The sequence below is a fragment of the Eubacterium sp. AF17-7 genome (assembly GCF_003461285.1).
Lineage (GTDB): Bacteria > Bacillota > Clostridia > Lachnospirales > Lachnospiraceae > Eubacterium_U > Eubacterium_U album.
Window position 1 is genome coordinate 1 of record NZ_QTWU01000007.1, and the last position, 115343, is coordinate 115343.

A 115343-nucleotide genomic window follows, 5' to 3' on the forward strand; every position below is an offset into this window, starting at 1 on the left:
ACAACTACAAAGAAGCCTGAGCAGACTACAAATAAACAGGAACAGACAACAAAAACGCCTGAGACAACAACTAAGATTGCAGAAACAACTACAAAGAAGCCTGAGCAGACTACAAATAAACAGGAACAGACAACAAAAACGCCTGAGACAACAACTAAGATTGCAGAAACAACTACAAAGAAGCCTGAGCAGACTACTAATAAACAGGAACAGACAATAAAAGTTACAGAAGCAACAAATAATGACGGAGCAAATCAGTCAACTATACAACCGACAGCTGATAAAAATATTTTAACTGTTGGAAAGGCAAAGATTACTAAAAAGAAATCATTAAAAAAGAAAATTAAGATAACCTTAAAAAGAGTAACAAATGCCAAAGGATATATTGTTCAGTATTCAACAAGTAAGAAGTTTACAAAAAAGACAACAAAGACAATTAATGTAGCAAAGACAACAGTTGTTTTGAAAAAATTAAAGAGTAACAAAAAATATTATATAAGAGTAAGAGGGTATGCTGTTTCAAATGATGAAAAGGTATATGGAAAATGGTCAGGAAAAACATCAGTTAAGACTAAATAATTAAAATCAGAATATTAGAAAAATAACTATGATATAAAAAAAGCATGTTGCGTTAGTGTAAAGAAGCCGCTAATGTAATGTGCTTTTTGTGTGCAATGATTCACAGAGATAAAATAACTCTATAAAAATTATTTCCCATATGAGCTTATTATTGTGAAAAACATTTTTATTAGATAAAATATTTAGTAAGAGATTTGATGAAAAAGGGAATTATTTAAGGAGATAACAGATTTTATGAATCAAAAAAAATTAAGAAAGGTATTCGCAATAGTTCTTGCAATGGTTATGATGATATCGGGAGTTAATTTCAATTACATTGCCAGGGCAGATGAAACTGAGGAGTCAACATCAACCAAGGCTCCAACAAACTTTAAGGTTATTAATTATGGAAAGTATACGGGAATTTATGTGCTGAAATTCGATTCAGTAGAAAATGCAACATCATATAACGTGTATATTGATAATGAGGCAACTGTTGTGAAATCTGTAAAGAGCAGTGGTGAATATTTAACAAATAAGCAATTGAGCAAATATTCAAATGGTGAGCATACATTTTACCTTACAGCTGTTTACGCAGATGGTACGGAATCTGACAAATCAGAAGGAGTTATAGTTGATAAAGAAAACTCATCAGGAGATGATGATATTGCCCAGATTTATATTGAAACGGATAAAAATGTAGACGCCTTAAAAATTAATAAAGACATGGGAAAATTGACAGCATCAATTACAGCAATAGATAATCAGGGAAAGTATAAAGATATTGTTGATGCTACAAATAAAACAACAATTAAGGTGCGTGGAAATTCAACTGCGTTAGCAGACAAAAAAGCATATAATATTACATTTAACAAAAAGAAAGATTTGTTCGGCTTAAGCTCTGCATTTGACGGTACCGGAGCAGGAGCAAAGAAATGGAGCCTTCTTGCAAATGCATTTGATAAATCTTTAATAAGAAACAAACTTGCACTGGATTTAAATACAGCATTTGGAATTCCATTTACATCACAGTCAAGATTTGTTGACTTATATTTAAACGGCCGATATATGGGAAATTATCTTTTAGTTGAATCCGTTGAAGCCGGTACGGACAGAGTTAATATTGATTCGGAAAATCCGGAAAGTGATGATATTTTAATTGAGTTAGAGAACAATGAAAAAGATGAAGAAGGTGTAGATTATCTTATTACAACAAGATATGAACAGAGATTTAACATAGGTTCCCCTGAAAGAGGAGATATGTTTGATTCCGATACACCGGAAGACACTGCGGCAATACAAAAAAAGAAAGAAAGCACTTTAAAAATACTCAATGGTTTTGAAGATGCCCTTGCAACAGGTGATTTTTCAAAAGTAGAAAAATATATTGATGTAGAGTCATTTGTTAATTTTTATCTTGTAAGTGAAATATTTAAAAATCAGGATATTGCATATAGCTCAACAAGATTTTACATTACAAAAAAGACAGGTGATGAAAATTATAAAATATACGCAGGACCGGCATGGGATTTTGACCTTTCAAGTGGAAATGTAGCCCCTCATTGCTATGGAGATGCAGCTACAGACTATAAATATTGGAAAGCAACTGATATGAAATGGTTTGATAAATTAACATCCATAAAAGAATTTAAATTAAAAGTAGTAAATAGATTTTATGAAAAAATGGATGATATCACTGCATTATATAGTGGGGATAATAGTGAGATAAATACACTTCTTAAAGAATATGGAAATTCTTACAGAAGAAATTACACTGCCGTTGAAAATGGCGGAGCCGGATGGAGTGAAACAGTAAAAGATTCAGCAGACGGATATAGTTATGCAAATATCGGATGGGCATCATTTGATGCAGCTGTTAATTATTTAAGAGATTGGCTTGAAAATCGTGTTGAATGGTTAAAAGTAAAATGGTCTAAAGAGTATTATCTTGGTGAAAAGGATTATGAATATTCAAGCACTCAGGTTAATGGAAATTATAAGTACGACACTGATATTAAAATAGATTCGGTTGCATATAAGAATATCATAACAGGAAATGAAAATGTCGTTGCGTCATCAGGACAGAATTCAGCTAAAAATATTGTTGATGGAAATATGGGGACAAGATGGGGAAGTGAATATAAAGATCCTCAGAACATAGTTGTTGATTTAGGCCAGGTATATTCCGGCTTGAAAAAAGTAGCAATTAATTGGGAAGCAGCTAATGCAAGGGATTACATTATTGAACTTTCTACAGATGGCAACAATTATACTACAGCTGCTGACATAAGAGATGCTGCTTCAGAAAATAATCGTTTGGATGAGATTGTATTTAATAATGGAAAGACAGCAAGATACATACGAATTACGGGAACAGCCAGAAACTTAACATATGGATATTCTATATATGAAGTTGCCGTATATAATATTAAGGCTCCAATATTAACAGATTCCTTGAAGATTGAAGGAAATCAGATGAGTACATGTTTTGGTGGCGTTGATGGTGCAATAGGTATTAGAAGTATTTATTCTGTAGAGAATGCAATTGAGAATATTAAAGTAAGTGAAGTCGGAGTTATTTATGGAGTAGTTACAGAAAAAAATCCTATTTCTGTAAATGATATGATTATAAACAGCGATAATAAATATGTATATAATTGTGCAGCAACTGCAAAGGGCAAATTAGACAAGGTTTATGGAGATTCACAGACAGCATCATATTATGCAAGAACAATGAATATATCTGATTTTTCAGCACAGGGATATAGTATGACATATTATGTAAGACCTTATGCAATTTTAGAAGATGGAACAATAGCTTATGGTGACATAAAATCTTTCTCTATGTATAATATAGCAGATGATTTATATCAGGGTTCTAAGATGAATACAGTTATAGCACACAACTATTTGTTCAACAAAATTTTAAAGATTGTAAATAACAATTATAAGGAAGTTGAATATGGATGGGGAAACGGAATAGTTAAGCCATCGCAGGCAAATTAAAGTTATGATAAAATATAAATGTGATAAATTTAAAATGATTATATTTAGTGCTAAATAAATTTAAGTAGTTAACTTGATATCAATAATTTTATAATTGACAAATTAATAAATGCGATACTATAATATAATGTAAGTGTCAAGAGACATAGAAAGCGAATTTGTTCGCAATATGATAAAGACTTTGATGGAGACAGTAATATAGTAGTAAAAGTAATAGAGAGTCCGGGATGGTGGAAGCCGGATACAAGTAACTGGTATATGAATATCACTCCGGAGTTTCAACCCGAATGAATGACTGAATAACGACTGACTTAATTTGACGGAAGTTATTTAAGTAGGAGTTGACGGATTTCCTCCGTTACAGGGAACACATATGCAAGGAAACTTAAGTATGCTGTAAAGGTGGTTAAACGAATAACAGACATTCGTCCTTTATGGGCGGATGTCTTTTCTTTTTATTACAGCAAATTTTTAAGAAACTTATTTAATACTTAGTAAAGGAGTAAAAAATATGTACAACAAAGTATCACCAAATCTCGACTTTGTAGAAAGAGAAAAGAAAACAGAAAAATTCTGGAAAGACAATGACATTTTTGAAAAAAGTATGGAAAGCAGAAAGCAGGGACCAACATATACTTTTTATGACGGACCTCCAACAGCTAATGGAAAGCCACATATCGGACACGTTTTAACACGTGTTATTAAAGATATGATCCCAAGATACAGAACAATGAAGGGATATATGGTTCCAAGAAAAGCAGGATGGGATACTCATGGACTTCCTGTAGAACTTGAAGTAGAAAAGTTATTAGGATTAAATGGAAAAGAACAGATTGAAGAATATGGTATGGAACCTTTCATCAAGAAATGTAAGGAATCTGTATGGAAATATAAAGGAATGTGGGAAGATTTCTCAGGAACAGTTGGTTTCTGGGCTGATATGGATAACCCATATGTAACTTATGATGACAATTTCATTGAATCTGAATGGTGGGCTCTTAAGAATATTTGGGATAAGAAGTTATTATACAAAGGATTTAAGATTGTACCTTATTGCCCTAGATGTGGAACACCTCTTTCATCGCAGGAAGTTGCACAGGGATATAAGTCAGTAAAAGAGCGTTCAGCAATCGTTAGATTTAAGGTTGTTGGAGAAGATGCTTATTTCCTTGCATGGACAACAACACCTTGGACTCTTCCATCAAACGTAGCTCTTTGTGTTAACCCTAACGACACATATTGTAAAGTAAAGGCTGCTGACGGATATACTTACTATATGGCAGAAGCATTACTAGACACAGTATTAGGTAAGCTTGCTACAGAAGATGAAAAGGCTTATGAAGTATTAGAAACAATGAAGGGTGCAGACCTTGAAAATAAAGAATATGAACCATTATATGATTGTGCAAAAGCTATTGCTGATAAGCAGAGAAAGAAAGGTTTCTTTGTAACATGTGACACATACGTTACTATGAGCGATGGTACAGGTATCGTTCATATCGCACCGGCATTTGGTGAAGACGATGCTAATGTAGGACGTAAATATGACCTTCCATTTGTACAGCTTGTAAATGATAAAGGACAGCTTACAGACGATACACCTTATGCAGGATTATTTGTTAAGGATGCTGACCCTAAGGTATTAGTTGACCTTGATAAGAGAGGACAGTTATTCGACGCACCTAAGTTTGAACATGATTATCCACACTGCTGGAGATGTGATACACCATTAATCTACTATGCAAGAGAATCATGGTTTATCAAGATGACAGAAGTTAAGGATAAGCTTGTTGCAAATAACAATACAGTAAACTGGATTCCAAAATCAATAGGTGAAGGACGTTTTGGAAACTGGCTTGAAAATGTACAGGATTGGGGTATTTCAAGAAACCGTTATTGGGGTACACCGCTTAATATCTGGGAATGCTGCGATTGCGGATGTCAGGAATCAATTGGCAGCCGTGCAGAATTAGCAGAAAGAAGTGGAAATCCTGATGATGCAAAAGTAGAATTACACAGACCATATATTGATGAAGTTACATTCAAATGTAAAAAATGTGGTGGCACAATGAAGAGAGTACCGGAAGTTATTGACTGCTGGTTCGATTCAGGAGCAATGCCATTTGCACAGCATCATTATCCATTTGAAAATAAGGACTTATTTGAACAGCAGTTCCCGGCAGATTTTATTTCAGAAGCTGTAGACCAGACAAGAGGATGGTTCTATTCATTAATGGCTGAATCAACATTATTATTTGACAAAGCACCATATAAGAATGTTATTGTACTTGGTCATGTACAGGATGAAAATGGTCAGAAGATGAGTAAGTCAAAGGGTAATGCGGTTGATCCATTCGAAGCATTAGGACAGTATGGAGCAGATGCAATAAGATGGTATTTCTATACTAACTCAGCACCATGGCTTCCAAACCGTTTCCATGGAAAAGCAGTTCAGGAAGGACAGCGTAAATTCATGGGAACACTTTGGAACACATATGCTTTCTATGTTTTATATGCTGAAATTGACCAGTTTGACCCAACAAAATACACACTTAATTATGATAAGTTAAGTGTTATGGATAAATGGTTATTATCAAAACTTAACACTATGGTTAAATCAGTTGATGATAATCTTGCAAATTACAGAATCCCTGAAGCTGCAAGAGCATTAGATGATTTTGTAGATGATATGAGTAACTGGTATGTAAGACGTTCAAGAGAACGTTTCTGGGCGAAAGATATGCCACAGGATAAGATTAATGCATACATGACATTATATACAGCACTTGTAACTGTATCAAAGGCAGCAGCACCTATGATTCCATTTATGACAGAAGATATTTATCAGAATATCGTTAAGAATGTAGACGCAACAGCACCTGAAAGTATTCATTTATGTGACTTCCCTGAAGTTAATGAAGCTTTCATTGATAAAGAATTAGAAGAAAACATGGAAAATGTTCTTGAAGTTGTAGTAATGGGTAGAGCATGTAGAAATGCATCAGGTATTAAGAACAGACAGCCTATCGGAAAGATGATGGTTAAGGCAGAATTTGATTTATCTGAATTCTACAAAGAAATCATTGAAGATGAATTAAATGTTAAGACTGTTGAATTTACAGATGATGTAAGTGCATTTACTTCATATTCATTTAAACCACAGCTTAAGACAGTTGGACCTAAATATGGAAAAGTATTAGGAAAGATTAAGGCTGCACTTGCTGAATTAGATGGAAATAAAGCAATGGCACAGTTAAATGCTGAAGGCGCATTAAAATTTGATTTCGATGGAACAGAAGTTGTTCTTGAAAAAGATGATTTATTAATTGATACAGCTCAGGTTGAAGGATATGTATCAGAAAGTGACAACAATATTACTGTAGTGTTAGACACTAATTTATCACCTGAATTAATTGAAGAAGGTTTTGTAAGAGAAATAATCAGTAAGATTCAGACTATGAGAAAAGAAGCCGGATTTGAGGTCATGGATAAAATCGTAGTTAATGTTTCTAAAAACGATTCAATTATTAAAGTAGTTACTGACAATTTAGACGAAATTAAGGCTGAAGTGTTGGCAAATGAAATCGTTTTTGATAAAATCGAAGGGTACTCGAAAGAGTGGAATATTAACGGTGAGAAAGTTACTCTTGGTGTAGAAAAAGTGCAGTAATACTTAACCCGAATAAATATACTAACAGATAGCTTTGTAAAGTGACGGATAATATTCTATTCGTCACTTAATACTTAAGATAAGAAAAGTACCGTAAATAATTATGGAGGAAAACTAAATGGCAAAAACAGTGAAGACAGAGGCTGAAATCTTTAAAGAAGAATTTAAGAAAAAAGTCCGTGATGAAGCTAAGATGCTTTACAGAAAAACTCTGGAAGAAGTGTCAGACAGACATAAGTTTGTAGCAGTTGCATATGCAGTAAAAGATATCGTTATTGATCAGTGGATTGCTACACAGAAAGCATATGAAAAGGCTGATGCTAAAACAGTATATTATTTATCAATGGAATTCCTTATGGGAAGAGCATTGGGAAATATGATTATCAATTTATCAAGTAGAAATGAAATCAAAGAAGCTATCGAAGAACTTGGTTTAGACTTAAACGTAATTGAAGATCAGGAACCTGATGCAGCACTTGGAAATGGTGGTCTTGGTCGTCTTGCAGCCTGCTTCCTTGACAGTTTATCTACATTAGGATATCCGGCTTACGGTTGTGGTATAAGATACAAATATGGTATGTTCCAGCAGAAGATTGAAAATGGATATCAGAAGGAAATTCCAGAAGATTGGTTAAGACATGTTAATCCATTAGAAATAAAGAGAGAAGAATATGCCTGCGAAGTAAAATTTGGCGGATTCGTAAGAGTTGAACACAGAGACGGAAGAAACTACTTTATCCAGGAGGGATATCAGGCAGTTCGTGCAATTCCTTATGATATGCCTATCGTAGGTTATGGAAACAACGTAGTTAATACACTTAGAATCTGGGATGCAGAACCAATTGTACATTTTAATTTAGATGAATTTGACAAAGGTGCATATATGGCAGCTGTTGAACAGGAAAATCTTGCTAAGACAATCACTGAAGTTCTTTATCCAAATGATAATCATTATGCAGGTAAAGAATTAAGATTAAAACAGCAGTATTTCTTTATTTCAGCAAGCTTACAGACAGCAATCAAGAAATATTTGACAAAACATGATGATTTAAGCAAGCTTCCTGAAAAGGTAGTATTCCAGATGAACGATACTCATCCTACACTTACAGTTGCAGAACTTATGAGATTATTAATGGATGAATATTTATTAGAATGGGATGAAGCATGGGCAATTACATCTAAGTGCTGTGCTTACACTAACCACACAATTATGAGTGAAGCACTTGAAAAATGGCCAATTGAATTATTCTCAAGATTACTTCCAAGATGTTATCAGATTATTGAAGAAATCAACAGAAGATTCATTATAGACATTGAAAATAAATACCCTGGAGATCATAGAAAGATTGAAAAGATGGCTATTATTTATGATGGTCAGGTTAAGATGGCTAACTTAGCTATTTGTGCAGGATTTTCAGTTAACGGTGTTGCAAAACTTCATACAGAAATTCTTGAAAAACAGGAACTTAGAGATTTCTATGAAATGTTCCCAGAGAAGTTTAACAACAAGACAAATGGCATTACACAGAGAAGATTCTTGCTTCACGGAAATCCATTGTTAGCAGAATGGGTAACAGGAAAAGTAGGAGATGACTGGATTACTGATTTACCTAAGATTCAGGGAATTGAAGTTTATGCAGATGATAAGAAAGCTCAGGCTGAATTTGCAAATATTAAATATCAGAACAAGGTTCGTCTTGCTAAATACATTAAAGAACATAATGGTATTGATGTAGACCCACGTTCAATATTTGACGTTCAGGTTAAGAGACTTCATGAATATAAACGTCAGTTACTTAATATTTTACATGTTATGTACTTATATAACCAGATTAAAGAACATCCGGATATGGATTTCTATCCAAGAACATTTATATTTGGTGCAAAGGCAGCTGCAGGTTATAAGATTGCTAAACTTACAATTAAGTTAATCAATAGCGTTGCTGATGTAATTAACAACGATGCATCAATTAATGGTAAGATTAAGGTTGTATTTATTGAAAATTATCGTGTATCAAATGCAGAAATTATTTTTGCGGCAGCAGATGTTTCAGAACAGATTTCTACAGCATCTAAGGAAGCATCAGGAACAGGTAATATGAAATTTATGTTAAATGGTGCTTTAACTCTTGGAACAATGGATGGTGCTAATGTTGAAATCGTTGAAGAGGTTGGAATTGATAATGCATTTATATTTGGTTTATCAAGTGATGAAGTAATCAATTATGAAAATAATGGTGGTTATGATCCAATGCAGATATTCAATGAAGATATGGATATCAGAAAAGTATTAATGCAGTTAATCAATGGATTCTATTCACCTGATGATCCTGAAAGATTTAGAGATATTTACAATTCATTGTTGAATACACAGTCAACAGATAAAGCAGACAGATATTTTATCTTAAAGGATTTCAGATCTTATGCTGAAGCTCAGAAGAGAGTAGAAGAAGCTTATAAAGATCAGGAAGGCTGGGTTAAGAAGGCAATGCTTAACGTTGCTCATGTTGGTAAATTTACATCTGACAGAACAATTCAGGAATATGTAGATGATATCTGGCATCTTGAAAAAGTGAAAGTAGATATGTAGGATATGATGTAAATATAGATTTACATTTACATATATCTTATGTATATAAAATATGAAAGTGTAAAGTTTTATGATTTTATGCTTATATGAAAAAATAGAAGACAATTACAATTGTCTAAAGGGTAAATTATAATATATAAAAATGCTATTACATTTTGAGAAATCAGATGTAATAGCATCTTTTTTTTTGAAATATAAAAGTTAAACAGGCATACAATATAATAATAACTTTGGTTGAAAGTATATATGAAAGTTAATAAAAAATTTGTTGGAGCTATATTTGTATTAATAACTTTGATAGGATTATTGATTTATATAAAGGGGACAGGAACAAAACAGGATGATGGCAAAAAATTTAATAAATATATTGTTATAGATGGAAATGGTTATAAAACAAAAATGGATGTGGAACAATTTATTCCCTGTGTCTTATTTGCACAAATGAGTTTGGAAAATAATATAGAAACAATTAAAGCGCAGGCAGTTGTAGACAGAACGTATATAGCTTACATGATGAAAAATAAGAAGGAAATTGAAGCGGATGAATTAGGACTTCCTTATATGTCATATGAAAAAATGATTAAAGTGTGCAAAGATGAAAAAAAATTAAAAGGTAAAAAAAGTGCATTAGATGTAGTGAAAAATATTGTGGGAAGTAGTAATAATGAGCAATTTAAAAGTAAAATGCAGATAATTGATAAAGTAATGAATGAAACAGCACTGATGGTAATGAAAAATAAGGGAGAAATAATTCTTCCGTTATATCATGAAATAAGTGGAGGAATGACAAGAAACGGATTAGAAGTATTAGGAGAAAAATATGGCTATTTGTTAGCAGGTGTATGTCAGGATGACTATAACAATAGTGATTACAAAATGGAACGTTATTTTACAATGGCTGAATTAGCGGATAAAATGGAAAAAGCTAAAATTATAATTTACGATAATGAAAAGAATGAAATCGATTTAAAAAACATAACGGTAAATGAAATGATAGAAAATACGAATATAGCAAAGGATAGTAGTGAATATGCTGTGTCTGTAAAAATATTTGAAACCGGTATATCGGGTGAAGATTTTGCGAATGCTTTAAATGTAGATAGTTCAAATATCACGTTAGAGTACATAGATGACAAAATAAAAATAACTACTAAAGGAAAAGGGCATGGATTTGGATTAAGCATGAATCAGGCTGAAAAATATGGAGAGCAGGGAATGGGATACGAAGAAATATTAAAAAAATTTTATGATGTGACGATAGCTGAATAGAAAATAATATTTTGGTCCATACTTTAACTATAACAAAGTTAAAGAAAGGAGAGCATGGATTATTTTATAAAATATGACATGCGATAGTTTTATGGACAAAAAATTTATGGCCTCATTAGTGGTGTGCTTTGTTGCACTTACCATGGTTGCGGCGGGTACTTATTATATTGGTCAGAAAAAAGACGAAAAGACAATTAATGTAAAAAAAATTGCAAAGGTTGAGACAACAGTAGATTCTGAAAACATTGAAGCTGCTCAGAATGCTTTAGGCAAAGAAGTTACAACAGAAGGTGACAGAATAAGTATGGCAGAGGAAGAAGCTTCAAGTTATGAAGGAGAAACTAAAATTGTAAATGAAGAACCTACAACTGCTAAGGTTGTAGAGGAAAATACAGCATCAAATATGGATGAAAAAGATAATATGTATGGACTTTCTTCAGAGGCAGCAGCAGTTGTAAGCAATTTAAAATTCAATAAAAACAGTAAATTGCTCTGGCCTGTAGAAGGAAATATTTTACTTGAATATAATATGGAAAATACAGTTTACTTTTCAACTCTTGATGAGTACAAATGCAGTCCTGCGATAGCCATCCAAAGTAAAGAAGGTGCCGAAGTAAAAGCAGCGGCAAAGGGTGTGGTAACTGAATTAGGACAAAATGATGAATATGGAGTTTATATGAAAGTTGCTATGGGAAATGACTATTTTGCAACTTATGGACAGATAATAAACCCACAGTATGAGGTTGGACAGACTGTAGAAGCAGGTAGCGTAATAGGCTATGTAAATAAACCAACATCAAGTTATGAAAAAGAAGGAGATAATTTATATTTCCAGGTAACAAAGAAAAATAAACCGAAAGACCCTCTCAAATATATGGATTATCAGGATTAAGTATATTGAGATATATTACAAAATATTATGAAATATATTCAGAAATGATTTATGGTTAAATCACAAACTGATAAGTTGAGCATACAATGTAATAAGTGTTAAAAGATTAGAAAATTTAAACTTTTACAGATTATGTATGAAATAATAATTTAATAAGTGTTATACAAATAGACACAAATATAATCTATTTACAACAAGCAATAAGACTTTTTTACGACGAGCAATCGTTCAATAACATTAACCGTCTGTTGCTTTAAATAGATTAGAACTGTAAAGTTCTTTAGTTAGCAATATCTATTTAGAAAAAAATCTAAATAGATATTGCTTTTTTATTTCTGAAGTGGTATATTCTATTTAGAAAAAAATCTAAATAGCAGAAAGGAGTATAATATATGAGCTTTCATGAAACCTTTAAGGCTTTGTCTGATCCTGTGAGAAGGGATATACTTGTTTTGTTAAGAGATAAAGCAATGTCAGCTGGAGAGATAGGTGAGCATTTTGATTTGACGGGAGCGACAATGTCATATCATTTAAATCAGTTAAAGAAAGCCGGATTAGTGTATGAAAATAAAGAGAAAAACTACATTTATTACCAGCTTAATACATCAGTTATGGAAGAAATAATATTATGGCTTTCACAGTTTGGAGAGAGTGAAAGGGAGGAAAATAATGATGAAGATAAATAATAAAAAACAGATGATAATTACATCTATTGTATGTGTTTTACCTATGATTATCGGAGCAATTATATATAGTAAATTACCGAAGCAGATGCCGATACATTTTAATTATTCAGGAAATGCAGATAATTATGCTCCTAAAGCTTTTGTATGCTTTGCATTACCGTTAATTATGTTACTTGCTAATTTGCTTTTACATGTGATTATTAATAATGACCCCAAAAATAATGGTGGAGGTAGTGTGGTGGCTACTATAAGTAAATGGACAATACCGGTAGTTTCAGTTATAGTTTTTGCTTTATGTTCTATTTACGGATTAGGATATAATTTATCTTCTACAAAATATGTAATTGTTGCAGTTGGAATTTTAATTATATTCATTGGAAATTATCTTCCTAAATGCAGACAGAATTATACAGTAGGAATAAAACTACCATGGACCTTGAATGATATAAATAATTGGAACAAAACACACAGAATGGCAGGAGTTTTGTGGATAATATGTGGAATACTCTTTGCAATAAGTGCATTTTTAGGAAGAGTGGGAGAAGTGTCAATTATAATATTAATTATTGTTATGGTTTGTGTGCCTACAGCTTATTCGTTTTTACTATATAAAAATAAAAGGCATAAGTAGTACCGGAATAAAAAATGTTAAATTAATATGAGATAACTTATAAAAGCCTGGAGTATAATCTATTTTTATCATATTAATGAAATATAAAACTGTAATATGAAACTGTAATATGAAAAAGAGACTGGATTTACCGTTATATACTTGGTAAATGAAGTCTCTTTTTTGTTGTATATTATAGTGACACTTTAAATAAATTTAGTGTCAGTCCAATAATTATTTGTTAACTGTATTCTCCCATTTATAAGGAATTTCTTTATAATCAGGGTGTACAACAGTTAATATATTGTAGAATAAATATTGATGTCCGTCATAAGTAGGCATTAAGTTATTCTGATATAATGTATCAGCAATGCTATATAATGAGAAGTCATACACCTCGCTGTAAGCAATAGCTCCGTTTTCAAGAACTGAGTATGCACGTACATAATATTTAGCATTATATCTTGCAGCACCATAGCCGTTATGTGTCATTGTGCGGGCATAGTAGGTTGCAGTTGCTGAATCACCATTATAATTTGAAATTACACCCTTAGCAGTAGCTTCGTATGAAGCAATATATTTGTTATCTGAATTAAGTACAACATCATTTTTGGTTATCGGACCATTAGCAAAACCATAAATTAAACCGGATGAAACAACTTTTTGCCCTTTTATAGTAGATTCAGATGAATAAAGTACTCTTGAACCTCTAAGTACAGCACTAATCTGATAGCCTATGACTTTTACATCATTACTAATGAATTCACCTTTTGGTTCTACAGTAGTAGTTTCTTCAGGCTTAGTAGTTGGTTCCACAGTAGTAGTCTCTTCCGGTTTTGTAGTCTCTTCAGTAGTAGTTTCTTCAGGAGCCTTACTTTCATCTTCGTCTGAAATAAGGTCATTATTTGCGGCAGCATTTAATACATAAAATTCATGAATTGACCAGTAGTTAGATTTTGAACCGGTCTGAACAACTCTGACATATCTTGAATTTTGAACATTTACTTTAATAATTCCGTTAGTAGTTGTACCACTTGCGATTGCATTTCCCCAGTCTGTTCCATTAGAAGATACATATATTTCATAAGCTGCAGGAGCATCGCTTGATGTACTTGAGCCAACATCGCAAATAATGGTGTTGTATGTTAATGTTTTTCCAAAGTCAACCATAAACCATTGACCGGGGGTCTGGGAACCATTTGTATCCCATCTTGTTGATGCATTTCCATCTAAAGCATTTTTAGCATTATTGTTGTTGTTAGAGGCTGTAGCTTTCCATGAATCACGTCCTGAAACCTGAGCAAGAGCACCTGATGAAGATACTGTTGAACCAAGTCCCATATTGCTATCAAATGATTTAAATGAGTCGGCATTATTATTTCTATTATTAAGAATAGAACCTGATATGGAAATATTCTTTTCACTTCCTGAATCAACAAATGCACTACCATTTTGGTTAGAAGCACTGGCAAGAATATTTAAAGATGCATTTGATACACTTGCTAATGTCTGCTGTCCCGGATTATTAAAATGAGCGCCGTATAATGTCAAATTACCTGAGTTTAAAATTAGTCCGCGTTGTGGTTGTCCCCAGAAATCGCAGTTATTAAATGTCGATTTAAAATTGCTGTTTTCTTCTGAATAGAAATAAGCTGTCTTTGGATTGTTATCTCCAATGGAAACAATCTGCGAGTTATCAAAGTTAAAGCTCTTAGTAACACCGGATGCCCAGTAAACAGCTCTTGTTGAACCATCAACACCTAATCCCATACTTCTACCGGAAGGACCACCGTTACCATCATTTTGTAATAAAGTTCCACGGTATGAACCATAGTGGAAATCATTGTATAATGTTTCGTTATCGCAATCTCCTAAAATAAGAAAATCTAAATGCTCAAGTCCATATGAATACAAAGGCGCGTTAGAAACGCCATTTGGCATATTACTAAAGCTTCCAAATTTACTTTCATTTCCGCAGGCATAAACAATTACGTTAAACATAAGGTTATAAAGTTTTCCGTCAACTGAATTTCCACCTACTCTCACACCTGTATCAAAGGCGTGACCACCTAAAAAATCAACATAGTGGTTGTCGCATTTATATGTAAATAAGTCTAATGCTTTATAAGCAGCTCGAACGCCTGAATCAATTACATAAACATTAGCTCCCTGTCCCTGAATTGTGTAAGGGTACTTTGCCGGAAGCCAGTCTGCGCTTCCTGAAAATACCTGTTCAGGATAGTCGACTACAATGCCACGGATACCACTGTCAGCCTTTAGCTGAATAAAAGAATCACCATCCGGATTGTTTCTATTCTCATAAGCTTCAAGTATAGTACCTGAGCCATGAGGAACGCTCCATAAATCAACGGCACCGCGAAGCTCAACATTTGATGGAATTGTCAAATGTCCACGAACTTTGTATTTGCCACTAGGTAAAAATACGATTCCACCACCATCATTAGAAGCCTGATTTAATGCTTTCTGAATAGCAGAAGTATTATCATTTGAATCTGTAGTGGCATTATATGGCGAAACAGTGGCGTTATATAAAACTGTTCTTGCAGGTGTATGTGGGTCATATTCTACTTTAGTGAAATTTGAAACTTCACCGGTTACTACCGTACTATCGCTTAAAGTAGATTCATAAACAGATTTATTTGTGATTTTTCGACCTTTAGTAAATGCACATTCTGTTATGTTTCCACGACCTGAAGTACCATAATAAATCTGCGGAGTACTGTTGCTAAATGTTGTATTATTTGCAACAAATGTTCCACTGTTAATTGCAACACGACCTCTTGATACTTTTGATGAATTAAATGTAAGTTTTGTACTTGAAGTATCAGGGATTTGTATAGCATATTTAGATACGTCTACTGTTGTTTTTGTAAATTGTGCTGCATCTGATGTGTTTTCGCCAAGCACGATTCCGTTTTCACAATTATGAATATTTATCTCGTCAAATAAAATACCTACAGAGTTAGTTGCATTAATCTGAATACCTGTTTTACATTCGGATAAATCAAAGTTATAGTGATGGCCGTTTGGTGTAGCATTGTCATCAGTTGATAAAGTTTTTTCTGTATCGTATCCGATATTATAACCATTAATATTAATGTTACATGTGTATGACCAATCGTTACGTCTCATTACGATACCGATTGAATTGTTGTACATGTAATCGTTGAAAGAAGTTGTAGTTGGGGCATTTGCAACACCTGAATTTTTCCAGTAGTCAGGTGATAAGTTTACATTTTCAATTCTTCCAACATCGGCTATTTTATCAATTTCTATAGCTTTACATAATGTAGTTCCATAAAGTCCGTTAACTACCGGTGAAGCACCACCGTTATCATAGTTAAATAAAACGCCAATATATGAGTTTAATAAAGTGACATTTTTTGTATTACAATATTCATTTCCAAAATAATTGTTGAATCCATAACGAATAGTTGGTGAATATGGAGTAATGTTATTCGGGTCCTGTTCAGGATACCATATTGTTAAATCCATAATTCCTGTTTCAGGAGCCATTTCAACAAATGGTGTTGTGCGTTCATTTCCATTTCGTCCTGTATAGGCCATAAGTAATGTCCCAATTGGAGCACTGTTATTTCGACTAGGCTTTTGCCAGTCACCACGAAGTGTAACTCCTTTAGGAATGGAAAGAGCGCCTTTTATTGCATAACGCCCGCTTGGAACATATACAATACCGCCTCCTAAATCTCCAACTTTGTTTAGAAGTTTTTGAAAAACATTTGTGTTATCTGTCTGTCCGTCGGCAACGGCACCGTAATCGGTTACATCATATGTTGCCACGAATACCTCTGACGAATCTAGAGTGTGAACAAGTTTATAAGATGGTTCACCTACATTGCCAAAGTCTGTAGTGGCACAGAAAGCCACTGTAGAGCCAAACAACATTAAGACAACAGTCCATAATGTTGCACGCAAAAATTTGTACATATGTACTACCTCCAATACTTTTATTATGGTTCTATTGAACCTATTTCTTACCCCAATAAAATTATAAATGCTTTTAGATAATGATACAAGAAAAATAAATTAAATTTAGTCAAGTTATCAGGAAAATAAAAGTTGCAATATAAATAAGAAATGTCACATATACTAAATGTTGCAAAGACGATATTGTTATGTTAAAATTAATCGGAACTAAAAATGTATTAATTAATGGAGGGTATATGAACAAGAAAAAAATTTTAGTTGTTTTAACTGCAATGATTATTAGCTTATGTGCAGTATTTGTAACTGTTGACGCAGCCACTAAGGTAAAGCTTACTAAGAAAAGTGTAGCTATGTATGAAGGTGACAGCATATTTTTAAAGGTTAAGGGAACAAAGTCTAAGATTAAGTGGAGCAGTAAGAATAAAAAGGTAGCCGTAGTTACTAAAAAAGGAAAGGTTAAGGCAGTAAAGAAAGGTAGAACTGTAATTTATGCTAAATTTGGGAAGAAAGTATTAAAATGCAAGATTATAGTTAATGAAAAGGTGACAAATAAAGATGTTATTAAGAATGATAATAAAGATACAATTGTAAATGAGACTACTACTAAAGAATTTATTACTAAAGAAACTACTACTAAAGAACAGGTAAAAGAAGAAATTACAACGAAAAAGCCAGTTGATAACGGCACAGATAATGAAGAAGAAATGAACAATAATATTACTATAGGTAAATGGGTAGTGATGGATTTAGATGGAAGATATGCAATAGAGGGTTATCATGGAAGTGATAAAGAAATAACTGTTCCTAATGAACTTAATGGTGTGAAAGTGTGGTTGATTGATTCTGACGCATTTATGGACAATATGGATGTAGAGAAAGTCGTAGTTTCATATGGAATTCAGATTGTCAGAAGTTCAGCTTTTGAAGGATGTGATTATTTAAAGACAGTTGTTTTACCGGAAAGTGTTACAGGAATAGGTGATAGAGCATTTAAAAATTGTTATGAGTTAGAGAGTGTTAATGTGCCATCGGGTGTAGAGACTATAGGTGAAGAGACATTTATGGGTTGCAGTTCTTTAACTAGTATACAGTTACCTGATGATTTAGAAGAAATTGATAGTAGCGCATTTAATGGAAGTGGAATTACAAATATTGTTATTCCTGATAAAGTTACAGCTATTCTTTCTAAAACGTTTATGAATTGTAAAAATTTAGAAAGCGTTACTTTAGGAAAGAAAACAAGAGTAATTGGATTTCTTTCATTTGAAAATTGCTCAAGTTTAAAAAATATTGTTTTACCGGAAACTTTAGAAAAAATAGGAATGAGAGCTTTTGCCGGATGTACTTTCTTAGAAAGTGTAACTGTTTATGCGGGAGAAGTAGATATACTGAAAGATGCATGGATTAAAAATCCTAATTATTCTAGGGATGAAGAGCCAATACCTCTTGAATGTACAATTATTGGAGTTAAAGGTTCTCTTGTAGAGGCCTATGCCATAGAATATGGATTAAAGTTCGAGGAGATAGAGGAGTAGGAGTTTTTATTAAGTTGAAGTAATAGATGCATCATTATCTATACACATTTTATTCTAAATAAAATTATTGAGGGCGAAATATCTATCGGTAGTAATTTTTCATATTTTTATATTAGTGAATTTTGTAAATAAATAATGAAATTAAGCTGATGCACAAACAATTTGTTGCAACAATTTAGCGGATTTGATATGATATCTTTGGGTACTACCTAGAAACGGTAGGCGGTTAGTCCTTCAGAAGAGGGACTAAATCCTCTGATTACATGGAAATCTTCATAGGAAGAAATCTGGGAAAGGAGGGATTTACTTAATGAGTGATTTTGAGATTTTATACATAGTGTTGATGATTATTTCGATTATAGTTACCATACTTATAGAATATATAAATAACTTAAAAAAGTAACCGCCGTCTGCAAATGGTTTGGTTACTTTTTTAACTAAAATATTTGTGACTAACCGTCTATCGGTAGTACCTTTTTCTATATCTATAGTATCAAATTTATATAAATAATTCAATGGTAAATTACGAGCAGTTTATGTCGCAATATTAAAAAAAGCCGAGCACCATTCATAGCCCTGCGGGCTATTTCATGGAGGGCTGTCGTATAAATTACGAGCAACATCCAGCTCGAATACGCTTCGCTACTTCTCGCTGGAGATTGTCACAACATTAAAAAAGCCGAGCACCATTCATAGCCATGCGGGCTATTTCATGGACGGCTGTCGTATAAATTACGAGCAACATCCAGCTCGAATCCGCTTCACTACTTCTCGCTGGAGATTGTCACAACATTAAAATAAAATAGCTTACACCTTTGTGAGTAAACTCCCAGGTGTAAGCTATTTATTTTAACGTTGCTCGTAATTAGCCAAAGTATCTCTTTAATAAGCCTTCGAATGCTTTGCCGTGTCTTGCTTCGTCTCTTGCCATTTCATGTACTGTGTCATGGATTGCATCGAGGTTTGCAGCTTTTGCTCTCTTTGCGAGGTCAAATTTTCCAGCTGTTGCACCATGTTCAGCTTCAACTCTCATTTCAAGGTTTTTCTTTGTACTGTCTGTTACAACTTCACCGAGTAATTCTGCGAATTTAGCAGCGTGTTCAGCTTCTTCATAAGCAGCTTTTTCCCAGTATAAACCGATTTCAGGATATCCTTCTCTATGAGCAACTCTTGCCATTGCAAGGTACATTCCAACTTCTGAGCATTCACCTTCAAAGTTTGCTCTTAAGTCAGCAAGAATATCTTCGCTTACTCCCTGAGCTACGCCTACAACGTGTTCTGCAGCCCATTCTTTTTCGCCTTCTTCAATTTTGTTAAACTTATCTGCACCTACTCCACATACTGGACACTTTTCAGGTGCTGAATCTCCTTCGTGTACATAACCACATACTGAACATACAAATTTTGCCATTTTTAATTCCTCCATTATATATAATTTTTTAGTGACTTACTAATCTTTCTTATTGCACTTAGGACAAATGCCGTAGTAGTAAGTTTGGTGACCTTTTATTATTCCGTCAAAATGATCTTGAGCTATCTTGTTAATCTGTAACTCTTCCATAAATATATCTTCAACTTTACCGCATTCTGTGCAGATGAAGTGGTAGTGGGGTTCTGTGTGCCCATCAAAATGTTCCTTACCATCGCCTAATTTTAATGAAAGGACTTCACCTTGTTCAACCAGAAATGAAAGATTACGATATACAGTTCCAAGACTGATGTTAGGAAGTATTAGCTTAACACTTGCATAAACATCGTCTGCTGTAGGATGATCATATCGGCTTAATAAGTTTTCTCTGATTAACTCACGTTGCTTACTGTATTTGACCATTTGCTTTCCTCCATAACAATAATAGTAACGATTACTGATATTATAATATCTAATGAATCCTAATTTGTCAACACTTATTTTTAAAAATATGATAAAATATTTAGCTATTATGTTAGGGAAATATGACATCGGGGTAAAAAGCAACCGCCTTTAATGAGCGTATCGGGACGTGCCTAAGAATTTTTGCCAACTTATGTTCATGTGGATTTAGACATTTTGACTCTGTTATAATAAAACATTTAACAATTGTGAATTGAAAAATGGAGGAAACGTAGTAAATGAAAGACGAAAAATCATTTGCAATGCAAGCATGAATTCTTGCATTTAGAAAGAATAAATTTACAATATAAAAAGAAAATATTAATATTTCATCTTAATAAAATATGGTACAATTATATATAAGTTTTAGAACGTGATAAATAATGAAGGAGGAGCGTAATTCAGATATTTCTGTGCGATGAGTATTTGTGGTTACGCGAAGTTACATATGGAAAAATACATTATGGCACTTGATCAGGGAACTACAAGTTCAAGATGCATTTTGTTTAATAAAAAAGGTGAAATAATAGCTCAGGCAAATCAGGAATTTACACAAATATTTCCAAAACCCGGCTGGGTTGAACATGATCCGGAAGAAATTTGGCTGACACAGTTACTTTCAATAAGAAAAGTAATGAATATGGCTGGAGTTAGTGGCAATAATATAGAAGCAATAGGAATCACTAATCAGCGAGAAACTACAATTGTGTGGGACAGGAATACAGGAAAACCGGTGTATAATGCGATTGTATGGCAGTGTAGAAGAACTGCTGATATTATTGATGATTTGGAAAAACAGGGAAAGAGTGATTTGATAAAGAAAAAGACAGGATTGATTCCCGATGCTTATTTCTCAGGGACAAAGATTAAATGGATTTTAGACAATGTTCCCGGAGTGAGAAAGAGAGCGGAAGCGGGAGAACTTGTATTTGGAACTATTGATACATGGCTTATATGGAAATTAAGTGGTGGAAGTGTTCATGTAACAGATTATACAAATGCTTCAAGAACAATGTTATTTAACATTAAGGAATTGAAATGGGATAATGAATTGCTTGAATTGTTAAACATACCAAAGCAAATGCTTCCTGAGGTTAAAACTTCAAGTGGAATATTTGGTTATGCAAGCAAAGATATATTGGGAAATAATATTCCGATTACAGGAGTGGCAGGAGACCAGCAGGCAGCATTGTTTGGACAGGGATGTTTTGAAAAAGGCGATGTTAAAAATACATATGGAACAGGATGCTTTTTATTGATGAATACAGGAAACACACCTGTTGAATCGCAAAATGGGCTTATTACAACAATAGCAGCATCAACCGATGCAAAAGTTGAGTATGCACTTGAAGGTAGTGTTTTTGTAGCGGGAGCAGCGATTCAGTGGCTTCGTGATGAAATGAAACTTGTGGAAAGTGCACCGGAGAGTGAGGATATGGCTTCTAAAGTTGAAGATACAAATGGAGTTTATGTTGTACCTGCTTTTACAGGTTTGGGCGCTCCATATTGGAAGCAGAATGCCCGTGGAATGGTTGTAGGACTTACAAGAGGAATAAGCAGAGAACATTTTGTAAGGGCAACACTTGAGTCATTGGCATATCAGACATATGATTTGGTAAAGGCAATGGAAAGTGATTCAGATACTTCAATTAATTCGTTAAAAGTAGACGGAGGAGCTTGCGCAAATAACCTTCTTATGCAATTCCAGTCAAATATATTGCAGACAAATGTAGCACGCCCAAATGTAATTGAAACTACAGGTTTAGGTGCAGCATATCTTGCAGGCCTTGCAACAGGGTATTGGGCAAGCAAGGAAGAAATAAAAGCCAATATGGGAATTGAAAAAACATTTGAGCCTGCTATGGATAAAAAAAAGGTAGAAAGAATGGTAAAAGGGTGGCATAAAGCTGTCAAATGTGCCATCTTCTATAGTGAAGAATAAGTTAAAAACGAAAGTTTTCTGACTATATGAAGATTTAAAATAAATAATAAAGCAATTAAGATGATAAGTATTTACTAATGCAGTATTAAAAATAATTGGACTACAAGGAGAAACTAAAAAAATGAGTATTTTATCGGTGGTAATTCCGGCATACAATGAGGGAGCGATGCTTCATAAAACAGCAAATGTTGTATCAACTATTTTAGAGGAAAATAATATAGATTATGAAATAGTATTTGTAAATGATGGCTCAAAAGATAATACATGGGAAGAAATTGAAATAGCAAGTAAGGCTAATCCAAAAGTTAAAGGAATTTGCTTCTCAAGAAATTTTGGAAAAGAAGGAGCAGTATTTGCGGGGCTTGAATTTGCTCATGGTGATTGTTGCGCAGTTATGGATTGCGATTTGCAGCATCCACCTGAAACTTTAGTGGAAATGTATAAACTTTGGAAACAGGGATTTCAGGTTGTTGAAGGAGTAAAGGCGACAAGAGGAAAAGAAAGTGCAATTCATAAATTGTTTGCAAAGACATTTTATAAAATTATAAGTGATGCAACAAAGATTGATATGTCAAGGGCATCAGATTTTAAACTGTTAGACAGACAGGTTGTTGATGCGTTTATTGCTTTACCTGAAAGACAGATATTTTTCAGAGCATTGTCATCATGGGTTGGATTTAAAACTACATATGTGGAATTTGATGTGCAGGAAAGAGAAGCCGGAGTATCTAAATGGTCATTTAAATCTCTTTTTAAATATGCAATTAACAATATTACGTCATTTACAGTTGCACCTATGCAGATAGTTACAGGTTGTGGAATGTTTTTATTTGCGTTCTCTATTATTTTTGGAATTTTTTCATTAGTGAAATATTTTAGTGGAAAATCATTAGAAGGATTTACAACAGTTATTTTACTTTTACTTATTATAGGTAGTATTTTGATGATGAGTTTAGGTGTAATTGGTTTCTATATTTCAAAGATTTATGAGGAAGTAAAGATGAGACCTCGTTATATTGTGGCAAAAACAACAGATGATAATAATGAAAAATAACTGATGGCATAAGTTATAAAAAGACCTGTTCAATTTAATATACATTTAAGATTATAAATGTATATTAAATTGAGCAGGTCTTTTTTAAATAGTCGGGGTCAAAAATCCTTGACTTTGATGCCTACGGATTGTCATACGCTACGCATTTAAACACACCCTGGCATTTTATTATATATTAATTAATTATTTATTCTGTAAGTAAGCATCAATGCTTTCAGCAGCCTGTTTTCCTGCACCCATAGCAAGGATAACAGTAGCAGCACCTGTAACAGCATCTCCACCTGCGTAGATTCCTTCACGTGTTGTCTGAAGAGTTTCTTCGTTTACAACTAAACATCCACGCTTATTTGCTTCCAAACCTTCAGTAGTTGTTCTGATTAATGGGTTTGGTGAAGTACCGATTGACATGATAACTGTATCAACATCAAGTTCAAAATTACTTCCTTCAACTTCGATAGGACGTCTTCTTCCTGAAGCATCAGGCTCACCAAGTTCCATTTTAACGCATTCCATTTTAGAAACACGACCATTTTCGTCGCCGATAAGTTTTACAGGATTATTTAAGTTCTTGAAGATGATTCCTTCTTCAATTGCATGATGAACTTCTTCCTTACGTGCAGGCATTTCTTCCATACCACGACGGTAAACTACGTATACATTTTCAGCACCAAGACGCTTTGCAGTTCTTGCAGCATCCATAGCAACATTACCACCACCTACAACAGCAACATTTTTGCTCTTAATAATAGGTGTATCATATTCAGGTAAGTAAGCTTTCATAAGGTTAGCACGTGTTAAGTATTCATTTGCTGAATAAACACCGATTAAAGCTTCGCCTTCGATTCCCATAAATGATGGAAGTCCGGCACCTGAACCTACGAAACATGCTTCATAGCCCATATCAAAAATTTCATCGATTGAAAGAACCTTACCTACAACCATATTTGTCTCAATGTCAACACCAAGAGCAGCAAGGTTATCAACTTCCTTCTGAACGATAGCCTTTGGAAGTCTGAATTCAGGGATACCGTAAACTAAAACACCACCGGCTTTGTGGAATGCTTCAAATATAGTAACCTGGTAACCTTTCTTAGCTAAATCTCCGGCACATGTAAGTCCTGAAGGACCGGCACCGATAACAGCAACTTTTCTTCCGTTGCTAACAGGTTTTTCCGGTGCAGCAAGGCTGTTTGCCATATGGTAATCAGCACAGAATCTTTCCAAACGTCCGATTGCTACAGGTTCACCCTTTATACCACGAACACAATTTCCTTCGCACTGTGATTCCTGTGGACATACACGACCACATACAGCAGGAAGCCCGTTTGTGCTTGTAATGATTTCATAAGCTTTTTCAAATTCTCCGGCAGCTACCTGTTCAACGAATTCAGGAATTCTAACATTTACAGGACAACCGTTTACACATGGTTTGTGCTTACAATTTAAACATCTTGTTGCTTCTTCAATAGCCATTTCAGGAGTGTATCCCATGGCAACTTCTTCAAAATTCTTATTTCTTACATTTGGTTCCTGCTCAGGCATAGGAACTTTTGTTAAAGACATATTTGCCATTATTTGTCACCTCCAGCCATTTTATACATACGACAATGTTCTTTGTCGTGAGCTTCTTTTTCTTTATATGTAGAATTACGTTTCATTAATTCATCAAAATCAACTTTATGTCCGTCAAAGTCAGGACCGTCTACACATGCAAATTTAATTTTTCCATCTACAGTAACACGACATCCACCACACATACCTGTTCCATCAATCATAATAGGGTTTAATGAAACTAAAGTTTTAATATTGTATGGTTCTGTTACTTTTGCAACGAATTTCATCATAGGAACAGGTCCGATGGCGATAACTAAATCATAGTCATTTCCGGCATCGATAAGGCTTTGTAATTTGTTTGTTACAAATCCCTGTTCGCCATAAGAACCATCATCAGTTGTTATATATAAATTGTCGCAAACATCCTTGAATTCATCTTCAAGAATAACGATATCTTTATTTCTAAATCCGGCGATAACATCAACCTTAGCACCATTATTAAATAAAGCTTTAGCTGATGGGTAAGCGATGGCACATCCAACACCACCACCGATAACGCAGGCTTTCTTTACTCCGTCTAATTCTGTTGCTGCACCTAATGGCCCAACAAAATCTAATAAAGCGTCTCCTTCATTTAACTTAGAAAGAATCATTGTTGTCTGACCTACAATCTGGAAAATGATTGTTACAGAACCTTTTTCAGGGTCTGTATCTGCGATTGTAAGAGGCATTCTTTCACCATATTCATCAATACGAAGAATAATAAACTGACCAGCTTTTGCTTTTTTTGCGATAAAAGGTGCTTCTATTTCTAAAAGTACAACTGTATCGTTAAGCTGTTTTCTTCTTAAAATTTTGTACATAGTAAACTCCTTAACATAATAAATATTTATATTCTACTTAAAATCTTCACTAGTATACCATAGTAGGAAAAAGTACGCAATTCCAAAAACTGCATAAATATAGAAAGAATTGTATAAAAATCCTGTTATTGAGCAAAAATAGAAAGTTAAAATTATATCAATTATGTAATTTGTCAAAAAAATTGCTTTTGAAAAAATAGATTTAGTATAAGCAACAATTTTAAGCCAATAAAGCATGTTGACAATTAAATTTATGTATTTTATACTTTAAGACGAGTCTAAAATAGATTAAATAAAGTCAAGACTTAAGAACAGTAAATGATGTTAGAAAAAAGTGTGGCTTGTAGGAGATAATATACAAAGCATTCATACAATTTTGACATCATTAAATTAAAATAATTTAAATTTAAATATTGTACAGTTGAGATTGAACAGGAGTTCATGAAGGGGTACACCACCACGGGTGTAGTTTCTTTGTGGACTCCTTTTTTATTTGGCTAGTGATATGGAAGGAGGAAAATAATGAAGATAAATGGAAAAGATTTTGTTTTGAATAAATCAACTACAGTAAGCGAGTATTTAGAAAAAAACGGATATGTTCAGACGCATATAGTTGTTGAATTAAATGAAAAAATTTTGCCAAAAAATATGTATGAAAAAACATACTTAAAAGACGAAGACTGCCTTGAAATCCTAACTTTTATGGGTGGAGGCTGATTTGAAAATATAATATGTCAGGCTAAGATGCTTAATTAAGCAGGAAAAATTATAGCGATATGAAACTGTGACATTTAAGCAGGAAAAATTATAGCGATAGGTAATTGCAACATTTATTTTAAGAATATTGTAGAGTTAAGATTTTGATTTAGAAGCAGTGTTAAAGGAGGAACATTATGAATAAGGATACATATTCAATTGGAGGACATGAGTTTGAATCTCGTTTTATTTTGGGATCAGGAAAATTTTCTCTTGATTTAGTTAAAGCATGTATTGAAAAAGCACAGACACAGATTGTTACATTAGCACTTCGCCGTGCAAATGAAGGTGGAATGGCAAATATTTTGGATTATATTCCGGACAATGTTACATTATTACCTAACACATCAGGAGCAAGGAATGCAAATGAAGCAGTAAGAATTGCACGTCTGGCAAGAGAAATGGGATGTGGCAATTTTGTTAAATTAGAAGTAGTTCATGATTCTAAATACTTGCTTCCGGATAACTATGAGACGATTAAAGCAACAGAAATTTTAGCAAAAGAAGGATTTGTTGTTATGCCATATATGTATCCTGATTTGAATGCAGCAAGGGCGTTAAAAGAAGCAGGGGCAGCCTGCATAATGCCATTAGGAGCTCCAATTGGTTCAAATAAAGGACTTGCAACAAAAGATTTTATCCAGATACTTATAGATGAAATTGATTTGCCAATTATTGTAGATGCAGGAATTGGACGACCTTCACAGGCGTGTGAGGCAATGGAAATGGGAGCTACTGCTGTAATGGCAAATACGGCAATTGCTACTTCAGGAGACGTGGAAGTTATGGCTGAAGCATTTAAGAAAGCAATTGAGGCCGGAAGAAGTGCATATTTAGCCGGACTTGGACAAACTATAGAAAAAGGTGCAAGTGCATCATCACCATTAACAGGATTCTTGCATGATTAACAGGAGGCTTTAAAAAATGAAAAATGAACAGAATAACAATCATGTAAATGAGAGTATTTTAAGCGAACAGATTTTAGAAGACCAGAAGAAAAATAGAATTAATCATATGGAATATTTGCCGGGAATGGAAAACATAGGTTCAGAGATAATGAATAAAGTAGTTAGTGAAATGAACAATTATGACTATGACAAATATACAGAATATGATGTAAAGAGAGCACTTAACAATACAGAAAGATGTGTTGAGGATTTTAAGGCGTTACTATCACCGGCAGCGCTTCCATTTATTGAAGAGATAGCCAAGGCAGCACAGATAGAAACAAGAAAACATTTTGGAAACAGCACTTATATGTTTACACCAATTTATATTGCAAATTATTGTGAAAATTACTGTATTTACTGCGGATTTAACTGCCACAATAAAATAAAACGAGCTTGCCTTAATGATGAAGAAATAGATAGGGAAATGAAGGCAATCGCTGATACAGGACTTCAGGAAATTTTGATTTTAACAGGGGAGAGCCGTGCAAAATCAACAGTTGAATATATTGGAAATGCCTGCAAAATAGCAAGAAAATATTTTAAGGTAATCGGACTTGAAATTTATCCTGTAAACTCAGACGAATATGCATATTTGCATGAATGTGGAGCTGATTATGTTACGGTATTTCAGGAAACTTATAATTCAGACAAATATGAAACTTTGCATTTAGCGGGGCATAAGAGAATTTTCCCATATAGAGTGAATGCACAGGAGAGAGCATTAAAAGGTGGCATGAGAGGTGTTGGATTCGGTGCACTTTTAGGACTTGATGACTTTAGAAAAGATGCATTTGCTACAGGATATCATGCATATCTTTTACAGAGAAAATATCCACATGCAGAGATTGCGTTTTCGTGTCCAAGATTGCGACCGATTATTAATAACGATAGAATTAATCCTATGGATGTTCACGAGACTCAGCTTTTGCAGGTTGTATGCGCATACAGATTATTTATGCCATTTGCCAGCATAACAGTATCAACAAGAGAATGTGCAAGAGTCAGAGATAATCTTGTCCAGATAGCTGCTACTAAGATTTCAGCCGGCGTTAGTACAGGAATTGGAAGTCATGCAAAGGATATTGAAGATAAAGGTGATGATCAGTTTGAAATCTCTGACGGACGTTCGGTTGATGAAATCTATAACGATTTATTAAAGGTCGGAATGCAACCTGTAATGAGTGACTATATTTATGTATAGCAGATGGAGTTTATGAGCTATTTTAGAAAAGTAAGAAAACTTATAAATGCTTATTATGCATAACACACAAAATTTGTTATGTATAACAAGTGGAAGTTAAGAGAGTTTATTTTTGTGGTAGGTGAAGTTTATGAGTGACACATATGAAAATAAAATCAAAGAAAACGGATATATAAATGATAAAGTTATATGCGTTACAAACAGACATTTAAGCGAAAAGTCATTAGCCAGGCAGGTAGAAATAGTATGCAAATTTCATCCAAAAGCTATAATTTTGAGAGAAAAAGATTTGCCGGAGGATGAGTATATGACTCTTGCAAATGAGATACTTGATATTTGCAAAAAAAATAATGTTAAGTGCATATTACATTTTTATCCTAATGTGGCAAAAAAGTTAGAGTGTGATGCAATCCATCTGCCTCTTTTTAAACTTAGAGAAAATCAGAAATGCTTATCAGGATTTAAAATAATAGGGACTTCGGTTCATTCGGTAGAGGAAGCAATTGAAGCACAAAATCTAGGTGCGACATACATAAGTGCAGGACATATATTTGCAACAGATTGCAAAAAAGGTGTTCCACCAAGAGAATTGGATTTCCTAAAAAAAGTGTGTCAAGCGGTAAACATTCCGGTCTATGCAATTGGGGGAATTAAGCTGTCAGATGAACAAATAAAGTTAATTACAGATTGTGGGGCAGCAGGCGGATGTATAATGTCAGGAATGATGAAACTGAAATTAGAAGATATGGAATAAAGATTTTGCCAGTTGATTAAAAAAATGAGAAAGACTATCAGAAGATAATTAGTTTACATATTACAGAAATTTTATTAAAATAAAATGAGTAATTAATAACAAAGATAGAAATGAGGGTTTTATTATGAGCAGAGTAATAGAAGAAAACGGACGAAGAAGCGCAGAAAAGGAATTGTGGTCAGATAAGAAAAGAACAATATTTGGACTTCCAATTTCATTTACAAAATATACACTTACAGATACGAGACTTATTATTAAAAGCGGATTTTTAAACATTAAAGAAGATGAAATCATGCTTTACAGAATTACAGACATTACATATAAGGCAAGTCTTTGGGAAAGAATGTTTGGAGTTGGCAAATTGTTCTGTGATTCAGCTGATAAATCAGCAACTAATTTTATTGTTGGACCTATAAAGGAGGCTGTAAAGGTAAGAGATTTGCTTTCTGATAATGTAGATGAACAGAGAGATAAAAAACGTATCAGAGGAAATGAATTTTTCAATGATTCAATGGATGATGACATGGATTTACAGAATTAATATGATGACATGAAGTTGAATAATGAGAAATCATAGTCATATAAAATCAAGAAAGTTAAAATTATTTTGTAAAATTCAATCTAGAGATAATGAATTATAAATAAAAAGCACCTATCCTTCAACAAACGTGAAACAATTTCAAATTTTAGATTTGAATTTGCATAATACACTATAGTTGTAAAAGGTAGGTGCTTTTATGTTTATATTTTTAATTTAAACAAAAATTATTTTGAAGATGTTGGGATGTACTGGGCAAGTGTAGATGCCATATTTGAAATAGGCATTGTCTGAAGCCATACTCTTCCAGGACCTGTAATATATGTATTGAAAATTCCTTCGCCACCAAATAAGATGTTCTTTACGCCCGGAACAGTCTTAATATCCATCTGACAGCTTTCAGACATAGCTGCAAGATGTCCTGTGTCTACAACAATTTGTTGACCTGCTTCAAGATTATATTCAACAACATGACCATCAAATTCTGCAAATACAATTCCGTTGCCTGCAACCTTTTGCATGATGAAGCCTTCACCACCAAATAAACCTGAACCTAATTTTTTTCTAAAATGCATAGAAAGTTCAACTCCACGTGATGAAGCTAAGAATGCAGATTTTTGTAAGATCATTGCATTGCCTGGAGTTATTTCAAATGCTTTAATAGAACCCGGAAAACATGAAGCAACAGCAATTTCACCGGGACCACCTTGGGCTGTGTAAATATTTTGAAATAAGGTATCTCCTGAAAATGCTCTTCCAAGTACTTTTCCAATTCCACCATTAGTAGTTGTTTCCATTAACATGTTTGGTGACATCCATGACATTCCACCACCTTCGGTAATAATGCTTTCACCGGCTTCAAGATTCATAATTACAACCGGGAGTGTATCTCCCTCAATACGATAATTCATAAAAATCCTCCTTATATATGTTTATATTTTGTATTTCTTTTTAATATACGGACTGTTATGTGCTAGATATTTGTAAAATCTTATCTGACATTTAAAAGTATTATAGCATATACTTACCGATAATGTGTAAGAACCGGATGCAGATTAAGAAATTTATAAGGTTTATAAACATTTACTAGCATTTTTTGCAGTTAGATAGTATAATGTATGTGGTCAAACCATGGGCTTTAGTTATGTAAACCATATTTTAGGAGTTTGACTAATACAGGTAAACAGTTATTTACCAGGTACAAAGTTTAGGAGGATACTAAATGGTAAGAGCAATAGTAGGTGCCAACTGGGGCGATGAAGGTAAAGGTAAAATTACAGACATGCTTGGTGAAAAGTCTGATATAATCGTTAGATTTCAGGGAGGAAGCAATGCAGGTCATACAATTATAAATGACTATGGTAAATTTGCATTACATTTACTTCCATCAGGTGTATTTTACCAGCATACAACATGTATTATCGGTAATGGTGTTGCACTCAATATTCCATACCTTCAGAAAGAAATAGATGAAATAGTTTCAAAGGGTGTTCCAAAACCACACATCCTTGTTTCAGACAGAGCACAGATTCTTATGCCATATCATATTGATTTTGATGCTTACGAAGAAGAAAGACTTGGAGGAAAGTCATTTGGCTCAACAAAGTCAGGTATTGCTCCATTTTATTCAGATAAATATGCAAAGATTGGTTTCCAGGTTTCAGAATTGTTTGATGATGACATTTTAAAAGAAAAAGTATATAGAGTAGCAGAAATGAAAAATGTTATGCTTGAACATATGTATCACAAACCATTAATTGACCCTGAAGAATTATTAAAGACATTACATGAGTACAGAGATATCGTTGAACCATATGTTGCTGATACATCATTATTTATCAGCAATGCATTAAAAGAAGGCAAAACAGTTCTTTTAGAAGGACAGTTAGGTTCATTAAAAGATCCTGATTTTGGTATTTACCCAATGGTTACATCTTCTTCAACACTTGCAGCATATGGTGCAATTGGAGCAGGTATTCCACCATATGAAATTAAAGATATTATTACTGTTGTTAAGGCATATTCAAGTGCAGTAGGAGCAGGTGAATTCGTAAGTGAAATATTTGGAGATGAAGCAGATGAACTTAGACGCCGTGGTGGTGACGGTGGCGAATTTGGAGCTACAACAGGTCGTCCAAGAAGAATGGGATGGTTTGATGCAGTTGCTTCAAGATACGGATGTAGAATGCAGGGTGCTACAGAAGTTGCACTTACAGTATTAGACGTACTTGGATATTTAGATGAAATTCCAGTATGTGTAGGATATGAAATAGATGGAGAAGTTACAAGAGACTTCCCTGTAACAGCAAAGCTTGCAAAAGCAAAACCTGTTTATAAAGTACTTCCTGGATGGAAAGAAGAAATCAGAGGAATTACAGAATATGACAAGCTTCCGGAAAACTGCCGTAAATACATTGAATTTATAGAAAAAGAATTAGAAGTACCAATCACAATGGTATCAAACGGACCTGGAAGACATGAAATCATATACAGATAGGCAATGAGCCATCGCACAAAAATAGAGAGAGATACACGATGTGAGTTTACTCACAAGAGAGTATCTCTCTCTATTTTTGTATGTGGCTCATTGCCTATCTGTATATGTTACAAAAAAGAAAGAGATTAAAAAGGCGAAGCCACTGACGAAATAGACCGAAGGTCTATGAGTACAGATGGCGAATTGCCATTATTTCCTACCTAAAACTTTAGCTATCAGTAAAATAGCATATATCAAACATGGAAGAACAACGATGCTCCATGCACAAGCCATAAATGCTGAATTATTTCCCATTATTGCAAAAACAAGACAGGCAATAATTAAAACAGCAAGGATTCCAATTGTAGCAAAAACTAAAAATTTTTTTAATTTATCCATAAGAACGCTCCTTTAACATTTGAGAAGTAATATTGTTTATTTGTACACAAATACTTTTGTATTATAGAATAAGATGTCAAAAAATAAAAGTACGTGGGAAGTAAAAAAATATTAAAAAGAAAAAACATATAAATAGTTAATAAGACAAATTTTATAAAAAGTTAATATGAAAAATTAAATAATAGGAAAAATAAATGAAAACCTGAAAATAAATCTAAAGATATGAAAAAATCCAATAAAAAGTTTTATTGCAATTATTCTCAATTATTCGTATAATATCTAAAGTATGCGTAGTTTGTTTACACAAATTAATTTAAAAATAAAGTAGCAGTTATGATGATGAGGTAAATGATTTCAGATATTATGAGAATAAAGAGTTTGTGAACATTCTTGTGATTCTTTTATCGTATATTACATCATGACAAAAGTTAAGTTATGGAGGAATTTGCGTAATGGCAGAGAAAAAATACTTATTAGAAACTTGGAGAGAAATTGCTTACAATCAGAATCAGACTCAGCAGCAGTTTGACGCATTTTGGGATGCATATTTTGTTCAGGAAAAAGAAGTTTACAAAGATATTCTTGGAAACAAAGATGTTGTAGTAAAAGGAACTATTAAAGAACTTGCTGATAAGTACAATATGGAAGTACTTACAATGGTAGGATTTTTAGATGGAATTAATGATAGCTTAAAGGTATCTAACCCAATTGATACATTTGAAGAAGATACAGAAGTAAGTCTTGAATATGATCCTGAATTGTTATACAAGAACATGGTTGAAGCTAAGGCAGATTGGTTATACGGCTTAGAAGAATGGAATGACATTCTTACACCAGAAAGACAGAAGGAATTATATAGAGAACAGAAAAAGTCAGGAACAATCGTTAAGGAAAAGAAGATTGGACGTAACGATCCATGCCCATGTGGAAGTGGAAAGAAATACAAATTCTGTTGTGGAAGATAATTATAGGGCGGTCCGGCTGTTAGCTTGGCCGCTTTAGTTTATTATACAGAAAATTGACAGTAGAAATTTAAGCATAATATAAGTATGGAGTTTAAAGTTTATAGAAACCTTAATTTTTAGGAGAAAAATATGGAGGCTTATACCGGATTTGCCGCAGTTTATGATGAATTAATGGATAATATTCCATATGAAGAATGGGGCAAATATTTAATAGATTTGTTAAATGAATATGGAATAAAAGATGGAATCGTATTGGATCTTGGTTGTGGCACAGGAAATATTACAGAGATTCTTGCAAATAATGGCTATGATATGATTGGAGTGGACAATTCTCAGGAAATGCTTAATATAGCGATGGAAAAAAGAGGCGATGATACATCTATATTATATTTGCTTCAGGATATGAGGGGATTTGAATTATATGGAACAGTTGCTGCAGTTGTAAGCATTTGCGATTCGCTAAATTATCTTACTGAATATGAAGATGTTGTAGAAACATTTAAACTCGTAAGAAATTATTTAGACCCGGGAGGAATTTTCATATTTGACTTAAATACTGTTGGAAAGTTTGAACAGATTGGAGAGTCAGTAATAGCGGAAGACAGAGAAGACTGTAGCTTTATTTGGGAAAATACATTTTATGAAGATGAGCGCATAAATGAATATAATTTGTCAATATTTGTTCAGGGTGAAGATGGCAGATATGACAAATTTACGGAAAATCATTATGAAAAAGCATATTATTTAGAAGAAATACGTCAGGCTTTAAATGAAGCAGGACTTGAATATATAACGGCATATGAGGCATTTACAAAAAATCCTGCAGATGATAATCAGGAAAGGGTTTATGTGATTGCAAGGGCAAATAAGTAAAGGAATAATGATAATAAAAGAATTAATCTGGTAAGAGAAAATAAGCAGAAAATAAACAAAAAGATAAAACGTTTGTGAGAACGAAATATAGAATAAAAATTAAAGGAGAAATTAAATGAGTAAAGATTATATTGTAAGAGCAATGGCGGCTGATAATCAGATTAGGGCATTTGCAATTACATCAAGAAATATAGTAGAGACAGCAAGACAGCATCACAATACAAGTCCTGTTGCTACAGCTGCTCTTGGAAGACTTCTCACCGGAGGAGCGATGATGGGAGTTATGATGAAGGGTGATAATGACATCCTTACACTTATGATGAAAGGCGACGGACCGATAAATGGAGTTACGGTAACAGCTGATTCTCATGGAAATGTAAAAGGATATGTAGGCAATCCTAATGTAATCATTCCTGCAAATTATGCAGGAAAATTAGATGTCGGAGCTGCAATTGGATATGGAACATTAACTGTAATTAAAGATATGGGATTGAAAGAACCATATTCAAGTCAGGTGCCGCTTGGTACAAGTGAAGTCGCAGAAGATTTAACATATTATTTTGCTACATCAGAACAGGTTCCTTCAGCAGTAGCGTTAGGTGTTCTGATGGAAAAAAATAACACAGTAAAGCAGGCAGGAGGATTTATAGTACAGCTTATGCCATTTGCTGAAGAAGAAGTAATATCTGCATTGGAAGAAAAAATAGCAAAGATAACTTCAGTAACAGATATGCTTGAAAAGGGAATGACACCGGAAGATATCTTAGAATTTGTATTAGGAGATTTAGGCGTAGAAATAACGGATAAGGTGCCAACGAAGTTTTATTGCAACTGCAGTAAAGAGAGAGTTACAAAGGCATTAATGGGAATTAACAAGGCTGAAATTAAAGATATGATTAATGAGGGTAAGGACATTGAAGTGAATTGTCATTTCTGTAACACAAATTATAATTTTAGTGTTGAAGAATTAAAAAAATTACTGTAAAAAAGTTTTTAGTAAATAAATTAGGACCTATTGTTTGCAAAAGTAAAATTGTAAATATTAGGTCTTTATTTATATAAGCAAACAAATTTGTAAGAAAATAGGTGAAAATTAACAAAAAATATTGTAAAAAACGTTTTCATTTGTTTAAATATATATATATATATAAAGAGAAAACGATTTAGGAGAAAAGAAATATGAGAAAGTGGTTTAGAAAATGTATGGCGTCATTGTGCACTGTAACAATTGCGTTCAGTGGAATGTATATTGTTGGAAACGAAAGTACAAAAACTGTAAAGGCCGACGGAGAATACCAGTTGGTGTGGAGTGATGAATTTGACGGTACAGAGCTTAATAGAAATAATTGGAATGTAGAAGTTAACGGTAATGGTGGAGGAAATAATGAACTTCAGTACTATGTTGATAATACAAAAAATCTTGAAGTAAGTAATGGAACGTTAAAAATACATGCTTTAAGAGAAAATTATGGTAATAAGAGTTATACTTCAGGAAGAATTAATTCTAAAGGAAAACAGGAATTTAAATATGGAAAAATTGAAGCTAGAATGAAACTTCCAAGATTTTCAGGAATTTGGCCGGCTTTTTGGACATTAGGTGCTAATTACGACACTGTAGGATGGCCTAAATGTGGTGAAATGGATATCATGGAAGCAATAAATGATAATAATGCAGTATTTGCAAATCTACATTGGTCATGTAAAAATAGGCAGGCTGATACAAAAGGAAAAAAATATGATGTGGGTGACAGAACCCAATGGCATACTTATGGAATGGAGTGGGATGAGAATAGTGCCGTATTTTACGTTGATGGATATGTATATGAAAGATATACCATTTCAACACAGTCTGAAATGGAGGAATTTAGAAAAGCTCAATTTATTATATTAAATCTTGCTGTAGGTGGACAACTCCCAGGATATAATATTAATCAAAATGGTTTTCCTGCAACAATGGAAGTTGACTGGGTAAGGGTTTATCAGAAGCCTGAGGAGGAATCAACAAAATATACAGGTCCAACGATTACAGTTAACCAGGATGCAATAGGTGAATATACAGGTGCATGGACTTCATTCTTTGGACAAACATGGTGTGGAACTTATGGAAATGTAACTGCTAATGGAGCAAAGGTAACAGATGGGGTTACTATAAATGTAACAGATGCAGGAGTAATACAAGTTGATAGTCAGTGGAGTGCTCAGGCGAATATAGAAGGATTAAAGTACTATGCCGGAAATGATTACGTATTAAAATGTACATTAGTTTCAACTGAAAGCAAAAAAGTATTTGTAAAAATTGCAGGAGACGCTGAAGAGTCAATTAGTGGAGAATACATTACATTGGTAAAAAACCAGCCATATAACTATAAGAAAAAAGTGAGCATACCAAGTGATTATGCAGGAAAGCTTGATTTGAAATTTGGATTTGGAATAAGTGATGGGGATCCAATGGCTCAGAATGGAAGTTTTAGTGCAAAAATAACGAATTTATCATTTTCAACAACGGCAGTAATTCCTGACCCAAGTTATGCAGAAACGACAACTAATAATGGAAATAGTGGAAACAACAGCACAACTAATAATGGAAACAACAGCACAACTAATAATGGAAATAGTGGAAACAACAGCACAACTAATAATGGAAATGCCGGTAATAATGAAACAAATAACAGTAATATAAATAACACAGACATAACTAACAATGTTTCTGATGTAAATAATATTGATAACATTTCTATACAGCAGATTCAGAATAGTAAAACTAAAATAATTAGTGCAAAGAGCAAAAAGAAGAGAAGCGTAAAAATAATTATTAAAAAGCAGACTAATGTTACAGGCTATGTTATCAAATATAGTACAAATAAAAAATATTATGGCTATAACACAAAGCAGATAAAAAAGAATATTTATAACTTTAAAAAACTTAGCTCAAATAAAAAATATTATTTTAAGGTCAGAGCTTATATAAAACAGGATGGAAAGAAAATTTACGGAAAATGGAGCAAGAGTAAAAAAGTAAGAGTTAAATAATATAAGAAATGACTGGACTTTCAGACTTTAGAGTGCTAAAATGTGAAAGAGAAAAGATAACACAGGAGGCAATTTATGAGTAAGTCAGTTAGAACAAAGGAAGTAGATCATTTATTTGCAGCTATATTATCATTGGAAACAAAGGAAGAATGTTATACATTTTTTGAAGATGTATGTACCATAAATGAATTATTATCAATATCACAGAGATTTGAAGTGGCTAAGATGCTTAGAGAAGGAAAGACATATTTAGAGATTTCAGAAGACACAGGGGCATCAACAGCTACAATCAGCAGAGTTAACAGATCTCTTAATTATGGTAATGATGGTTATGATATGGTATTAAAGAGAGCCAAATATGATGATTAGCTTTGAGCAGTCTGGATTAGAAGATAGTATTTAATATTAAAGTAATTAACACTTCGCTTTTTGAAAATTCAGTTTCATAAATAAGGTCTTACCTTATACAAATTAAAAGCCTTAAATTTTGAATTAGAAACAAAATTTAAGGCTTTTAAAATACAGTTACACTAAATTCTACTATTTATCAGTTTTATTCTTATCACTCTTATTTTTGTCAGATTTATCTTTTGAGTTTTCCTCCTTTGGAAGAGAGTCAATCAACTTTTCGATAATCATTTTTCTTGCAAGGCATTCGTAAGTCAAAGTCGCAATTAGCGTAAGTGTCTGCAAATATTCTTTATTATCTTCATTATCCAAATTTGAAAAATAATCATTGGATTTTACGTACGCATCAATAATTGACTGATTATCATCAGTATCTTTCATATATTGAATAAATAATTTAAAAATTTCTTCAAGACTATTATTTCCATCATTAAAATAATCTTTAATTAATGGGGACAAGGCCGTATCAATATCATTAATTGAAATAATATTTTTAAGATAAAATATCATCATTAAAAGAATTAAATGGTCTTTGGAATATTTTTTCTTTTCGGGAGGTGGTAATAAACGACTTTTAGCATAATTATTAATCATGGTTTTTGTTAAGAGCTTGTCGTCGTCGTTACGTTTGCTTCCCTCAAATTTATTATTTAAATAGGTTGTTACCTGGTCCATATATAAATCAATGTTTGGTATATCGTCTATGTTAAATGAGTTAAAGTCGTTTAATATAGACTCAATTATTTTATCACTTTCCATATATACCTCCTTATGTACAAAAAATATTATAATACATAGTAATGAAAACTACAAATAAAATTTATTACAAATAGCAGAAAATATGTTCGATTTTTTTAGAAAATATGATATGATAGCAGAAGTATATAAAAGTTTGCCTAAGTGGAATATAAAAATAAGGAAAAAGGTATATTTATGAGCAGATATGATACATTAAATGATATGCAACAGATGGCGGTATTTCACACGGAAGGACCGTTACTTATTCTTGCCGGTGCAGGAAGTGGAAAGACTAGAGTGCTTACACATAGAGCAGCTTATCTTATAGAAGAAAAGGGTGTTTCGCCATGGAATATTATGGCAATCACTTTTACAAATAAGGCCGCATCAGAAATGCGTGAAAGAATTAACAACATAGTTGGATTTGGTGCTGATCAGATATGGGTAAGTACATTCCATTCTACATGTGTACGAATTTTGAGGAGATATATTGAATTTTTAGGATATGATAATAGATTTACAATTTACGATGCAGATGATCAGAAGAGTCTGATAAAAGATATTGTAAAGAGAATGAATTTAGATTCTAAATTTTACAAAGAAAGAGCTGTGGCAGGAAAGATTTCTTCCTATAAAGATGAACTCATAAGTCCTGAACGTGCGATAGAGATAACAAAAGGTGATTTGAGAGAAAATACAGTTGCTAAGATTTATCTTGAATATCAGGTTCAGCTTAAGAAAAATAATGCTTTAGATTTTGATGATTTGATTGTAAAAACAGTAGAATTATTTAAGAAATATCCAGATGTGCTGGATTATTATCAGGAAAGATTTAAATACATTATGGTAGATGAGTATCAGGATACAAATACAGCACAGTTTCAGTTGATTCGCCTTCTTGCATCAAAATATAGAAATTTGTGTGTTGTAGGTGATGATGACCAATCTATTTATAAGTTTAGAGGAGCGAATATTACAAATATTCTCTCATTTGAAAAATATTTTGAAAATGCACGTGTTATTAAGTTAGAGCAGAATTACCGCTCTACAAAGAATATTTTAGCTGCCGCAAATGGAGTAATTGCAAACAATCAGGGAAGAAAAGACAAGACATTGTGGAGTGACAATGAAGAAGGAACCCAGATTGATTTGTACCAGGCGGAAGATGCTTATGATGAAGCTAATATGGTTGCAAAAGAAATTAGAAAAAAAGTGAATGCAGGAGACTATAAGTATAGTGATTTTGCGTGTCTGTATAGAACTAATGCTCAGTCAAGAACATTAGAAGAAAAACTTCTTTTGGCAAATGTTCCTTATAAGATTATCGGCGGACAGAATTTCTATCAGCGTAAAGAAATTAAAGACATTTTGTGCTATTTGAAAACAGTAAATAATTCTACGGATGATATTGCTGTAGCAAGAATTATTAATGTTCCAAAGAGAGGAATCGGAGCTACTTCTATTGGAAAGGCGCAGGCATATGCAGTTGACCATGACATTAATTTGTATAATGCGTTAGAACTTGCATATATGAATCCTGAACTTAGCAGAGCTTCAGCAAAGATTAAGAAATTTACTGATTTTATTGAAGAATTAAGAGAGTACAGTCAGGAGCATTCAATAAAAGAATTAGTAGATAAGATTATTGAAGATACAGGATATGTGACAGAACTCGTTTTGGAAAATACAGACGAAAGCAAGGCAAGAATCGAGAACATAGAAGAATTGATAAGTAAGGTTGTAGAATATGAATCAACAACAGAAAATCCGGATTTGGCAGGATTTCTTGAAGACGTTGCTTTGGTAGCGGACATAGATAGTCTTGATGAGGATAGTGACTATGTGGTCCTTATGACCATACATAGTGCAAAGGGACTTGAATTTCCTAATGTATTTTTATGTGGAATGGAAGAAGGATTATTTCCGGGAATTTCAGCAATTTGTGCCGAAGACCAAAGTGAAATTGAAGAAGAAAGACGTCTGTGTTATGTTGCAATTACAAGAGCAAAGGAAAATCTTGTAATTAGTTATGCAAAGAGACGTATGGTTCATGGAGAAACAAGATATAATATTATTTCACGATTTATAAAGGAAATACCAACACAGCTTATTAATAGTAAAAATGTAACAGACAGAGTCGCAGCAGGACAGATTCCTAAGAAAGAGGAATTTGGAAATGCGAGCAGAGCAAGTCAGAATGCATTTAGAAATAAGCCATTTAAGAAAACTTCGTATGGTGAACCTAGCACAAAACCTGCATTTGGTAAATCATTTACAATTACAAAACAGCCGGTTGATTATGTAGTTGGAGACAGAGTTAAACATATTAAGTTTGGTGAAGGAACAGTGCTTAATATTGAGGATGGCCCAAAAGATTATCAGGTTACGGTAGCATTTGACAAAGCAGGTCAGAAAATTATGATGGCTTCATTTGCAAAACTCAAAAAACTGTAGTAAAAACAGCACTAAAATGATATACTATTCTTATGAAATATAACTTGTAATGAAAGGAGTACGGATATGGACGAATTAATCAAGGGAGTTAAGATTGGTAAGATTATCGGCAAAGAAGAAAAGAAGTCTGACGTAGTTAAGATAGTTGGAATCGTACTTGGAGTGCTTGCAGTAGTGGCAGCAATTGCCGGAGCAGCTTATGCAATTTACAATAAAATTACAGAAGATTATTATGATGACTTTGAAGATGATTTCGATGATTTATTTGAAGACGACGAAGAAGATGAAAGTGATTTTGTGGAAGAATAAATCGTTACACCATAGTGAATGGCAGGTCATGTAGATTTGTTTTTTAAACAATAACCGATGAATAAGTTAAGTCCACATATAACAATTGGAATGTATAGCATTTGACCGAATTGTGTATGTGGACTTATTTTGTAATGATGTTTGGGGCAAAAAAACCAAATTATGAGCAAACTCATGTGAGATTAAAAGTAGTGATTTTGATGCCTACGGATTGTTCCGTGCTATGCACTCTCACAATCCTATCCAATATTCGCATATCGTGGGAATTATCCCACTTTTATGCTCATATTGGGGTGGGTCACAAAGTCTTTCACTCACTTATGAGCAAGCTCATGTGAGTGAAAGACTTTGTGACCCTGGCATCATTAAAATATTAGCAGATAGAGGATAAATAGATGAAAAAAGGAATGGAATACCAGGGAGTGGTAGAAAAAATAGATTTTCCAAATAAAGGAACAGTAGATTGTGGTGAGGAAGGTGTAGCTTTAGTTAAAAGAACTATTCCGGGTCAAAAAGTAAGTTTTGTAGTTTCAAAGAAACGTTCAGGCAAATGTGTTGGACGTTTAAAAGAAGTACTTGAAAAGTCACCACTTGAAAATGCAGAACCACTTTGCCCACATTTTGCGGATTGTGGTGGATGTTCTTACCAGACAATGGATTACGAAAATCAGACTAATTTGAAAAAAGAAATGGTTAAGAATATTTTAGACGGAGTAATTACAAATAAGGATTATGAATTTGAAGGAATCCTCAAAAGCCCTGTTCAGTGGGAATACAGAAATAAAATGGAATTTTCATTTGGAGATGAATATAAAGATGGTCCTTTGGCATTGGGATTACATAAAAGAGACAGCTTCCATGATATTGTTACGGCAAAGGATTGTAAAATTGTAAATAAAGATTACAACAAAATTTTGACTTGTGTATTAGAACATTTTGCAGAAAGAAATGTAAAATTTTATCATAAAATGAGACACGAAGGATACCTTAGACATTTGGTTATTAGACGTGGTGTAAAAACAAATCAGATTATAATGAGTATTGTTACAACATCGGATGCAAACGGCGAGGCAGCGGCAGATTATAATATTTTAATTGATAAGTTATGTAAACTTGATTTAGAGTGCGAACTTAAAGGTGTACTCCAGATTATAAATGATGGTCTGGCTGATGTGGTTCAAAGTGATGAGACAAGAGTACTTTATGGTGAAGATGTAATTTATGAAGAATTATTGGGACTTAGATTTAAGATTTCAACATTTTCATTTTTCCAGACAAATTCTTTAGGGGCTGAAGTCCTTTATTCAAAGGCAAGAGAGTATGTTGGAAGCACTAATGATAAAATGATATTTGACCTTTACAGCGGTACAGGAACAATTGCACAGATTCTTGCTCCTGTTGCAAAAAAAGTTGTAGGGGTTGAAATTGTTGCAGAGGCGGTAGAAGCTGCAAAAGAGAATGCTGAATTAAACGGACTTAACAACTGTGAATTTATTGCAGGGGATGTGTTAAAGGTTATTGATGATATCAAGGACAAGCCGGATTTAATAGTTCTTGACCCACCAAGAGATGGTATTCATCCAAAGGCTTTACAAAAGATAATTGATTTCGGCGTAGACAGAATTGTATATATTAGCTGTAAGCCAACGAGTCTTGCAAGGGATTTAGTAATTCTACAGGAGCAGGGATACAGGGTTGAAAAAGCGTGTGCGGTAGATATGTTCCCGCAGACCGTTCATGTGGAGACGGTAGTACTGCTTTCCCACAAAAAGCCAGACGGACATATCAACGTAAAAGTTGAGTTTGGCGAGGGTGAGGGAAAACTTCCGCTTGATAATATCGCTAAAAGAGCCGAAGAATATAAGCCCAAAGAACGAGTGACCTACAAAATGATAAAGGAGTACATAGAAGCTAAATACGGCTTCAAGGTACATACCGCATATATCGCAGAGGTAAAAAGAGATTTAGGCTTGCCAATGTACGATGCTCCTAATGCGGTAGAGGAATTGAAACAGCCGAGGAAGCATCCGACACCAGAAAAGGTAGAAGCAATCAAAGATGCTTTGAAACATTTTGAAATAATTTAACTAATATAGTCGCCTGATGTTGCGCAGGCGACTTTTCTAGTTTAGGAAGTATGGAATTTGTTATATTTTATGTCCCAAATTAGTATTATTTTGTCCCAATATGTGATATAATACAAAAAAGGTAATTGGAGGTGCGCTATTGTGAAAAAACAAAATGTATTAAATTTGATAAAATATCATATTGAAAAAAATGAGAATGCATTTAGAAATGAGGCAGTAAGCATAGCGAAATATTTTGATGCTATTGGTGATTATCAGCTGGCTGAGTATATAATGAGTTTAATAGCAGAATCCAACTTGTATGTTCCACAGGCGAGTGATTTTGAAAGTGAATTTTTAAAACAGATAGATATTAGAGAAATGCAGCCATTGAATTTGCCAGTAGTAATATCTAATGATATAAAAGGTATTATTAATGCAGTTAATCATAATATTGGGATAAATAAGTTTTTACTTGAAGGACTGCCAGGTAGTGGAAAAACGGAAGCTGCAAAACACATAGCAAGGCTGCTTGGCAGAACCTTATATTGTGTTGATTTTGAACATTTGATTGATAGTAAATTAGGTCAAACTAATAAAAATATTGCCAGTGTTTTTGCTGAGATAAATATGATTCCATATTCAAATAAAGTTGTTATTTTATTTGATGAAATAGATGTGATTGCCTTGGATAGAGTTAATAGGAATGATGTGCGAGAAATGGGACGGGTTACTTCAACTATATTGAGAGAGTTTGATAGATTAACTGATTTAAACAAGGAAATAGTAATTATTGCGACAACAAATTTGTATTCCAATTTTGACAAAGCTCTAATTAGACGTTTTGATGCAGTGATTAATTTTAATAGATATAGTAAAGAAGATTTATTGGAAGTTGCAGAGTACTATTTTGTATCTTTTATTAAAAATTTTAAAGGCATTCCTAAAGATACCAGATTGTTTAAGAAAATATTGAAGGTATCGTCTGATTTGCCTTATCCAGGGGAATTGAAGAATATTATAAAAACCTCTTTGGCATTCAGTGATGCAAATATAGAATATGATTATTTGAGAAGGCTTTATAATTATTTGATAGGTAACTTAGAAGAAACAGATATAGAAGAACTTCATGCACAAGGATTTACGGTCAGAGAAATAGAAAAGCTCAAAGGAGAATCTAAAAGTACCGTATCCAGAAAATTAAGCAAGGGGGAAGAAATAAATGAATAATGTACTGGAATTAAAGGGAAAGCGATTTATTCAAGCCTCAAAAACTGGCAGCGGTGGCGGAGCATCCATGAACAGCAAAAAAATAGTAACAAGAGAGCAGTTACTTAGATTGATAGAAAGAATAAGTCAAATTAAAGAATTTTGGAAACAAGAAAAAAGACCTTTTGAGGGGATATTGATTAGTGTTCATTATAATAAAATAGTTGCAAAGAGTAATCGAATTGCAGGATTGTTTAAAGGAAAAGATTCTAATTATGCTATTGTGGGCGTTAAATTTAACAAAGAAAAAACGAAACATATTATTACGTACTTTCTTGATATGGAAGATTTGGATAAAAGTATAGAGTTGCTTTTAAAAACAAGTGATATAATTAAGGTAAAGTTTCAAAATGGAATAGATAAAGTTACTTTTGATGATAGAAAAAAAATAGATAAAATACCATTCTCTAAATTTTCAATAACAAAATCTACGTTTAAACAGGTAATCGCAGATGTTTCATATATTGAAGATTTTGAGGTGGAAATGGCAACACGCCAATTAAAACAAAGTATCATTACATTGTATAATACGCATACAGATACAAAAATGTTATTTGAAAATATTGGAATTGATATTTTAAAAAGTAGAATATTGGATAATCAGACGGTGTTTTTAGATGAAAACCAATTACAGATTTTATTTGAGAAAGCACCGTATCTTGTTTCTATGGCAACAGAGGATTTATCAGAATTATCTCCAGAAGACTTCATTCAGGAATATCAGCAAGGGACTCTGTATATGCCTTCTCCAACTATTGAGCCAACTGTTGGAGTAATTGATACGTTATTTGATAAACGTGTCTATTTTGGCGAATGGGTAGAATATCATGATATGGTTGATGATAATCTTCCTAAAAATCCAGATGATTATCGTCATGGTACAGCGGTGGATTCTATTATTGTAGATGGTGCAAGATTAAATCCTTGGCTTGATGACGGATGTGGCAGATTTAGGGTACGCCATTTTGGTGTCGCAATAGGTTCAAAATTTTCTTCTTTTACTATTACAAAACAGATAAAAGAGATTATTGCAAACAATAAAGATATAAAGGTTTGGAATATTTCGCTCGGAAGTAATCAAGAAGTTAATGACAATTTTATTTCTGCAGAGGGGGCTATATTGGATAAAATCCAATATGAAAATGATGTTATTTTTGTTGTTGCAGGGACGAATAAGCCTAGCGCTGATATTGAGAAAATAGGCTCGCCTGCTGATTCAATAAATAGTATGGTAGTTAATGCAGTAACTCAAAATGGTTTGTCAACTAAATATGCAAGAAGAGGATTGGCGTTATCCTTTTTTGCAAAACCAGATGTTAGTTATTATGGTGGGAGTGAAGAAAAATATATTAAGGTTTGTGAACCATTAGGGGAAGCAAATGTTGCGGGTACTTCATTTGCAGCTCCTTGGATTGCCCGAAAGTTGTCTTACTTGATGGATATTTTAGGATTGAATAGAGAAGTTGCAAAAGCGATGATTATTGATGCTGCAAGAGATTGGAATGAAAAGCCGACACCAGAAGAGGTTGCCTTATATGGACATGGTATAGTACCTATTAAGATAGATGATATTGTTCATACAAAAGAAGATGAAATTAAATTTCTGGTATATGATGTGAGTGAAAAATGGAATACATATAATTATTATTTTCCAGTTCCAATTAAAGATGACAAATATCCTTATATTGCAAGGGCAACAATGTGTTATTTTCCTATGTGTGATAGAACTCAAGGTGTTGATTATACAAATACAGAACTTAATTTACATTTTGGTAGAATTAATAATAAAGGGAAGATAGAGGATATTAAGGGCGATAAACAGAATCAGGATGTAATATTAGATAACGAAAAATATTTCCTTTTGGAGGGTGAAGCAAGAGAAAGATTTAGAAAATGGGATAATGTAAAATATATTGCAGAAAGACCAAAAAACAAAATGATGCCGAAGAAATCTTATGACAATAAAAATTGGGGAATGGAGATAAAAACAAATAACCGCTTAGACCCTAAAGATGGAATAGGGATTCGCTTTGGCGTTGTAGTTACATTAAAAGAAATCAATGGTGTCAATAGAATAGATGAATTTATTAAGAATTGTACTCTGAATGGTTGGCTGGTTAATAAAATTGATGTTCAGACAAGAGTTGATATTAATAAAAAAGTCAATGAGGACATTGAATTCGAGTAAATATAGTTGATATTTTTTGACAGAAAAATTTTGCTATAGAAAGCGTAAATTGAAGGACATTTTGTGGGGAAAGGGATGCACGAGCAGTATTAGTACTGTATAAATATTAGATATATTTCTGTGATTTTGTGGGGATATGTTTTGATTTGATACTCATGTTGAGACGGTAGTTCTTTTATCCCACAAAAAAGCCGACAGTTATATCCACATTGATGTGGAGTTTGGAGAGGGCGAGGGCAAGATTCCGGTAGATAGTATTGCTAAAAGAGCCGAAGCGTATAAGCCCAAAGAAAAAGTGACCTACAAAATGATTAAGGAGTACATAGAAGCGAAATACGGCTTCAAGGTACATACCGCATATATCGCAGAGGTAAAGCGAAATTTGGGATTGCCGATGTATGATGCTCCTAATGCGGTAGAAGAATTGAAACAGCCGAGGAAACATCCGACACCAGAAAAGGTAGAAGCAATCAAAGATGCACTTCGTTATTTTGCAGTGATATAAAACTTTACTTACAATCGAATATTTCTTACATAGCCGTTTATTCATTTATTTGAGTAAGCGGCTTTTTTCATCCCTATTTTTCGGAATAGGGATATTTTTTGTAGAAGGAGGAGGTTTATTTGAACACGCAAATCATCGCCATCGCCAACCAGAAAGGCGGCGTTGGCAAAACAACAACCTGTGCGAACTTGGGAATAGGTCTGGCACAGGCCGGAAAGAAAGTGCTTCTGATCGACGGGGACCCACAAGGAAGTCTGACAATCAGCTTGGGAAATCCGCAACCGGACAAGCTGCCATTTACACTGTCGGATGCAATGGGCAAAATTCTGATGGATCAGCCTATACGCCCCGGAGAAGGTATTCTGCATCATGCAGAAGGCGTTGACCTGATGCCTGCGGATATTCAGCTTTCCGGTATGGAGGTTTCTCTGGTAAACGCCATGAGCCGTGAAACGGTTTTACGGCAATATCTGGACACACTGAAGGGACAATATTCCCATATCCTGATTGACTGTCAGCCCTCGTTGGGGATGCTTACGGTCAATGCGCTGGCGGCTGCGAACAGGATCATAATTCCCGTTCAGGCAGAGTATCTGCCCGCCAAAGGACTGGAACAGCTTTTATCTACGGCCAGCAAGGTAAAACGGCAGATCAATCCAAAGCTCCAGATTGACGGTATACTGCTGACGATGGTGGATAACCGCACCAACTTTGCCAAAGAGATTGCTGCTTTGCTGCGGGACACCTATGGAAGTAAAATCAAAGTCTTTGGAACGGAGATTCCACACTCTGTCCGTGCAAAGGAAATTAGCGCAGAGGGAAAAAGCATTTTCGTCCATGACCCTGGCGGTAAGGTGGCAGAGGGGTATCGAAATCTGACGAAGGAGGTGTTGAAACTTGAAAAGCAGCGCGAAAAAAGTAGAACTGGCATCGGTAGATGATCTGTTTTCTACGGAGGAGAGCCGTGCCGATGCTCAGAGAGAAAAAGTAGTAGAAATCCCGCTGTCGGAACTGCACCCGTTCAAAGGGCATCCATTCAAAGTCAAGGATGACGAAGCCATGATGGAGACCGCAGACAGTATCAAGCAGTATGGCGTTCTGGTTCCGGCGATTGCTCGACCGGACCCGGAGGGCGGTTATGAGCTGGTAGCCGGACACAGGCGGCACAGAGCCAGTGAGCTGGCAGAAAAGGAGACCATGCCGGTCATTGTTCGGGATTTGGATGATGATGCCGCCACGATCATTATGGTTGACAGCAACCTGCAACGAGAAAGTCTGCTCCCCAGTGAAAGAGCATTTGCCTACAAGATGAAGCTGGATGCCATGAAACATCAGGGAGAGCGAGTTGATTTAACTTCGTCCCAAGTTGGGACGAAGTTGAGAGCCGATGAAATATTGGCTCAGCAGGCTGGTTCAAGCAGAAATCAAGTTCAGCGCTATATCCGTCTGACAGAGCTGATTCCTGAATTGATGGATATGGTGGATGAAAAGAAGATTGCCCTGAACCCTGCCTATGAGCTGTCCTTTCTCAAAAAGGAGGAACAGGTAGACCTGTTGGACGCGATGGACAGCGAACAGGCTACCCCTTCTCTTTCTCAAGCTCAGCGGCTCAAAAAATACAGTCAGGAGGGGCATCTGACCCTCGATATGATGCGTGTCATCATGGGTGAGGAAAAGAAAAGCGATCTGGACCGAGTGACATTTACCTCTGACACCTTGCGAAAGTATTTCCCTAAAAGCTATACGCCCCAGCGGATGCAGGAAACCATCATCAAGCTGCTGGAGGCATGGCAGAAAAAGCGTCAGAGAGATCAGGAACGATGAAAGGAGCCGCCTATGAGGGATATTTCAGCCCGTGAGCTGAAAGGACACAACATTCTCGCCGTAGAGAGGTTTTGGGATAACACCCGCTGGATGATTGAGTTTTCCGTCCTGCGTCCCAGCACAGCTTACGGCAGCCCCGGAGAGGAAATGCGGCTGTTTTTGACCGAGGACGGGTATCAGGCTGCCCTGCAAAGCCAGCAGCGCCGGGAGATTAAGATCAAGCGTTACGCTCGTGTGATTGAGGGACATATCCTCGATTTCAAACCGGGAAAACGCCGCCGCTCATAAACCCATACAACGAAAGGAAAGGAATGACTATGTGTACGGTAAAGGAAATTCAAGAAGCAATCCAGGAAGATTGCAAATCTCAGCATGACATGGATTCAACGGATATTGACCGAGTGATGCAAACACTTCCTTTCGCCCAGGAGGAGCCATTTACAGAGGCGCGTCCTCGAAAGCCGCTGTTTTGGTTCTATGCAAGAAAATTTGAAAAGTGTTGAACACCGCAATTCTTTGGAATGAGGATTGCGGTTTTTTTGTACCCAAAATTCGGAAGGAGTGAGGTCGATGGCCGTTTTTCGTATTGAACGGACCCGTGATTATACCGTGATGAGCAATCATCATTTACGAAATGCAAACCTGTCGTTAAAAGCCAAGGGGCTGCTTTCCATGATGCTGTCTTTGCCAGAGGACTGGAATTACACCACCCGTGGTCTTGCAAAGATCTGTAAGGAGGGCGTGGATGCCATAGGCGCTGCGTTGCGGGAATTGGAGGCTGCCGGTTACATTGTGCGGCACAAGCTGCGTGACCGGCAGGGACGCATCAGCGATACAGAGTATGTCATATACGAGCAGCCACAGCTTAGAAAACCGGATACGGATTCACCAGATACGGAAAACCCGTATATGGATAAACCGGATACGGAAAAGCCCGCAGAATTAAATATAGAGAAATCAAATACAGAAAAATCAATTACTTATGGATCAAGTACCGATTCCATTCCCTTCCGGGAAACAGCGGCGGCAAGACCGCCGGAACGGAAAGGAAGAGATGCGATGTCTGTCACAGAGATAGAAAATTATCGGGAATTGATTTTGGAGAATATCGAGTATGACTGTCTGAAGCAGCGTTATCCTCTCTACCTGGATGACCTGAATGAGATCGTAGAGCTGTTGGTAGAAACGGTCTGTGCCAGACGAAAGACCACCCGGATCTCTGGGGCAGACTTTCCTCACGAGATCGTGCGTTCCCGTTTTTTGAAACTGGACAGCTCCCACATCGAGTTTGTCATGGACTGTCTGCAAAAGAACACCACCCAGGTACGCAACATGAAGCAGTACCTGCTTGCGGTGCTGTTCAATGCGCCTACCACCATGAATAATCACTTCACTTCATTGGTCAACCACGATATGCACGCAGGCGGCTGGTAAAGGCCGCCTTTTATCATGCCAAAGGAGGCACGACATGAACCAGATGGAAATTTTCAAAAACCCGGAGTTTGGCAGTATCCGGGTCATCGAAGAAAACGGCAAATACCTGTTTTGCGGAATGGATGTGGCCGCTGCGCTGGGGTACAGCAATTCCCGCGATGCAATTATCCGCCATTGTAGGTATGTCGTGAAACGCGACGCACCTCACCCACAAAGCCCCGACCGCAAAATCAGTATGACTTTTATCCCCGAAGGAGATTTGTACCGCCTGATTGTTCACAGCAAATTGCCATCGGCAGAACAGTTTGAACAGTGGGTATTCGATGAGGTTCTGCCTACCATTCGCAAGCACGGGGCCTATCTCACAAGAGAGAAGCTTTGGGAGGTAGCTACTTCCCCGGAGGCTCTGATGAAGCTCTGCTCAGACTTGTTGGCTGAGCGTGAAGCAAATATTTCTCTGCGTAAGGAAAATGCACAGCTGGAGGGCAAAGCCGCTTTCTATGACCTGTTCATCGACTTAAAGCACAGCACCAATCTCAGGACAACCGCCAAAGAGTTGGATGTCCCGGAGCGCCGGTTTGTTCGGTTTCTGATAGAACGACGGTTTGTGTACCGCACAGCATCCGGCAATGTGCTGCCCTATGCCAATGTGAAAAATACGGGGCTGTTCTGTGTGAAAGACTACTGCAATCACGGGCATACCGGCTCCTACACGCTGGTTACGCCAAAGGGAAAGCTCTACTTTGCTCAGCTGCGGGAGATGATCTTGCTGGTCTCATAAGAACGGAAAGGAAGTGGGTTTTATGCAGGAAGGCAAAACAATCGGGCAGCTGATGGAGGAAATGCGCCAGAAAGCCGGGGCGCAGAACTATCACGGTCATGACTACATGGATCTCCAGCGATTTGCGGAGAACACCCGGCACATGATTATTTTTGATGTACTGACGCATGACTCCCCGGTTGGCTGGAAAGGAGAACGCACCCGCCTGTTTTTGTCAGATATAGGCTATGAAAAAGCTCTGGACAGTCAGGCAAATGGGCAGATCAAGATTCTCAGCCATGCAAAGGTCAGAAATGGAGATTTGTTTTATGACCACAAAGAACAGATACGATAGGAGGAATCCGATATGAATGAGGAAAAGAAAGTACCCTTTAAGTGGGAATATGGGGAAGAAACCATATCGCTGCAACTTGGAATGTATGCGAATAATCAGCGGCTTTATATCGGCATGATTACCCATACAGAAGATGGAGCAGAGGCGTTTGCAGATATGACGGTGAACCTACCAGGATATTCCCTGGACCCCGGAGAGGCGTTTATTTCCGGTGACATCAGCAAGGATTTGCTGCGATTCATCAAAGAGAACAAATTGGGGAAGGTGCTTCCCTATCAGGTTCAGTCCGGTTATGGAAAATATTCTGCTGTTGCCTTTGATCTGGAGAAGCTGAAGGCATTTGACCCCAAAGGTGTGGCAGAGTTCCGGAAAGAGTGGAATCTGCCGGATAAGAAGCCGGTAAAGAAAAAGAGCCGCGGGATGGAGCGATGAAAAAATACCTCCTCCGGCGGCTGGTGGTTCCGCCTTAGCAAAAAAAGAGATTCCCTGCAAACTTCGTGGAAAGGAGGCGAGAAAATGCAGGAAGAAGTGGAAAACAGAACTTTGACGCTGGTTGTCAGTGGAACAAAGTTTACCGGCAGAATGTTTAAGGCTGCCATAAGCAAGTACATGGCACATCGAAAGGAAAAGAAGCTGGAAAAACAGAGAAGCCGTGATGCGCCGGTTGTTCCGCATGGAAAACAGACTGTGAAGCAGCTTGTCGGGCAGAATCAGGGAATATCCAACATTGAGATCACAGACCCCTCTATCAAGGAGTTTGAGAAAATCGCCCGGAAATATGGTGTGGATTATGCGGTGAAAAAGGACCGCAGCAGTTCTCCGCCAAAGTACCTGATTTTTTTCAAAGGCCGTGATGCAGATGCTCTGACAGCAGCTTTTACAGAGTACACCAACAAAAAGGTCAAAAAGGCAACGAAAACAGAGCGCCCGTCCGTACTGGCAAAACTTAACCGGTTCAAAGAGATGGTTAAAAATGCTGTGGTGGATCGCACCAAGCGAAAGGAGCTGGAACGATGAAAAAGACATTGGACATCAAAAAGCTCATTTTGCTGAATATGCCGTATATCCTGATGGGACTGTTTGCTACCAATTTTGGAGAGGCATGGCGAATGGCACAAGGGGCGGATGCTTCAGAAAAGTTTCTTTCGCTGATTGCGGTTCTGCCTGGGGCGCTGCAAAGTTTCTGGCCAAGCCTGCATCCATTGGACTTGTTGGTAGGACTGTGTTGTGGAGGCAGTCTGAGGCTGGCGGTGTATCTTAAAAGCAAGAACGCCAAGAAATATCGACATGGTTTGGAATATGGTTCGGCCCGCTGGGGAACCCGTGAGGATATTACACCTTACGTTGATCCTGTATTTCAGAACAATGTGATTCTGACGAAAACGGAGAGCCTGACCATGAACAGCCGCCCCAAGGACCCCAAGACTGCCAGAAACAAAAATGTACTGGTGATTGGCGGCTCCGGTTCCGGTAAGACCCGATTCTGGCTGAAACCAAACCTGATGCAGATGCACAGCTCCTATGTTGTGACGGACCCGAAAGGAACAATTCTGGTGGAGTGCGGAAAAATGCTCCAAAGGGGTGCGCCCAAGCTGGGGAAGGACGGAAAGCCCATGAAGGATAAGCACGGCAAGGTCATTTATGAGCCGTACCGAATCAAGGTCCTAAATACCATCAACTTCAAGAAGTCCATGCACTATAACCCCTTTGCATACATCCACTCGGAAAAGGATATTTTGAAGCTGGTGACAACGCTGATCGCCAATACCAAAGGCGAAGGCAAGGCCGGAGACGATTTCTGGGTAAAAGCAGAAACCTTGTTGTACTGCGCGCTTATTGGCTATATCCATTATGAGGCTCCGGTGGAGGAGCAGAACTTCTCTACCCTCATTGAGTTCATCAACGCCATGGAAGTCCGTGAGGATGACGAGGAGTTCAAAAACCCCGTAGACCTGATGCTTGATGCACTGGAAGCCGAGAAGCCAAATCACTTTGCGGTGCGCCAGTATAAGAAATATAAGCTGGCCGCCGGCAAGACCGCTAAGTCGATTTTGATTTCCTGCGGCGCTCGTCTGGCTCCTTTTGATATTGCGGAGCTGCGCGAGGTTACATCCTACGATGAGTTGGAACTGGATACGCTGGGAGACAGAAAAACGGCTCTGTTCCTCATTATGAGTGATACGGATGACAGTTTTAACTTTCTCATTTCAATGTGCTACACCCAGTTATTCAACCTGCTTTGTGAAAAGGCCGACGATGTGTATGGCGGCAGGCTTCCGGTTCATGTGCGCTGTTTGATTGATGAGTGTGCTAACATCGGGCAGATTCCGAAGCTGGAAAAGCTGGTGGCCACCATCCGAAGCCGTGAAATCTCTGCCTGTCTGGTGTTGCAGGCACAGAGCCAGCTCAAGGCAATTTACAAAGATAATGCCGATACCATCATCGGCAATATGGATACTTCCCTCTTCCTGGGTGGCAAAGAGCCAACAACGCTGAAAGAGCTGGCGGCTGTTCTGGGAAAGGAGACCATAGACACTTACAACACCGGAGAGAGCCGGGGACGGGAGACCTCCCACTCGCTCAACTATCAGAAATTGGGAAAAGATATGACATACTTGTTTGTGAAGAGTTCAGTTGCCTTGAATTTCGCACGGACAGGGACACGATCAACTGGATTCTGAAAACTGAATACAGGAGGTCGTTACATGGAAAAACTACCCAAAAGAATCACAGAGAACGGCATAGATTATGTTCTCGCTGGTGACTACTACATCCCTGCTTTACGGCTGACGGAGGAATCCCGCCCAATCGGGCGCTGGGGGTGGCTGCACAAAGCCTATCTGGAAGAAACCCGCCCCGCCCTCTATTTAGGTCTTTTGCTTTCAGGAAATCTTTGGTCGTACCTTGCTGACCTGAATGAACAGGCGCAGGAACGCTTGGAGCTGGTTATCATGCAGATGAAAACAGCGGAGGGCGTGACGGAAGCACTAAAAGCCAGCGACCAGCTTGCGTGGGTACAGCACATGAACAGCATACGGAACCGGGCGGAGGAAATTATCCTCTCGGAACTTGTGTACGGAAAGGAGCCGCTATGAAATACCGTATTGAGCGCATGGAAGGTCAGCATTGCCATTTTGTAAATGGCAGGGTGGAGCTTCTCGCCTATTTGGAGCAGGCGCAGGCAGGAACGGTTACGGACATCCGCAAGGTTTACCGAAACGGTGTCACCGATTCCGTGATGGAAATATATCTGCCGTATGTCAGGGGCAGGAAATCTTTTTAAGCCGAAAGAAGAAAACCTTTACATTGAGAGCCATTCACCGGGCAATCCGGCGGGTGGCTTTTTTAGCGCCGCTTCCTGCCGCCATTCCATGCAGGCGGGATGGGGCTGCTCTTCCCACGCATACTTTGGAACTTCCTTGCGTGTTTGGACTTCCCCAGAATCCCCAGAAAAGAGGTAAATTCTTCGGAGGTTATCTTATCATAGGGGATTTCCATCTGGTCGCAGAATACCTGAATAAAGGCTTCCTCCCCGCTGGTTCCCGTCTGGATAAGCTGTGCAAACTTCCGCTGTACCTCCGCTACCGTGGGCTGCCGTTCATCGGCGGTTGTGGTATCGCTTGTGTGTGCCGTCTGGATGTCCTTTACAATCCGGTCAAGGTCTTTGTGGACGATGTGGTTGAAATAATCGTCACTGTCCACCTGCGCCACTTCGAGGGTGCGCATATAAAGGTCATCCTCCCCCGGCGCATAAGTTTCCATGACCGTCTGGCGGGCTGCTTCTAAGTCCATGTTGAGCTGACTGACACGCATACCGGCGATGCGGTCAACGATGATGGTGATGTCTGTCAGGAGCTTCGGGAAATCCTCATGGGTGGCGATTTCGCAGAGAAGCCGGTTGTTGATTCTCCCGCTTTTCAAAAGTTCTATCATACTGTCGTTTAAGTGCAGCGACTGGACTTCTATGTTCGGGACTTCCTTGTTTTCCGTCAGTCCCATCAGGTAATCGGCAGACACGCCATAAAAATCCGCCAGCGTTGCAATGGCAAACGGGCTGATGTCCTTATAACCGTCTCCTTCATATTTTGCAAGGGCAGACCGGGACAGACCGGTTTCATTTGCAAGCTGCTCTAAGGTCAGGTGCTTGTCCACTACTCTTAAATCCTTTAGCCGTTCCGGTATGGATAGCTTCACATACATAAAAATCAATCCCCTTTCCTCTTTAAAATCCGCTGATACAAGGATTATACCACGATTTCCATAAGCGTGGAAATATCCGGTTTCGGCGGATTTTTCCATCGTCTTGGACATACGGGGGAAGCCCCCTTTTTTCGATAAGATAGAGAGGTCAGAAGGAACCTTGAAAACAGAATGACCGGCTGCAAGCAGGTATGGCTCTGGGAGAAGTGCCGCCATGACAGGAGCGCACCAACAGGGACGATACGCCGGGAGACAACCTCCGGGCAGGAGCGGTTTGCAGGAAGAACGGCGGACAGGAACGATTGGCATAAAGGGAATCCGGGAGACGGAATCCCTTTCACACCGGGGCTAAAAAGCCCCAGAAAGAATGAGGTGCAGATGAAATTAAATATCAAAGAAAAGAAAGCGTTGTATGTGTTTGGCTGCCCCAGCCACAAAAACACGGTCACACGGTTGAAGCTGCTGGTTTCGCTGACCGTTGACCCGGAAGCGAAGCATGGGCTTTTGGAGCTTGCAAGGAAGATTGAGCGGGAAACCAGCGAGGAATGGTTTCCTGACTTTTACCACCACCTCCGCATGGAGATGGACGGTTACTTCCGTTGCAAACGCTGCCTGTGGATTGTGGAAGCCAGCACTGATTATGAGGAGGAGATGTATGAAGAAGCCGTCTAAGTATGAGAAGGAAACGATTGTGAATTTCAACGAAGCCGAACAGGAAGCTATCATTTACACATTCAATGCGGATTTGAAGCGGCGTCTGGCAGAGTTTTCCCAAAAATATCCGCTCCTGTGCCGATTGGAAAGAGCCACGCCGGAGGGAAGCGTGACCTATGTTCTGGATAAATCCCGTCTTTCCATCCGGCTGGTGCCGCCGTACAGCGAAGAACGACGGGCGGCGGCAAGGGCTTACGCAAAGGAACACGGCTTCCAGCCCGTAACGGTAGGGAAGAAAACAGCATGATTTGGGGGTGTTTTCGGTCAAAACGGCGTGTGTGGAACCGGTGTTTTTCCTGCGGGATGCCTAACCGGTATCAGACATCGGGGAAGCCCCGGACGGAAAAAATGCCAGTTCTGGGGGCACTTTGGGGACTGTCATGCAGCGGGCATGGATTCCGGCGAAAAATCAAAGTGCGCAGCACGTTTTGATTTTCTGATACCGGATGGGAAACCACCTTCTAACGTGGACGAGCGCAGCGCACCCACGTTAGAGGCGGCAGCGGATTAAGGGCGGCAAGCCCTTATCGGGTCAAGGGCGAAGCGCCTTGGCGGGTTGAGGGCGGCAGCCCCATCGGGTCAAGGGCGAAGCGCTTTGGCGGGTTGAGGGCGGCAAGCCCCATCGGGTCAAGGGTGAAACGCCTTGCCCAGCTAGAGTTGATGCCTGCGTCAATTCGTACTGGGTATTACCTGACGCAAAGCCACGCAGGTTCGGCAGCTTCGCAGCCCTCCCCCTTACGGGGGAAATCTTCAAACGGGAAGGAGGATTCAGGCTTGAAACTAACACGGCACAATGGGCGTTCCGGCAAAAACGGCACTTATAATCCCCGGCACAATGACCGCCGCTTCGATGTGGGGAACAGTGAGCATATTGACTCGGAACGGGCAAAGAAAAATATTTATTGGGACTGTTACCGGGGCTACACTACCGCCGGGAGCCGGGAGGATTCCTCCCAGCCGGATTGCAGCTTTGAACAGATTGAGCGGATGTATTACACGGAGCATTATTCTGATTTTGTGGATGCCCAGAACGCAAGGAATGAAAAGACCCGGCACACGGAGCGCAACCGCACTGTAGGAGATTTGCTGAAGAATAACAAAACCTGCCCGGAGGAAACCATCTACCAGATTGGGACGGTGGAGGAATCCGTCCCGCCAGAGGTATTGTTTCGGATTGTAAATGAATTTTACGGAGAGTTTGAACGGCGCTTCGGCTCTCATGTTCATCTCCTTGACTGGGCGCTTCATCTGGATGAGGGCACGCCCCATATCCACGAACGTCATGTATTCGACTGCAAGAACCGGTACGGCGAATTATGCCCCCAGCAGGAAAAGGCGTTGGAGGAACTGGGGATTCCCCTGCCTGACCCGGATAAACCGAAAGGCAAGCATAACAACCGCAAACAGACATTTGATTCCGTTTGCCGCACCATGCTTTTCGACATCAGCAGGCGTCATGGCGTCCATCTTGAGCAGGAGCCGTCCTATGGGGGACGGGAGTATCTGGAGAAGCAGGACTATATCCTGATGAAGCAAAAGGAAAAACTGGCGGCGCAGGAGCAGAAGCTGGAAGAACTGACATTGAAAATTGAGGATGTGGAGACGCTGCTGGACGATGTTTCCGATGCCGCCTATGACAAGGCGGTGGAGGTCGTGGCGGATGCCGTCCGGCTGGAAACCCATAAGGAGGACATCAGGCTGGTAGAGGAATCGAAAAAGTGGGTTCTTTCCCCGGAACGGAAAGCCCCGCAAAAAGAACGGGAATACGCTGCTGCCCGTCTGGATGGGGTTATCACGAAAATAAAAAGTACCATGCAGACCGCCTTTGCAAAAATCCAAAAAGCACTTATGCAGCCGGAAACCAAACAGGCAGGGAAAGAAAAAATCAAGGAAAAAGCAAGGGAATCCATCCGGGAGCAGCTAAAAAAAGCGCAGGAGGAAATGGCAAAACGGGAAGGCGTGCGCCGCAGACCAGAACGAAAGCAGCCGGATATGGAACGGTAGGGAGCTTTCTGTAGGATTGGAAGGAGGATTGAGCTTGGATGTATTTGAAGCGGTAAAGCAGGCTGTCACCACAAGGCAGGCTGCGGAGCATTATGGAATCCATGTAGGAAGGAACGGCATGGCGTGCTGCCCCTTCCACAAAGATAAAACGCCCAGCCTGAAAGTGGACAAACGCTTCCACTGCTTCGGCTGTCAGGCAGACGGCGATGTGATTGATTTTGCGGCAAGGCTCTTTGACCTGTCCGGCGTGGATGCGGCGAGACGGCTGGCGGCGGATTTTGGAATCCCTTATGACAGCCGGGGCAGGTCTTTGCCAAAGCCGGTAAAGCGGAGCATACCGGCGGAGCTTCGCTTTTTGCAGGCGGAACAGAAATGCTTCTGTGTGCTTAGCGATTATTACCATCTGCTGGGAAGATGGAGAACGGAACACGCCCCAAAATCGCCGGAGGACACATGGCATCCGCTGTTTGCGGAAGCCTTGCAGAAACAGGAGTATGTAGGGTATCTGTTAGACACGCTGCTTACCGGCGGTGCGAAAGAAAAAGCCGATATTATCATCGGGCACGGGAAGGAGGTGGAACGGCTTGAAAAAAGAATATCAGAGCTTACCGGCAGCCACAAGGAACGCACTGCAAGCCGCAGCCGACAGCCTGAGCGGTGACAAAACAGTTTCCGAAGTCCGGGATATGCTGGAAGTGACCCAGAAGGGGCAGACTGCAAACACGCCGGGAAATTACCGAACAGTATTCCTCCATGACCCGCTCTTAAAAGGGGCGTTCAGTAACAACCTGCTGACCGATCAGGTGGATATTGTGAAGCCCCTCGGCTGGTATCGGGACGGAAGCCGGCTGACAGACGTGGACATCCAGTATCTGGTTTTGTATCTGGAAGAACACTATGGTCTGACCTCGGAAAAGCGGATTGAAGGGGCAATTAAGGTCGCTGCCAACGAATACCGCTACCATCCCATCCGTGATTATTTAAACAGCCTTTCGTGGGACGGGACGGAGCGGGTGCGCTTCGCTTTGCACCGGTTCCTCGGCGCAGAGGTGAACGATTATAACTATGAGGTTCTCCTGCTGTTCATGTTGGGAGCCATTACACGGGTATTCAAGCCCGGCACAAAGTTTGAGGTCATGCTCTGTCTGGTAGGCGGTCAGGGAGCCGGAAAATCCACCTTTTTCCGGTTCCTTGCCGTCCGGGACGAGTGGTTCTCCGATGATTTGCGCAGGCTTGACGATGATAACATCTACCGCAAGCTGCAAGGTCACTGGATTATTGAAATGTCGGAAATGATTGCTACCGCAAATGCAAAGAGTATTGAGGACATCAAGGCTTTTTTAAGCCGCCAGAAGGAAACCTATAAAGCCCCTTATGAAGTCCATCCGAAAGACCATAAGCGCCAGTGTGTCTTTGCCGGTACTTCCAACACACCGGATTTCCTGCCCCTTGACCGTACCGGCAACCGCCGGTTTCTGCCTGTTCTGGTGCAGGCGGAAGCGGCAGAGGTTCATATTTTGGAGGACGAACCGGCTTCGAGGGCTTATGTCAGCCAGATGTGGGCGGAGGTTATGGAGGTTTACCGGCGGGGAGAAGGAAAGCTGAAACTAAGCGCAGGCATGGAACGTTATCTGAAAGAGCATCAGAAATTATTTATGCCGGAGGACACGTTTGCCGCCCGGATTCTAAACTTCCTTGACGGTTATGGAGGAAAGATGGTCTGCTCCCTGCAAATCTACTATGAGGGGCTGGGGCATCCGTCCTATGAGGAACCGAAACAGTATGAAATCCGGGACATCAATTCCGTAATGAAGAACTATGCGGCAGGCTGGAAAGCCTTTGAAAATCCCAGACATTTTCCTGCTCCCTACCACCGGCAGAAGGGATGGGAACGGACAGAGCCTGACAACGGAGGACAGGAAAAATCCGATTTTCAATTTTTACCGGAGGAAGAAGCCGTCCAGCTTGGGCTGCCGGAGGAATGGCTGCAAAGGGAAAAGGCGTAGCCGGTTGTCAGCCGGTTGCCGCCCCCGTTGTCAAGCCCGTTGTCAGGGGGAGAGCCTGCAAACGGCTTATTTTATGGCTTTTTTCCTTCTGACAACGAAAGCAACGAAAAAATCAGAAAAAAAGAAATCAGGACAGGAAACGGTATGCCGGGGATTGTGTACGGGGTTTTTAAATGCCCGTTGTCAGACTTCGTTGTCAGGCTCCCATCTGACCGGCAGACCGCACGCAGCACCCGGACAGTAACGCTCCGGGTTATTTTATGGAGGTAAATGCCTATGGCAGAAAGAAAGCAGAGCAACTACCCGGCAAAGGTGCAGGAACCGGAACGGAAATGCCGGGGTGTCCGGTTCATCGTCTCCCGTGAGTTTGCAGGCAGCCAGACCATGCAGCAAGCCTTTGAGCAGCTTATTGAGCGGCAGACCTGTGAACGGTTTGAGGAATGGATGGGGCAAAAAGCCAGTTAAAAGGCTGAAATCCGGCGAAAACAGTTGAAAGGACGGCGGGGGCATGGTATTATAATGGTATCGTGTCCCTGTTCGTAGAAGGAGAACACTATGAACAGGAATAAAAAAATAGTCAAAAAAATAACCGCCCTTTATTGCAGGATTTCCCTTGACGATGGCAACGCAAACGAGAGCATGAGTATTTCCAACCAGAAGCTCCTGCTCAAAGACTTTGCCGAAAAGAACGGTCTGCTCCCTTATGAATACTATGTAGATGATGGCTACACGGGGCGCAACTTCAACCGTCCTTCGTTTAAACGCATGATTGCCGACATCGAAGCTGGGAAGGTTGGCTGCGTCATTACCAAAGACCTTTCAAGGCTTGGCAGAAACTATATCGAAGCGGGCGGCTATATCGAAGTCTTTTTCCCAAAACACAATGTAAGATATATTGCCGTCACGGACGGCGTGGACAGCCTGACCCGTCAGGAAATGGACATCACGCCCTTTAAAAATATCCTGAATGATATGTACAGCCGGGATATTTCCAAAAAGGTGCTGGCTGGACGCATGACCCGTTCCCGTCAGGGTAAATTCTGCGGAGGTCAGCCGCCCCTTGGCTTGATGCGTGACCCGGCTGACCGAGGTCATCTGGTGCTTGACCCTCAAACAGCCCCCACAATCCGAAAGATATATGACCTTGCATTAAACGGCTGGGGCTGTATGCGGATTGCAAAACAGCTCATGGAAGAAAAAATCCCGATCACACGGGTAAAAAGCAATACGGACTGTGATGTCAACTATTATTCGTGGGGAAGCGCAAGAATCAGCCATATCCTTCGGAATCCTTTTTATAAGGGCGCACATCTGGTCTGCCGGACACATCAGAAAGGAATCCGCTCCGGCACCGTGGACATCATTCCCCGCAAGGAATGGGAAGTCATAGAAGGCTGCCATGAAGCCATTGTAAGCCCGGAGGATTGGGAGAAGGTGCAGGAACTGATTGACCGCCGCCCTCCCATCATGCAGGGGAATGCCTGCCCTTTTTACAACCTGTTTCACGGCATGGTTTACTGTGCCACCTGCGGCAAGTCCATGCAGGCTCGCTATGAGAAGGTCGGAAGGACGGGGAAAAACCGCTTCACCGGCAAGGAACGGGAGCCGATTGATAAGGCATATTATATCTGCCAGACCTATAACCGGCTGGGGAAGGACGCCTGCACCAGCCACAAGATAGAAGCGAGGGACTTATATAACCTTGTGTTGAAGGATATTCAGGAATTGGCAGAAATGGCGTTGAAGGATGCAGACGCTTTCTACCAGCGGCTGTGCAGCCGTATGGAACGGAGGTATTTGTCGGATGCTTCCGATATGGAGAAGGAACGGGAACGGCTGGAAAAGCGGAATCAGGAGATTGACGAAATGTTTTTAAACCTCTACACCGATAAGGCAAAAGGAATCCTGTCAGAGCAGCGTTTTCTAAAGCTGACGGCAGCGATGGAGAAGGAACAGGAGGAAAACCAGAGCCGCATCAAGGATTTGTCCCTTCTCCTGCACCGCTCTAACGAGCAGGAAAACGATGTACGAAGCTTTATCCGGGAAATCCGCCAATACGCAGCGATTCAGGAGCTGGACGAAACCGTATTGAACCGCCTTATCAGCCAGATTCTGGTAGGCGAAATAAACAAGGTTGATGGGGAAAAGGTTCAGGAAGTCAAAATCATTTATAACTTTGTCGGGGAAATACCGGCGGCACAATAACGACAGCAGCCCTTCTTCCATTCCGGGAGAAGGGTCTTTTTTCGGGCATGGAAAAAGCCGGGGCTTTTATTCTCCGGCTTCCGGGATAAATTCCAGATGTTCCAACGCATAGCGCAGAGCCATGCACATAAGTTCATTGCGGGAGCGGTCGCTTTTGGCTGACAGTTTATCAAATTCCTCCTGCAATTCCCTGTCTATCCGAAGCGTCATCACTACGGACTTATCTTCCTTTCTGTCCGGCTTCTTCTGCCTTACCACAAACTTATCTGCCACATTACACCTCCGTATTACAAATATGCAATCATTATAAACGATTTTGCTTGACTTTTATATATCACATGATAGAATACAAATATGTAATACACATTTATGATACAAGGAGGACAAAAGAATGAAAAGCGTATTGGAGCAGCTTTATGACGGGGAAATCTATCCAGCCGAACAGGTCAACGTCAGGACGGAGGGATACCAGCAAATGCGCCGGGAACATTACAGCCACTACGAGGATTTCATCGAACAGCTAAAAACGCTCAACCCGCCGCTTGACGAGCGTTTCATAGAGATTATGGACGAGCAGCTTGACGCACTCCCGCTTGAAACAGCAGAAACCTTTATTTTCGGTTTCCGGCTTGGGGCAAAGATTATACTGGAAGTGCTTGAGGACAGGTAAAAGAAATGAGAAAGACAGCCGTGGGTGGGAAGCGGCTGCCTTTTTTAGTAAACAAACGGTAAATTATGTGTTCCAATCAAAAACTAGAAAACCCTACATGATAAAGGCGGATTTGCTCTAGTCTTTTTATAATATTTACCTTCAAAAAAATAATCATTCAATCCCATCTGACGAAACTGAAACAGTTTCAGAAGTTAAAGCAAAAAGGAGAGGAATGTTATATTTGTATAATATGCCATTTTCATAATCTGATAACTGTATCAAAATTGTGTCTGTTCTTGTGGTTTCATCTTTAGGTATTGTGTAAGTGAACGAGTTTTTTTGTGTATTTGATACTGTTCCGTTCTCGGCAGATGCGGAATAACTCCACTCTGTTAAGTCTGTCGAAATAATAACAGTAACCTCCTTCTCTTTTCTAATTTCCAAAGATGTTTTGTCTATCTGTACATTAAATGGTGTAGAAGCTGATAAATCTGACAATACTTCAATATTTTCAAATTCGTCCATTGACACAGTATCTGCTTCAAGTGTGTGCGGTGGATTATTGCTTGTTGCTTTTTCTAAAGCACATCCAGATAAAAATAAACTTATAATTATACCGTAAAATAGATAAAACTTTTTTCGCACTTCAATACTCCTTTCAAAATAACAGAGGAAGTGAAATCATTAAACTACATTAAACAAAGCATTGAAAAGACCTACTAAAAATCTAGCAGTACAATCAATGCTTTGTTTTTTAATCATAGGGCATTAAAATTAGCACTTGTTAATTAGCATCTCTAGCATAACCTTTATTGCAGTTTGTGCATTTTCCATTGACCCAGTTATGTGTCATTTGAATCGTTTCCGTTTCATAGATAGTAGTGGCACCACACGTCAAACACTGACGGTAATTATACACATGACGTGTTGCGCACTTTTCCCAATCATCATATATACCCGGCATTTCATCTTCATACCCGTAATATCTGGGGCTGTCCCAGTTGTGGGTATGTGCTGCGAATACAGTCATCGGTGCAGCTACTATTCCAACAACCAATGAAAGTGTTAATACAATTTTTTTAAGTTTCATAGCTATCCTCCCTTTCAAATCCAAACAACTACTTACACAACTGATACGCTTTAATTATAACTAGAGATGTCAAAAAAATCAACAATTTTTTATTAAAAAATCATTTTTTTTTGGACATTGTGTAACAACTCGACCACGCCGGACTGTTACGTTTGAAAGGAGACTTGACTATTGAAATCGAATTTACCACTTGACAAGATGGCAAAGAGCTGATGAGCCAGGACGAGCTGGCAGTTATGGATGGCGGCAAGTGCATCTTGCAGTTGCGCGGTGTGCGTCCGTTTCTTTCAGACAAGTATGACATTACCAGACACCCTAATTTCAAATACACAGCTGATGCAGGCAAGCGAAATACCTTTGATATTGAAGCATTTTTGTCTGCCAGACTAAAACTCAAGCCTGATGAGGTCTGCGATGTATATGAAGTAGACACGGAGGGCGTGTAATACGGTTCCGCTGAGAAAGGAGTGATCGTATCTATTTGACGCAACTGCCTCTGTTGAGGCCATTGGCGTACAAAGCGGACAATCGCAAGAAAAATAATGAAAAAGGAGGACAGCCGGAATCATGCTCTCATAGATCGAGGGCAGATTGTTCCGGCTTTTGTGCGCTTATGAAACAAACCTAACTAATCATTCAAATGATTCCGGCTAATATTATTTATGGCATTTTTTGAACAGGCAATTACCGTTCTTCAGACTCTCGTTATCGCTCTGGGCGCTGGTCTTGGTATCTGGGGTGTCATCAACCTGTTGGAAGGTTACGGCAACGACAACCCTGGCGCAAAATCTCAGGGCATGAAGCAGCTCATGGCCGGCGCTGGTGTAGCCGTTGTTGGTATGGTTCTTGTACCTCTGCTCTCCGGGCTGTTCTCTGTCTAAGCGTTCCTGCATGAAATCCTTGCCGCTCCCGCAGCTTTGCGGGGGCGGCGGAAAGGAGGTTGACACCGTATGGATTTCTTACTTGAAGCCCTGACAAATTGGCTGAAAGAAATGCTGGTGGGCGGTATTATGAGCAACCTTTCGGGGATGTTTGACAGCGTAAACCAACAGGTCGCGGATATATCCGTACAGGTAGGACAGACCCCACAAGGATGGAATGGCAGTATTTTCAATATGATTGAGAATCTGTCAAACTCCATCATGGTGCCGATTGCAGGTGTGATCCTGGCTATCGTTATGACCGTAGACCTGATCCAGATGATTGCAGACAAGAACAACCTGCATGATGTGGATACCTGGATGATTTTCAAGTGGGTGTTCAAATCAGCTGCCGCCATCCTCATTGTCACAAACACATGGAATATCGTGATGGGCGTCTTTGATATGGCGCAGAGCGTGGTGGCGCAGGCGGCAGGGATTATCAATTCGGATGCGTCCATTGACATTTCCTCAGTTATGACCGATCTGGAACCGAGGCTGATGGAAATGGATTTGGGACCGCTGTTCGGACTGTGGTTCCAATCCCTCTTTATTGGCATTACCATGTGGGCGTTGTATATCTGTATCTTTATCGTTATTTATGGCCGTATGATCGAGATCTACCTTGTAACTTCGGTGGCTCCCGTTCCAATGGCTGCAATGATGGGCAAAGAATGGGGCGGTATGGGACAGAATTACCTCCGATCCCTGCTGGCACTGGGCTTTCAGGCGTTTCTCATTATCGTCTGCGTGGCAATTTATGCTGTGCTGGTGCAGAACATCGCTATGGAAGATGACATCATCATGGCAATCTGGAGCTGCGTGGGCTACACTGTACTGCTATGTTTTACGCTGTTCAAAACCGGCAGTCTCGCCAAATCAGTCTTTCAGGCGCACTAAAACGGAAGGAGGTTTCCACATTGGCTTATGTACCCGTACCCAAGGACTTAACAAAAGTCAAAACAAAGGTCATGTTCAATCTGACCAAGCGGCAGCTTATCTGCTTCACGGGCGGAGCGCTTATTGGCGTACCGCTTTTCTTTTTGCTCAGAAAACCTACCGGAAACAGTGTAGCGGCTATGTGTATGATGCTAGTTATGCTGCCCTTCTTTATGCTGGCTATGTACGAAAAGCATGGACAGCCCCTGGAAAAGATCGTGGGCAACATTCTCAAAGTAGCTGTGATCCGTCCAAAGCAGCGACCTTACCAGACCAACAACTTTTATGCCGTATTAAAGCGGCAGGAAATGCTCGATAAGGAGGTGTATGACATTGTTCACCGCAATAAAAAAATGGCTACATCGGATGTTCGGAAAAACCGAGGAAAAAACTGTGCAGCCGGTAAAGACAAAGAAAAAGCTGTCCCGCGCCGATAAGAAGCAGATCGAAGCGGCCATTGCCCGCGCTAACCGCACGGACAAAAAAGGAAAATCTGCGCAGGACAGTATCCCTTATGAACGGATGTGGCCGGACGGAATCTGCCGCGTATCGGACAGCCACTACACAAAGACCATCCAGTTTCAGGACATCAACTATCAGCTCTCCCAAAACGAAGATAAGACGGCAATCTTTGAGGGGTGGTGTGATTTCCTCAATTATTTTGACAGCTCGATTCATTTCCAGCTGTCTTTTTTGAACCTTGCGGCATCGGAGGAGACCTTTGCTAACTCCATTTCCATCCCGCCCCAGAGGGACGCCTTTGACAGTATCCGCGAGGAATACACCACAATGCTGCAAAATCAGCTGGCCAGAGGTAACAACGGTCTCATCAAGACCAAATACCTGACCTTTGGTATCGACGCGGACAGCATCAAAGCCGCCAAGCCCCGTCTGGAGCGTATTGAGACAGATATACTTAATAACTTCAAGCGTCTTGGTGTAGCTGCCAGAACGCTGGACGGTAAAGAAAGGCTTTTTCAGCTTCATGCGGTATTCCACATGGATGAACAACTCCCGTTTCAGTTTGAATGGGACTGGCTGGCTCCTTCTGGTCTGTCCACAAAGGATTTTATTGCACCAAGCTCCTTTGAGTTCCGCACCGGCAAGCAGTTCCGTATGGGTAAGAAATACGGAGCTGTTTCTTTTTTGCAGATCCTCGCACCGGAGCTGAATGACCGTCTGCTGGCTGATTTCCTGGATATGGAAAGCTCGCTCATTGTGAGTATGCACATTCAGTCGGTGGATCAGGTGAAAGCCATCAAAACGGTAAAGCGGAAGATTACCGACCTGGACCGCAGCAAGATCGAGGAACAGAAAAAAGCAGTCCGTGCCGGATACGACATGGACATCATTCCATCTGACCTTGCTACCTACGGCAGTGAAGCGAAAAAACTCTTGCAGGATTTGCAGAGCCGCAACGAGAGAATGTTCCTTTTGACCTTTCTGGTGCTGAACACAGCGGACAATCCCCGTCAACTTGGCAACAACATCTTTCAGGCAGGCTCTATTGCCCAGAAGTATAACTGTCAGCTGACCAGGCTGGACTTCCAGCAGGAAGAAGGGCTGATGAGTTGTCTGCCTCTGGGTCTCAATCAGATTGAGATTCAGCGAGGACTGACCACCAGTTCCACAGCTATCTTTGTGCCCTTTACTACGCAGGAACTGTTCCAGAACGGGAAAGAAGCTCTGTACTACGGCATCAATGCTCTGTCCAACAACCTCATCATGGTGGACAGAAAGCTGCTGAAAAACCCCAACGGCCTGATTCTGGGTACGCCGGGTTCCGGTAAGTCCTTCAGCGCAAAACGAGAAATTGCCAACTGCTTTTTGCTTACCAGTGATGATGTTATTATCTGTGACCCGGAAGCGGAGTACGCACCTCTTGTTGAGCGTCTGCATGGGCAGGTCATCAAGATCTCACCTACTTCAACCAACTATATCAATCCGATGGATCTGAATCTGGACTATTCGGATGATGAAAGCCCGCTGTCACTCAAGTCTGACTTTATCCTCAGCTTGTGTGAGCTGATCGTGGGCGGTAAGGAGGGCTTGCAGCCGGTGCAGAAAACCATTATTGACCGTTGTGTACGGCTGGTTTACAACGAATATCTCAATGACCCAAAGCCGGAGAATATGCCGATTTTGGAGGACCTTTATAACTTGCTGCGGGAGCAGGAAGAAAAAGAAGCTCAATACATTGCAACGGCATTGGAAATCTATGTAACGGGTTCTTTGAATGTGTTCAATCATCAGAGCAATGTGGACATTGATAACCGGATTGTCTGCTATGACATCAAGGAACTGGGCAAGCAGCTTAAAAAAATCGGTATGCTGGTGGTACAGGATCAGGTGTGGAACCGCGTTACCATCAACCGTGCCGCTCACAAGTCTACCCGCTACTACATCGACGAGATGCACCTGCTTTTGAAGGAGGAGCAGACCGCCGCCTATACGGTGGAAATCTGGAAGCGATTCAGAAAATGGGGCGGTATTCCGACAGGTATCACCCAGAATGTCAAAGACCTTTTGAGCAGCCGCGAGGTGGAAAATATCTTTGAAAATTCCGACTTCGTGTATATGCTCAACCAGGCAGGCGGAGACCGTCAGATCCTCGCCAAGCAGCTGGGGATTTCCACACACCAATTATCTTATGTGACCCACTCCGGTGAGGGCGAGGGCCTGCTGTTTTATGGCTCTACAATCCTGCCTTTCGTGGATCACTTCCCGAAGAATACCGAGCTTTACCGCATTATGACCACCAAACCCCAGGAACTGAAAAAGAAGGAGGATGAATGATGATGAACCCCAACATTTTGAATAAAAACCCGCTGATGTTTTTTGACAGGGCGGTAAATGCCCAGCGCAGCCAGTTGCTTACGGTCATGGCCGATGCGGTAAGTGAGTGCCGCACGGCGGCAGATCAGGCAGCCGAACTGAATGAGACCGGTCAGGTGGGGCTTCTCCGTCTGGCAGAGGTCTGGAGCGCCATTCGTGCTAAAGAAGGTATGGGCGGCCTGATTCTGGAAGGAACAGAGGCGAAGATCCTGTCCGATGTGGTGGCACAGTTTTATGCCTACCTGTCCGGCTGTATGTTCAACGATCCTGTGGGAATGGCCATTTATGCAGAGCTGCACTACATGATGTCCTCCCTCATGCTGGGAGAATGGTTTGAATAAAGAGCCGCGCCTGCGCTTTACTGATGAGGAACGGTCTGATCCTGCACTGGAAAAGCCGATCCGTAAAGCGGAGAAAGCTGCGGCCAGAGCAGATAAGGCGCAGGCCAATATCCCAAAGAAAAAGGTCAGGCAGACGGTCATTGACCCGGATACCGGAAAAAAGACCTCGAAGCTGACCTTTGAGGACAAGAAAAAGCCACCTTCCAAAGTTTCTCAAGGAGTCAGGGAAGCTCCCGTCCATCTGGTCGCAGGCAAGCTCCACAAAGAGATCCGGGAAACAGAGCAGGACAATGTGGGCGTGGAAAGCGCCCACAAGTCCGAGGAAGCGGTGGAGACCGGCGCTTATCTGGTGCGGGAGGGCTATCGCAGCCACAAGCTGAAGCCGTACCGCAAAGCAGCCCAGGCAGAGCGTCAACTGGAAAAGGCAAATGTAAATGTTCTGTACCAGAAATCTTTGCAGGAAAATCCCCAGTTTGCCAGCAACCCTCTTTCCCGCTGGCAGCAAAAGCAGGCCATCAAAAGACAGTATGCCGCCGCCAAACACGCCGGTCAGACTGCCGGAAATACCGCCCAGGCTGCATCTAAAACCGGAAAAGCCGCAAGGACGGTAAAAGAAAAGGTACAGCAGGCAGGGGCATTCGTCATGCGCCACAAGAAGGGTTTCCTGATGGCAGGGGTTTTGTTCCTCATTACCTGTATGCTGATGAATACCATGTCCTCCTGCTCCATGATGGCGCAGAGCATCGGTTCCGTTCTCTCCGGCACCACCTATCCGTCGGATGACCCGGAAATGCTGGCGGTGGAGGCAGATTATGCAGCCAGAGAAGTCCAGTTGCAGGAGGAAATCGACAACATTGAAAACAGCCACCCAGGGTATGACGAGTATCGCTATGACCTTGGTATGATCGGCCATGACCCTCATGAGCTGGCAGCATTTCTGTCTGCCGTCTTGCAAGGTTACACCCGGCAGAGCGCTCAGACAGAGCTGGCGCGTGTGTTTGCAGCACAGTATCAGCTGACGCTTACTGAGGAAGTGGAGATTCGCTACCGCACGGAGACCTCCACCGACCCGGAGACCGGCGAGACCACCTCAGAAGAAGTCCCCTATGAGTATTACATTTTGAATGTGAAACTCACCAGCAAGCCCATTTCCGCTGTGGCGTCGGAGTTACTGACCCCGGAGCAGATGGAAATGTATCAGGTTTACCGGCAGACCATGGGCAATAAGCCGCTGTTGTTTGGCGGTGGTTCCCCTGACATGAGCAATTCCGAGGACTTGACCGGTGTACAGTTTGTAAATGGAACCCGTCCCGGAAATCCGCAGTTGGTGGAGCTGGCCAAGCGTCAGGTCGGCAATGTGGGTGGCTATCCTTATTGGAGCTGGTATGGCTTTGACAGCCGCGTGGAGTGGTGCGCCTGCTTTGTATCCTGGTGTTATAACCAGGCTGGAAAAAGTGAGCCGCGCTTTGCAGGCTGTGAGTGGCAGGGCGTTCCGTGGTTCCAGTCTCATGGACAATGGGGTGCAAGAGGCTATAACAATCTGGCTCCCGGAGATGCAATTTTCTTTGATTGGGATTTAGATGGGACAGCGGACCATGTGGGTATCGTGATCGGTACGGATGGCAGCCGTGTTTATACGGTGGAGGGAAATTCCGGCGATGCCTGCAAGATCAAAAGTTATGACCTGAATTATCAAAGTATTAAGGGCTACGGCCTGATGAACTGGTAACAGACTTTGTGGAAAGGAGTGAACGGTTATGGCAAAAAACAAAATTGAACGTATCGACCAGGAAATTGAGAAAACCCGTGAGAAGATTGCGGAATATCAGGAAAAGCTCAAGACCCTGGAAGCACAGAAAACGGAGGCAGAGAATCTGGAAATCGTTCAGATGGTTCGTGCGTTACGCATGACTCCAGCACAGCTGAACGCTATGCTTTCCGGTGGAATGAACCACGGCAGAGATACGGCACTGTCGGAATCAAATAATCAGGAGGCTACCGCTTATGAAGAATAAAAGAATTTGCAAAACACTTTCCGCCATTTGCCTGACAATGGTTGTGGCATTTGGCTTTACGATCCCTGCTTTCGCACAGGGGTCAGAACAGGCTCCGGCGGCACCGGCAGAGGATTCTACCAATGACAGCAATGTGATTGTGGAAGAAACAGAACCGGCACCGGCACTTACACCGGAGGGGAATGCGGCATTGGTGGATGATTTTGGAGGCAATAAGCAGCTTATTACTGTTACGACCAAAGCTGGAAATTACTTTTACATCCTGATTGATAGGGCGAATGAGGACAAGGAGACTGCTGTTCACTTTCTGAATCAGGTGGACGATGCAGACCTTGCGGCGCTGATGGAAGATGGAAAAACCAAAGAGGAGATGCCTGCGGTATGCAGCTGTTCAACAAAATGTGAAGCAGGGGCAGTCAATACGGCCTGCCCGGTCTGCGCAACTGATAAGAGTAAATGTACGGGCAAAGCACCGGAACCTCCGGCAGAAACATCGGAGCCGGAAAAGGAGAAGCCTGCCGGATTGAACCCGGCTGCGCTGGTCCTTTTGCTGGCTCTGCTGGGAGGTGGTGGCGTATTTGCCTACTTGAAGCTCGTTAAGAACAAGCCTAAGACCAAGGGCAATGACAGTCTGGACGATTATGATTATGGCGAGGAATGGGAAACCGAGGATGAGGAGTCGGACGAGCCGGATGCTGACGGGGGCAGCACAGAAGAAGATGACGAGGACAGCGTGAAATGACCCGATTCACAGACAGTCCCTATGAACGCATGATGACACGCAGGCCGGAGGGCGGGAAGGAAACTTCCCGTCCTCCTTCTTTACCCCACAGCCACCCCTGCTATGGTTGCGGGAATTATGGAAGGCCCTGCGTAGGTATCTGTCACCGGGAAATGTCCCGATGGCTCAAAGAGAGGAGGAACCATCATGGCTCAACATAAATTGGTAATTGCCGAAAAACCATCGGTTGCCCAGAGTTTGGCGGCGGTGATCGGTGCAACCGTCCGTAAGGACGGGTATCTGGAGGGCAACGGCTGGCGTGTCAGCTGGTGCGTGGGCCATCTGGCCGGTCTTGCGGATGCAGACAGCTATGACCCCAAGTATGCCAAGTGGCGATATGATGACCTGCCTATTCTGCCGGAGTATTGGCAGATGGTGGTGGGAAAGGATAAGAAAAAGCAGTTTGATATTCTCAAAAAGCTGATGAATGCCCCGGATGTTTCGGAGGTGGTAAATGCCTGCGATGCCGGACGCGAGGGCGAGTTAATCTTCCGTAGCGTCTATGAGCTGGCAGGTTGCAAGAAGCCGATGAAAAGGCTCTGGATTTCTTCGATGGAGGACTCCGCCATAAGGGAAGGCTTTGCAAACCTGCGCCCCGGTGCGGATTATGACGGACTTCGGGATGCTGCCCTCTGCCGTGCCAAGGCCGACTGGCTGGTGGGGATCAATGCGACAAGGCTTTTTTCCGTGCTGTATCACCGAACCCTCAACATCGGGCGCGTGATGTCCCCGACGCTGGCGCTTATTGTTCAGCGAGAAGCTGAGATCGACACCTTTCAGTCGATTCCCTTTTATACCGTGGCGCTGGAGCTACCCGGTCTTACCGTATTCGGGGAGCGCATGGCGGATAAGGTTGCTGCTGAGCAGCTGAAAGAAGCCTGTCAGGGTGCAAATGTCACAATCAAAAAGGTGGAGTGCAAGGAAAAGTCCGAAAAGCCGCCTGCCCTCTATGACCTGACTACTCTGCAAAGAGATGCCAACCGCCTGCTTGGATTTACAGCCCAGCAGACCCTGGACTATCTGCAAAGCCTGTATGAAAAGAAGCTATGCACCTATCCCCGTACTGACAGCCGCTATCTGACTGGCGATATGGCAGACAGCCTGCCGGTGCTGGTGAACCTGGTTGCCAACGCCATGCCGTTTTGCAAAGAAATCGCCATTACCTGTGATCCGCATACGGTCATCAACGATAAGAAAGTAACTGACCACCACGCAGTAATCCCTACCAGAAATCTCAAGGATGCAGACCTTTCTGCCCTTCCTGCGGGAGAAAAAGCGGTGCTGGAGCTGGTGGCCCTGCGTCTGATGTGCGCCGTAGCCCAGCCCCATATCTATTCGGAAACCGTTGTGATTGCAGCGTGTGCCGGTGGGGAGTTTACCACAAAAGGAAAAACAGTGAAGCACCCCGGATGGAAAGCACTGGAGGACGCTTATCGTGCCAAAATGAAGGATACAGAGCCGAAAAAAGAGGGCGTAGAGAAAGCCCTGCCGGAGCTGACCGAAGGACAGACCCTTTCGGTTTCTGCGGCAATCGTCAAAGAAGGCAAAAGCAGTCCGCCTCAGCACTTTACGGAGGACACCCTATTGTCCGCGATGGAGACTGCTGGAAAAGAGGATATGCCGGAGGATGCCGAGCGAAAAGGTCTGGGTACACCGGCCACCCGTGCCGGTATTTTGGAAAAGCTGGTATCTGCCGGTTTTCTGGAACGAAAAAAGAGCAGGAAAACGGTGCAGCTTCTCCCTTCCCACGATGCAGTTTCCCTTATCACAGTCTTGCCGGAACAGCTGCAATCTCCGCTTTTGACTGCCGAGTGGGAGTACCGTCTGGGCGAGATCGAGCGCGGGCAGCTTGCCCCAGAGGAGTTTCTGGACGGGATCAGCACCATGCTGAAAGATCTGGTGGGGACTTATCAGGTCATCAAGGGAACTGAGTATCTGTTCACTCCGCCCCGTGAGGTGGTGGGCAAATGCCCTCGCTGCGGCGGTGAAGTTGCAGAACTGCAAAAAGGCTTCTTCTGTCAGAATGATTCTTGCAAATTTGCAATCTGGAAAAACAACAAATGGTGGTCTGCCAAGAAAAAACAGCCGACCAAGGCTGTGGTGTCTGCACTGCTTAACGATGGCCGTGTCCGTGTGACGGGCCTATATTCGGAGAAAACCGGAAAGACCTACGATGCCGCTGTGGTTTTGGAGGATGATGGACAGTACGCCAACTTCAAGCTGGAATTTGACCAGCGGAAAGGAGGCAGCCGATGAAGCTCTCTTTAGTGGAACGGGAAACCATTCTCCTCTATAACCAGGCAGAACCAATGGCTGAGGTCTACACCCACGATCCCCGTCTGATGGAGAAGCTGGATCTGCTGGCAAAAAAGCACCCCGACCAGATCACCCGAAAGGACGCCCATAACTTTACCGTCCCCAAGCGGTGTGTATCAGTCCGGGAGCCATATAGCGCAGAACGCCGCAAAGCCGCCAGTGAGCGTGCGAAAGCTGCCGGATACCAGCCCCCTGTGAGAAAGTCCAGCAGTTAAAGGCACATGGCAGAGAATGTATTTGAAGCAGTCAAGCAGTCGGTCAGCACCAGAGATGCGGCAGCGTTTTATGGGATCGAGGTCAAACGAAATGGCATGGCCTGTTGTCCCTTTCACGATGATAAGAACCCCAGCATGAAGCTGAACGAGGAATATTTCTACTGTTTCGGCTGCGGAGCTACTGGCGATGTGATCGACTTTACCGCAAAGCTCTTTGACCTCTCCCCAAAAGAAGCGGCAGAGAAATTGGCACAGGACTTTGGCCTGATCTATGACAGTCAGGCCCCTCCCCGTAGGAGATATGTCCGGCAGAAAACAGAGGCACAAAAGTTTCGGGAGGACCGGCAGCGGTGTTATCGCGTACTGTCCGATTACTACTATCTGCTGAAAAAATGGGAGGCCGACAATTCTCCCCGGACACCGGAGGAAGAACCGCACCCCCGTTTTGTGGAAGCAATCCAGAAGAAAACCTATGTAGAGTACCTGTTGGACCTTTTTCTTTATGAAAGTGAAGAAGAACAAAAGGCATGGATTGCAGAACACACAGCAGAAATCACACACTTGGAAAGGAGATTGAAAATCATGGCTGAGAACAAACCCACCAACCGAGAGCGGCTAAGGGAAATCACAGATGGCATCGAGCAGGGGATCAAAGAACTGTTTGAGAGTGAAAAGTATATGCGCTATCTGTCCGTCATGTCCCGCTTCCACCGCTATTCGGTAAACAACACCATGCTCATCTATATGCAGAAGCCGGACGCTACATTGGTAGCCGGATACAATAAGTGGAAAGACCAGTTTGAGCGTCATGTAAAAAAGGGCGAGCATGGCATTACCATCATTGCTCCCACACCATATAAGAAGAAAATCGAGGAACAGAAACTGGACCCGGATACCAAGGCTCCGATTTTGGATAAAGACGGAAAGATCGTCACAGAGGAAAAAGAAATCGAGATCCCCATGTTTCGCCCGGTCAAGGTCTTTGATGTGAGCCAGACCGACGGGAAACCTTTGCCGGAGCTTGCTTCCTCCCTTTCCGGCAATGTGCCAAATTATGAGGCATTCATGGAGGCTCTGCGCCGCAGTGCGCCGGTGCCGATCACTTTTGAAGCAATGGCCGCCGATACGGACGGCTATTTTTCTGCCGATCATCAGAAAATCGCCATTCGTCAGGGCATGAGTGAGGTGCAGACGGTTTCGGCCACAGTACACGAGATTGCCCACAGCAAGCTCCACAATCAGAAAAAGATTCAGATTGCCAATGACGAGCAATATCAGGAGATCGAGCTGTTTGATAAACCCGGTCTGTTCTCCAATGGGCGGATTGCCCGTGATAATCTGCCGGAGGGCGTTTATTACTATGACCTGCGCGGTTCTGACTACGACCCCGGAGAGCCGGTCTGTGTAGAAGAACAAGTAGTTGTAAACCATGCAGGTTCCGTTCTGCTGACAGAGCCGCTGGAGTTGGCGGAAGATGGACGCCTGATGCTGACCGAGGAAGAAGGGCTGAATTTTGTTGGCGGCTTTTCTACCCTCACCCAGTTTTTGCAAGAACATAGGAAAGACCGCCACACGGAGGAAGTGGAGGCTGAAAGCATCTCCTACGCAGTCTGCAAATATTTTGGCATCGAGACCGGAGAAAACAGCTTCGGCTATATTGCAAGCTGGAGTCAGGGCAAGGAACTGAAAGAACTGAGAGCCAGTTTGGAGACCATCAACAAAACCTCCGGCACTTTGATCTCTGACATTGAGCGCCACTATAAGGAAATATGCAAAGAGCGTGGGATTGATCCCCATGCAAAGGCAGAGTCGGAAACCGCCCCGATAGAGCAGCCGACCGGCAATCTAACCTACTATGTAGCAGAGTGCATGGAGTTTCCAAACCTCGGAGAATACCACGATAACCTGTCTTTGGAGGAAGCTGTACGCATTTATCAGGAGATTCCGGCAGAGCGAATGAATGGGATCAAGGGCATTGGCTTTGAGCTGAAAGATGGAAGCGACTATGAAGGACCTTTTCCGATTTTGACCGGGCAGACCATTGACCTGGACACCATTCAGGCAATCGACTATTACCGTGATAATCCGTTGGTGCAAAAAGCGGTAAAGGAACTGGCTGCGGCCATGCCGGAAATGGAGGTGCTGGGAGCGGACGCCAACCAGCAGGAGGCTTTGTTTCTGATCAACGATACTACCTATCTTCATATCCAACCTTGTGACAGCGGATGGGACTACACTCTTTACGATGCTGCGTCCATGAAAGAGCTGGATGGTGGTCAGCTGGATATGCCGGAGCTTTCCTGCATGAAGGTAGTTCTCCAGATTTGTGATGATAACGATCTGGACAGCACTTCGCTCAGACGCGCTCCCTTGTCTATGGTTGAGACCTTGCAGGAAGCTGCTTATGAGCAGATGCAGGCAGAGGCAAGTCAGATGACCGCTTCTTCCCAGCTGCCGGAAGCGCAGGAGCAGGCACTGGATGAATACCCCATGCCGGATGAGCAGGTATCCACACCGGATATGCAGGAATATGGCTACTCCTATGATGGGATGCTCCCTGTTACCAGAGAACGGGCGCTGGAACTGGATGCCGCCGGTTTGACCGTCTATGTGCTGCATGAGGACAATACGGAGAGCATGGTGTTTGACCCGCAGGAAATCATGGATCATGGCGGTCTTTTCGGTGTGGACCATGAGGAATGGGAGAAAAGCCCTCAGTTCCACGAAAAGGTCATGGAGCGTCAGGAACATCAGCAGGAACGCGAACAGGCATTTCTCTCTCAGAACAGAGATTGCTTTGCCATCTATCAGGTGAGCCGTGACGATCCGCAGAATGTGCGCTTTATGAATCTGGATTGGTTAAAGTCCCATGACATTTCCATAGACCGCAGCAATTATGACCTCATTTACACAGCTCCTCTGAGGGAGTCTGGCACTGTGCCGGAGCAGCTGGAAAAACTCTATCAGCAATTCAATCTGGAAAAACCCGTGGACTTTCACAGTCCCTCCATGAGCGTCAGCGACATCGTTGCAATCAGACAGGACGGTAAGGTATCCTGTCATTACTGTGACAGCGTTGGTTTTACCCAGATCCCCGGATTCCTGCCAGAAAACCCGCTGAAAAATGCGGAAATGGCCCTGGAGGACGATTATGGCATGATCGACGGTATCATCAACAATGGCGCAAAAGAGCCTACGGTGGCAGAGCTGGAACAGCAGGCCCGAAGCGGTCAGCCCATTTCCCTCATGGATTTGGCTGCCGCTGCCCATCGGGAGGAACGGGAAAAGAAAAAGTCCGTCATGGAGCAGCTGAAAAGCCAGCCCAAGGCAGAACACAAAAAGATAGCGCCAAAAAAGAGTGCGGAAAGGGAGATTTGATATGGGAAACTTTACTTTTGAGGAAATGAACCTGATGTGCATTTACAATACCGGCAGCCGCACCGGACTGATCGACAGCCTGCGTGAGATGCGCGGCGAGCTGGCCCCGGAGGAAACCGAGCTGCGGGAGTTGACAGACAGCGCACTGGGCAAGCTCCAGGCCATGAGTGATGCCGAGTTTGCCGAGCTGGAGTTGTATCCGGATTTTGACCAGTAAACACCATAATCGCAGGGATGGGGTGGCAATATGCCACCCCACCTTTTTACCCCAAAACTGAAAGGAGGACAGAACACTATGCCAACCAAAGCTGAACTATATGCACAGATGGCGGAGAAGGTGACAACGCAGCTCACGGGGAGCTGGCAGGAATGGGCAGGGTTTCTCACCACTGCTTCCCGCCTTTACAAGTACCCGTTCCATGAGCAGTTGATGATCTACGCCCAGCGTCCGGACGCCACCGCCTGTGCAGAGTACGATTTGTGGAATGAAAAGATGGGCCGGTATGTAAGGCGCGGCTCCAAGGGAATTGCTCTGGTGGACGATTCCGGGGACAGGCCCCGCCTGCGCTATGTTTTTGATATTTCCGACACCGGAACCCGTGAACATTCCCGCACTCCCTGGCTGTGGCAGTTGGAGGAGCGCCATTTGGATTCGGTGCAGGCCATGCTTGAGCGCACCTATGATGTTTCCGGTGATGACCTTGCCGGACAGCTCACCGAGGTAGCCGGAAAACTGGCTGAGGAATACTGGACGGAGCATCAGCAGGACTTCTTCTATATCGTTGACGGTTCCTTTTTGGAGGAATATGATGAGTTTAACATCGGAGTACAGTTCAAGGCAGCAGCCACCGTCAGTATCACTTATGCTTTGATGTCCCGCTGTGGACTGGAACCGGAACGCTACTTCGACCACGAAGATTTCATGGCGATCTTTGATTTCAATACTCCGGCAACCATCGGAGCGCTGGGAACAGCGGTCAGCCAGATCAACCAGCAGGTGCTGCGGCAGATTGGCGTTACCGTCCGAAATTCAGAGCGCGAAGCCAACCAAGAAAGGAGCAAACAAGATGAACAATCCCATGACCTATATCCAGAACGGAGACTATCTGATTCCCGACCTGAAGCTGAGCCAGCAGCCGGAGAAACCCCTGGGCAAGTACGGCAGGATGAGGAAAACCTACCTGAAGGAACACCGTCCCATCCTCTACAACCAGATGTTGCTGAGCGAGAAGCTGTACCCGCACCTTCTGGAGATCGACGAGACCGCCCAGAGCAGACTGGAGCAGATGATGCCCCAGCTGACGAAGGAAGCGGGAGCCACCGAGGAACTGAAAGCCAGCGATCCCATGAAGTGGGTGGGGCTGATGAACACCTGCAAAGCTCAGGCCGAGGAAATCCTGATGGCGGAGCTTATCAACAGCTGACTCTAAACCTGTTCCTCTCCGAAGCGGAACAGATCAAATCCATAGATGAAGCAGAGAATGTAGCGCATACATCCTCTGCTTTTTCTTTTGCCCAAAATGACATCGACCATGTGCTGCGTTTGGGCGGCAATACAGACCGTCAAAGGGAGCGTGTGGTTGCAGCCTTTGAAAAGCAGAAAACCACCGCTGAGATTGCCGGGATACTGAAAACGCTGTACCACGGCGGTAACGGCCTTGGCAGTGTGAGCGCATGGTATGCCGAGGATGGTATCCATCTTTCCCATGGGAAGTCTGTCCGTTATGACAGGTCTGCCCAGGTCATTTCCTGGGAGAGTGCCGCAGAGCGTATCGGGGAGCTTTTGGAGAGCGGCCAGTTTGCCTCCAATGTGGAGCTTGCAGAAGTGGCAGGCTATGAACGATCCCTCCTTGCAGAAAAGCTCTGGTATCTGTATCACGATCTCAGTGAGGATGCCAGAGAAGCCGGATATTTGTCCTGCCTGTCAGAGATCAAAGGCAATGGTTTCCCGGAGGAGACCCGTCACCTGATGGAGCAGCTGAGTGAACCGGCTTTCCGCCAGACCCTCAAGGAAGAATACGCTGCCTTCTGGACTGCCTATCAGCAGGACCGTGACCTGTTGCGTTTTCACTATCATAGACCGAGGGAGATCTGGGGGAACCTGAAGGACCTTGACCTGCCCCGCAGGACCTTTTCTTCAGAGCTTTCCCAAGTGCCAACCGTCCAGCACTTTATTACCGAGGATGAGATCGACGCCGCCATGACCGGCGGAAGCAGTTTCGCCGGTGGAAAAGGCCGTATCTATGCGTTTTTCATGGCAAACCATACGGATAAGGAGAAAGTGAGATTCCTCAAAGACGAGTATGGCATTGGCGGACGCTCTCATGCCTTGTCCGGTGCAACACACAGCGGCGAAGATCACGATGGGAAAGGACTGCACTATAAAAAGCAGGACTGCCCGGATGTTCACTTGAACTGGGAAAAGGTTGCCAAGCGCATTACCTCACTTGTCCAGAAAGACCGCTATCTTACCGAACAGGAACAGGCGCAGTATGACAAAATCCAGTCTGAAAAGGAACTGGCCGAAGAAGATGCCATTCAAACACAGCAGCCGGAGGTGGAGAAAGAAACGCCAAAGCCTATCCTTCGGGAGCAGTTTGAGCAGTATAAGCCTGTGGTGACTGCCGCTATTTCCGAGGATGCCGCATACCGCAATGCCTGCGGGCATTCTGACCGTGAAAATGCTGTCATCGAGGGCAATGCCGCTGTGCGCCGTGCTGTTCTTGGTTCTAAGGATATGGAGCTGATCCGACTCTATTCGGATGTGCCGGAGTTCCGTCAGCGTCTGCACCGGGAAGTGATCGACGAGACCTATCCAAAGCTCCATGAGCTTCTGCGCCCTCTTTCTCAGGAAGATATTGATACTGTCCTTTGTGCATGGAACGGCAATATCGAGAGTAAACACGCTGTTGTCCGCTATATGAAAGACCATGCAAGAGAAAAAGATACCGCCGCATGGCTGGCTCAGGAATACGGCGGCAGTAACAGCAACAGCCTGTTCGTTGTCCGTGCCGGCAGCCCGGAGGAAACGCAGCTGCCCTGGCCGAAGGTACAGCGCAGGCTTGCCCAGCTCATTCAGGAGGAACGGTTTTATACCGAAGAAGAACAGGATCGTTTTGACAACATCGACCCAATCGCCATCCGGGAAGCTCTGGAGGAAAGAGGGATTGTCAACGGCCAGGTGGCAGACCCGGAAAAACTGGACAATGATCCGTTTATCCAACAGGTGAGGTCAGATGCAGAGCAGATCGCAGATGCCGAGACAGAGCAGACTTCCGAAGTTTCCATTTCCGATGAGGAATATGACGCAGTTCGCCGCCCAATTCCGCAAAGAACCTCCTATGACCCAGCCGCCCCGGTCTATGCCGTGGGCGATACCGTGTATATCGAGGATGACGCCTATCAAATCACCGAGCTGCGGGAGGACACCGTACAGCTTCTGCCCACCGGGATGGTATATCCCATCTACCGGGCAGAGCGCAAAGAACAGTTCGAGCAGCTGCTTCGGGCAGACCGCCGCAATGCTTACTATACCGAGTTTCTTCCTATTGACCCGGACAAGGCAGAACAAGACTTGCGGGATGTATTGGCTCATGGACTGATGGATGAAGCGGATAAAAAGCAGATTTCCACGCTGCTGCAATCCGGCAGGAGCAACAGCGAGATCGCCTACTGGCTGAGCAGAGCCTATTCCGGTGAGATTGAGACACTGAATCTGGAGACCGGCGATATTGTCGATTACCGTACCACGGCACAGGGCATAGAACTGGAAGTCATGGATGCAGAGGAAAAGCGTCTGGCTATGCTGTATTTCCGCTGGGATGAGGTTGCGCCTTTGCTGCGCGGGATGTATGCCCGTCAGCAGGACGGTTTTGGACAGGAACAGCCCCAACCGGCTACCGAATCCCCGACCTTCCATTCCGAGACCATGGCCGTCTATCCGGGCGATAAGAACAATCTGCCTTATGATGTGGTGGTGGAACGACTGCATATCGAGGAGCCGGAGCCGCCAGCCCCTGTGACTGAGCCGGAGAAAACCTTTGAGGAAGTGCTGGACGAACACCCGGTTTCCATTCAGGTCAATGGCCAGTGGCAGACCTTTCCCAATGCCAAAGCTGCCGAGGAAGCATCTTATGAGGAATACAAGGCTGACCTGCGCCGCAATGCAAAAAACTTCCGCATTACAGATGAGCATTTGGGTGAGGGCGGTCCGAAAGCCAAGTTCCAGGCAAATGTCAATGCGATTCGTTTGCTGAAAGAGCTGGAAGCTGCCGGACAGCAGGCAAGCCCCGAACAGCAGGAGGTTCTTTCTCGATATGTGGGCTGGGGCGGTCTCTCTGATGCGTTTGACCCGGAGAAACCGGCATGGGCTTTAGAGTATGCCCAGCTAAAAGAACTGCTGACCCCGGAGGAATATGCCGCCGCCAGAGGTTCCACCCTCAACGCGCACTACACCAGTCCCACGGTAATCCGGGCCATCTATGAGACCGTGGGCCGCATGGGTTTTGAGACCGGCAACATCCTGGAGCCGTCCTGCGGTGTGGGCAATTTCTTCGGTATGCTGCCGGAAGAAATGCGAAACAGCCGTCTGTATGGCGTTGAGCTGGATTCCATCAGTGGACGGATTGCAAAGCAGCTCTACCCCAAGGCCGACATCACCGTGGCCGGGTTTGAGACCACCGACAGGCGAGATTTCTATGACCTTGCCATTGGTAATGTGCCTTTTGGCCAGTATCAGGTTCGAGATAAAGCCTATGACAAGCTGAATTTCAGCATCCACAACTACTTTTTTGCCAAAGCACTCGACCAGGTGCGTCCCGGCGGCGTGGTGGCCTTTGTCACCAGCCGCTATACGATGGACGCCAAGGATTCCACCGTGCGCCGGTATCTTGCTCAACGTGCCGAGCTGCTGGGAGTCATCCGTCTGCCTAATGACGCGTTCAAAAAGAATGCCGGTGCCGAGGTGGTATCCGACATCATCTTTCTCCAAAAGCGGGATCGCCCGCTGGACATCGTGCCGGAATGGACCCAGACCGGACAGACGGAGGACGGGTTTGCCATCAACCGGTATTTTATCGACCACCCGGAAATGGTGCTAGGCAGACAGGAGCCGGTAAGCACTGCACATGGTATGGACTACACCGTGAACCCCATTGAGGGGCTGGAACTGGCCGATCAGCTGCACGATGCCGTGAAGTACATTCGCGGCACCTACCAGGAGGCCGAGCTGCCGGAGCTGGGCGAAGGCGAAGCCATTGACACCTCCATTCCTGCCGACCCCAATGTGAAGAACTATTCCTATGCCATTGTAGACGGGCAGGTGTACTACCGGGAAAACAGCCGTATGGTGCGCCCTGACCTCAACGCCACCGCCGAAGCCCGCGTGAAAGGTCTTGTGGGACTGCGTGATTGTGTGCAGGAACTGATCGACCTTCAGATGGATGCAGCGGTTCCGGACAGCACCATTCGGGAGAAGCAGGCGGAACTGAACAGCCTCTATGACAGCTTTTCTGCCAAATACGGTCTCATCAATGACCGTGCAAACCGTCTGGCCTATGCAGACGATTCTTCCTATTACCTGCTCTGTGCGCTGGAAGTCATCGACGAGGACGGTAAACTGGAGCGCAAGGCGGATATGTTCACCAAACGGACCATCAAGCCCCATCAGGCGGTGGCTGTGGTGGATACGGCAAGTGAAGCACTGGCGGTGTCTATCTCGGAAAAAGCCTGCGTGGATATGTGCTATATGAGCCAGCTTACCGGAAAAACAAAAGAAGAACTGGCCGGAGAACTGCAAGGCGTGATCTTCCGTGTACCGGGACAGCTGGAGCAGGACGGATCGCCCCATTATGTGACCGCCGATGAATACCTCTCTGGCAATGTACGCCGCAAACTGCGTCAGGCGCAGCGGGCGGCACAGCAGGACCCGGTTTATGCAGTCAATGTGGAAGCTCTTACCGCCGCCCAGCCCAAAGACCTGGATGCGTCGGAGATCGAGGTGCGTCTGGGCGCTACCTGGATCGACAAAGAGTACATCCAGCAGTTTATGTACGAGACCTTCAACACCCCGTTTTATCTCCAGCGCAGTATCGAGGTCAACTATTCGTCCTTTACCGCTGAATGGCAGATCAAGGGGAAATCTTCCGTATCCTACAACGATGTGGCAGCCTACACCACCTACGGAACCAGCCGTGCCAATGCCTACAAGATTTTGGAGGACAGCCTGAACCTGCGAGATGTCCGTATCTATGACACCATAGAGGACGCAGACGGAAAAGAGCGCCGCGTGCTGAACGCCAAGGAGACCACCCTGGCTGCCCAAAAACAGCAAGCTATCCGGGAAGCCTTTAGGGACTGGATCTGGAGAGACCCGGAGCGCCGCCAGACTTTGGTGCGCCAGTACAACGAAGAAATGAACGCTACCCGTCCCCGCGAGTATGATGGCAGCCATATCACTTTTGGGGGCATGAACCCGGCCATTACCCTGCGGGAACACCAGAAAAGCGCCATCGCCCATGTGCTGTATGGAGGAAATACCCTGTTGGCACATGAAGTAGGCGCAGGCAAAACTTTTGAGATGGTAGCTGCTTCGATGGAAGCCAAACGCCTGGGACTGTGCCAGAAATCTCTCTTTGTGGTTCCAAACCATCTGACCGAGCAGTGGGCGTCGGAGTTTCTGCGTCTCTATCCTTCCGCCAATATCTTAGTCACCACAAAAAAGGACTTTGAGACCCATAACCGAAAGAAGTTCTGCGCTCGTATTGCGACGGGTGATTATGATGCCATTATCATGGGACACAGCCAGTTTGAGCGTATCCCCATCAGCCGGGAGCGTCAGGAACGGCTTCTCTATGAGCAGATCGACGAGATCACCGAGGGGATTGCAGAGGTACAGGCCAGCGGCGGCGAGCGTTTTACCGTCAAGCAGCTGGAGCGTACCAGAAAGTCTCTGGAAGCCAGACTGGAAAAGCTGCAAGCCGAGGGACGAAAAGACGATGTGGTGACTTTTGAGCAGCTGGGTGTGGACCGTTTGTTTGTGGACGAGGCCCATAACTATAAAAACCTGTTTCTATATACAAAAATGCGGAATGTGGCTGGTCTTTCCACATCGGATGCACAGAAATCCTCCGATATGTTTGCCAAGTGCCGCTATATGGATGAGATCACCGGAAACCGTGGCGTGATTTTTGCCACCGGTACCCCGGTCAGCAACTCCATGACCGAACTTTACACCATGCAGCGTTATCTTCAGTATGAACGCCTGCAAGAACTGAACATGACCCACTTCGACTGCTGGGCTTCCCGATTTGGAGAGACCGTCACAGCATTGGAGCTGGCACCGGAAGGCACCGGCTACCGGGCAAGAACAAGGTTTTCCAAGTTCTTTAATCTGCCGGAGCTGATGAACCTGTTCAAAGAAGTGGCGGACATCAAGACCGCCGACCAACTGAACCTGCCCACCCCGGAGGTGGAATACCACAACATCGTGGCGCAGCCTACCGAACATCAGCAGGAAATGGTCAAGACCCTTTCGGAGCGCGCATCGCTGGTACACAGCGGAACCGTTGACCCATCCCAGGACAATATGCTCAAGATTACCTCGGATGGCCGCAAGCTGGGGCTGGACCAGAGGATCGTCAACCAGATGCTGCCGGATGAACCTGGCACAAAGGTCAATCAGTGCGTGGACAACATCATGCAGATCTGGCGGGATGGCAAAGCTGACAAGTTGACCCAGCTGGTGTTCTGCGACATTTCTACACCGCAGACAAAAGCTCCTGCAAGCAAGGCGGCGAAAACGCTGGATAATCCACTGCTTCACGCACTGGAAGGCGCCGTGCCTCTGCCGGAGCAGGAATCGGCCTTTACGGTATATGACGATATTCGTCAGAAACTCATTGCTCAGGGGATGCCTGCCGACCAGATTGCTTTTATCCATGAAGCCAACACCGAAGTGCGGAAAAAGGAGTTGTTCTCTAAAGTCCGTACCGGTCAGGTGCGTGTCCTTTTGGGCAGCACCGCCAAGATGGGCGCAGGCACCAATGTGCAGGATCGTCTGGTGGCACTTCATGACCTGGACTGTCCGTGGAGACCGGGAGACCTTGCCCAGCGCAAGGGCCGTATCGAGCGCCAGGGTAACCAGAATCCTCTTGTCCATGTGTACCGCTATGTGACAGAAGGAACCTTTGATGCATACCTCTGGCAGACGGTGGAGAATAAGCAGAAATTCATCAGCCAGATCATGACTTCTAAATCGCCGGTGCGTTCCTGCGATGATGTGGATGAAACAGCCCTCAGTTTTGCCGAGATCAAGGCTCTGTGTGCTGGAGATCCCCGCATCAAGGAGCGTATGGATTTGGATGTGGAGGTATCCCGCCTGAAGCTGATGAAAGCCGACCACCAGAGCAAGCAATATCGTCTGGAGGACCAGCTGCTCAAATACTTCCCGGAGGAGATTGAAAAGCACAAAGGCTTTATCAAGGGCTTTGAATCTGACCTGGAGGTTTTGGCAGCACACCCGCACCCGGAGGACGGCTTTGCCGGTATGGAGATTCGTGGAGACCTGCTGACCGATAAGGAGAACGCCGGTGCAGCCCTTTTGGATGCCTGCAAGGAGGTCAAAACCTCCGATCCGGTGCAGATCGGCAGCTACCGGGGTTATGCCATGTCCGTGGAATTTTCCGCTTGGAAACAGGAATATACGCTCCTGCTGAAAGGACAGATGACCCACAGGGCAACCCTTGGTACAGACCCTCGCGGAAATCTTACCCGTATCGACAATGCTCTCACTCAGATGCCCCAGCGTCTGGAGGCGGCAAAGGCACAGCTGGATAACCTCTATCAGCAGCAGGCTGCCGCAAAAGAGGAAGTCGGAAAGCCATTCCTTTATGAAGAAGAACTGACAAGCAAAAACGCCCGTCTGGTGGAGTTGGATACCCTGCTCAACATCGACGGAAAGGGGCAGGCACACACCGAGTCTGTTGTTGCCAAAAGCACACGGCCTTCGGTGCTGGATAACCTAAAACGCCCGGTGCAACCCCGCAGTACAGACAAGAAACCAAAACAGCATGAGGAGGTGCGATAACATGAATACTAACGATCTGAATACAGCTCTTTATGAAAAGATGGCTGCCGAACAGGACAAGTTCCGGGACTGGCTGAAAAGCCAGCCCCCGGAAGAAGTCTTAAACCATGCCTATGAGTACACCATCCGCGAGGACATCGTGATGGCAATGGAGGAGCCGGAGCTGACCGACGCCCAGGCCCAGGCACTTTTGGAATCTTCTTCGCCGCTGGCGGATGTGTACCGCTACTTTGAAAAGCTGGAGACCGGTCACATGGATGTGATCCGGGACAGCATTGAGAACCGTGCCGACGATGTGTGCAGAGCTAAAGAGGAACTGCGAACAACACCGATCTATCCCCATTCAGCTGCCTATGCGAGAGAACATGGGGAGCTGGAGCAGTACCGAGCTTCCAACAATGTAAATCGCCAATGCAAGGAGTCTATTGAAGCGGCGGTGCGGGAGCACTTCGACGGAATGTATCTCAGCCACGATGCGGCAAAGGGTGTGATCGAGACCTATGGCATGGAGCGTGTGTCCATGGTTCTGTCTAACACGGTCCAGCTTCAGGACTGGGATGGGCGTTACTCCCGACGCAACAAAGAATGGGCCAAGACCATTCCCAACAATAATCCCGAAACCGTCCGTTGTGGTTATGCCTTAAACAGCCACCCTGCTGTGCTGGATGGTTTTATTGATCTGGTGCGTGAAGAACAGCAGCGCAGCCGTACCCAGAGAAAAAAACTGGAACCGTCCCGTCCCTCAGTACGGGATAAGCTCAAACAGGAGCTGCCCGCCCATAAGTCTGCCGCCCCGAAAAAACGGGAGCCGGAGCGATAACCATGGCAAAGCGCAAGCGGGATGTGCCGGTTTTGTTTTGGGTGTCCGCAGAAGAACTGGAACTGATCCATCAAAAGATGCAGCAATACGGGACAGAGAATTTGAGCGCTTATCTGCGGAAAATGGCGCTGGATGGTTATGTGGTCAAGCTGGAACTGCCAGAGCTGAAGGAGTTGGTCTCCCTGATGCGCCGAAGCAGCAACAACTTGAACCAGCTGACCCGCAAAGTGCATGAGACCGGGCGGGTTTATAATGCTGACTTGGAGGATATATCCCAGCGGCAGGAACAACTGTGGGAGGGTGTGAAGGAAATCCTTACCCAACTCTCCAAACTTTCATAACAGGGATAGATACTCCATTTGCGGAGGGAGGAACGGCGTTTCTTCGCCGCACTTCCCTCCGCTTTTTCTTTTTGTCTGTATCCTTGTCTTTTGTCTGCCCGTACCGGATAATATGAGTAGAATAAGAAGCGTAGCAAAGGAGTGAAAACAGATGCTGACCTTTGAAAAGGTGCTGGAGATTTTTGCGGATTACCTAACCGCAGACGAGACCATAGAAGTTTATATCAGCCGCCATGGATGTGTAAGAGTTGAATTTGACCAAGATTTTCACTATTGCTCTGGCGAGGTGTGCCATACTCCCAAGGAACTGTTCAATCTCTTAGCTGATGATTACCGGACTTATGTGGAGATTGAACTGACCAAAGGCAGACGGGAGTTGACGGAAGATGATGAGAGAGAAGCGGATGCCCTGTGCAAACGGTATCTGGAGCGTTGGAGGGAGGAACTGGAATGAAGATTTTGAAATGCTTGCTGATGATTGTAACTGCACCGGTCATTTTGGTGTTGACGCTTTTTGTCTGGCTCTGCATGGGGCTGATCTACATATCTGGTCTGGTGCTTGGTCTGCTCAGCACGGTAATTGCTCTACTTGGCGTGGCTGTGCTTATTACCTATTCCCCGCAGAATGGTGCAATTTTGCTGATTATGGCATTTTTGATTAGCCCGATGGGGCTGCCGCTGGCTGCGATCTGGCTGCTGGGAAAGGTGCAGAGTTTGAAATTTGCGATCCAGGATTGGGTGTATGGGTAAATGATGTGAATATAATTTGGAATGAAAAAGAAGCAGGACAATGGGAGATGAGACCCAATGCCCTGCTTCTCTGTTTATTCGGAACGAACTGTAATATATTTTTGATTGCGACTTTTAGGTTTATCGGGAATAGTCATTTCTAATTGCCCGGATTCTAAAAGCGGATTGATATGCTTCAAGGTGAAGTTTCTTAAATCTTTGAAGCCGCAAAATACTGCAAGCTCTTTCTTGGATTTTGGTGTTGTGCAAAAAGCCAAAATCTGTTTGGATACCGTTGATAGTTCAATAACTTGGTGGGTAACTTGGTGGATAACTTGGTGGGCGTCACCCTCTAAGTTGTAGTTTACATTTTTCAAGATGACTCTGAAATCTGTCGCTGTTGAGGAAAATTCGGGCTTATATGCCTCTGTGTATCCAGGCAGCTTTTCGGTTTCACTGACGATTTTGCGTAGGCCACTTCCACGGCGTTCCATGTACTTCATGCGGTGGAACAGGTCAGCAATCACAGGGTTTCGTCGCATCGAACGGATACTGTAAATATCGTATTCCTGAATTGAGCCGCCGCCAAACATACCGCCCGGAGATGTGATTTCCACCCGATCATCAAACATATCAATATGGATTTCGCTGCCAAGTACAATATAATCACGATGGATAAGCGCATTAACAAGAGCCTCTGTCACAGCTCGTTCAGCATAATCTGGCTTGTCTACACGATACTGTGCCTCTTTGACAAAACGGACTTTGGAATTATTGCGAATAAATTCACTGCCGCTTTTCAGTAGATAAATCAGATTTCCTTCGTATTCTTTATCGTCCAGTGCATCATCAAAGATAGAGCCTTTTTCCAAGCCATTCCACCGGGTACAGAACATACGGGAGTTATAAACTGTGTGCTGATCGGTCATGAGCTTTCCGGCATTGGTCAAGACCCCATTTTTGTCAGCCAAACCGAAGGAAACATAATCGGATGGCTCAAAGCGGAGGCCGGTTCGTTCCAGATAGGTTGCCTCCAGGAGTGTGAAGCTGTAATCCTTTTTCACAGCTTCTGTTGTTAAGGTGTCAAAGGACTGATTGGTTCCCTTTAAGATCAGTTCATTTACAATGTAATCCGGGGCAATTACGCTTTCATTTCCAACACGGATATATGCTTCCATCACTCCGTCTGCCTTGTAATAATATGGGGTGCTGCGGCCGGGAGAAACCTCCAGAGCTAATAGATTTTTACCATCTTCCTGTAATGGTTTTAAGATAAACTGAGGTAATGGTGTGATACGTTCTTTGATTAAGCGGCTGATCGCTTCAGCATCCTTTTGAACATCGGACAAGCCGATAGGCTCCCGGTCATCGGAGACTCCGAAAAACAGAGTGCCGCCGATTCCATTGGAAAAGGCACTGACACTTTTTAACCAGCTTTTTGGCTTTTTTGTTTCGAGAGCAACTTTGAAATCACATTCGGTTGCTTCAGCAATGAGCTGTTCTATCATAGAAATCCCTCCTTTGAGGTTGTAGAATATTCTTTTTTATTATACCCAGCGGAGAAAGTTATTGCAACGATAGAAGCAAAGAGTTCAGCGAAAACAAAAATATTTATGAGAGGAGGACCTTCTATTATGGCAACTACAAGAATCATGCCGCTTCATGTCGGCAAAGGCCGCACAGAGAGTCGGGCAATCAGTGACATCATCGACTATGTGGCCAATCCAAAGAAAACAGATAACGGCAGGCTCATTACCGGCTATGCGTGTGACAGCCGGACTGCGGATGCGGAGTTCCTTCTGGCAAAGCGGCAGTACATTGCCGCTACCGGACGAGTGCGTGGTACAGATGATGTGATTGCCTATCATGTGCGTCAGTCCTTCCGCCCCGGTGAGATTACCCCGGAAGAAGCAAACCGGCTGGGCGTAGAATTTGCAAAGCGTTTTACTAAAGGCAATCATGCCTTTGTGGTCTGCACTCACATAGACAAGTCGCACATTCATAATCACATTATCTGGTCATCGGTCAGCTTAGAATATGACCGGAAATTCCGAAACTTTTGGGGCAGCACCAAGGCAGTCCGACAGTTAAGTGACACCATCTGCATCGAAAACGGACTGTCCATTGTGGAGAATCCGAAACCTCACGGAAAAAGCTATAACAAATGGTTGGGCAATCAGGCAAAGCCCTCTCACCGAGAGCTGCTTCGTGTGGCGATTGACAACGCATTATCACAAAGCCCTGCTGATTTTGAGGAACTTCTGAAGCTACTGCAAGAATCCGGCTGTGAGGTATCAAAACGAGGGAAATCATATCGCTTGAAGCTCCCCGGTTGGGAGAAAGCCGCCCGTATGGACAGCCTGGGCGAAGGATATGGATTGGAAGATTTGCGGGCAGTTCTCTTAGGAAAGAAAGCACATACCCCGCGAAAGAAAACAGTCACACAGGCAGAGCCGCCGAAGGTCAATCTGCTGGTGGACATTCAGGCAAAATTGCAGGCTGGAAAAGGTGCTGGCTATGCTCGATGGGCTAAAGTTTTTAATCTGAAACAAATGGCGCAAACCATGAATTACCTGTCAGAGAACAATCTGCTGGAGTATACGGTTTTGGAAGAAAAGGCTACGGCTGCCACGGCACATCACAATGATCTTTCGGCGCAGATCAAAGCGGCTGAAAAGCGCATGGCGGAGATTGCTGTTCTGCGTACTCACATCGTAAATTATGCCAAGACCCGTGAGGTCTATGTGGCATATCGTAAGGCGGGATACTCTAAGAAATTCCGGGAGGAACATGAGGAAGAAATTCTGCTCCATCAGGCTGCTAAGAATGCCTTTGATGAGATGGGCGTCAAGAAGCTGCCCAAGGTCAAAGAGTTGCAGACAGAGTACGCGAAATTGCTGGAAGAAAAGAAAAAGACCTATGCCGAGTATCGGCATTCCCGTGAGGAAATGCGGGAGCTTTTAACGGCAAAGGCCAATGTAGATCGGGTGCTGAAAATGGAGGTAGAACAGGATGTTGAAAAAGAAAAAGACCACGGCCAGCGGTAAGCTGGTCCTGGTCAAAAGCGTTCGCAGAACGCGCAGCCACAGAATGAAATTCTGTGTTCAAAGGGGCTTGGGGGCGCTGCCCTCAACAAGCAAGCAGAGAGGAAAATCACAAAGGGATTTTCTCCTCTGCGGGCCTGTGTGTATTAACACAGGCATTGCTTGCCTCTTTTCTCCGAAATTGAAAAGAACCAGTGAGAGAATCGTTAAATTTCACTCACTGGCTCAATTCATTTCAAATATCTCGGACAACTCTGTCAGTTCTTTCACCGTTTCTTGGGTGTGATGCAACAGGGTGTCACGCATTTCTGGCGGACAGCTGGAATAAAGCATTTTCATCTGATTGACACCTTCATCTTCCAGAGAAATATCTGGATTTATAAGCGTATCTAAAGAGATGTGCAGGACCTTTGCCAATGCTCTCAAAATCAAATAAGAAGGATTCATTTTCCCCTTTTCGATATTGGCGATTTGCTTTACAGAAACATGGCTCAGATCCGCAAGCTCCTGTTGTGTCAGGTCTTTTTTCTTTCTGGCTTCCCGCATTTTTTGCCCTAAAGCAGTTAAATCATCAATCGGCATAATCGTTCACCTCAATAATATTGTATCGTTCCGGTTTGATTTGAGGAATAACCTTATCATTCCGGTTTTTTCGGTACGATTATACCGATTTTTCTTTTTTGCAACATGGTTGCAGGCTTGTATTCTTCGAGCAATAGAAATATAATGGAATGTATTGCAGGAGGTGCAGAGATGGACTATATGACCCTAAAAGAAGCAAGTGAAAAATGGGGAGTTTCAATTCGGCAGATAAACTATTATTGCGCCGGTGGCCGTATTCCCGGTGCTGTGAAGGTGGCTACAATTTGGCTGATTCCGAAAGACGCGGAAAAGCCTGTGGATATGAGAACGAAGCAAGGAAAGGAGCAAAAAAATGCAAAAGATACTTTATGTTGAAGATGATTTGAGCCTGATTGATGGATTGCAATATACTTTGGAAGCAAGTGGATATATGGTGGACAATGCCAAAACTGTAAAGGAGGCTTTGGCCCTATTCCGAAAGAACACCTATGATTTACTTTTGCTGGATGTTACGCTCCCAGATGGCACAGGCTTCGATGTTTGCAAAGCGGTACGGAACAGCTCAACCGTTCCCATTATATTTTTGACAGCTTCGGATCAGGAAATCAGCATTGTCCGAGGACTTGATATGGGTGCCGACGATTATATCACAAAACCGTTCAAGCTGAATGAACTTCTATCCAGAATTAAGGCAATCCTGCGCCGTTCCTTGCAGTTTTCCAAAGCAGATACCTTTTTGGAAGCCAATGGTATTCGTGTAGATACGGCGGAACGGCTCGTTTGGAAAAATGATGAACCGCTTGACCTCCCGCTGGTGGAATACAAATTACTATGTTTGTTCATGCAAAATCCTAACCACCTTATGCCGCGAGAAATGATCCTGGATAGGATGTGGGATGGCAACGGAAACTTTGTGGATGACAATACCTTGTCTGTGTATATCCGGCGGCTGAGAAACAAAATTGAGGACACACCCAATCAGCCTAAATACTTGCTGACGGAACGAGGTATCGGCTATAAATGGGTCGTTGAGTGAGGACAAGGTATGGGCAAATTAGGGAAAGAAACAAAGAATCTACTGTTGGCAATCACCGTCATCTGCCTTATTTCATTTCTACTTGCCGCAGGACTTTCGTTTTTACTTGCAAAGGACTTCCAACATGAGATGTTGCTCCATGACTATGGTGTTTCCGGCTACCAGCTGAACCATGAGGATAAATTGCAGATTTCAGCTTTTACTGCTCACCCCAACGAAAGCGATATAGAACGAGGCAAAGAAGCGCTGGCCTCTATTGGATACAGTGAAGCAACATCTATGCAGCTATTGCCAACTGTTCGGGAATATCGAAATCAGACGATGCTGTATCTATTCTTGCTGCTGTTGTTTCTGTTCGGTATGGTATATCTGGTTCTGCTGTTTTATCTGCGACGCCAGCATAGAGCTATTGATGATGCGGGAAGTAAGATTCGAGAATTTTTGGATGGCAATTCTATGTCCAGAATTGAATGTTCCCAAACCGGTGATTGGTATAGCCTTTTCCATGATGTCAATGAAATGGCGACTATTCTCTCCGCCCATGCAGAGAGCCAGAAGCAGACAAAGGAGTTCTTACAGGACATCATTTCGGATGTATCACATCAGATTAAAACGCCGCTATCTGCTTTGAAAATGTACCATGAAATCATAAGCAGTCATAAAGGAGAAGCCGAAACGGTGGCGAACTTTTCGGAAAAATCTCAACGAGAGATTAAGCGAATGGAGAACGTTATTTATACACTGCTCAAACTGGCGCGCCTGGATGCGGGAATTATACAGATGGAAAAAGCAGAAGAAAATGTTTCCGCTCTCATGCAAGATGTTTTGGAACGATTTGAAACATGGGCAGAACAGGATCACAAAGAGATCACCCTTTCGGGTAAGGATGATATTTCTCTTAATTGCGATGCACTATGGATGTCGGAGGCGATTGGAAATATCGTCAAAAATGCTTTGGAACACACACAACCGGGCGGTCACATTTCGGTGCAATGGACACAATCACCCCTGTTGACTCAGATCGTCATTACAGACGATGGCAAAGGTATCCACCAAGAGGACTTATACAACATTTTCAAACGCTTTTACCGCAGCCGCTTTTCGTCAGATGTGCATGGGATAGGATTGGGCTTACCGCTGGCTAAATCTATTGTGGAGGCACATGGGGGAACTATTTCTGTAACCAGCACACTCAATGTTGGAACTACCTTCACATTGAACTTTTTCAGCCTTACAAATGAGTAAGATGCAGGTCACTTGGAAGTAAGCCGAAGGGGGTATGATGTGACCATAAGGAGGTACTGCGTATGAATATTCTTGAAGTACAGGACTTGTGCAAAACCTATGGAAAAGGTGAAGCAGCGGTTCAAGCGTTGCGTCATGCAACATTTTCGGTTCGCAAAGGTGAATTTATTGCCATTATTGGTGAATCTGGCTCCGGCAAAAGTACGTTGCTGAATGTTGTGGGTGCTCTGGACAAAGCCACTTCCGGCAAGGTCTGGATCGACGGTCAGGATATTTTCTCAATGCCGGAGAAAAAACTGACCGTGTTCCGGCGGCAACACATCGGTTTTATCTTTCAGTCATTTAATCTGATCCCGGAACTGAATGTAGAACAGAACATCACTTTTCCGTTGCTGCTTGACTACAAGCGGCCAGACCAGAGGTTTGTCAACGAGCTGCTGAATGTTTTGGGACTGACCGAACGCCGTCATCATCTTCCCAGTCAGCTCTCCGGTGGCCAGCAACAGCGTGTCGCTATCGGCAGGGCTTTGGTTACACGACCTGCACTGATTTTGGCGGACGAGCCGACCGGCAATCTGGACAGTAAAAATAGTCAGGAAGTCTTGGCTCTCCTGCAAACCATGTCGGCCAAGTACCAGCAAACCATTTTGATGATTACCCACAACAAAAATCATGCAAGTGCGGCAGACCGCATTTTCAATATGTCTGATGGTGTGCTGAAGGAGTTGGGGGCGAGCCGGAAATGAAACACTACCTCGACTTGGTTTCTATCTCCAACAAGGTTCACCGCAGGCAAAGCCGCATGACACGCATTTGCATTGTGCTGGCGGTTTTCCTGGTTGCAGTCATGTTTGGACTGGCCGATATGTATTTGAAAAGCATGACGGATGAAACCCGGCATCAAACTGGAGATTGGCATTGTAAAATCACAGCTATTGACGAAAAAACATCCGAATATATTGCTGCCCGCCCTGAAATAGACTTGTCTGGCTGGCAAGGCAACATTCCCGCAGAAATCGGCTGCACAGTGGCAGATCAGCCCGTTTCTGTTGCAGGGATTGACGAGACAATATTTTCTGAAATTTATTTAGGTTCTGTCCTTTCAGGTGAGTTCCCTGAGATAGCTGGACAGGTAGCTGTTTCATCTACATTAGCACAAACAGCAGGAATTTCGTTGGGAGATACTCTTGCTTTGAACTCTCCTGATGGGAGTACAATGCAACTGGCGATTACGGGAATTATGGATGATGATGCCGCCAATATGATCTCGGGAAGTGCCAGTGCAATCCTTTTGACACCTGAAGGGCTGTCAAGCATTCAAACTGCGGATCTAAGCGGCAACTGGCAGTATGTCGTTCGGTTCTCGCTGCTCACTAATGTTGGTTCCAGCATTGCTGATATTCAGCAGCAAAACGGCATATCTGATGCACAAATCACCCAAAATGAAGAACTGCTCAGTATGCTCGGGCAGCTACCGGGTTCCAATATGTCGCAGATATACACAATGGCATTTCTGCTTTCTTTGGTGGTAATGGGAACTTGTGTTATGATGATTTCCAGTAGTTTGAATAGTAATGTCAGCCAGCGCATGGAGTTTTTCGGTTTACTGCGCTGTTTGGGAGCCACTCGTCGCCAAGTATTGCGCTTTGTGCGCCGTGAGGCTTTACAGTGGTGCATTACCGCCATACCCATTGGTATCGGGTTAAGTATCGTGGTGGTTTGGGGACTGTGTGCAGTCATGCGGCAGCTCAGCACTGTATGGTTTGGTTATATGCCTATCTTTGGCATTAGCTGGCTAAGCATTGGTGTGAGCATTGTATTGGGACTTATTACCGTTCTATTGGCGGCTCGGACCCCCGCAAAAATGGCAGCAAAGGTTTCCCCATTGGAGGCTGTCACAGGCAATACACAGCAGGAATCCTCGTTCCGCCATGCGGCAAACACTCGGCGGTGGCATGTAGAGGTAGCACTTGGTATCCATCATGCCAAGGCCAAACGGCGCAGCTATATTCTGATGACAGGTGCATTTGCAATCTGCATCACCTTGTTTTTAGGGTTCTGTACGCTGGTTCCCTTTATGGAAAACGCATTTATGCCGAAAGAATGGTCGCCCGAGCTTTCCATTGTCAGTGACACAAATACTTGTTCCATTCCGGCGGATCGAAGGGATGCCGTAGTACAAAATTCCGCTGTTAGTCGAGTGTTTGGCAGAATGTTTGCTTATGATGTTCCTGCCCAAATTAGCGGCGCAATCCATAACAGCAATCTAATCTCCTATGAAGAAAATCAGTTCCGCTGGGCGCAAGATCAACTAATTGCAGGTTCTATAGATACTGTAACGAACACGCCGGGACAGGTCTTGTTTGTGGCAAACGCAGGAACAGAAGTGCAGGTGGGAGATACCATTACACTGACAATAAACGGGAAGGATCAAACAGTTACTGTAGGGGGTGTTTTGTCTGACAGCCTATTGGCTCGTGCAGAGAGAACGGAAACACTGATCTGCTCCGAGGAAACTTTTTCGCAGCTGACGGGTGAGACTGGGTATACTATCCTGGATGTCCAGTTCCGCTTTGGTTCTGATGAAGAAGATGTTGCCGAGGTTGAAGCATTGTTCGGTGAAGGAGTCACTTTCACTGATGTCTTAATCCAAGCACAGCAACAACGTGGCCTTTATTATGCTTTTGCAACATTGGTATATGGTTTTCTGTCAATCATTGTAGCCATTACGATTTTCCATATTATGAATACCATCAGCATGGGAGTTTCCGCCCGAACTCGTCAATATGGAGTAATGCGTGCCATTGGCATGAGTAATCAACAGCTTACACGCATGATTTCTGCGGAAGCTGCCTCGTATGCCATAAGTGGTGTCATATTGGGATGTATTTTCGGATTGCTGTTTCATTGGTTCCTGTACTCCAGCCTTATCACTCGCACATTCGGAAATCCCTGGAGTGTTCCGTGGCTGGAATTGTGCTTGATCATAGGCGTGATTCTCGCAACCACGGCGCTGGCTGTACGAGGCCCAGCAAGAAGATTACACGCTATGTCGATTGTGGAAAATATCAGCTCGCAATAAAATTATATGGCATACGGCCAATAGGCTAAATACTCATGTGGATTTGAGAGGTTGTCCCTCCGAGAAGATCGGTGTGGGCAACCTTTTTATTTATCTTACAGATAAGTAAGATGGAAGTCATTTGGAAGTAAGATTGATTCCTTAAAATCGAAACAAATAAAGATTTCCTGCCGGACGACGGCAAAAGAAAAAAAGCCGTCGTAGAGCAGACAATTTGACACGCCCATTTGAAACGGCGGCTTTGATTTTCAGAGCCGCCGTTTCTTTGCGTTTACACAATCCTATGACGACTTGCAGGGACACGGTAGCCGATTGGAGGTTATTTTGCCGTGTCTCGTTTGCTTTTTCAAAGCTCACATGATCTACATCAGTTAAAAAAAGCATTGCTCCTCCTCCGGGCAAGTATAACATTGCATCGGCATTATCGTTCCATGTAATTCAGTATAATAATGACTGTTCTTGGCGCGCCAGTTTTCCCTCACGGAAATCTGGCGTTTTTTGTTGCCATTTTTTCGGAGATGACCCGGTTGTCTGCCGGTGTCGGTCTCCGCCTCCATTCGATTCACCCGTCAATCACCTGTGAATCGAAATGGAGGTACATAATGAAGAAAATTAACCTTCGGGAACTTTATCCTAATGTTTATACAACAGACTTTTTTGTAGATGTGACAGAGGAAGTAATGGAGACTATTCGAGCAGCTGAACGTGCGGAAGCTGCGTATGAGCGAAAGATGTATCGCTATAAGGCGTACTACTCCCTGGACTGCGACAACGGCATTGAAAATGCGATTCTGATGAAGCCCCAGACACCGGAAATGCTTTTGGAGGAAAAGCAGCTGCGGGAGCAGCTCTATGCTGCTGTGATGGCTCTGCCAGAGAAGCAGGCCAAGCGGATCTATGCCCGGTATTATCTGGGTATGCGTGTGAGTGAGATCGCCACAGCGGAGGGCGTAGACCAAAGCCGTGTCCGTGATAGTATCCGGCGTGGTCTGAAGCAACTAGCAAAGTATTTTTAGGATAGAACTACAAATGGGGCGCAAGGTCTCAAAATGCTTCTGGCACAGGGCCTTGCGCCCTATTTGCACGCTTGTATTCTTCGAGCAAAGGAAATATAATAAACCATATTGGAGGGAAACTATATGGATTATATGACGCTGAAAGAAGCAAGTGAAAAATGGGGTGTTACCCCAAGGCAGATCAATTATCTGTGTACCGGTGGGCGTATCCCCGGCGCTGTAAAGATGGCTACCATTTGGATGATTCCCAAGGATGCAGAGAAACCGGCAGACCGCCGTTTCAAAAATACAAAAAAATAATCCTCTCGTGAGGTTTCTGTGACATTTGGATGCTACACTAAGAATGAAGGAGTGTGATACAATGCGAATTTTAGTAGTCGAGGATGACCGACTTTTGAATAATACCTTGTGCTATAATCTGGATACTGCGGGCTATGCCGTGGACTCTGCATTGACAAAATCAGCAGCCAGCAACTTTCTGACCAAGCAGGACTATGACCTGATCGTGCTGGATGTAAACCTGCCGGATGGGAATGGCTTTGATTTCTGCCGTGAGGTAAAGGAGCGTCGGCCGGATACGGCGGTGATCTTCCTGACCGCAAACGATATGGAAAGTGATATGCTCAAAGGATATGAGCTGGGCGCGGAGGACTATGTGACCAAGCCATTTCCTATGAGCGTCTTTCAAAAAAAGCTGTCCGTGGTGCTGGGGCGGTTGGCGAAACAGTCTGGAGGCGATTGCTATGAGGATGGTGCGCTGTCCATCAATTTCTCGGAGATGACTGCTTCCCTGTCCGGTAAGCCGTTGGTGTTCACTCCGTTGGAATACCGGCTGTTGAAAATACTGACCAAAAATCCGCAGAATGTTTTGACCAGGCAGGTGCTGCTTGAAAAGCTGTGGGATGCCGATGGAAACTTTGTGGATGAACACGCCCTGACTGCGGCCATCAGCCGGGTGCGGAACAAAATTGAAACAGAGGGATGCCAGTACATCAAGACGGTGTACGGCATGGGCTATATGTGGATCGGAGGGGCATCGAAATGAATATGCGAAAACTCTCCATCAACAAAGCCTGTATCCTTTTGGGAACGCTTTTGCTGCTGGCGGTTGGTGCAGTCTGCGCCGCTGTTTATCTGCTGACCCAGAATATAACCGCTGTCCGGTGTGTGTTCCTGTTCAGTCTCTTTGTACTGCTCTGCGTTATCTTCTTTGTGGCTCTGATCCGCCGGAAGCTGGTTCGGTTCTCCGATGCCTTTTGTGGTCAGATGGATGATATGCTCTCCGAAAATATGCAGCCGAAGCAGACGACCTGCGAAGAAAGCCTGTTCTACAAAATCAACTATCGGCTGGGGCGGCTGTACGAGGTCATGCAGGAAAATAAAAACAGCATCGCAAAGGAACGGACTGACCTGCAAGAGCTGATCTCTGACATCTCTCATCAGGTCAAGACCCCGATTGCCAACTTGAAAATGATCAACAACACGCTGCTTGAAAATGAGGTTCCTCCGCAGAAGCAAAAGGAATTTCTGACAGCCCAGGCCAGCCAGCTTGATAAGCTGGGCTTCCTCATGCAAGCCATGATTAAAACCTCCCGACTGGAAACGGGAGTCATTTCGCTGGAGCAGAGACAGCAACCGGTTTACGATACCCTTGCCGCTGCCCTAGGCGGGATTTTGCTCAATGCCGAAAAGAAAAAGATAGATGTGCAGGTGGAATGCCCGGAGCATTTGGATGCACGCCATGATAGAAAATGGACAAGCGAAGCCCTGTTCAACATTCTGGATAATGCTGTGAAATACACCCCGGCAGGCGGGCAGATCCGTGTGTCGGTGGAAGGCTGGGAAATGTATGTGAAGATCGACATTGCCGATACCGGCATCGGCATTTCAGAGCAGCACCAGGGGACGATTTTCAAGCGGTTTTATCGGGAAGATGTGGTGCATGATGTGGACGGTATTGGAATCGGTCTGTATCTGGCCCGTGAGATTGTGACCTTGCAGGGCGGTTATATCCGGGTAGCGTCTGAGGTTGGGAAAGGCTCAACCTTTTCTGTTTTCCTGCTCCGAAAGTAGAGTAAGCACACCCCGAAAATTGAAATGTCACAGATTCGTGACATTTGGGGCTGAATTTAGCGGAAATTTTTTGTGGCTCGTGACATTTCTGTGAGGTTTGGTCGTTACAATGGGTTTATCAAAAAGAAAGGATGGTATTCTCTATGAGCATTTTGCAAACGACTGAACTGAAAAAATATTATGGTGCAGAGCCGAACATTACCAGAGCCTTGGATGGTGTGACCCTCTCTATTGAAAAAGGAGAATTTGTAGCTATCGTAGGAACCTCCGGCAGTGGTAAATCCACGCTGCTGAACATGATCGGCGGATTGGATGTGCCCACCTCCGGCCAGGTGGTCGTGGATGGCAAGGAGCTGTCCAAACTCAAAGACGAGGAACTGACCGTTTTCCGCAGAAGAAAGATCGGCTTTATCTTCCAGAACTACAATCTGGTACCGGTGCTGAATGTCTTTGAAAATATTGTGTTGCCTGTGGAGCTGGACGGAAACAAGGTAGACAAGAAGTTTATGAACGAAGTAGTGCAGATGCTGGGGCTTGAGGATAAGCTGAACAATATGCCCAATAACCTCTCCGGCGGCCAGCAGCAGCGCGTAGCCATTGCCCGCGCCTTGGTGTCAAAGCCCGCTATTGTCTTGGCTGATGAACCCACCGGCAACCTGGACAGCAAGACCAGCGCCGATGTGCTGGGGCTTCTGAAAACTACCAGCCAGAAATTCCACCAGACCCTCGTAATGATTACCCATAACAGTGAGATCGCCCAGCTTGCCGACCGCATTATTCGGATCGAGGATGGTAAGATCGTGCAGTAAAGGGGGGCGGGACTATGAATGACATTCTATTTGGCAACAATAATTCCAAAGTAATTACCAAGCTATCCAAACGCTATTTCAAGAAGAATAAGGTACGCAATCTGGCTGCACTGCTGGCAATTATCCTGACTGCTTTCCTGTTTACCTCTATCACTTCCCTGGCGTTCAATATGGCGTCCTCCATCCAACTCTCTCTGCAAATGCAGAAAGGCAGCAAGGCGGATGGCACTTTGGGGTATATGACGGAGAAACAGTACGAGCAGCTTGTAAACAGCGATTTTGTGGACCAGGCAGGACACCGGCGTATCATTGGCTATGCAAGCAACACTTCCAGCCATTCCATTGAAATCAATTATGAAGATAGTGTGCAGCAGGAACTGACCTTCTGTGTGCCTACCCACGGAGCTGCACCGGAGAAAGCGAATGAGATCGCCACTACGGATTTGGCGCTGAAGGCGCTGGGTGTAGAACCTGAGATCGGCGCAGAGGTTCCGTTAGAATTTGAACTGCGGGGGAAAACTTATCATTACGATATGGTGCTTTCCGGCTGGTGGGAAGCAAGCAATGACTCTGTGAGCGTTGCGACTGTTTCAGAGCAGTTTATAAAAGAAAATCCCGATGTGGTTCAGAACACTTATGCGGTAGACCATGTAATGTCCGGCGTTACTTTTTCCGATGTCGTGCTGAAGAATAAAGCAAATGTTCAGCAGCAGTTGAATGAGTTCGTTTACTCCATTGGCGGCAATCCAGAGGATATGGGCGCAGACAATTTCATTCTCGCCTCCGAAAATCAAATGTCCCAGGGATTGACTTCATCAGAGTCCATCGTGCCTGCTGTTGTATTTATCCTGATGTTTGTCGTGTGCGGATACCTGCTGATCTACAATATCTTTGATATTTCCGTGATGCAGGATGTTCGTCAATACGGTCTGCTGCGGACGATTGGAACTTCCACACGGCAGATCAAGAGCATTGTGAACCGTCAGGCGGTCTGGCTCACGCTGATCGGACTGCCTATTGGTCTGATTGCCGGTTTCTTTGCCGGTTGGGTGCTGCTTCCTATCGTGACAGAGATCATTAACCTTGAATACTCTATGGTGGGTACATCCGTATCGACCTCGCCCCTGATCTTTGTTATTGCCGCTCTCTTTACAATTTTGACCGTGCTTATCAGCACCCGGAAGCCTGCAAAAAAGGCGGCAAAGATTTCTCCTCTGGAGGCGATCCGCTACACCGAGCAGAACGCCTATAAAAAGAGCAGTGCCAAGCGTACCAATAGAGTAAAGCTGTCCCGCATGGCCTTTTCCAACCTGGGGCGCAATCGTCGGCGTTCAGCGTTTATCATTATTTCCCTGCTTCTGTGCATCGTCCTGTTTAACTCTATCATCATTGTGACGCAAAGCCTTGATGAAGAAAAGTGGGTAAACCGTGTTACCAGAACAGATTTTAATGTCTATAACTCCGCCGCATTTAATGTAATGGAGGGCGTTCAGCACCATGAAGATACGCTCTCACAACAGGCAGTGGATCTGATTGCCGGACAGCCCGGAGTTGAGGATGAACGCTATCTTTACCGAAATACAAAAGACGATAGAAATGTGCTGGTTGACTATGGGTTTGAAGATTTAAGCGGTATAGAGCTATTCCATGAGGAAGAAGGCGTTGTAAATCAAAGCTATCAGGGATATAGCCTGTACACAAGTTCTGATACCGAAAGGCGCTATTTTGGTAATGTGATGGGAGCCTCCGAGAATTTCTGGGCGGATATGCGTATTTTTGAAGGCGAAAAAGATGCCGAAACCTTAACGCAGAAAATGGCTACCGGAGAATATGTCATTATTGGTTGCCCCATCGACAAATTGACAGAGGAACCAAATAACACTCCGCTGACCGATCAGTTACAGGTCGGGGAGAGCATTTCCTTCTACAAGGATGGGGAACTGGTCAAAACCAGCACCATCCTTGCAAAAGCGATTCTCGTGGGAACAGAAACAGAAACGCCCACAGGCACTACCGCTCAGGCACACATCGCCGGTGATGCTCCTTTTGTATATCTGCCGGACACTGTATTCAAGGAAATCTATGACGCTCCCACGCTTCTGACTTATGGATTCAATGTGGAGGAAGCCTTGCAGCCGCAGATGGAAGAATTCTTGAGCAGCTATGTGAGCGAAAATACTTCGGTTGCCTATACTTCCACCAAGCTGTTGAAAGAGCAACTTGATTCGGTCCGCAGCATGATTCTGGTTATCGGCGGTTTGATTGGCTGCATCATGGCCTTTGCGGGACTGATCAACTTTACCAACATGATTATTACCAACATCATCACCCGCCGCCATGAGTTCGCTACCATGCAAAGCATCGGTATGACCGGCAAGCAGCTTCGCCGCCTGATGGTCTATGAGGGCATCTATTATGCCGCCGGCGCAGACATTATTGGCGGAGCAGCCGCAGCGGTCCTGGCAGTCACGGTGCTAAAGAGCGCATTAAATGGCCCCTCCATGTGGTTCTTTACCCTGAACATTACATTGGTTCCTGTTCTGGTCATTGGTGTGCTTTATCTGCTGCTGGCTGCGGTCATTCCGCTGATTGTTCTCCACTTCTTTAACAAGGGAACTGTGGTGGAACGGCTGAGGACTTCGGAGTAACGGCAGAGATTGCTACAATAAATAATCATAAACCTATTGAAAGCCGGGAGGAGGCATTTCCTCTCGGCTTTCCTCAAAAAAATTGAAATCTCACAGATTGGTGAGATTTCAGCTTGTTATTTTGTCGAAATGGCGTATGCCCGTGACATTTCTGTGAGGATTGCCTGTTAAAATAAAAGAAAAGTGAAAAAGTTGCCGCACGATGGCAAAAGAAAAAAAGCCATCGTACAGCGACTATATTGTTATGCACTTTGCAACGGTGGCTTTGAAAAAATCAGAGCCGCCGTTTCCTTTCGTCTATCTAAAATGAACGACGACCCTACACCCTGCAATCTGGTACGGCGGCACATAGGAGGATGCCGCCATGTCAATTTTCGTCATTCACAATAGCCATGAGTTACACCAGCTAAAAAAAGTCTTGCCCCTCCTCCGGGGGAGTATGACTATCTATCAGTATTATCGTTCCATCTAAATCAGCAGAATAGTAGGTATTTTTGTCGCGCCAATTTCCCATTACGGGGAGTTGGCGTTTTTTGCTTTCGATTTTTCGGGAAGGCGTCCGAAGTATGTCGCTGCCGATCCCCGCCTCCTTTCGATTCACTCGTCAACCGCCCGTGAATCGAAATGGAGGTACATAATGAAGAAAGTCAATCTTAGGGACTTATATCCCGATGTTTATAAAAACGATCATTTTGTAGAAGTAACAGAAGATGTGCTGGAGACGATCCGTGCCGCTGAGCGTGCAGAAGCTGCTTATGACCGGAGGATGTATCGCTATAAAGCGCATTACTCTCTGGACTGTGATAACGGCATTGAAAATGCGATCCTGATGAAGCCCCAGACGCCGGAAATGCTCCTGGAGGAAAAGCAGCTGCGGGAGCAGCTCTACGCCGCAGTGATGGCTCTGCCGGAGAAGCAGGCCAAGCGGATCTATGCTCGGTATTACCTGGGTATGCGTGTGAGCGAGATAGCAGTAGCGGAGGATGTAGACCCAAGCCGTGTCCGTGACAGCATCCGGCGTGGTCTGAAGCAGCTGGCAAAGTATTTTTGAAAAAGTTTCGTTTGGTGCGCTCGTTTTTTGCTCTTTTTGTCAGAGTTAATAAGAAGGACAAGTTTTCCCCCTTCAACAGCACTTTGACAATTTCATAGACAGCATAACAGGTACATAACCCGTGTACGAGCGAGTGTGGAACGCCGCGAAGATAGAGCAGTCAGGGAGGTGATGAACAAAGCTGCTTTGGAGCGATCTACGATTCCACAAAACGGATGGTGGCAGATTCGGCGCGAGGACTGCACGGGGGCTTAAAGATACTTCCTCACGGCCTCCTAAAGACTTGGGGGGAACCCTGCGGCGCACGAGTAAAACGACGCTGCGGAGTTATGACAACCGCGCCAGCGGAGACCTGCTATGTTCCCAGCGTTAGGGGGCGTGGCAAATATGACGAGTAATCCGAACAGAATAACAGTAGCCGCACCAGGTTTTTATCCGAAGATTTTTTTCAGACTGGTGCGGCTGTTTAAGTATTAAGATATTAAGGAGGCGAGAGTGATGTTTGAAAAATTCCATCGAGGTGACATATATTCGGCTGATTTAAGTCCTGGTATTGGCTCCGAACAAAGTGGCTCTCGTCCTGTACTCATTCTTCAAAACAATGTGGGAAATTGTTTCAGTCCTACGATTATTATTGCAGCAATTACCAGTGTAAGTAAAAAAAGCAGAAAATTCCCCACGCATTACCACTTAAACGACAGATGCGGTTTGATGAAACCATCTGTTGTTATGCTGGAACAGATCAGAACAATCGACAAGTCGAGGTTAAAAAACTATATTGGTCATCTAAACAAGGATGACATGGAAAACATAAACAAGACGCTCTTGTGTAGTCTGGGGATTACATAAAAGTGCCGAAAGGCCGTATCATTTTCAGGCTGTGCAAGTAGAGTTATAATTTCGTTAGGAATTGCGGAGGTGATTCTGAATGGAGAATATCCAGAATAAAAGCGCATTGATTCCTTCAGATGAAATCCGGTCAGAAGAACTTCTGGCGGAACAAAAATTTGAAGCGTTTATCACTTCGCTGGCACATATTATCGAGAAATATGGTATGAGAGTGCTGGGCGAGGTTGACGGAGCTGCGTGAGAATCGCAGCTTTACATAGGATATTTTCCAAAAGTAAATTTTGGAGGTATGAATTATGAACCGATATGGAAAACGCTGTGTTTTGTATCCGAGGGTCAGCACAGAGATGCAAGTGGACGGATACAGCCTGGAAGGTCAAAAAAATATGCTGACACGATTTGCGGATCGTGAGGAAATGATCGTTGTTGATACTTATGAAGATGCCGGTAAATCCGGTAAATCCATTGAGGGACGACCTGCCTTTCAAAAAATGCTCAGAGATATTGAGGATGGCTTGGACATTGACTATATTTTAGTGTATAAGCTGTCACGGTTTGGCCGTAATGCAGCAGATATACTTAACTCTTTGGAGTTGGTTCAATCTTATGGTGTAAATCTGATTTGCATAGAAGAAGGGATTGATTCCTCTCAGACAAGCGGAAAACTTTTGATTTCTGTACTATCTGCTGTGGCTGAGATTGAGCGTGAGAATATTATCGAGCAGACGATGAACGGGCGGCGCGAAAAGGCACGGCAGGGTGGATGGAATGGTGGCTTTGCTCCCTACGGATATACACTGGAAGATAACAAGCTGATGATTGAAGAAACAGAGGCTGTGGCAATACGGAAGATTTTTGAATTATATACTTCATCGGAAATCGGTTTGGGTGGTATTGCGAATCAGTTGAACTTACAAGGTATACGGAAAATTCCGAGGCAGAATGGCACATTAGAGGATTGGACAGGACATTTTATTAAACTGATATTGGATAACCCGGTTTATTGCGGTAAAATTGCCTATGGACGGAGAACGAAGGAAAAAGTCAAAGGCACAAAAAACGATTACCAGATGAAAAGAAATGACGATTACATTCTGACAGAGGGACAGCATAAAGGAATCGTTAGTGAGGAGGTATGGGAAAAGGCTCATGCCAAGCGTCTTAGAACCGGAGTAAAGCAACCGTCAAAAATTGGGCGGGATCGAGTTCATTTGTTATCAGGTCTGCTGAAATGCCCGGTTTGTGGAAGTCCCATGTATACGAATAAACACGCATGGACAAATAAAGATGGCACTTACAAAGAAATTTACTATTATGTATGTAGTCGGAATAGGATGGTCCGGGGTAAGCATTGTGAATATAAGGCGATGCTGAAAAAGACCGATATTGAACCGATGGTCATTGAGGCAATTCGTGAGATCGTAAGGAATGAGGAATATGCCCAAGCCATTAAAAAACGGATTGGCGTTCAGATTGACACGAAAGCAGTGGATAAAGAACTGGAGGGCTATCAGGCAAAGCTGAAGGAAGTTGATCTGAATAAAACAAGATTGGAACGGGAAATTGACAGTCTCCCTGCTGATGCAAAATACCGGGAACGAAAGCTCCATGATATGACCTTGCGGTTAGATTCCCTATATGATGTCATTGTTGAGCTGGAGGAAAAAATCGAAGATGCCAGACTTCGGCGAGATGCAATTAAGCAGCAGGCAATTACTCTTGAGAATATTTACAAAATCATGGTGAATTTCGACTGCGTTTATAATATAATAAATGACGAAGAAAAGAGAAATGTGGTCACAGCCTTGATTAAGGAAATTGAAATTTACAGGAATGACGAGTCTGAATATCCGCTAAAGCGGATTGGTTTGAATTTTCCGGTGTTCAAGGATGGCGGGGAAGTTACGGAGCTTTTGTGGGACAAAGGGAATACCGTTGAGACGGTTGTTCTTTTGTCTCAACTGAAATAAAAGCCGGATGATTACATTAGTGTCACGATTGAACTTGATGATATGGATATAACATCTGCAGAGACTAAGGCAACATATGATGAGATAAAGAGAGTGCAATTGTGGAGGCATTGAAGCATTTTAAGATGATTCAGAACAAATATGTAATGAACTAGGTCTTAACGAAAAGGAAAAATAGTTAATAAAGAGAGGTGCATATGTTATGCCAGGTATACTCGTGGTTGAAGATGATGAAAATTTAAATCGTGGAATTACATTTTCACTGAAAAAATCCGGATATGAGGTTTTTTCAGCAGAATCAGTGAAAAAAGCGAAAAGAATTGCAAGTGATAATAATGTGGATGTTACCATTTGTGATGTGAATCTTCCAGATGGGAATGGACTGGAATTTGTAAGGTGGATGAGATGCAATTATAATACATACATTATTTGTCTTACAGCATTAGATCAGGAGATGGATCAGGTTATGGGATATGAAGCAGGGGCAGATGATTATATTACAAAGCCGTTTAGTCTTTCGGTACTTCTTTTGAAAATAGAAGCACATTTCCGCCGCAGACAGGAGAAAACGGAAGCCGGAAAGATGATTTCCGGAGATATCGTATTTATCGCAGGAGAAATGAAAGTCCTGATAAAGAGTCGTGAAATCAGTCTGACGAAAACGGAGTTGAAAATGCTGACTCTTTTTCTTCAGAATCCGAAACAGATTCTTTCAAAAACACAAATATTGGAAAATGTGTTTGATATGGAAGGGGATTTTGTGGATGAAAATACAATCGCTGTCAATATCAGAAGACTCCGTGAGAAAATCGAAGACAATCCGGCTGCACCGGTCTATATAAAGAATATCAGAGGTCTTGGGTATATATGGAATCAGGAGGTAAGGCAGTGACAAAGAGATATCGCAAGAAGATTACAGTAGTGCTCTCCTTGGTATTACCTGTCATATTATTGTTTGCAATATTAAATTGCTTTACCACGTATGTGTTTTATGAAGATTATAAATATAAAATGAATCTTATGACAGAAATTGCAGCAAAGGAAAAATTTTCCGGGCTGGATGCTGTTTCGGAATTGCTTAAGGATAAGGATATTGAAACCAACGAACAGGGAAGGCGATTATTGGAGCAATATGGATACTGGGGAAATAAAGGGAATGTGTTTTATTTGCAATTCCGGCATCAGGTTATGGTGACCGGTGCTGTAAGCACTGTGATATGCGTGCTTCTTTTGATTATTTTATTTTATTGGAAGAAGACAGAAGATGCGTGTCATCAGAAAATTTTAGACCAGTTAGAAGAAATTCTGATCAGATTCCGTGAAAATAAATTTGATGATTTACTTAAAACGGAAAATCACGCTGAACTGGAAAAATTGAATGACCAGCTTGAAGCAATCGGACATCATATTCAGTTGCTAAAGGAAGAAGCACGGGAAGAAAAAGAGAGCACGAAAGAAATGGTTTCTGATATCTCTCACCAGTTAAAGACACCGGTTGCAGCTTTGGATACATGTTTTAGTGTGCTGATGCAGAATGACTTAAGTGCCACAGAACAGGAGGAGTTTCGTATTCGTTGTCGGAGTGCTCTGGATGGACTGGAGACATTATTGCAGTCGCTTCTTGAAATATCCAAGATGGAAACCGGACTGATTCAGATTAATAAGAAAAAACTTTCGCTTATGGATACTGTCATATCTGCTGTGAACCGTACTTATCCAAAAGCGGATGAGAAAGAAATTGAATTCGTTTTTGACTATGCAAAAGAGCTGGAAACATGTATGGTTGTGCAGGATAAAAGGTGGCTTGGTGAAGCTGTGATCAACGTTTTGGATAATGCAATCAAGTACAGTCCGGGTGGTTCAAAAATATTTATCCGGTTAAAAAAAAGAAACGATCTTGTAAGAATGGAAATTGAGGATCAGGGAATCGGTATTCCGCAGAATGAGTATCACAAAATTTTTCAACGATTTTACAGAGGAGGTTCCAGGGAGGTCAGGGAAGAGAGTGGCACGGGAATCGGACTTTTTCTATCGAGAGAAATTATCGAAAAACACGGAGGTATGATCACGGTAATCTCCGGCAAAAAGAAAAAAGGAAGCACGTTTGTGATTCAATTGCCATATGTTGGTTAAATTTTAATTGGGCAGAAATCTTACAATTCTGTAAGATTTCTGCCCAATTTTTGAAAGTGAAATGAAAGATTGTCCTGATACAATTTGGATGTAGGTTGAAAAATGACCAAATATATAAACAGGCAAAGAAAGCGTGCTGAAAAGGTACGCTTTACAGAATTGAAAAGGAGGCAACACATGAGTGTGATATTAGAAACCAAGCAGCTTTGTAAGTTTTATGGCGCAGGTGAGAATCAGGTCAAAGCGGTCAATCAGGTGGACATTCAGATTGAGCAGGGAGAATTTGTCGCAATTGTTGGAAAGTCAGGTTCCGGTAAAAGTACATTACTTCATATGCTTGGAGGGCTAGACACCCCTACAAAAGGCAGTGTTACTTTAGCCGGGAAAGATTTATACAGGATGAAGGAAGATGCCCTTGCTGTTTTCCGCAGAAGAAAAATCGGATTTGTTTTTCAGGCATTTAATCTGGTTTCATCTGTTAATGTCTGGGAAAATATTGTACTGCCACTGGGGCTGGATGGAAGAAAAGTGGATGAAGCGTATGTAAATGATATTATTGCAACTCTGGGGATTGAAAACCGGATTTATAATCTGCCAAATCAGTTATCCGGAGGACAGCAGCAGAGAGTAGCAATTGCAAGAGCACTGGTGAATCGTCCGGAAATTATATTTGCGGATGAGCCGACAGGAAATCTTGATTCCAAGACCAGTGATGAGGTAATCGCCCTGCTTAAGATGACAGCAAAAAAATATGGACAGACAATTGTAATGATTACCCATGATGACGAAATTGCACAGGTCGCTGATCGTATTCTGGTAATTGAGGATGGACAGGTGGTGGATTTTAGATGAAGACAATAAGCAGGATTGCATATAGCAATGACAAAAAGAACAAGACAAGAAGTATACTGATTATGATGTCCATATGTCTGACTACGATGCTGCTTGTGATTATCAGTACTGTGGGAAATGGAATGATCCGTTTACAGAAAAGTCAGGCGGCAGGCTCATATGGAAGCAATTATGGTTTGTTTGTCGCAGCAGATGCCTCGCAGTTAAAGGACGTACGCCGCCGTGCAGAAATAGATGCAATAGGAATTATGTGTACAGAAGGCATAATTAAAGGCAACGAAAACGGTGGTTTTGTCTGCATGGATGAGACTGCAAGAAAAATGCTTCCCTATAATAAGGAATATGAGTTAAAGGAAGGAAAGTATCCGGGGGGAACGCAGGAAATTGCCGCAGGAAGAGCATTTTTTAGTGAAATGGGATATGATGATGTAAAGATTGGAGATACGGTTACACTGGATTACCGTGCAGGGATGCAGTCAGAATATAAGCCGGAAGAATTTGTTGTCAGCGGAATCCTATATGATCGGGATGAGTATACCATCGAGGCATCTTATGTTGCTTTCGGGTCACAGGAGTTTTATGATGAGCACGTCGCAGAGAATGACAGACAGTATAATATTTATTTTACTTTAAATGATTCTGCAAATGTATCTATGAATAATATTGAACCGGTTATAAAGCAGATTGCAGCAGCTTGTGGAATCGAAGAAAAAAACGTTATAGTCAATGATCTCTATTTGCAATGGGTCTTGCAACCGAGTTATGAAACGATTGCGGTATGCGGGGTTTTGATTCTTGCAATTGTACTTTTCTCTGTTGTGGTCATTTATAATATTTTTCAGGTCGGTATTGCTAACAAGATACAGGAGTATGGAAAAATCAAGGCTCTGGGAGCGACAAAAAAGCAGATGAAACAACTGATCTTCAGAGAGGGCATTTTTTTGACAATTTTTTCCGTACCAGTTGGATTGCTTCTTGGTTTTCTGATTGCAAAATGCGGTTTTAACTGGCTGGTAGAACAGGGAAACCTTGTATCAACCCAAATTGGCTCTATGGGAGTCCAAAATCAGCAGGTGCCACTGTTTTCCCTGCCTGTTATGCTTCTATGTATTTTCATGTCATTTTTTACCGTTGCTTTGGCGCTGCGTAAACCAATGAAAATTGTTTCACGGATTTCACCTATCGAAGCAACACGGTATTTAGAAAATGCAGAAACACAAAAAAAAGGAAAACGAAATGGAAGAAAAAATGTCACCGTGTTTTCTATGGCAATGGCAAATATAACGGGTAATCCAAAAAGAACCATTGGTACCATCCTCACACTGGGGCTTTCCTGCGCATTGTTTGTGATTATCTCTAATTATGTAGGAAATATTGATACGGAGCATGAAGCACGTCTTTCCGTTAATCATGGACAATTTGAACTGCAGCTTGACTATTCTGCTGAGTACGATGAAAGATATCCGGAGAATAATCTGGATACGATTCTGACGGATAATCCATTGAATGATTCAATGATTGAAGAAATCAAAAGCATTCCAGGAGTGACAGATGTCATGACGAGAGAGATTGTCTCTGTAAATCTGAACGGAACAAGATTTCCGGCTGATATTGTGAGTAAAAATGATTTTGATTTTATGCGCCAAGACGGGGACATTGGCTCTATGGACTATGATCAGGCGGTAAAGAATGGTGAAATTTTCTTTGGCTGGTCAACGTGGATGGAACAAGATGGATATGCTTCGGGTGAATCCATTGCATTTGACTTTGAGAATGGAAGTGGAACCTATACCTATCAGGGAAAGATTGCAGGATCCTTTGTAAGCGCGGACACTTATCTTGTCATTCCGGAAGGTGTATACCGTTCCATGAATCCGAGAGGAACAGCCTATGGCTATCTGTGGGTGGACTGTGATAAAAAAGATGTAGCATCTGTGGAACAGAGTCTGAATACTTTGATTTCTAATACTTCGCATATAAAAATGGATACCTATCATGCACAGTTACAATCTGCAGAATTCACAGCTCGCATGATGAAGCTTGGCTGTTATCTGTTTATGGCGGTTGTAGGACTCATCGGTTTTATGAATATGGCAAACACCATAATCATGAATATTACGACAAAAAAGCAGGAATATGGTGTATTACAGGCTGTGGGTATGACAAATAAACAATTAAATTTATGTCTGCAGTTACAGGGAATGATGTTTACGGTTGGTACCATATGCGTAGCTTTGATCATTGGTCTGCCGCTCGGCTATGCACTTTTTTCCTATGCAAAACATAATGGAATATTTGGAATGAATATCTATCATGTTCCAATCGTACCAATTTTTATTATGATTCTTTTGGTCGGTCTGTTGCAGATTGTACTTTCCTGCGTTTTAAGCAGTAATCTTAAAAAGGAAACGCTGGTAGAAAGAATAAGGTATCAGGGATAGCAAGTAATATGTAATGAACCAGGTCTTAACGAAGAGGAGAAATAGATAACTTCCAGTTTGCCGAAATATCTTTCTAACTTTTCCTATTTTACAGGCTTTCCAGCCCATTCATTAGTGAAATGATATGTATTTTCCCTTATTTTTGCCCTTATGAGATAATCGTAAGGGAAATAAGGGAAAGTTTTATTTAGTCGTTGCCTGCCACTTTATCAAGTAGCCTTGCAGATTCTAATGTTGCAAAAAGTTCCGTTAGCAAGTGGGCTAATGAATACAGGGAAGAATGACTTTATACCACCGATACAACATCCGAGTCTAATGACGCAAAGGAAATACGAAGATTAAATCAGCTTCTTAACGAAAAAGATAAGGAAATTTTTTTCCTAAAAAAAGCAGCGGCATTCTTTGCAAAGGAAATCGATTAGTGGTATATCGATTCATTGACGATAACAAAAATATATTTGGTTTAAGATGGTTATGTAAGAAGTTTGGTATTAGCCCTAATTGTTATTATAACTACAAAAAAGATACCAAGCGTGAATATCACAAACGTTTGGAACACATTTTTGAACTTATAAAATATGTATACTATAATAATAATCGTGTTAT

General features: G+C 42.3%; 103 protein-coding genes and 2 pseudogenes. 89 read left to right on the forward strand and 16 right to left on the reverse strand.

Annotated elements, in window-relative coordinates; all coding sequences use genetic code 11:
* The 8 genes from DWW96_RS13995 to DWW96_RS07705 form a co-directional block, all read left to right on the forward strand.
* Positions 1-579: fibronectin type III domain-containing protein (locus DWW96_RS13995; protein WP_199522683.1), on the forward strand; the 579-nt coding region annotated here is incomplete at its 5' end.
* Between the two features lie 234 nt (positions 580-813).
* Positions 814-3564 (forward strand): CotH kinase family protein, encoded by a 2751-nt coding sequence (locus DWW96_RS07675; protein ID WP_117910026.1) that lies wholly within the window; start codon positions 814-816, stop codon positions 3562-3564.
* A 511-nt stretch (positions 3565-4075) separates the two neighbouring features.
* Positions 4076-7234, forward strand: coding sequence for an isoleucine--tRNA ligase (gene ileS, locus DWW96_RS07680; protein ID WP_022088983.1), 3159 nt, complete (start codon positions 4076-4078; stop codon positions 7232-7234).
* Positions 7235-7352: 118 nt separating this feature from the next.
* Positions 7353-9824, forward strand: coding sequence for a glycogen/starch/alpha-glucan phosphorylase (locus DWW96_RS07685; RefSeq protein WP_022088982.1), 2472 nt, complete (start codon positions 7353-7355; stop codon positions 9822-9824).
* 246 nt (positions 9825-10070) lie between these two features.
* Positions 10071-11093, forward strand: coding sequence for a SpoIID/LytB domain-containing protein (locus DWW96_RS07690; RefSeq protein WP_022088980.1), 1023 nt, complete (start codon positions 10071-10073; stop codon positions 11091-11093).
* 73 nt (positions 11094-11166) lie between these two features.
* Entirely contained in the window at positions 11167-11985 is an 819-nt protein-coding gene (locus DWW96_RS07695) for a peptidoglycan DD-metalloendopeptidase family protein (RefSeq protein WP_022088979.1), read from the forward strand.
* A gap of 392 nt (positions 11986-12377) precedes the next feature.
* The gene (locus DWW96_RS07700) at positions 12378-12671 is read left to right on the forward strand and encodes an autorepressor SdpR family transcription factor (protein WP_022088978.1); all 294 of its coding nucleotides are present in this window, start codon (positions 12378-12380) and stop codon (positions 12669-12671) included.
* Positions 12655-13302, forward strand: coding sequence for an SdpI family protein (locus DWW96_RS07705; protein WP_022088977.1), 648 nt, complete (start codon positions 12655-12657; stop codon positions 13300-13302). The genes DWW96_RS07700 and DWW96_RS07705 overlap by 17 nt, the downstream gene beginning before the upstream one ends.
* Positions 13303-13515: 213 nt before the next feature.
* On the opposite strand, the gene DWW96_RS07710 is transcribed toward DWW96_RS07705, so the two are convergent.
* A complete protein-coding gene (locus DWW96_RS07710) occupies positions 13516-17250 on the reverse strand; it encodes a glycosyl hydrolase family 28-related protein (protein WP_117910027.1) in 3735 nt (1244 codons plus the stop codon).
* A 236-nt stretch (positions 17251-17486) separates the two neighbouring features.
* Between DWW96_RS07710 and DWW96_RS07715 the strand changes: the two genes are divergently transcribed.
* Entirely contained in the window at positions 17487-18785 is a 1299-nt protein-coding gene (locus DWW96_RS07715) for a leucine-rich repeat domain-containing protein (protein ID WP_158562668.1), read from the forward strand.
* 865 nt (positions 18786-19650) lie between these two features.
* On the opposite strand, the gene DWW96_RS07720 is transcribed toward DWW96_RS07715, so the two are convergent.
* Complete coding sequence (locus DWW96_RS07720; RefSeq protein WP_117910029.1) at positions 19651-20196, reverse strand: NADH peroxidase; 546 nt, start codon at positions 20194-20196, stop codon at positions 19651-19653.
* Positions 20197-20235: 39 nt separating this feature from the next.
* Positions 20236-20616, reverse strand: a complete 381-nt coding sequence (locus DWW96_RS07725) for a transcriptional repressor (protein WP_117910030.1) — start codon at positions 20614-20616, stop codon at positions 20236-20238.
* 487 nt (positions 20617-21103) lie between these two features.
* Here DWW96_RS07725 and glpK point away from each other — a divergent pair, with 487 nt between their 5' ends.
* The gene (gene glpK / locus DWW96_RS07730) at positions 21104-22597 is read left to right on the forward strand and encodes a glycerol kinase GlpK (RefSeq protein WP_117910093.1); all 1494 of its coding nucleotides are present in this window, start codon (positions 21104-21106) and stop codon (positions 22595-22597) included.
* Between the two features lie 121 nt (positions 22598-22718).
* The gene (locus DWW96_RS07735; RefSeq protein WP_117910031.1) at positions 22719-23651 is read left to right on the forward strand and encodes a glycosyltransferase family 2 protein; all 933 of its coding nucleotides are present in this window, start codon (positions 22719-22721) and stop codon (positions 23649-23651) included.
* 183 nt (positions 23652-23834) lie between these two features.
* On the opposite strand, the gene gltA is transcribed toward DWW96_RS07735, so the two are convergent.
* On the reverse strand, positions 23835-25223 hold the full coding sequence (gene gltA / locus DWW96_RS07740) for an NADPH-dependent glutamate synthase (protein ID WP_022088970.1): 1389 nt from the start codon (positions 25221-25223) through the stop codon (positions 23835-23837).
* Positions 25223-26068, reverse strand: coding sequence for a sulfide/dihydroorotate dehydrogenase-like FAD/NAD-binding protein (locus DWW96_RS07745; RefSeq protein ID WP_117910032.1), 846 nt, complete (start codon positions 26066-26068; stop codon positions 25223-25225). The genes gltA and DWW96_RS07745 overlap by 1 nt, the downstream gene beginning before the upstream one ends.
* A gap of 522 nt (positions 26069-26590) precedes the next feature.
* Between DWW96_RS07745 and thiS the strand changes: the two genes are divergently transcribed.
* The 5 genes from thiS (at position 26591) to DWW96_RS07770 (ending at position 30270) form a co-directional block, all read left to right on the forward strand.
* Positions 26591-26785, forward strand: coding sequence for a sulfur carrier protein ThiS (gene thiS / locus DWW96_RS07750; protein WP_022088968.1), 195 nt, complete (start codon positions 26591-26593; stop codon positions 26783-26785).
* 176 nt (positions 26786-26961) lie between these two features.
* Positions 26962-27732, forward strand: a complete 771-nt coding sequence (locus tag DWW96_RS07755) for a thiazole synthase (RefSeq protein WP_117910033.1) — start codon at positions 26962-26964, stop codon at positions 27730-27732.
* Between the two features lie 106 nt (positions 27733-27838).
* On the forward strand, positions 27839-28975 hold the full coding sequence (gene thiH / locus DWW96_RS07760; protein ID WP_347496338.1) for a 2-iminoacetate synthase ThiH: 1137 nt from the start codon (positions 27839-27841) through the stop codon (positions 28973-28975).
* A 130-nt stretch (positions 28976-29105) separates the two neighbouring features.
* A complete protein-coding gene (locus DWW96_RS07765) occupies positions 29106-29729 on the forward strand; it encodes a thiamine phosphate synthase (RefSeq protein ID WP_117910034.1) in 624 nt (207 codons plus the stop codon).
* A gap of 124 nt (positions 29730-29853) precedes the next feature.
* A complete protein-coding gene (locus DWW96_RS07770) occupies positions 29854-30270 on the forward strand; it encodes a PH domain-containing protein (protein ID WP_022088964.1) in 417 nt (138 codons plus the stop codon).
* A gap of 224 nt (positions 30271-30494) precedes the next feature.
* Here the strand turns inward: DWW96_RS07770 and DWW96_RS07775 are convergent, their stop codons facing one another.
* The gene (locus tag DWW96_RS07775; RefSeq protein WP_022088963.1) at positions 30495-31178 is read right to left on the reverse strand and encodes a TIGR00266 family protein; all 684 of its coding nucleotides are present in this window, start codon (positions 31176-31178) and stop codon (positions 30495-30497) included.
* Between the two features lie 311 nt (positions 31179-31489).
* On the opposite strand from DWW96_RS07775, the gene DWW96_RS07780 reads away from it, so the two are divergent.
* Entirely contained in the window at positions 31490-32764 is a 1275-nt protein-coding gene (locus DWW96_RS07780) for an adenylosuccinate synthase (protein WP_022088962.1), read from the forward strand.
* Positions 32765-32953: 189 nt separating this feature from the next.
* Here DWW96_RS07780 and DWW96_RS07785 read toward each other — a convergent pair whose 3' ends face one another.
* Complete coding sequence (locus tag DWW96_RS07785) at positions 32954-33142, reverse strand: hypothetical protein (RefSeq protein WP_117910035.1); 189 nt, start codon at positions 33140-33142, stop codon at positions 32954-32956.
* A gap of 452 nt (positions 33143-33594) precedes the next feature.
* On the opposite strand from DWW96_RS07785, the gene DWW96_RS07790 reads away from it, so the two are divergent.
* The 5 genes from DWW96_RS07790 (at position 33595) to DWW96_RS07810 (ending at position 38379) form a co-directional block, all read left to right on the forward strand.
* Complete coding sequence (locus tag DWW96_RS07790) at positions 33595-34107, forward strand: SEC-C metal-binding domain-containing protein (protein ID WP_022088960.1); 513 nt, start codon at positions 33595-33597, stop codon at positions 34105-34107.
* A gap of 129 nt (positions 34108-34236) precedes the next feature.
* The gene (locus DWW96_RS07795) at positions 34237-34980 is read left to right on the forward strand and encodes a class I SAM-dependent methyltransferase (RefSeq protein ID WP_117910036.1); all 744 of its coding nucleotides are present in this window, start codon (positions 34237-34239) and stop codon (positions 34978-34980) included.
* Positions 34981-35095: 115 nt separating this feature from the next.
* A complete protein-coding gene (gene hslO, locus DWW96_RS07800; RefSeq protein ID WP_117910037.1) occupies positions 35096-35965 on the forward strand; it encodes an Hsp33 family molecular chaperone HslO in 870 nt (289 codons plus the stop codon).
* Between the two features lie 194 nt (positions 35966-36159).
* The gene (locus tag DWW96_RS07805; RefSeq protein WP_117910038.1) at positions 36160-38010 is read left to right on the forward strand and encodes a family 16 glycosylhydrolase; all 1851 of its coding nucleotides are present in this window, start codon (positions 36160-36162) and stop codon (positions 38008-38010) included.
* Between the two features lie 75 nt (positions 38011-38085).
* Positions 38086-38379, forward strand: coding sequence for a YerC/YecD family TrpR-related protein (locus tag DWW96_RS07810; protein ID WP_022088956.1), 294 nt, complete (start codon positions 38086-38088; stop codon positions 38377-38379).
* Positions 38380-38550: 171 nt separating this feature from the next.
* Here DWW96_RS07810 and DWW96_RS07815 read toward each other — a convergent pair whose 3' ends face one another.
* Entirely contained in the window at positions 38551-39177 is a 627-nt protein-coding gene (locus DWW96_RS07815) for a DUF1836 domain-containing protein (protein WP_117910039.1), read from the reverse strand.
* Positions 39178-39351: 174 nt separating this feature from the next.
* Between DWW96_RS07815 and pcrA the strand changes: the two genes are divergently transcribed.
* From pcrA to DWW96_RS07905, 18 genes and pseudogenes are all read left to right on the forward strand, one after another.
* Positions 39352-41610, forward strand: a complete 2259-nt coding sequence (pcrA, locus tag DWW96_RS07820; RefSeq protein ID WP_117910040.1) for a DNA helicase PcrA — start codon at positions 39352-39354, stop codon at positions 41608-41610.
* A gap of 66 nt (positions 41611-41676) precedes the next feature.
* Entirely contained in the window at positions 41677-41919 is a 243-nt protein-coding gene (locus DWW96_RS07825) for a hypothetical protein (protein WP_117910041.1), read from the forward strand.
* 395 nt (positions 41920-42314) lie between these two features.
* Positions 42315-44006 carry a 23S rRNA (uracil(1939)-C(5))-methyltransferase RlmD gene (gene rlmD / locus DWW96_RS07830; protein WP_117910042.1) on the forward strand — a complete coding sequence of 564 codons (1692 nt, stop codon included), beginning with the start codon at positions 42315-42317 and terminating at the stop codon, positions 44004-44006.
* Between the two features lie 141 nt (positions 44007-44147).
* Complete coding sequence (locus DWW96_RS07835; protein WP_117910043.1) at positions 44148-45215, forward strand: ATP-binding protein; 1068 nt, start codon at positions 44148-44150, stop codon at positions 45213-45215.
* Positions 45208-47442, forward strand: coding sequence for a S8 family peptidase (locus DWW96_RS07840; protein WP_117910044.1), 2235 nt, complete (start codon positions 45208-45210; stop codon positions 47440-47442). Before DWW96_RS07835 ends, DWW96_RS07840 begins: the two co-directional genes overlap by 8 nt.
* Positions 47443-47656: 214 nt before the next feature.
* Entirely contained in the window at positions 47657-47947 is a 291-nt protein-coding gene (locus DWW96_RS07845; RefSeq protein WP_069431979.1) for a hypothetical protein, read from the forward strand.
* Between the two features lie 119 nt (positions 47948-48066).
* Positions 48067-48888, forward strand: coding sequence for a ParA family protein (locus DWW96_RS07850; RefSeq protein ID WP_117910046.1), 822 nt, complete (start codon positions 48067-48069; stop codon positions 48886-48888).
* Positions 48845-49771, forward strand: a complete 927-nt coding sequence (locus DWW96_RS07855) for a ParB/RepB/Spo0J family partition protein (RefSeq protein ID WP_055290218.1) — start codon at positions 48845-48847, stop codon at positions 49769-49771. The genes DWW96_RS07850 and DWW96_RS07855 overlap by 44 nt, the downstream gene beginning before the upstream one ends.
* Positions 49772-49783: 12 nt before the next feature.
* Complete coding sequence (locus tag DWW96_RS07860; RefSeq protein ID WP_002592134.1) at positions 49784-50059, forward strand: DUF5720 family protein; 276 nt, start codon at positions 49784-49786, stop codon at positions 50057-50059.
* 29 nt (positions 50060-50088) lie between these two features.
* Entirely contained in the window at positions 50089-50274 is a 186-nt protein-coding gene (locus DWW96_RS07865) for a hypothetical protein (RefSeq protein WP_117910047.1), read from the forward strand.
* 67 nt (positions 50275-50341) lie between these two features.
* Complete coding sequence (locus DWW96_RS07870) at positions 50342-51205, forward strand: DUF6017 domain-containing protein (RefSeq protein ID WP_055194503.1); 864 nt, start codon at positions 50342-50344, stop codon at positions 51203-51205.
* A gap of 34 nt (positions 51206-51239) precedes the next feature.
* On the forward strand, positions 51240-51986 hold the full coding sequence (locus tag DWW96_RS07875; RefSeq protein WP_117910048.1) for a phage antirepressor KilAC domain-containing protein: 747 nt from the start codon (positions 51240-51242) through the stop codon (positions 51984-51986).
* Positions 51987-52008: 22 nt separating this feature from the next.
* Entirely contained in the window at positions 52009-52320 is a 312-nt protein-coding gene (locus DWW96_RS07880; RefSeq protein ID WP_025487374.1) for a DUF5720 family protein, read from the forward strand.
* Positions 52321-52332: 12 nt separating this feature from the next.
* Positions 52333-52752, forward strand: coding sequence for a DUF4313 domain-containing protein (locus DWW96_RS07885; RefSeq protein WP_055658165.1), 420 nt, complete (start codon positions 52333-52335; stop codon positions 52750-52752).
* 84 nt (positions 52753-52836) lie between these two features.
* Positions 52837-53337, forward strand: coding sequence for a PcfB family protein (locus DWW96_RS07890; protein WP_117499047.1), 501 nt, complete (start codon positions 52837-52839; stop codon positions 53335-53337).
* Positions 53334-54926: pseudogene (locus DWW96_RS07895) on the forward strand (type IV secretory system conjugative DNA transfer family protein); the annotation flags it as partial. The gene DWW96_RS07890 and the pseudogene DWW96_RS07895, both read left to right, overlap by 4 nt.
* A 99-nt stretch (positions 54927-55025) precedes the next feature.
* On the forward strand, positions 55026-55415 hold the full coding sequence (locus DWW96_RS07900) for a TnpV protein (protein WP_117910049.1): 390 nt from the start codon (positions 55026-55028) through the stop codon (positions 55413-55415).
* Entirely contained in the window at positions 55412-55603 is a 192-nt protein-coding gene (locus DWW96_RS07905) for a hypothetical protein (RefSeq protein WP_117910050.1), read from the forward strand. The genes DWW96_RS07900 and DWW96_RS07905 overlap by 4 nt, the downstream gene beginning before the upstream one ends.
* A 62-nt stretch (positions 55604-55665) precedes the next feature.
* Here the strand turns inward: DWW96_RS07905 and DWW96_RS07910 are convergent, their stop codons facing one another.
* Complete coding sequence (locus tag DWW96_RS07910) at positions 55666-56520, reverse strand: helix-turn-helix transcriptional regulator (protein ID WP_117910094.1); 855 nt, start codon at positions 56518-56520, stop codon at positions 55666-55668.
* A gap of 378 nt (positions 56521-56898) precedes the next feature.
* On the opposite strand from DWW96_RS07910, the gene DWW96_RS07915 reads away from it, so the two are divergent.
* From DWW96_RS07915 to DWW96_RS07950, 8 genes are all read left to right on the forward strand, one after another.
* A complete protein-coding gene (locus DWW96_RS07915) occupies positions 56899-57192 on the forward strand; it encodes a hypothetical protein (protein ID WP_117910095.1) in 294 nt (97 codons plus the stop codon).
* Positions 57176-57481 carry a molecular chaperone gene (locus tag DWW96_RS07920; RefSeq protein WP_117910051.1) on the forward strand — a complete coding sequence of 102 codons (306 nt, stop codon included), beginning with the start codon at positions 57176-57178 and terminating at the stop codon, positions 57479-57481. The genes DWW96_RS07915 and DWW96_RS07920 overlap by 17 nt, the downstream gene beginning before the upstream one ends.
* A 527-nt stretch (positions 57482-58008) precedes the next feature.
* The gene (locus tag DWW96_RS07930; RefSeq protein ID WP_117910053.1) at positions 58009-59238 is read left to right on the forward strand and encodes a serine/arginine repetitive matrix protein 2; all 1230 of its coding nucleotides are present in this window, start codon (positions 58009-58011) and stop codon (positions 59236-59238) included.
* Positions 59239-59272: 34 nt separating this feature from the next.
* Complete coding sequence (locus DWW96_RS07935) at positions 59273-59899, forward strand: CHC2 zinc finger domain-containing protein (protein ID WP_243003045.1); 627 nt, start codon at positions 59273-59275, stop codon at positions 59897-59899.
* Positions 59900-59924: 25 nt separating this feature from the next.
* Positions 59925-61244, forward strand: coding sequence for a virulence-associated E family protein (locus DWW96_RS07940; RefSeq protein WP_199522687.1), 1320 nt, complete (start codon positions 59925-59927; stop codon positions 61242-61244).
* Between the two features lie 73 nt (positions 61245-61317).
* Entirely contained in the window at positions 61318-61488 is a 171-nt protein-coding gene (locus DWW96_RS14000) for a hypothetical protein (RefSeq protein WP_158562669.1), read from the forward strand.
* Between the two features lie 32 nt (positions 61489-61520).
* The gene (locus DWW96_RS07945) at positions 61521-61709 is read left to right on the forward strand and encodes a hypothetical protein (protein ID WP_117910098.1); all 189 of its coding nucleotides are present in this window, start codon (positions 61521-61523) and stop codon (positions 61707-61709) included.
* 90 nt (positions 61710-61799) lie between these two features.
* Entirely contained in the window at positions 61800-63449 is a 1650-nt protein-coding gene (locus tag DWW96_RS07950; protein WP_117910054.1) for a recombinase family protein, read from the forward strand.
* 66 nt (positions 63450-63515) lie between these two features.
* Here DWW96_RS07950 and DWW96_RS07955 read toward each other — a convergent pair whose 3' ends face one another.
* Positions 63516-63722 carry a ribbon-helix-helix protein, CopG family gene (locus DWW96_RS07955; RefSeq protein ID WP_117553122.1) on the reverse strand — a complete coding sequence of 69 codons (207 nt, stop codon included), beginning with the start codon at positions 63720-63722 and terminating at the stop codon, positions 63516-63518.
* Between the two features lie 118 nt (positions 63723-63840).
* Here DWW96_RS07955 and DWW96_RS07960 point away from each other — a divergent pair, with 118 nt between their 5' ends.
* Positions 63841-64119, forward strand: coding sequence for a DUF6809 family protein (locus DWW96_RS07960; RefSeq protein WP_117910055.1), 279 nt, complete (start codon positions 63841-63843; stop codon positions 64117-64119).
* Positions 64120-64272: 153 nt separating this feature from the next.
* Here DWW96_RS07960 and DWW96_RS07965 read toward each other — a convergent pair whose 3' ends face one another.
* Both DWW96_RS07965 and DWW96_RS07970 read right to left on the reverse strand, forming a co-directional pair.
* Positions 64273-64746 carry a murein transglycosylase gene (locus DWW96_RS07965; protein WP_117910056.1) on the reverse strand — a complete coding sequence of 158 codons (474 nt, stop codon included), beginning with the start codon at positions 64744-64746 and terminating at the stop codon, positions 64273-64275.
* A gap of 139 nt (positions 64747-64885) precedes the next feature.
* The gene (locus DWW96_RS07970; RefSeq protein ID WP_117910057.1) at positions 64886-65191 is read right to left on the reverse strand and encodes a desmoglein-4; all 306 of its coding nucleotides are present in this window, start codon (positions 65189-65191) and stop codon (positions 64886-64888) included.
* Positions 65192-65391: 200 nt separating this feature from the next.
* On the opposite strand from DWW96_RS07970, the pseudogene DWW96_RS07975 reads away from it, so the two are divergent.
* From DWW96_RS07975 to DWW96_RS08040, 14 genes and pseudogenes are all read left to right on the forward strand, one after another.
* A pseudogene (locus DWW96_RS07975) lies at positions 65392-65637 on the forward strand (hypothetical protein); the annotation flags it as partial.
* Positions 65638-65853: 216 nt separating this feature from the next.
* Positions 65854-66072, forward strand: coding sequence for a Maff2 family mobile element protein (locus DWW96_RS07980; protein WP_003525154.1), 219 nt, complete (start codon positions 65854-65856; stop codon positions 66070-66072).
* 69 nt (positions 66073-66141) lie between these two features.
* Positions 66142-67011 carry a VirB6/TrbL-like conjugal transfer protein, CD1112 family gene (locus DWW96_RS07985; RefSeq protein ID WP_005335866.1) on the forward strand — a complete coding sequence of 290 codons (870 nt, stop codon included), beginning with the start codon at positions 66142-66144 and terminating at the stop codon, positions 67009-67011.
* A 20-nt stretch (positions 67012-67031) separates the two neighbouring features.
* The gene (locus tag DWW96_RS07990; protein ID WP_117910058.1) at positions 67032-67487 is read left to right on the forward strand and encodes a PrgI family protein; all 456 of its coding nucleotides are present in this window, start codon (positions 67032-67034) and stop codon (positions 67485-67487) included.
* Complete coding sequence (locus DWW96_RS07995) at positions 67444-69846, forward strand: VirB4-like conjugal transfer ATPase, CD1110 family (RefSeq protein WP_117910059.1); 2403 nt, start codon at positions 67444-67446, stop codon at positions 69844-69846. Before DWW96_RS07990 ends, DWW96_RS07995 begins: the two co-directional genes overlap by 44 nt.
* A complete protein-coding gene (locus DWW96_RS08000) occupies positions 69843-70226 on the forward strand; it encodes a DUF3851 domain-containing protein (protein ID WP_009003364.1) in 384 nt (127 codons plus the stop codon). Before DWW96_RS07995 ends, DWW96_RS08000 begins: the two co-directional genes overlap by 4 nt.
* The gene (locus DWW96_RS08005; RefSeq protein WP_117910060.1) at positions 70219-71955 is read left to right on the forward strand and encodes a CHAP domain-containing protein; all 1737 of its coding nucleotides are present in this window, start codon (positions 70219-70221) and stop codon (positions 71953-71955) included. The genes DWW96_RS08000 and DWW96_RS08005 overlap by 8 nt, the downstream gene beginning before the upstream one ends.
* A 28-nt stretch (positions 71956-71983) precedes the next feature.
* Entirely contained in the window at positions 71984-72241 is a 258-nt protein-coding gene (locus DWW96_RS08010; protein ID WP_002576231.1) for a DUF4315 family protein, read from the forward strand.
* Positions 72231-72983: a DUF4366 domain-containing protein gene (locus DWW96_RS08015; RefSeq protein WP_117910061.1), complete on the forward strand. Its 753-nt coding sequence runs from the start codon at positions 72231-72233 to the stop codon at positions 72981-72983. Before DWW96_RS08010 ends, DWW96_RS08015 begins: the two co-directional genes overlap by 11 nt.
* The gene (locus tag DWW96_RS08020) at positions 72980-73183 is read left to right on the forward strand and encodes a hypothetical protein (RefSeq protein WP_009003368.1); all 204 of its coding nucleotides are present in this window, start codon (positions 72980-72982) and stop codon (positions 73181-73183) included. The genes DWW96_RS08015 and DWW96_RS08020 overlap by 4 nt, the downstream gene beginning before the upstream one ends.
* Positions 73170-75278, forward strand: a complete 2109-nt coding sequence (locus DWW96_RS08025; RefSeq protein ID WP_117910062.1) for a type IA DNA topoisomerase — start codon at positions 73170-73172, stop codon at positions 75276-75278. The genes DWW96_RS08020 and DWW96_RS08025 overlap by 14 nt, the downstream gene beginning before the upstream one ends.
* Complete coding sequence (locus tag DWW96_RS08030) at positions 75275-75553, forward strand: immunoglobulin (RefSeq protein ID WP_117910063.1); 279 nt, start codon at positions 75275-75277, stop codon at positions 75551-75553. Before DWW96_RS08025 ends, DWW96_RS08030 begins: the two co-directional genes overlap by 4 nt.
* A 6-nt stretch (positions 75554-75559) precedes the next feature.
* On the forward strand, positions 75560-78931 hold the full coding sequence (locus DWW96_RS08035; protein ID WP_117910064.1) for an LPD28 domain-containing protein: 3372 nt from the start codon (positions 75560-75562) through the stop codon (positions 78929-78931).
* Between the two features lies 1 nt (position 78932).
* Complete coding sequence (locus DWW96_RS08040; RefSeq protein WP_002576226.1) at positions 78933-79148, forward strand: transposon-transfer assisting family protein; 216 nt, start codon at positions 78933-78935, stop codon at positions 79146-79148.
* Between the two features lie 96 nt (positions 79149-79244).
* Here the strand turns inward: DWW96_RS08040 and DWW96_RS14425 are convergent, their stop codons facing one another.
* Positions 79245-79844 carry a hypothetical protein gene (locus DWW96_RS14425; RefSeq protein ID WP_243003046.1) on the reverse strand — a complete coding sequence of 200 codons (600 nt, stop codon included), beginning with the start codon at positions 79842-79844 and terminating at the stop codon, positions 79245-79247.
* 154 nt (positions 79845-79998) lie between these two features.
* Between DWW96_RS14425 and DWW96_RS14430 the strand changes: the two genes are divergently transcribed.
* The 6 genes from DWW96_RS14430 to DWW96_RS08070 all read left to right on the forward strand — a co-directional run bounded on the left by DWW96_RS14430 (position 79999) and on the right by DWW96_RS08070 (position 89927).
* Positions 79999-80355, forward strand: a complete 357-nt coding sequence (locus tag DWW96_RS14430; protein WP_242828620.1) for a TnpV protein — start codon at positions 79999-80001, stop codon at positions 80353-80355.
* A 119-nt stretch (positions 80356-80474) separates the two neighbouring features.
* Complete coding sequence (locus tag DWW96_RS08045) at positions 80475-88016, forward strand: SNF2-related protein (RefSeq protein WP_243003052.1); 7542 nt, start codon at positions 80475-80477, stop codon at positions 88014-88016.
* Position 88017: 1 nt separating this feature from the next.
* Entirely contained in the window at positions 88018-88836 is an 819-nt protein-coding gene (locus DWW96_RS08050) for a DUF3849 domain-containing protein (protein WP_117910066.1), read from the forward strand.
* Between the two features lie 2 nt (positions 88837-88838).
* A complete protein-coding gene (gene mobC / locus DWW96_RS08055; RefSeq protein WP_003526263.1) occupies positions 88839-89177 on the forward strand; it encodes a plasmid mobilization relaxosome protein MobC in 339 nt (112 codons plus the stop codon).
* 151 nt (positions 89178-89328) lie between these two features.
* Positions 89329-89631 carry a hypothetical protein gene (locus tag DWW96_RS08065; protein WP_007886654.1) on the forward strand — a complete coding sequence of 101 codons (303 nt, stop codon included), beginning with the start codon at positions 89329-89331 and terminating at the stop codon, positions 89629-89631.
* A complete protein-coding gene (locus tag DWW96_RS08070; RefSeq protein ID WP_007886655.1) occupies positions 89628-89927 on the forward strand; it encodes a CD1845 family protein in 300 nt (99 codons plus the stop codon). Before DWW96_RS08065 ends, DWW96_RS08070 begins: the two co-directional genes overlap by 4 nt.
* A gap of 74 nt (positions 89928-90001) precedes the next feature.
* Here the strand turns inward: DWW96_RS08070 and DWW96_RS08075 are convergent, their stop codons facing one another.
* Positions 90002-91414, reverse strand: a complete 1413-nt coding sequence (locus DWW96_RS08075; RefSeq protein ID WP_005335801.1) for an ATP-binding protein — start codon at positions 91412-91414, stop codon at positions 90002-90004.
* Between the two features lie 126 nt (positions 91415-91540).
* Between DWW96_RS08075 and DWW96_RS08080 the strand changes: the two genes are divergently transcribed.
* Entirely contained in the window at positions 91541-92953 is a 1413-nt protein-coding gene (locus DWW96_RS08080; RefSeq protein WP_117910068.1) for a relaxase/mobilization nuclease domain-containing protein, read from the forward strand.
* A 222-nt stretch (positions 92954-93175) separates the two neighbouring features.
* Here DWW96_RS08080 and DWW96_RS08090 read toward each other — a convergent pair whose 3' ends face one another.
* Positions 93176-93532, reverse strand: a complete 357-nt coding sequence (locus tag DWW96_RS08090) for a helix-turn-helix transcriptional regulator (RefSeq protein ID WP_117500085.1) — start codon at positions 93530-93532, stop codon at positions 93176-93178.
* A gap of 171 nt (positions 93533-93703) precedes the next feature.
* On the opposite strand from DWW96_RS08090, the gene DWW96_RS08095 reads away from it, so the two are divergent.
* The 5 genes from DWW96_RS08095 to DWW96_RS08115 all read left to right on the forward strand — a co-directional run bounded on the left by DWW96_RS08095 (position 93704) and on the right by DWW96_RS08115 (position 98895).
* Complete coding sequence (locus DWW96_RS08095; RefSeq protein WP_055066046.1) at positions 93704-93907, forward strand: helix-turn-helix domain-containing protein; 204 nt, start codon at positions 93704-93706, stop codon at positions 93905-93907.
* Positions 93885-94568, forward strand: coding sequence for a response regulator transcription factor (locus DWW96_RS08100; RefSeq protein WP_117500087.1), 684 nt, complete (start codon positions 93885-93887; stop codon positions 94566-94568). The genes DWW96_RS08095 and DWW96_RS08100 overlap by 23 nt, the downstream gene beginning before the upstream one ends.
* A 9-nt stretch (positions 94569-94577) precedes the next feature.
* Positions 94578-95813 carry a HAMP domain-containing sensor histidine kinase gene (locus DWW96_RS08105; protein ID WP_117500088.1) on the forward strand — a complete coding sequence of 412 codons (1236 nt, stop codon included), beginning with the start codon at positions 94578-94580 and terminating at the stop codon, positions 95811-95813.
* 62 nt (positions 95814-95875) lie between these two features.
* On the forward strand, positions 95876-96559 hold the full coding sequence (locus DWW96_RS08110) for an ABC transporter ATP-binding protein (RefSeq protein WP_117500089.1): 684 nt from the start codon (positions 95876-95878) through the stop codon (positions 96557-96559).
* Positions 96556-98895 (forward strand): ABC transporter permease, encoded by a 2340-nt coding sequence (locus DWW96_RS08115; RefSeq protein ID WP_117910069.1) that lies wholly within the window; start codon positions 96556-96558, stop codon positions 98893-98895. The genes DWW96_RS08110 and DWW96_RS08115 overlap by 4 nt, the downstream gene beginning before the upstream one ends.
* Positions 98896-99036: 141 nt before the next feature.
* On the opposite strand, the gene DWW96_RS08120 is transcribed toward DWW96_RS08115, so the two are convergent.
* Entirely contained in the window at positions 99037-99279 is a 243-nt protein-coding gene (locus DWW96_RS08120) for a hypothetical protein (protein WP_034972320.1), read from the reverse strand.
* 218 nt (positions 99280-99497) lie between these two features.
* Between DWW96_RS08120 and DWW96_RS08130 the strand changes: the two genes are divergently transcribed.
* The 14 genes from DWW96_RS08130 (at position 99498) to DWW96_RS08210 (ending at position 114737) form a co-directional block, all read left to right on the forward strand.
* On the forward strand, positions 99498-99911 hold the full coding sequence (locus DWW96_RS08130; RefSeq protein WP_117500091.1) for a sigma-70 family RNA polymerase sigma factor: 414 nt from the start codon (positions 99498-99500) through the stop codon (positions 99909-99911).
* Between the two features lie 123 nt (positions 99912-100034).
* The gene (locus DWW96_RS08135; protein ID WP_117500092.1) at positions 100035-100211 is read left to right on the forward strand and encodes a DNA-binding protein; all 177 of its coding nucleotides are present in this window, start codon (positions 100035-100037) and stop codon (positions 100209-100211) included.
* A 61-nt stretch (positions 100212-100272) separates the two neighbouring features.
* Positions 100273-100956: a response regulator transcription factor gene (locus DWW96_RS08140; RefSeq protein WP_117500093.1), complete on the forward strand. Its 684-nt coding sequence runs from the start codon at positions 100273-100275 to the stop codon at positions 100954-100956.
* Complete coding sequence (locus DWW96_RS08145) at positions 100953-101984, forward strand: HAMP domain-containing sensor histidine kinase (RefSeq protein WP_117500094.1); 1032 nt, start codon at positions 100953-100955, stop codon at positions 101982-101984. Before DWW96_RS08140 ends, DWW96_RS08145 begins: the two co-directional genes overlap by 4 nt.
* A gap of 143 nt (positions 101985-102127) precedes the next feature.
* On the forward strand, positions 102128-102793 hold the full coding sequence (locus tag DWW96_RS08150) for an ABC transporter ATP-binding protein (protein WP_040342337.1): 666 nt from the start codon (positions 102128-102130) through the stop codon (positions 102791-102793).
* A 14-nt stretch (positions 102794-102807) separates the two neighbouring features.
* The gene (locus tag DWW96_RS08155; protein ID WP_117500095.1) at positions 102808-105441 is read left to right on the forward strand and encodes an FtsX-like permease family protein; all 2634 of its coding nucleotides are present in this window, start codon (positions 102808-102810) and stop codon (positions 105439-105441) included.
* A gap of 637 nt (positions 105442-106078) precedes the next feature.
* Positions 106079-106492, forward strand: coding sequence for a sigma factor-like helix-turn-helix DNA-binding protein (locus tag DWW96_RS08170; protein WP_117500098.1), 414 nt, complete (start codon positions 106079-106081; stop codon positions 106490-106492).
* A gap of 498 nt (positions 106493-106990) precedes the next feature.
* On the forward strand, positions 106991-107341 hold the full coding sequence (locus tag DWW96_RS08180) for a type II toxin-antitoxin system PemK/MazF family toxin (protein ID WP_015528524.1): 351 nt from the start codon (positions 106991-106993) through the stop codon (positions 107339-107341).
* 79 nt (positions 107342-107420) lie between these two features.
* Positions 107421-107582, forward strand: a complete 162-nt coding sequence (locus DWW96_RS14240) for a hypothetical protein (RefSeq protein ID WP_004797315.1) — start codon at positions 107421-107423, stop codon at positions 107580-107582.
* A gap of 55 nt (positions 107583-107637) precedes the next feature.
* Complete coding sequence (locus tag DWW96_RS08185; RefSeq protein ID WP_117910070.1) at positions 107638-109311, forward strand: recombinase family protein; 1674 nt, start codon at positions 107638-107640, stop codon at positions 109309-109311.
* 202 nt (positions 109312-109513) lie between these two features.
* Positions 109514-110203: a response regulator transcription factor gene (locus DWW96_RS08195; protein WP_117910071.1), complete on the forward strand. Its 690-nt coding sequence runs from the start codon at positions 109514-109516 to the stop codon at positions 110201-110203.
* Complete coding sequence (locus tag DWW96_RS08200; protein ID WP_117910072.1) at positions 110179-111444, forward strand: HAMP domain-containing sensor histidine kinase; 1266 nt, start codon at positions 110179-110181, stop codon at positions 111442-111444. Before DWW96_RS08195 ends, DWW96_RS08200 begins: the two co-directional genes overlap by 25 nt.
* A 177-nt stretch (positions 111445-111621) precedes the next feature.
* Positions 111622-112296, forward strand: a complete 675-nt coding sequence (locus tag DWW96_RS08205) for an ABC transporter ATP-binding protein (protein ID WP_006426335.1) — start codon at positions 111622-111624, stop codon at positions 112294-112296.
* Positions 112293-114737, forward strand: a complete 2445-nt coding sequence (locus DWW96_RS08210) for an ABC transporter permease (RefSeq protein ID WP_117910073.1) — start codon at positions 112293-112295, stop codon at positions 114735-114737. Before DWW96_RS08205 ends, DWW96_RS08210 begins: the two co-directional genes overlap by 4 nt.
* The last annotated feature ends 606 nt before the right edge of the window (positions 114738-115343 follow it).

Coding starts and splice junctions, on each gene's coding strand:
- ileS (WP_022088983.1), top strand. CDS start 4,076: ATGTACAACAAAGTATCACCAAATCTCGACTTTGTAGAAAGAGAAAAG.
- DWW96_RS07735 (WP_117910031.1), top strand. CDS start 22,719: ATGAGTATTTTATCGGTGGTAATTCCGGCATACAATGAGGGAGCGATG.
- DWW96_RS07765 (WP_117910034.1), top strand. CDS start 29,106: ATGAGTGACACATATGAAAATAAAATCAAAGAAAACGGATATATAAAT.
- DWW96_RS08145 (WP_117500094.1), top strand. CDS start 100,953: ATGAATATGCGAAAACTCTCCATCAACAAAGCCTGTATCCTTTTGGGA.
- DWW96_RS08090 (WP_117500085.1), bottom strand. CDS start 93,532: ATGCCGATTGATGATTTAACTGCTTTAGGGCAAAAAATGCGGGAAGCC.
- DWW96_RS07695 (WP_022088979.1), top strand. CDS start 11,167: ATGACATGCGATAGTTTTATGGACAAAAAATTTATGGCCTCATTAGTG.
- DWW96_RS07960 (WP_117910055.1), top strand. CDS start 63,841: ATGAAAAGCGTATTGGAGCAGCTTTATGACGGGGAAATCTATCCAGCC.
- DWW96_RS07775 (WP_022088963.1), bottom strand. CDS start 31,178: ATGAATTATCGTATTGAGGGAGATACACTCCCGGTTGTAATTATGAAT.
- DWW96_RS07980 (WP_003525154.1), top strand. CDS start 65,854: ATGGCATTTTTTGAACAGGCAATTACCGTTCTTCAGACTCTCGTTATC.
- DWW96_RS07885 (WP_055658165.1), top strand. CDS start 52,333: ATGAATGAGGAAAAGAAAGTACCCTTTAAGTGGGAATATGGGGAAGAA.
- rlmD (WP_117910042.1), top strand. CDS start 42,315: ATGAAAAAAGGAATGGAATACCAGGGAGTGGTAGAAAAAATAGATTTT.
- DWW96_RS08075 (WP_005335801.1), bottom strand. CDS start 91,414: ATGATAGAACAGCTCATTGCTGAAGCAACCGAATGTGATTTCAAAGTT.
- DWW96_RS07790 (WP_022088960.1), top strand. CDS start 33,595: ATGGCAGAGAAAAAATACTTATTAGAAACTTGGAGAGAAATTGCTTAC.
- DWW96_RS08180 (WP_015528524.1), top strand. CDS start 106,991: ATGTTTGAAAAATTCCATCGAGGTGACATATATTCGGCTGATTTAAGT.
- DWW96_RS07745 (WP_117910032.1), bottom strand. CDS start 26,068: ATGTACAAAATTTTAAGAAGAAAACAGCTTAACGATACAGTTGTACTT.
- DWW96_RS08030 (WP_117910063.1), top strand. CDS start 75,275: ATGAAGCTCTCTTTAGTGGAACGGGAAACCATTCTCCTCTATAACCAG.
- DWW96_RS08140 (WP_117500093.1), top strand. CDS start 100,273: ATGCGAATTTTAGTAGTCGAGGATGACCGACTTTTGAATAATACCTTG.
- DWW96_RS08185 (WP_117910070.1), top strand. CDS start 107,638: ATGAACCGATATGGAAAACGCTGTGTTTTGTATCCGAGGGTCAGCACA.
- DWW96_RS07675 (WP_117910026.1), top strand. CDS start 814: ATGAATCAAAAAAAATTAAGAAAGGTATTCGCAATAGTTCTTGCAATG.
- DWW96_RS14240 (WP_004797315.1), top strand. CDS start 107,421: ATGGAGAATATCCAGAATAAAAGCGCATTGATTCCTTCAGATGAAATC.
- DWW96_RS07710 (WP_117910027.1), bottom strand. CDS start 17,250: ATGTACAAATTTTTGCGTGCAACATTATGGACTGTTGTCTTAATGTTG.
- DWW96_RS08105 (WP_117500088.1), top strand. CDS start 94,578: ATGGGCAAATTAGGGAAAGAAACAAAGAATCTACTGTTGGCAATCACC.
- DWW96_RS07860 (WP_002592134.1), top strand. CDS start 49,784: ATGAGGGATATTTCAGCCCGTGAGCTGAAAGGACACAACATTCTCGCC.
- DWW96_RS07770 (WP_022088964.1), top strand. CDS start 29,854: ATGAGCAGAGTAATAGAAGAAAACGGACGAAGAAGCGCAGAAAAGGAA.
- DWW96_RS07825 (WP_117910041.1), top strand. CDS start 41,677: ATGGACGAATTAATCAAGGGAGTTAAGATTGGTAAGATTATCGGCAAA.
- DWW96_RS08135 (WP_117500092.1), top strand. CDS start 100,035: ATGGATTATATGACGCTGAAAGAAGCAAGTGAAAAATGGGGTGTTACC.
- DWW96_RS07755 (WP_117910033.1), top strand. CDS start 26,962: ATGAATAAGGATACATATTCAATTGGAGGACATGAGTTTGAATCTCGT.
- DWW96_RS07940 (WP_199522687.1), top strand. CDS start 59,925: ATGCTGGAAGTGACCCAGAAGGGGCAGACTGCAAACACGCCGGGAAAT.
- DWW96_RS08115 (WP_117910069.1), top strand. CDS start 96,556: ATGAAACACTACCTCGACTTGGTTTCTATCTCCAACAAGGTTCACCGC.
- DWW96_RS08150 (WP_040342337.1), top strand. CDS start 102,128: ATGAGCATTTTGCAAACGACTGAACTGAAAAAATATTATGGTGCAGAG.
- DWW96_RS08195 (WP_117910071.1), top strand. CDS start 109,514: ATGCCAGGTATACTCGTGGTTGAAGATGATGAAAATTTAAATCGTGGA.
- DWW96_RS07915 (WP_117910095.1), top strand. CDS start 56,899: ATGAAATTAAATATCAAAGAAAAGAAAGCGTTGTATGTGTTTGGCTGC.
- DWW96_RS07900 (WP_117910049.1), top strand. CDS start 55,026: ATGGAAAAACTACCCAAAAGAATCACAGAGAACGGCATAGATTATGTT.
- DWW96_RS07780 (WP_022088962.1), top strand. CDS start 31,490: ATGGTAAGAGCAATAGTAGGTGCCAACTGGGGCGATGAAGGTAAAGGT.
- DWW96_RS08170 (WP_117500098.1), top strand. CDS start 106,079: ATGAAGAAAGTCAATCTTAGGGACTTATATCCCGATGTTTATAAAAAC.
- DWW96_RS08015 (WP_117910061.1), top strand. CDS start 72,231: ATGAAGAATAAAAGAATTTGCAAAACACTTTCCGCCATTTGCCTGACA.
- gltA (WP_022088970.1), bottom strand. CDS start 25,223: ATGGCAAATATGTCTTTAACAAAAGTTCCTATGCCTGAGCAGGAACCA.
- DWW96_RS07865 (WP_117910047.1), top strand. CDS start 50,089: ATGTGTACGGTAAAGGAAATTCAAGAAGCAATCCAGGAAGATTGCAAA.
- DWW96_RS08200 (WP_117910072.1), top strand. CDS start 110,179: ATGGAATCAGGAGGTAAGGCAGTGACAAAGAGATATCGCAAGAAGATT.
- DWW96_RS08000 (WP_009003364.1), top strand. CDS start 69,843: ATGATGATGAACCCCAACATTTTGAATAAAAACCCGCTGATGTTTTTT.
- DWW96_RS08065 (WP_007886654.1), top strand. CDS start 89,329: ATGCTGACCTTTGAAAAGGTGCTGGAGATTTTTGCGGATTACCTAACC.
- DWW96_RS08120 (WP_034972320.1), bottom strand. CDS start 99,279: ATGCTTTTTTTAACTGATGTAGATCATGTGAGCTTTGAAAAAGCAAAC.
- DWW96_RS08070 (WP_007886655.1), top strand. CDS start 89,628: ATGAAGATTTTGAAATGCTTGCTGATGATTGTAACTGCACCGGTCATT.
- DWW96_RS07985 (WP_005335866.1), top strand. CDS start 66,142: ATGGATTTCTTACTTGAAGCCCTGACAAATTGGCTGAAAGAAATGCTG.
- DWW96_RS07950 (WP_117910054.1), top strand. CDS start 61,800: ATGAACAGGAATAAAAAAATAGTCAAAAAAATAACCGCCCTTTATTGC.
- DWW96_RS07705 (WP_022088977.1), top strand. CDS start 12,655: ATGATGAAGATAAATAATAAAAAACAGATGATAATTACATCTATTGTA.
- thiS (WP_022088968.1), top strand. CDS start 26,591: ATGAAGATAAATGGAAAAGATTTTGTTTTGAATAAATCAACTACAGTA.
- DWW96_RS07720 (WP_117910029.1), bottom strand. CDS start 20,196: ATGGCAAAATTTGTATGTTCAGTATGTGGTTATGTACACGAAGGAGAT.
- DWW96_RS08110 (WP_117500089.1), top strand. CDS start 95,876: ATGAATATTCTTGAAGTACAGGACTTGTGCAAAACCTATGGAAAAGGT.
- DWW96_RS14000 (WP_158562669.1), top strand. CDS start 61,318: ATGGCTTTTTTCCTTCTGACAACGAAAGCAACGAAAAAATCAGAAAAA.
- DWW96_RS07690 (WP_022088980.1), top strand. CDS start 10,071: ATGAAAGTTAATAAAAAATTTGTTGGAGCTATATTTGTATTAATAACT.
- DWW96_RS07880 (WP_025487374.1), top strand. CDS start 52,009: ATGCAGGAAGGCAAAACAATCGGGCAGCTGATGGAGGAAATGCGCCAG.
- DWW96_RS08100 (WP_117500087.1), top strand. CDS start 93,885: ATGCAAAAGATACTTTATGTTGAAGATGATTTGAGCCTGATTGATGGA.
- DWW96_RS07870 (WP_055194503.1), top strand. CDS start 50,342: ATGGCCGTTTTTCGTATTGAACGGACCCGTGATTATACCGTGATGAGC.
- DWW96_RS08210 (WP_117910073.1), top strand. CDS start 112,293: ATGAAGACAATAAGCAGGATTGCATATAGCAATGACAAAAAGAACAAG.
- DWW96_RS07805 (WP_117910038.1), top strand. CDS start 36,160: ATGAGAAAGTGGTTTAGAAAATGTATGGCGTCATTGTGCACTGTAACA.
- DWW96_RS07725 (WP_117910030.1), bottom strand. CDS start 20,616: ATGGTCAAATACAGTAAGCAACGTGAGTTAATCAGAGAAAACTTATTA.
- DWW96_RS07905 (WP_117910050.1), top strand. CDS start 55,412: ATGAAATACCGTATTGAGCGCATGGAAGGTCAGCATTGCCATTTTGTA.
- DWW96_RS07890 (WP_117499047.1), top strand. CDS start 52,837: ATGCAGGAAGAAGTGGAAAACAGAACTTTGACGCTGGTTGTCAGTGGA.
- DWW96_RS08050 (WP_117910066.1), top strand. CDS start 88,018: ATGAATACTAACGATCTGAATACAGCTCTTTATGAAAAGATGGCTGCC.
- DWW96_RS08025 (WP_117910062.1), top strand. CDS start 73,170: ATGGCTCAACATAAATTGGTAATTGCCGAAAAACCATCGGTTGCCCAG.
- pcrA (WP_117910040.1), top strand. CDS start 39,352: ATGAGCAGATATGATACATTAAATGATATGCAACAGATGGCGGTATTT.
- DWW96_RS07810 (WP_022088956.1), top strand. CDS start 38,086: ATGAGTAAGTCAGTTAGAACAAAGGAAGTAGATCATTTATTTGCAGCT.
- thiH (WP_347496338.1), top strand. CDS start 27,839: ATGGAATATTTGCCGGGAATGGAAAACATAGGTTCAGAGATAATGAAT.
- DWW96_RS08020 (WP_009003368.1), top strand. CDS start 72,980: ATGACCCGATTCACAGACAGTCCCTATGAACGCATGATGACACGCAGG.
- DWW96_RS07700 (WP_022088978.1), top strand. CDS start 12,378: ATGAGCTTTCATGAAACCTTTAAGGCTTTGTCTGATCCTGTGAGAAGG.
- DWW96_RS08155 (WP_117500095.1), top strand. CDS start 102,808: ATGAATGACATTCTATTTGGCAACAATAATTCCAAAGTAATTACCAAG.
- DWW96_RS07715 (WP_158562668.1), top strand. CDS start 17,487: ATGAACAAGAAAAAAATTTTAGTTGTTTTAACTGCAATGATTATTAGC.
- DWW96_RS07685 (WP_022088982.1), top strand. CDS start 7,353: ATGGCAAAAACAGTGAAGACAGAGGCTGAAATCTTTAAAGAAGAATTT.
- DWW96_RS07920 (WP_117910051.1), top strand. CDS start 57,176: ATGAAGAAGCCGTCTAAGTATGAGAAGGAAACGATTGTGAATTTCAAC.
- DWW96_RS08130 (WP_117500091.1), top strand. CDS start 99,498: ATGAAGAAAATTAACCTTCGGGAACTTTATCCTAATGTTTATACAACA.
- hslO (WP_117910037.1), top strand. CDS start 35,096: ATGAGTAAAGATTATATTGTAAGAGCAATGGCGGCTGATAATCAGATT.
- DWW96_RS07840 (WP_117910044.1), top strand. CDS start 45,208: ATGAATAATGTACTGGAATTAAAGGGAAAGCGATTTATTCAAGCCTCA.
- mobC (WP_003526263.1), top strand. CDS start 88,839: ATGGCAAAGCGCAAGCGGGATGTGCCGGTTTTGTTTTGGGTGTCCGCA.
- DWW96_RS07875 (WP_117910048.1), top strand. CDS start 51,240: ATGAACCAGATGGAAATTTTCAAAAACCCGGAGTTTGGCAGTATCCGG.
- DWW96_RS08080 (WP_117910068.1), top strand. CDS start 91,541: ATGGCAACTACAAGAATCATGCCGCTTCATGTCGGCAAAGGCCGCACA.
- DWW96_RS07970 (WP_117910057.1), bottom strand. CDS start 65,191: ATGAAACTTAAAAAAATTGTATTAACACTTTCATTGGTTGTTGGAATA.
- glpK (WP_117910093.1), top strand. CDS start 21,104: ATGGAAAAATACATTATGGCACTTGATCAGGGAACTACAAGTTCAAGA.
- DWW96_RS07815 (WP_117910039.1), bottom strand. CDS start 39,177: ATGGAAAGTGATAAAATAATTGAGTCTATATTAAACGACTTTAACTCA.
- DWW96_RS14430 (WP_242828620.1), top strand. CDS start 79,999: ATGAACAATCCCATGACCTATATCCAGAACGGAGACTATCTGATTCCC.
- DWW96_RS08205 (WP_006426335.1), top strand. CDS start 111,622: ATGAGTGTGATATTAGAAACCAAGCAGCTTTGTAAGTTTTATGGCGCA.
- DWW96_RS08040 (WP_002576226.1), top strand. CDS start 78,933: ATGGGAAACTTTACTTTTGAGGAAATGAACCTGATGTGCATTTACAAT.
- DWW96_RS08010 (WP_002576231.1), top strand. CDS start 71,984: ATGGCAAAAAACAAAATTGAACGTATCGACCAGGAAATTGAGAAAACC.
- DWW96_RS07785 (WP_117910035.1), bottom strand. CDS start 33,142: ATGGATAAATTAAAAAAATTTTTAGTTTTTGCTACAATTGGAATCCTT.
- DWW96_RS08035 (WP_117910064.1), top strand. CDS start 75,560: ATGGCAGAGAATGTATTTGAAGCAGTCAAGCAGTCGGTCAGCACCAGA.
- DWW96_RS08095 (WP_055066046.1), top strand. CDS start 93,704: ATGGACTATATGACCCTAAAAGAAGCAAGTGAAAAATGGGGAGTTTCA.
- DWW96_RS07945 (WP_117910098.1), top strand. CDS start 61,521: ATGGCAGAAAGAAAGCAGAGCAACTACCCGGCAAAGGTGCAGGAACCG.
- DWW96_RS07795 (WP_117910036.1), top strand. CDS start 34,237: ATGGAGGCTTATACCGGATTTGCCGCAGTTTATGATGAATTAATGGAT.
- DWW96_RS07910 (WP_117910094.1), bottom strand. CDS start 56,520: ATGTATGTGAAGCTATCCATACCGGAACGGCTAAAGGATTTAAGAGTA.